At 72.1% G+C, this 115,343-nt stretch carries 92 protein-coding genes and 2 pseudogenes (2 of these 94 cut by a window edge); 47 read left to right on the top strand and 47 right to left on the bottom strand.

Going from position 1 to position 115,343, the window contains the following annotated elements:
* From AB8O64_RS34385 to AB8O64_RS34355, 7 genes are all read left to right on the top strand, one after another.
* A protein-coding gene (locus tag AB8O64_RS34385; protein ID WP_370423582.1) for an acyltransferase domain-containing protein crosses the window boundary here: on the top strand, positions 1–4,109 show its 3' portion. It extends 2,035 nt beyond the left edge of the window; 4,109 of the gene's 6,144 nt are visible here — the last part of the coding sequence; its start codon lies beyond the left edge, outside the window; the stop codon is at positions 4,107–4,109.
* Complete coding sequence (locus AB8O64_RS34380) at positions 4,106–5,986, top strand: non-ribosomal peptide synthetase (protein WP_370423581.1); 1,881 nt, start codon at positions 4,106–4,108, stop codon at positions 5,984–5,986. Before AB8O64_RS34385 ends, AB8O64_RS34380 begins: the two co-directional genes overlap by 4 nt.
* A gap of 47 nt (positions 5,987–6,033) precedes the next feature.
* Positions 6,034–7,824 carry a beta-ketoacyl synthase N-terminal-like domain-containing protein gene (locus AB8O64_RS34375; protein ID WP_370423580.1) on the top strand — a complete coding sequence of 597 codons (1,791 nt, stop codon included), beginning with the start codon at positions 6,034–6,036 and terminating at the stop codon, positions 7,822–7,824.
* A gap of 50 nt (positions 7,825–7,874) precedes the next feature.
* Positions 7,875–9,131 carry a cytochrome P450 gene (locus AB8O64_RS34370; RefSeq protein WP_370423579.1) on the top strand — a complete coding sequence of 419 codons (1,257 nt, stop codon included), beginning with the start codon at positions 7,875–7,877 and terminating at the stop codon, positions 9,129–9,131.
* Positions 9,131–9,361, top strand: coding sequence for an MbtH family NRPS accessory protein (locus AB8O64_RS34365; RefSeq protein WP_370423578.1), 231 nt, complete (start codon positions 9,131–9,133; stop codon positions 9,359–9,361). The genes AB8O64_RS34370 and AB8O64_RS34365 overlap by 1 nt, the downstream gene beginning before the upstream one ends.
* Before the next feature lie 94 nt (positions 9,362–9,455).
* Positions 9,456–10,808 (top strand): crotonyl-CoA carboxylase/reductase, encoded by a 1,353-nt coding sequence (ccrA, locus tag AB8O64_RS34360; RefSeq protein ID WP_184738108.1) that lies wholly within the window; start codon positions 9,456–9,458, stop codon positions 10,806–10,808.
* A 150-nt stretch (positions 10,809–10,958) separates the two neighbouring features.
* Positions 10,959–12,302 carry a PP2C family protein-serine/threonine phosphatase gene (locus tag AB8O64_RS34355; protein WP_370423577.1) on the top strand — a complete coding sequence of 448 codons (1,344 nt, stop codon included), beginning with the start codon at positions 10,959–10,961 and terminating at the stop codon, positions 12,300–12,302.
* 24 nt (positions 12,303–12,326) lie between these two features.
* Here the strand turns inward: AB8O64_RS34355 and AB8O64_RS34350 are convergent, their stop codons facing one another.
* A complete protein-coding gene (locus tag AB8O64_RS34350; protein ID WP_370423576.1) occupies positions 12,327–14,984 on the bottom strand; it encodes an AMP-binding protein in 2,658 nt (885 codons plus the stop codon).
* A gap of 295 nt (positions 14,985–15,279) precedes the next feature.
* Between AB8O64_RS34350 and AB8O64_RS34345 the strand changes: the two genes are divergently transcribed.
* The 7 genes from AB8O64_RS34345 to AB8O64_RS34315 all read left to right on the top strand — a co-directional run bounded on the left by AB8O64_RS34345 (position 15,280) and on the right by AB8O64_RS34315 (position 22,629).
* Entirely contained in the window at positions 15,280–16,326 is a 1,047-nt protein-coding gene (locus AB8O64_RS34345; protein ID WP_370423575.1) for an iron ABC transporter substrate-binding protein, read from the top strand.
* A gap of 6 nt (positions 16,327–16,332) precedes the next feature.
* Entirely contained in the window at positions 16,333–17,928 is a 1,596-nt protein-coding gene (locus tag AB8O64_RS34340; RefSeq protein ID WP_370423574.1) for an ABC transporter permease, read from the top strand.
* The gene (locus AB8O64_RS34335) at positions 17,925–19,013 is read left to right on the top strand and encodes an ABC transporter ATP-binding protein (protein ID WP_370423573.1); all 1,089 of its coding nucleotides are present in this window, start codon (positions 17,925–17,927) and stop codon (positions 19,011–19,013) included. The genes AB8O64_RS34340 and AB8O64_RS34335 overlap by 4 nt, the downstream gene beginning before the upstream one ends.
* A 261-nt stretch (positions 19,014–19,274) precedes the next feature.
* Entirely contained in the window at positions 19,275–19,907 is a 633-nt protein-coding gene (locus AB8O64_RS34330; RefSeq protein ID WP_356450548.1) for a DUF4956 domain-containing protein, read from the top strand.
* Complete coding sequence (locus AB8O64_RS34325) at positions 19,904–20,725, top strand: polyphosphate polymerase domain-containing protein (protein ID WP_370423572.1); 822 nt, start codon at positions 19,904–19,906, stop codon at positions 20,723–20,725. Before AB8O64_RS34330 ends, AB8O64_RS34325 begins: the two co-directional genes overlap by 4 nt.
* A 95-nt stretch (positions 20,726–20,820) precedes the next feature.
* Positions 20,821–21,864 (top strand): S66 peptidase family protein, encoded by a 1,044-nt coding sequence (locus AB8O64_RS34320; RefSeq protein WP_370423571.1) that lies wholly within the window; start codon positions 20,821–20,823, stop codon positions 21,862–21,864.
* A 114-nt stretch (positions 21,865–21,978) separates the two neighbouring features.
* Positions 21,979–22,629, top strand: coding sequence for a LysE family translocator (locus AB8O64_RS34315; RefSeq protein WP_370423570.1), 651 nt, complete (start codon positions 21,979–21,981; stop codon positions 22,627–22,629).
* A gap of 39 nt (positions 22,630–22,668) precedes the next feature.
* On the opposite strand, the gene AB8O64_RS34310 is transcribed toward AB8O64_RS34315, so the two are convergent.
* From AB8O64_RS34310 to AB8O64_RS34260, 11 genes are all read right to left on the bottom strand, one after another.
* Positions 22,669–23,721 (bottom strand): questin oxidase family protein, encoded by a 1,053-nt coding sequence (locus tag AB8O64_RS34310; RefSeq protein WP_370423569.1) that lies wholly within the window; start codon positions 23,719–23,721, stop codon positions 22,669–22,671.
* Positions 23,722–23,793: 72 nt separating this feature from the next.
* On the bottom strand, positions 23,794–24,069 hold the full coding sequence (locus AB8O64_RS34305) for a gas vesicle protein K (RefSeq protein ID WP_356450556.1): 276 nt from the start codon (positions 24,067–24,069) through the stop codon (positions 23,794–23,796).
* Complete coding sequence (locus AB8O64_RS34300; RefSeq protein WP_370423568.1) at positions 24,066–24,278, bottom strand: gas vesicle protein; 213 nt, start codon at positions 24,276–24,278, stop codon at positions 24,066–24,068. The genes AB8O64_RS34305 and AB8O64_RS34300 overlap by 4 nt, the downstream gene beginning before the upstream one ends.
* The gene (locus AB8O64_RS34295) at positions 24,275–25,102 is read right to left on the bottom strand and encodes a GvpL/GvpF family gas vesicle protein (protein WP_370423567.1); all 828 of its coding nucleotides are present in this window, start codon (positions 25,100–25,102) and stop codon (positions 24,275–24,277) included. The genes AB8O64_RS34300 and AB8O64_RS34295 overlap by 4 nt, the downstream gene beginning before the upstream one ends.
* On the bottom strand, positions 25,099–25,443 hold the full coding sequence (locus AB8O64_RS34290) for a gas vesicle protein (protein ID WP_365211094.1): 345 nt from the start codon (positions 25,441–25,443) through the stop codon (positions 25,099–25,101). The genes AB8O64_RS34295 and AB8O64_RS34290 overlap by 4 nt, the downstream gene beginning before the upstream one ends.
* The gene (locus AB8O64_RS34285; RefSeq protein WP_370423566.1) at positions 25,440–26,483 is read right to left on the bottom strand and encodes an SRPBCC family protein; all 1,044 of its coding nucleotides are present in this window, start codon (positions 26,481–26,483) and stop codon (positions 25,440–25,442) included. The genes AB8O64_RS34290 and AB8O64_RS34285 overlap by 4 nt, the downstream gene beginning before the upstream one ends.
* Entirely contained in the window at positions 26,476–27,033 is a 558-nt protein-coding gene (locus AB8O64_RS34280) for a DNA primase (protein ID WP_370423565.1), read from the bottom strand. Before AB8O64_RS34280 ends, AB8O64_RS34285 begins: the two co-directional genes overlap by 8 nt.
* Complete coding sequence (locus tag AB8O64_RS34275) at positions 27,030–27,266, bottom strand: gas vesicle protein GvpG (protein WP_370423564.1); 237 nt, start codon at positions 27,264–27,266, stop codon at positions 27,030–27,032. Before AB8O64_RS34275 ends, AB8O64_RS34280 begins: the two co-directional genes overlap by 4 nt.
* Before the next feature lie 6 nt (positions 27,267–27,272).
* Positions 27,273–27,989 (bottom strand): GvpL/GvpF family gas vesicle protein, encoded by a 717-nt coding sequence (locus AB8O64_RS34270; protein ID WP_370423563.1) that lies wholly within the window; start codon positions 27,987–27,989, stop codon positions 27,273–27,275.
* The gene (locus AB8O64_RS34265; RefSeq protein ID WP_370423562.1) at positions 27,986–28,417 is read right to left on the bottom strand and encodes a gas vesicle structural protein GvpA; all 432 of its coding nucleotides are present in this window, start codon (positions 28,415–28,417) and stop codon (positions 27,986–27,988) included. The genes AB8O64_RS34270 and AB8O64_RS34265 overlap by 4 nt, the downstream gene beginning before the upstream one ends.
* A gap of 77 nt (positions 28,418–28,494) precedes the next feature.
* Entirely contained in the window at positions 28,495–28,827 is a 333-nt protein-coding gene (locus tag AB8O64_RS34260) for a gas vesicle protein (RefSeq protein WP_130880465.1), read from the bottom strand.
* A gap of 200 nt (positions 28,828–29,027) precedes the next feature.
* Between AB8O64_RS34260 and AB8O64_RS34255 the strand changes: the two genes are divergently transcribed.
* Both AB8O64_RS34255 and AB8O64_RS34250 read left to right on the top strand, forming a co-directional pair.
* Positions 29,028–30,131, top strand: a complete 1,104-nt coding sequence (locus tag AB8O64_RS34255) for an alpha/beta hydrolase family protein (RefSeq protein WP_370423561.1) — start codon at positions 29,028–29,030, stop codon at positions 30,129–30,131.
* A gap of 163 nt (positions 30,132–30,294) precedes the next feature.
* Entirely contained in the window at positions 30,295–31,551 is a 1,257-nt protein-coding gene (locus tag AB8O64_RS34250; RefSeq protein ID WP_370423560.1) for a glycosyltransferase, read from the top strand.
* A 55-nt stretch (positions 31,552–31,606) separates the two neighbouring features.
* Here the strand turns inward: AB8O64_RS34250 and AB8O64_RS34245 are convergent, their stop codons facing one another.
* The gene (locus AB8O64_RS34245) at positions 31,607–31,930 is read right to left on the bottom strand and encodes a DUF6087 family protein (RefSeq protein WP_370423559.1); all 324 of its coding nucleotides are present in this window, start codon (positions 31,928–31,930) and stop codon (positions 31,607–31,609) included.
* A 177-nt stretch (positions 31,931–32,107) separates the two neighbouring features.
* Here AB8O64_RS34245 and AB8O64_RS34240 point away from each other — a divergent pair, with 177 nt between their 5' ends.
* Positions 32,108–32,341 (top strand): DUF5988 family protein, encoded by a 234-nt coding sequence (locus AB8O64_RS34240; protein ID WP_370423558.1) that lies wholly within the window; start codon positions 32,108–32,110, stop codon positions 32,339–32,341.
* A 197-nt stretch (positions 32,342–32,538) separates the two neighbouring features.
* A pseudogene (locus AB8O64_RS34235) lies at positions 32,539–34,194 on the top strand (serine hydrolase); the annotation flags it as partial.
* A gap of 229 nt (positions 34,195–34,423) precedes the next feature.
* On the opposite strand, the gene AB8O64_RS34230 reads toward AB8O64_RS34235, so the two are convergent.
* Positions 34,424–35,998, bottom strand: coding sequence for a diacylglycerol kinase family protein (locus AB8O64_RS34230; protein ID WP_370423557.1), 1,575 nt, complete (start codon positions 35,996–35,998; stop codon positions 34,424–34,426).
* A 172-nt stretch (positions 35,999–36,170) separates the two neighbouring features.
* Between AB8O64_RS34230 and AB8O64_RS34225 the strand changes: the two genes are divergently transcribed.
* A complete protein-coding gene (locus AB8O64_RS34225) occupies positions 36,171–37,154 on the top strand; it encodes a hypothetical protein (protein WP_370423556.1) in 984 nt (327 codons plus the stop codon).
* A gap of 31 nt (positions 37,155–37,185) precedes the next feature.
* Here AB8O64_RS34225 and AB8O64_RS34220 read toward each other — a convergent pair whose 3' ends face one another.
* Positions 37,186–37,728, bottom strand: coding sequence for a TerD family protein (locus AB8O64_RS34220; protein ID WP_370423555.1), 543 nt, complete (start codon positions 37,726–37,728; stop codon positions 37,186–37,188).
* A gap of 150 nt (positions 37,729–37,878) precedes the next feature.
* On the opposite strand from AB8O64_RS34220, the gene AB8O64_RS34215 reads away from it, so the two are divergent.
* Positions 37,879–38,664, top strand: a complete 786-nt coding sequence (locus AB8O64_RS34215) for a polysaccharide deacetylase family protein (protein ID WP_370423554.1) — start codon at positions 37,879–37,881, stop codon at positions 38,662–38,664.
* On the opposite strand, the gene AB8O64_RS34210 is transcribed toward AB8O64_RS34215, so the two are convergent.
* Together AB8O64_RS34210 and AB8O64_RS34205 are read right to left on the bottom strand one after the other, a co-directional pair.
* Positions 38,645–39,544 carry an AEC family transporter gene (locus AB8O64_RS34210; RefSeq protein WP_370423553.1) on the bottom strand — a complete coding sequence of 300 codons (900 nt, stop codon included), beginning with the start codon at positions 39,542–39,544 and terminating at the stop codon, positions 38,645–38,647. The genes AB8O64_RS34215 and AB8O64_RS34210 overlap by 20 nt on opposite strands.
* Before the next feature lie 233 nt (positions 39,545–39,777).
* Positions 39,778–39,984, bottom strand: a complete 207-nt coding sequence (locus AB8O64_RS34205; RefSeq protein ID WP_370423552.1) for a cold-shock protein — start codon at positions 39,982–39,984, stop codon at positions 39,778–39,780.
* A 225-nt stretch (positions 39,985–40,209) separates the two neighbouring features.
* Between AB8O64_RS34205 and AB8O64_RS34200 the strand changes: the two genes are divergently transcribed.
* Together AB8O64_RS34200 and AB8O64_RS34195 are read left to right on the top strand one after the other, a co-directional pair.
* Complete coding sequence (locus AB8O64_RS34200) at positions 40,210–40,596, top strand: hypothetical protein (protein WP_370423551.1); 387 nt, start codon at positions 40,210–40,212, stop codon at positions 40,594–40,596.
* 110 nt (positions 40,597–40,706) lie between these two features.
* Complete coding sequence (locus tag AB8O64_RS34195) at positions 40,707–41,294, top strand: histone deacetylase (protein WP_370424055.1); 588 nt, start codon at positions 40,707–40,709, stop codon at positions 41,292–41,294.
* A 16-nt stretch (positions 41,295–41,310) separates the two neighbouring features.
* Here AB8O64_RS34195 and AB8O64_RS34190 read toward each other — a convergent pair whose 3' ends face one another.
* Entirely contained in the window at positions 41,311–43,089 is a 1,779-nt protein-coding gene (locus AB8O64_RS34190) for a protein-arginine deiminase family protein (RefSeq protein ID WP_370423550.1), read from the bottom strand.
* A gap of 206 nt (positions 43,090–43,295) precedes the next feature.
* Here AB8O64_RS34190 and AB8O64_RS34185 point away from each other — a divergent pair, with 206 nt between their 5' ends.
* From AB8O64_RS34185 to AB8O64_RS34160, 6 genes are all read left to right on the top strand, one after another.
* Positions 43,296–44,519, top strand: coding sequence for an aromatic acid exporter family protein (locus AB8O64_RS34185; protein WP_370423549.1), 1,224 nt, complete (start codon positions 43,296–43,298; stop codon positions 44,517–44,519).
* Positions 44,520–44,637: 118 nt separating this feature from the next.
* Positions 44,638–45,564 carry a metal ABC transporter solute-binding protein, Zn/Mn family gene (locus tag AB8O64_RS34180; protein WP_370423548.1) on the top strand — a complete coding sequence of 309 codons (927 nt, stop codon included), beginning with the start codon at positions 44,638–44,640 and terminating at the stop codon, positions 45,562–45,564.
* Positions 45,564–46,493: a metal ABC transporter ATP-binding protein gene (locus AB8O64_RS34175; protein WP_370423547.1), complete on the top strand. Its 930-nt coding sequence runs from the start codon at positions 45,564–45,566 to the stop codon at positions 46,491–46,493. The genes AB8O64_RS34180 and AB8O64_RS34175 overlap by 1 nt, the downstream gene beginning before the upstream one ends.
* A complete protein-coding gene (locus tag AB8O64_RS34170) occupies positions 46,490–47,380 on the top strand; it encodes a metal ABC transporter permease (protein ID WP_370423546.1) in 891 nt (296 codons plus the stop codon). Before AB8O64_RS34175 ends, AB8O64_RS34170 begins: the two co-directional genes overlap by 4 nt.
* Positions 47,381–47,485: 105 nt before the next feature.
* Positions 47,486–47,797, top strand: a complete 312-nt coding sequence (locus AB8O64_RS34165; protein ID WP_370423545.1) for a DUF1490 family protein — start codon at positions 47,486–47,488, stop codon at positions 47,795–47,797.
* Positions 47,798–47,799: 2 nt separating this feature from the next.
* A complete protein-coding gene (locus tag AB8O64_RS34160) occupies positions 47,800–49,983 on the top strand; it encodes a heavy metal translocating P-type ATPase (protein WP_370423544.1) in 2,184 nt (727 codons plus the stop codon).
* A gap of 11 nt (positions 49,984–49,994) precedes the next feature.
* On the opposite strand, the gene AB8O64_RS34155 is transcribed toward AB8O64_RS34160, so the two are convergent.
* From AB8O64_RS34155 to AB8O64_RS34140, 4 genes are all read right to left on the bottom strand, one after another.
* The gene (locus AB8O64_RS34155; RefSeq protein ID WP_370423543.1) at positions 49,995–52,328 is read right to left on the bottom strand and encodes a hypothetical protein; all 2,334 of its coding nucleotides are present in this window, start codon (positions 52,326–52,328) and stop codon (positions 49,995–49,997) included.
* Positions 52,329–52,669: 341 nt separating this feature from the next.
* Positions 52,670–53,911, bottom strand: a complete 1,242-nt coding sequence (locus tag AB8O64_RS34150) for a serine hydrolase domain-containing protein (RefSeq protein WP_370423542.1) — start codon at positions 53,909–53,911, stop codon at positions 52,670–52,672.
* Between the two features lie 167 nt (positions 53,912–54,078).
* Positions 54,079–55,854, bottom strand: a complete 1,776-nt coding sequence (locus AB8O64_RS34145; RefSeq protein ID WP_370423541.1) for an MFS transporter — start codon at positions 55,852–55,854, stop codon at positions 54,079–54,081.
* A gap of 119 nt (positions 55,855–55,973) precedes the next feature.
* Positions 55,974–57,491 (bottom strand): hypothetical protein, encoded by a 1,518-nt coding sequence (locus AB8O64_RS34140; protein ID WP_370423540.1) that lies wholly within the window; start codon positions 57,489–57,491, stop codon positions 55,974–55,976.
* 183 nt (positions 57,492–57,674) lie between these two features.
* On the opposite strand from AB8O64_RS34140, the gene AB8O64_RS34135 reads away from it, so the two are divergent.
* Positions 57,675–58,340 (top strand): hypothetical protein, encoded by a 666-nt coding sequence (locus AB8O64_RS34135; protein WP_370423539.1) that lies wholly within the window; start codon positions 57,675–57,677, stop codon positions 58,338–58,340.
* A 46-nt stretch (positions 58,341–58,386) separates the two neighbouring features.
* Here AB8O64_RS34135 and AB8O64_RS34130 read toward each other — a convergent pair whose 3' ends face one another.
* On the bottom strand, positions 58,387–59,571 hold the full coding sequence (locus AB8O64_RS34130; protein WP_370423538.1) for a diaminopropionate ammonia-lyase: 1,185 nt from the start codon (positions 59,569–59,571) through the stop codon (positions 58,387–58,389).
* 100 nt (positions 59,572–59,671) lie between these two features.
* On the opposite strand from AB8O64_RS34130, the gene AB8O64_RS34125 reads away from it, so the two are divergent.
* Complete coding sequence (locus AB8O64_RS34125) at positions 59,672–60,580, top strand: LysR family transcriptional regulator (RefSeq protein WP_370423537.1); 909 nt, start codon at positions 59,672–59,674, stop codon at positions 60,578–60,580.
* 9 nt (positions 60,581–60,589) lie between these two features.
* Here AB8O64_RS34125 and AB8O64_RS34120 read toward each other — a convergent pair whose 3' ends face one another.
* The 3 genes from AB8O64_RS34120 to AB8O64_RS34110 form a co-directional block, all read right to left on the bottom strand.
* Complete coding sequence (locus tag AB8O64_RS34120; RefSeq protein WP_370423536.1) at positions 60,590–61,333, bottom strand: N-acetyltransferase; 744 nt, start codon at positions 61,331–61,333, stop codon at positions 60,590–60,592.
* Between the two features lie 246 nt (positions 61,334–61,579).
* The gene (locus AB8O64_RS34115; protein WP_370423535.1) at positions 61,580–62,515 is read right to left on the bottom strand and encodes a serine hydrolase; all 936 of its coding nucleotides are present in this window, start codon (positions 62,513–62,515) and stop codon (positions 61,580–61,582) included.
* A 110-nt stretch (positions 62,516–62,625) separates the two neighbouring features.
* Positions 62,626–65,400 carry an AAA family ATPase gene (locus AB8O64_RS34110; RefSeq protein WP_370423534.1) on the bottom strand — a complete coding sequence of 925 codons (2,775 nt, stop codon included), beginning with the start codon at positions 65,398–65,400 and terminating at the stop codon, positions 62,626–62,628.
* A 348-nt stretch (positions 65,401–65,748) separates the two neighbouring features.
* Between AB8O64_RS34110 and AB8O64_RS34105 the strand changes: the two genes are divergently transcribed.
* The 4 genes from AB8O64_RS34105 to AB8O64_RS34090 all read left to right on the top strand — a co-directional run bounded on the left by AB8O64_RS34105 (position 65,749) and on the right by AB8O64_RS34090 (position 69,647).
* The gene (locus tag AB8O64_RS34105) at positions 65,749–66,933 is read left to right on the top strand and encodes a Gfo/Idh/MocA family protein (RefSeq protein WP_370423533.1); all 1,185 of its coding nucleotides are present in this window, start codon (positions 65,749–65,751) and stop codon (positions 66,931–66,933) included.
* 29 nt (positions 66,934–66,962) lie between these two features.
* Positions 66,963–67,184: a hypothetical protein gene (locus AB8O64_RS34100; RefSeq protein WP_370423532.1), complete on the top strand. Its 222-nt coding sequence runs from the start codon at positions 66,963–66,965 to the stop codon at positions 67,182–67,184.
* A 218-nt stretch (positions 67,185–67,402) separates the two neighbouring features.
* Positions 67,403–68,482 (top strand): alpha/beta hydrolase, encoded by a 1,080-nt coding sequence (locus AB8O64_RS34095; protein WP_370423531.1) that lies wholly within the window; start codon positions 67,403–67,405, stop codon positions 68,480–68,482.
* Positions 68,483–68,801: 319 nt separating this feature from the next.
* Positions 68,802–69,647, top strand: coding sequence for an ATP nucleotide 3'-pyrophosphokinase (locus tag AB8O64_RS34090; RefSeq protein WP_370423530.1), 846 nt, complete (start codon positions 68,802–68,804; stop codon positions 69,645–69,647).
* A 36-nt stretch (positions 69,648–69,683) separates the two neighbouring features.
* On the opposite strand, the gene AB8O64_RS34085 is transcribed toward AB8O64_RS34090, so the two are convergent.
* Both AB8O64_RS34085 and AB8O64_RS34080 read right to left on the bottom strand, forming a co-directional pair.
* Positions 69,684–70,175 carry a hypothetical protein gene (locus AB8O64_RS34085; protein ID WP_130880436.1) on the bottom strand — a complete coding sequence of 164 codons (492 nt, stop codon included), beginning with the start codon at positions 70,173–70,175 and terminating at the stop codon, positions 69,684–69,686.
* Positions 70,176–70,275: 100 nt separating this feature from the next.
* Complete coding sequence (locus AB8O64_RS34080) at positions 70,276–71,040, bottom strand: DUF72 domain-containing protein (RefSeq protein ID WP_370423529.1); 765 nt, start codon at positions 71,038–71,040, stop codon at positions 70,276–70,278.
* 71 nt (positions 71,041–71,111) lie between these two features.
* Here AB8O64_RS34080 and AB8O64_RS34075 point away from each other — a divergent pair, with 71 nt between their 5' ends.
* The 4 genes from AB8O64_RS34075 to AB8O64_RS34060 all read left to right on the top strand — a co-directional run bounded on the left by AB8O64_RS34075 (position 71,112) and on the right by AB8O64_RS34060 (position 74,800).
* Positions 71,112–71,537, top strand: a complete 426-nt coding sequence (locus AB8O64_RS34075; RefSeq protein WP_370423528.1) for an HIT family protein — start codon at positions 71,112–71,114, stop codon at positions 71,535–71,537.
* Positions 71,538–71,694: 157 nt separating this feature from the next.
* Positions 71,695–73,065 (top strand): phosphoribosyltransferase family protein, encoded by a 1,371-nt coding sequence (locus AB8O64_RS34070; protein ID WP_370423527.1) that lies wholly within the window; start codon positions 71,695–71,697, stop codon positions 73,063–73,065.
* Positions 73,066–73,116: 51 nt separating this feature from the next.
* On the top strand, positions 73,117–73,386 hold the full coding sequence (locus AB8O64_RS34065; RefSeq protein ID WP_370423526.1) for a DUF1876 domain-containing protein: 270 nt from the start codon (positions 73,117–73,119) through the stop codon (positions 73,384–73,386).
* 85 nt (positions 73,387–73,471) lie between these two features.
* Positions 73,472–74,800, top strand: a complete 1,329-nt coding sequence (locus AB8O64_RS34060) for a TolB family protein (RefSeq protein WP_370423525.1) — start codon at positions 73,472–73,474, stop codon at positions 74,798–74,800.
* A 93-nt stretch (positions 74,801–74,893) separates the two neighbouring features.
* Here the strand turns inward: AB8O64_RS34060 and AB8O64_RS34055 are convergent, their stop codons facing one another.
* The 9 genes from AB8O64_RS34055 to AB8O64_RS34015 all read right to left on the bottom strand — a co-directional run bounded on the left by AB8O64_RS34055 (position 74,894) and on the right by AB8O64_RS34015 (position 85,626).
* The gene (locus AB8O64_RS34055) at positions 74,894–75,757 is read right to left on the bottom strand and encodes a glutaminyl-peptide cyclotransferase (RefSeq protein WP_370423524.1); all 864 of its coding nucleotides are present in this window, start codon (positions 75,755–75,757) and stop codon (positions 74,894–74,896) included.
* Positions 75,758–75,934: 177 nt separating this feature from the next.
* Complete coding sequence (locus tag AB8O64_RS34050) at positions 75,935–76,396, bottom strand: acyl-CoA thioesterase (RefSeq protein ID WP_370423523.1); 462 nt, start codon at positions 76,394–76,396, stop codon at positions 75,935–75,937.
* 46 nt (positions 76,397–76,442) lie between these two features.
* Positions 76,443–77,579: a ferritin-like domain-containing protein gene (locus tag AB8O64_RS34045; RefSeq protein WP_370423522.1), complete on the bottom strand. Its 1,137-nt coding sequence runs from the start codon at positions 77,577–77,579 to the stop codon at positions 76,443–76,445.
* Entirely contained in the window at positions 77,576–78,370 is a 795-nt protein-coding gene (locus AB8O64_RS34040) for a thioesterase II family protein (protein ID WP_370423521.1), read from the bottom strand. The genes AB8O64_RS34045 and AB8O64_RS34040 overlap by 4 nt, the downstream gene beginning before the upstream one ends.
* Entirely contained in the window at positions 78,367–78,717 is a 351-nt protein-coding gene (locus tag AB8O64_RS34035) for an acyl carrier protein (RefSeq protein WP_370423520.1), read from the bottom strand. The genes AB8O64_RS34040 and AB8O64_RS34035 overlap by 4 nt, the downstream gene beginning before the upstream one ends.
* Complete coding sequence (locus tag AB8O64_RS34030) at positions 78,707–82,537, bottom strand: beta-ketoacyl synthase N-terminal-like domain-containing protein (protein ID WP_370423519.1); 3,831 nt, start codon at positions 82,535–82,537, stop codon at positions 78,707–78,709. The genes AB8O64_RS34035 and AB8O64_RS34030 overlap by 11 nt, the downstream gene beginning before the upstream one ends.
* Positions 82,534–83,754: a radical SAM protein gene (locus AB8O64_RS34025; protein ID WP_370423518.1), complete on the bottom strand. Its 1,221-nt coding sequence runs from the start codon at positions 83,752–83,754 to the stop codon at positions 82,534–82,536. The genes AB8O64_RS34030 and AB8O64_RS34025 overlap by 4 nt, the downstream gene beginning before the upstream one ends.
* On the bottom strand, positions 83,751–84,476 hold the full coding sequence (locus AB8O64_RS34020; protein ID WP_370423517.1) for a Phenylacetic acid catabolic protein: 726 nt from the start codon (positions 84,474–84,476) through the stop codon (positions 83,751–83,753). The genes AB8O64_RS34025 and AB8O64_RS34020 overlap by 4 nt, the downstream gene beginning before the upstream one ends.
* The gene (locus AB8O64_RS34015; RefSeq protein WP_370423516.1) at positions 84,466–85,626 is read right to left on the bottom strand and encodes an aromatic ring-hydroxylating dioxygenase subunit alpha; all 1,161 of its coding nucleotides are present in this window, start codon (positions 85,624–85,626) and stop codon (positions 84,466–84,468) included. The genes AB8O64_RS34020 and AB8O64_RS34015 overlap by 11 nt, the downstream gene beginning before the upstream one ends.
* A gap of 483 nt (positions 85,627–86,109) precedes the next feature.
* Between AB8O64_RS34015 and AB8O64_RS34010 the strand changes: the two genes are divergently transcribed.
* Complete coding sequence (locus AB8O64_RS34010; protein WP_370423515.1) at positions 86,110–86,976, top strand: hypothetical protein; 867 nt, start codon at positions 86,110–86,112, stop codon at positions 86,974–86,976.
* A gap of 70 nt (positions 86,977–87,046) precedes the next feature.
* Positions 87,047–87,523: a hypothetical protein gene (locus tag AB8O64_RS34005; RefSeq protein ID WP_370423514.1), complete on the top strand. Its 477-nt coding sequence runs from the start codon at positions 87,047–87,049 to the stop codon at positions 87,521–87,523.
* A gap of 47 nt (positions 87,524–87,570) precedes the next feature.
* On the opposite strand, the gene AB8O64_RS34000 is transcribed toward AB8O64_RS34005, so the two are convergent.
* From AB8O64_RS34000 to AB8O64_RS33985, 4 genes are all read right to left on the bottom strand, one after another.
* Positions 87,571–88,926, bottom strand: coding sequence for an MFS transporter (locus AB8O64_RS34000; RefSeq protein ID WP_370423513.1), 1,356 nt, complete (start codon positions 88,924–88,926; stop codon positions 87,571–87,573).
* Entirely contained in the window at positions 88,923–89,798 is an 876-nt protein-coding gene (locus AB8O64_RS33995) for an AAA family ATPase (protein WP_370423512.1), read from the bottom strand. The genes AB8O64_RS34000 and AB8O64_RS33995 overlap by 4 nt, the downstream gene beginning before the upstream one ends.
* A 91-nt stretch (positions 89,799–89,889) precedes the next feature.
* Entirely contained in the window at positions 89,890–90,060 is a 171-nt protein-coding gene (locus AB8O64_RS33990) for a hypothetical protein (RefSeq protein ID WP_370423511.1), read from the bottom strand.
* 962 nt (positions 90,061–91,022) lie between these two features.
* Positions 91,023–93,365: an Orn/Lys/Arg decarboxylase N-terminal domain-containing protein gene (locus AB8O64_RS33985; protein WP_370424054.1), complete on the bottom strand. Its 2,343-nt coding sequence runs from the start codon at positions 93,363–93,365 to the stop codon at positions 91,023–91,025.
* A gap of 274 nt (positions 93,366–93,639) precedes the next feature.
* Between AB8O64_RS33985 and AB8O64_RS33980 the strand changes: the two genes are divergently transcribed.
* On the top strand, positions 93,640–95,325 hold the full coding sequence (locus AB8O64_RS33980; RefSeq protein WP_370423510.1) for a GAF domain-containing protein: 1,686 nt from the start codon (positions 93,640–93,642) through the stop codon (positions 95,323–95,325).
* A 7-nt stretch (positions 95,326–95,332) separates the two neighbouring features.
* Here the strand turns inward: AB8O64_RS33980 and AB8O64_RS33975 are convergent, their stop codons facing one another.
* Positions 95,333–96,034 carry a response regulator gene (locus AB8O64_RS33975; protein WP_370423509.1) on the bottom strand — a complete coding sequence of 234 codons (702 nt, stop codon included), beginning with the start codon at positions 96,032–96,034 and terminating at the stop codon, positions 95,333–95,335.
* A gap of 282 nt (positions 96,035–96,316) precedes the next feature.
* Here AB8O64_RS33975 and AB8O64_RS33970 point away from each other — a divergent pair, with 282 nt between their 5' ends.
* Positions 96,317–97,618 (top strand): globin domain-containing protein, encoded by a 1,302-nt coding sequence (locus tag AB8O64_RS33970; protein WP_370423508.1) that lies wholly within the window; start codon positions 96,317–96,319, stop codon positions 97,616–97,618.
* Positions 97,619–97,730: 112 nt separating this feature from the next.
* On the opposite strand, the gene AB8O64_RS33965 is transcribed toward AB8O64_RS33970, so the two are convergent.
* Positions 97,731–99,953 (bottom strand): NADP-dependent isocitrate dehydrogenase, encoded by a 2,223-nt coding sequence (locus tag AB8O64_RS33965; RefSeq protein ID WP_370423507.1) that lies wholly within the window; start codon positions 99,951–99,953, stop codon positions 97,731–97,733.
* A 162-nt stretch (positions 99,954–100,115) separates the two neighbouring features.
* A complete protein-coding gene (locus AB8O64_RS33960; protein WP_370423506.1) occupies positions 100,116–102,989 on the bottom strand; it encodes a hypothetical protein in 2,874 nt (957 codons plus the stop codon).
* A 164-nt stretch (positions 102,990–103,153) separates the two neighbouring features.
* On the opposite strand from AB8O64_RS33960, the gene AB8O64_RS33955 reads away from it, so the two are divergent.
* The 4 genes from AB8O64_RS33955 (at position 103,154) to AB8O64_RS33940 (ending at position 108,105) form a co-directional block, all read left to right on the top strand.
* A complete protein-coding gene (locus tag AB8O64_RS33955; RefSeq protein WP_370423505.1) occupies positions 103,154–104,089 on the top strand; it encodes an SMP-30/gluconolactonase/LRE family protein in 936 nt (311 codons plus the stop codon).
* A 70-nt stretch (positions 104,090–104,159) separates the two neighbouring features.
* Positions 104,160–104,633 (top strand): hypothetical protein, encoded by a 474-nt coding sequence (locus AB8O64_RS33950; RefSeq protein WP_370423504.1) that lies wholly within the window; start codon positions 104,160–104,162, stop codon positions 104,631–104,633.
* 4 nt (positions 104,634–104,637) lie between these two features.
* Positions 104,638–107,613, top strand: a complete 2,976-nt coding sequence (locus AB8O64_RS33945; protein WP_370423503.1) for a BTAD domain-containing putative transcriptional regulator — start codon at positions 104,638–104,640, stop codon at positions 107,611–107,613.
* Between the two features lie 84 nt (positions 107,614–107,697).
* Positions 107,698–108,105 (top strand): hypothetical protein, encoded by a 408-nt coding sequence (locus AB8O64_RS33940; protein WP_370423502.1) that lies wholly within the window; start codon positions 107,698–107,700, stop codon positions 108,103–108,105.
* Here the strand turns inward: AB8O64_RS33940 and AB8O64_RS33935 are convergent.
* Complete coding sequence (locus tag AB8O64_RS33935; protein WP_370423501.1) at positions 108,095–108,853, bottom strand: class I SAM-dependent methyltransferase; 759 nt, start codon at positions 108,851–108,853, stop codon at positions 108,095–108,097. The two genes, AB8O64_RS33940 and AB8O64_RS33935, sit on opposite strands and share 11 nt — an antisense overlap.
* Before the next feature lie 111 nt (positions 108,854–108,964).
* Between AB8O64_RS33935 and AB8O64_RS33930 the strand changes: the two genes are divergently transcribed.
* Positions 108,965–112,012 (top strand): BTAD domain-containing putative transcriptional regulator, encoded by a 3,048-nt coding sequence (locus AB8O64_RS33930; RefSeq protein WP_370423500.1) that lies wholly within the window; start codon positions 108,965–108,967, stop codon positions 112,010–112,012.
* Positions 112,013–112,072: 60 nt separating this feature from the next.
* Here the strand turns inward: AB8O64_RS33930 and AB8O64_RS33925 are convergent, their stop codons facing one another.
* Together AB8O64_RS33925 and AB8O64_RS33920 are read right to left on the bottom strand one after the other, a co-directional pair.
* Complete coding sequence (locus AB8O64_RS33925; protein ID WP_370423499.1) at positions 112,073–112,762, bottom strand: class I SAM-dependent methyltransferase; 690 nt, start codon at positions 112,760–112,762, stop codon at positions 112,073–112,075.
* A gap of 58 nt (positions 112,763–112,820) precedes the next feature.
* Positions 112,821–115,343 (bottom strand): annotated as a pseudogene (locus AB8O64_RS33920) (type I polyketide synthase); its annotated part runs 4,287 nt beyond the window's last position; the annotation flags it as partial.

The following is a 115,343-nucleotide window of genomic DNA, read 5'->3' as shown; positions in this document are numbered from 1 at the left end:
ACATGGAGGTCGTCCAACCACTCCTGTTCGCCCTCCAGATCGCCCTCGCGGACGCCTGGCGCTCGCTGGGCGTGGAACCCGATCTGGTGCTCGGCCAGAGCATCGGCGAGTTCGCCGCGGCCCACATCGCCGGGGCCCTCGACTTCGAGGACGCGACCCTGCTGGCCGTGCACCACGCGCGGCTCGTGCAGCGGCATGCCGTGGGCCTCGGAGACACGATGGTGGTCATGGCCGGGGCGGACCGTCTCGCCCCGTATCTCGCGGCCGCCGAAGGCCTCACGCTGGCGGGGCACAACAGCCCCACGTCCGTGCTGGTCTCGGGCGGGACCACGGCGCTCCAGGCGTTGGCCGAGCGGCTCGCGGCGGACGGCGTGAGCTGTCACCGGGTACGGATGGGGTACGCGTCGCACTCGCCCCTGGTGGACCCCGTACTGGCCCCGTTGCGCGCCGCGCTCGAAGGGATCGAGCCGGTCGAGCCGCGCATTCCCGTGGTCTCCACCGTCACCGGGAAGCAGGTCGCCGGCGGCGACCTCCTCGGCCCGGACTACTGGGTGGAGAACGTCCGAGGGCGGAGCGAACTCACCGGTGCTGTGGAGGCGATGGCGGAGCACGGCGTCGACGCCGTCATCGAACTGGGCCCCCACCCGGTGCTGCTGAAGCCGGTGCGCGAGACCCTCGCGGGGCATCCGGTCAGCTGCCTCCCCTCGCTCCAGCGCGGCACGGACGACGGCTGGAGCCTGCTCTGCGCACTGGGCGAGCTGCACGCCGCCGGGCTTCCCGTCACCGCCGACGCCTTCGTCTGCGGGGTACGGGGCCGCCATCTCCCGCCGAGCCGGCGGGGGGCGTTCACCCACGCCGAGCGCACGCCCGAGCCGGCGGGGCGGGTGCACCTCGTGCCGGTGACCGCCCGCTCGGCGGAAGCCCTGCTCGACACCTGCCGCGAACTGTCCAATCACGTCGAGCGCGAGCCCGGCCTCGGGGTTCCCGATCTCGCTTACACCCTCGCGGACCGGCGCACCCACCACCCGCACCGCGTGGCGATCCTGGCACGTGACCGCCAGGACCTCCTCGACGGGCTCGCGCGGGTCAGCGCCGGCGAGCCGCACACCGACATCGTGCGGGGCACGGCCGAGGGCAGCGGCGGGGGGCGGGTCGCGTTCGTCTTCTCCGGAAGCGGGACGCAGTGGCCGCGCATGGGCCGCGAACTGCTCACGTGGCACCCCGGCTTCCGGGAGCGGATGGAAGCCTGCGACACCGCTGTGCGCGCCGTGGCCGGCTGGTCGGTGATCGACGAGCTGGTGGCGCCACCGGAGACGTCGCGCCTGGACGCGGTGGACATACAGCAGCCCGTGCTGTTCGCCCTCCATGTCGCGCTGGCGCGGCTGTGGACCGATCTCGGCGTGCAGCCCGCGGCGCTCCTCGGGCACAGCGTCGGCGAGGTGGCCGCGGCCTGCGTGGGCGGCGCGTTGTCGCTGGAGGACGGGGCCCGGATCGCCGTCGCCCGCGCGCACCTCATCCAGCACGGGTCCGGCCCGGGCGCCATGATCGCCGTAGAGCTGTCGGACGACGTCCTCCCCTACCTCGCCTGCTACGAGGGACGCGCTTCCGTCGCGGCGTACAACAGTCCCACCAGCGTGGCCGTCTCCGGCGCGCCCGACGCGGTCCGCGCCCTGGAAGAGGATCTGCGGCGCGCGGGGATACCGACGCGTGCCATCCGTGTGGAGCGGGCGGGGCACAGCGTGCTGATGGACCCGATCCTGCCGACGCTGCGCGAGGCGCTCGAGGACGTCACGCCCCGGCCTTTCGAGGTGCCGTTCCACTCGACGGCGCTCGACGGTGTGGTGGACCCCCGTGTCGACGCGGACTACTGGGCGCACAACCTCCGCAATCCCGTGCGGTTCGCCCCGGCGGTCGCGGCGCTCGTCGAGGGCGGCGTCGACACCTTCATCGAGATCGGCCCACACGGAACTCTACGAGGCGCCGTTGAGGAGACGGCACTGGCCCACGGAGCCCACGTGCATGTGGTCGCATCCCTGCGGCGGGGCGAGAGCGACATCCGCAGCCTGCTCGGCTCCGCGGCCTCCCTGTTCGCGCACGGCGTGCCCCTGTCGCCGGCGACGCTGTTCCCGGACGGCGCGCAGGTGGTCGAGACACCGCTCGTCCGCTGGCAGAAGGACAGCTACTGGCTGGGGACAGGGACGGCACCGCACGGCCGGGGCGAGGCCGGCACCACCACCGAGGCGCCGCGGCCGCCCGGGCCCGGGCCTGCCCCGGCGGACCCGGACGTGAGCCGGGCGCCGCGGGACGTGATCCTCGGCGAGATCGCCGAGGTGCTCGGGGTGCCGCCCAGGATGTTCGGCCCCCAGACCCGGTTGCGGGACTTCGGACTGGACTCCATGCTGGCCATCCGTCTGAGCAACAGGATGCAGACGCTCTTCGGGCACCGGGTGTCGCCGGTGGAGTTCCTCGACGGCCGCACCGTAGGGGACCTGCTCGATCATCTTCTCGAGCTCGTCGACCGGCGGGAGGGGACAGCCGCGGGCGACGGTACGGCGGAGCCGGCGAAGACGTACGACCGGACATCCGTCGTCGCACAGTTGACGGACGAGGACGCGGAAGAACTGCTGGACGAACTCGTCGCGAGGCAGCTGCTGGACGCTCCGGCCGACGCGGTGCCGGCGCGTGAGAGCCTGCGGTCCGCGCTGGAGCAGCGGTCCTTCGAGCTGGCGCCCACCGGGCACGGGCAGGGCTCGATCTGGTTGATGCAGCAGCTGTCGCCCGACGGCGTGGCCTACAACCTCATGTGCGCCGCGCGCATCCCCGCCGTGGTGGACGAGCGGGCCCTGGAGCGGGCCGTACGAGCGGTGGTGGAGCGGCACCCCGCACTGCGGACCCTCTTCGTCGAGACGGGCGGACGGCCCTACCAGCTGATCCTGGCGGAGCCGGTGTACGAGTTCCTGACGGTCGACGGCTCGGGGCTCGACGACGAGGCGGTGCGCGACCTGCTCGTGGAGCACGGACACCGACCGCTCGACCTCGACCGGGGCCCCATCCTCCGGGCGGTGCTGGTGTCCCGCGGGCCCGAGGACAACCACCTGCTGCTGGTCATCCATCATGTCGCCGCCGATGCCGCCTCCGTGGACATCGTGGTAGGCGATCTGCGGGAGTACTACGAGCGGGCGTTGCACGGGGACCTGGCACCCCAGGAGCCGGTGGCTCCTTACACGGAATTCGTCGATTGGGAATGTGCGTGGCTCCAGGGCGCGGAGGCCGAAGAGGCGCTGCACTGGTGGTCGGAGCGCCTGGCCGCGCCTCCGGCCCACCTCGACCTGCCGCAGCGGTCGGCCGGGGCCGTGGCACCGGCCGGGCAGCGGCCTCCCGGGGTCGGATACGAGGGGGAGGACCTGACGTTCCGGTGGGGCGCCGAGGAGGCGCGCCGGCTGAAGGCCTTCGCGGTGCGGGAGGGCGTTTCGGTCAGCACCCTCGTGCTGACGGGCTTCTTCGCGACGCTGAACCGGGTGGTCGGCACCGAGGACACCGTGGTCGCCACGGCCATCGCGCAGCGTGGTGAGGCGGGCCGGGAATCCGCGGTGGGGTACTACCTCAACACGGTGCTGGTACGTGCCCGGCCGAGTGGCGCCGGCAGTTTCCGTCAACTGCTCGGTGAGGTCCACACGTTCTCGCTCGGCCTGCTGAGGCACATGGACTACCCCCTGGACCTGCTGGTGTCGGAGCTCAATCCGCCCCGGGCCGACGGACGTCCCCCCTGGTTCGACTTCGCCGTCAACTGGCTCTCCGGCGACGCGTTCACCTACGCCAACACGCTCTTCCACGGCGTCGGTGAGCCCGAGAAGCCCTCCGGGGCGCTGCCGCTCGTCCCGCTTCCCCTACGGCGGGACATCGCGAAATTCGACCTGGAGATCACGATGGCTGATGTCTCCGACGAGGTGGTCGGCCAGGTCCAGTACAAACCGAACTTTATGGAAAGAGAGACCGTGACCATGCTGCTGGAGCGCTTCCGCTCCGTGCTCTTCCAGGCGATCGACCAGCCGGACCTGGCACTTGAGCACCTTCCCGTGGACGACCGGCCGGAGGAGACGGACCTGTGACACCTACTGCTGACACCCTTCACGGCAGGTTCTTGGAACACGCCGCGAAGACCCCGGACGCACCGGCGGTCTTCTCCGACGCGGGGGTGCTGACCTACGGAGAACTCGACCGGCAGTCGGCGCTCCTGGCCGAACGGCTGGTCGCCGAGGGCGCGCGCCCCGGGGTCGCCGTCGGCATCTGCGTCGAGCGCACCCCGAGCCTGCTCGTCGGCATCCTGGGGATCCTGCGCTCGGGCGCCTGCTACCTGCCGCTCGACCCCAAGTACCCGGACGACCGGCTGCGCTTCATGGTGGAGGACAGCGGGACCCGTCTGTTGCTGACCTCGGCCGCGTCGCGGGACCGTTGCCCGCAGGGGCCCACGGTGCTCGTGCTCGGTGACGCCGCCGGGACCGCAGGCGGTCCGGGCGGTATGGACCGGCCCGTCGCCACCGTTCCGGGCGACTCCGCCTATCTGATCTACACGTCCGGTTCGACGGGCCGGCCCAAGGGAGTGCCGATCCGGCACAGCAGTTGCGCGGCGATGTTGTCCGAGGCAGACCGGATCTTCGCGGAGTGCGACCTGAGCGGTGTCGCGGCCGTGAGCTCCGTCTGCTTCGACCTGGCGGTCATGGAGATCTTCGCCCCGCTCTCCCGGGGCGGCGGCGTGGTGCTGCTGGAGAGCGCGGTCCACCTCCCGGAGAGCCCGCATCTGAACCGGGTGACCCACCTCAACACCGTGCCGTCCGTCATGGCGAGCCTGCTCGACGCCGGCGGAGTGCCGCCCGGGCTGCGCTCGGTGGTCCTCGGCGGGGAGACGGTGCGCCGCCGGCTCGTGAACCGGGTGTACGACGGGACGGAGGTGGAGCGGGTCTTCAACGGGTACGGGCCCACCGAGGGAACCGTCTTCTGCACGTTCAAGCTCGTCACACGCGACGAGCCCGGCGAGCCGTCGATCGGCACGCCCTCCTCCACCGCCCGGCTCTACGTCCTGGACGAGAAGCTGCGTCCGCTGGCGGAAGGAGAGGCGGGCGAGCTGTACCTCGGCGGTGCGGGGCTGGCCCGGGGCTATCTCAATCGGCCGCGGCTGACCGCCGAACGCTTCGTACCGGATCCGCATCTCGTCGGCGAACGCATGTACCGCACCGGTGACATCGCCCGGTTCCTGCCCGGTGGCGAACTGGAGTTCGTAGGGCGCGCGGACCACCAGGTGAAGGTACGCGGGTACCGCATCGAGCTGGAGGAGGCCGAGGCGTGGCTGTCCGGCTGCCCCGAGGTACGGGAGGCGGCGGTCTCGGTGCGCACGGCCGACGGGCAGCCGGACGCGGGCTCGCTGGTGGCGTACGTCGTGCCGCACGACGGCCGGGGTGCGGAGTCCGCCGACCGCGGCCCGTGGCTGGATTCCGCCCTCCAGTCCCGTATCACGGACCGGCTGAACGCGGCACTGCCCGACTACATGGTCCCCGAGACGGTGGTGTTCCTCGCCGCGCTCCCCGTGTCGCCGAACGGCAAGCTCGACCGGGCGGCCCTGCCGGAACCTCCGACGCCCGACGCGCCGACGGCGGTGGAGGCGGCCGGCACCCCGACCGAGGCGGCCCTGGCCGAGCTCTGGGCCGAGATCCTCGACCGTGCGCCGCAGACCATCGGTGTGCGCGACGCGTTCTACGACCTCGGGGGCAACTCGCTGCTGCTGGTGCGGCTGGCCAAGCGGATGAGTCAGCGGTTCGGCAGACGAGTCGGGGTGTCGGATCTCTTCCGGTTCCGTGACATCGCGTCGCTCGGCAGGTGGCTGGACACCGAGGAGCAGGGTGCCACTCCCGACGCGATCACGGAAGCGAGGCGCCGTGCCACGGCCCGCCGTTCCGTCGTGCGCGGCCGGGGCAGGCCGTCCGGCGGCTGAGCCGTCCCCACCGTGAACATCCTGATCCATTGGAGATCTTGAGGCTGATGAACGAAACCCCTGAGCAGGAATACGACGACGGCGACGTCGCGATCATCGGTATCGCGTGCCGTTATCCCGGCGCGCGCGACAAGGAGCAGTTCTGGGAGAACCTCGTCGACGGACGGGAGTCCATCACCTTCCTCCGCAAGGAGGAGATCGAGGTGGATCAGGCGCTGGTCAACAACCCGGCATACGTACGGGCCTGCGCGCCGCTCGACGGCTACGACGAGTTCGACCCCTCGGTCTTCGGCATCCCGGACCACGTGGCGACGCTGATGACGCCAGAGCACCGCATCTTCCTGGAGAGCGTCTGGGACGTCCTGGAGGACGCCGGTTACGACCCGGACCGCGTCGGGGGCGAGGTGGGCGTCTACGCGGGAGCCAATCCCATGACTCCGGCGCAGTACAGCTCCCCACCCGACTGGGTCTCCGTCGGCCCCGACGTGATGGACCGCAGCAACGCCTGGTTCACGGACACGATGACCTCGAACGCCCTTTACTACCTCGGGTTGACGGGCGAGGCAGTCACTCTGACGGCGGTGTGCACCGGGTTCCACTACGCGGTGCACCTCGCGTGCCAGTCGCTCCTGCTGGGCCAGACGGACATGGCCGTCGCGAGCGGGGTCATGGTCCGGCTGCCCCAGCGCCGCGGATATCTGTGGGAAGAGGGCCGCATCGCGTCCCGGGACGGCCACTGCCGTCCGTTCGACGCCAAGGGCACGGGGACGCGGCTCGCCAGCGGTGTGGCGACGCTCCTGCTCAAACCGCTGCGGCAGGCCGTCGCCGATCGCGATCACATCTACGCGACGGTGAAGGGGTCGGCCATCAACAACAACGGCGCCAGCGCGGTGTCGTACGGCTTCGCCCAACCCGAGCGGCTCAGCGCCTGCATCGCCAACGCCATGCACGTCGGCGGCGTGACCCCGGACAGCGTGTCCCTGTACGAGGCCAACACCTTCGGCCTGCCGATCACCGACGGGCTGGAGGTCCGTGCGGCGCAGATGGCCCTCGGCAAGGAGACCGGCACCACCTCCATCGGCTCGGTCAAGGGGAACATCGGCCACGCGGGAGTGGCCGCGGGCGGGTCCGGCACCGTCAAGGCAGCGCTGTCCCTCTACCACCGGAAGCTGGTCGCCACGATCAATCTGACGGAGGTGAACGAGGAGCTCGACTTCCCCCACTCCCCCTTCGTACCCCAGCTGGAAGGCGCGGACTGGGCGCCGAAGGCCGGCATCCGGCGCGCGGGCATCACCGCACTCGGTGGCGGTGGCTACAACGCGCACCTGGTGCTGGAGGAACCGCCGGCCCTGCCCGCCCGGGAGCCCGAGTCCAGGGCGGCGAGGCTCGTCACGCTCTCCGCGCTCGACGACCGGGGGCTGGCCGAGCGGCGCGCGGCCCTGCGGGAGTGGATCGTCCGGCATCCCGGGGCGCGGCTCGACGACATCTGCTTCAGCCTCAACCTCGGACGCCGGATCATGGACCGGCGCTGGGCGGCCGTGGTGAGCACCAAGGGTGAACTGCTCGAGGCCCTCTCGGCCGGCACCGGCGGCCGGGTGACTTCCAGCGGCTCGGCGCGACAGGTGGACCTTTCCGGTTTCCGGCGCACCGACGGCGGTCTCGTGCCGGCCACCGACGACGCGCGCCACGACGAGGAGACGCTCTTCAGGCTCGCCGAGGCCTGGGCGCGGGGCCAACGGGTGGACTTCGCCGTCCTGCACGAGGGGGAGCCGAGCCACCGCGTGCCCCTGCCGAGCTATCCGTTCGCGCGCCGGCGCTTCTGGCGCACCAGCTGGTGACCACCGGACATGTCGACCTCTCCCTCCGCCCGAACAGCCGGAGCATCGCGATGAATGCCACAACGGTCACCACCGACACGGTCGACCTCGCCGACCCCGCCACCTTCGCGGACCACGATCTCACCGAGTTCTGGCGCACCCTGAGGGACACCAGCCCCGTTCGATGGAATCCGCCGACGCGGCAGCGGCGAGGGTTCTGGGTGCTGTCGCGCCATGCGGACATCATGGCCGTCCACCGCGACGACGAGAACTTCACCTCGGAGCGGGGCAATGTCCTCGTGACCCTGTTGGAGGGCGGCGACGCGGGAGCGGGAAAGATGCTCGCGGTCACCGACGGTCCGCGGCACGAGCAGTTGCGCAAGATCCTGCTGCGGGCCCTGGGGCCACGGGTGCTCAAACCCGTGGCGGCCGCGGTGCGGGCCAACACCCGTCAATTGGTCCGGGAAGCGGTGGCACGCGGCGACTGCGATTTCGCCCTGGAGATCGCCAGCCGCATCCCGATGACCACCATCTCCAATCTGCTGGGCGTACCCGAGAGCGATCGCGACTTCCTCCTCACCCAGACGAAGACCGCCCTGAGCGCCGATGACGACGCCATCGACGAGGAGGAGTCGGCGATGGCGCGCAACGAGATCCTGCTCTACTTCCAAGATCTGGTGGAGGAGCGGCGCACAGCGCCGGGCGAGGATCTGATCAGCACGCTGGCGCAGAGCACGGTTGACGGGGCGCCGCTGAGCGACGAGGACGTCGTCCTCAACTGCTACAGCCTGATCATCGGCGGTGACGAGACCAGCCGACTGACCATGATCGACAGCGTGTACTCGCTCGCCGCGCATCCCGAGCAGTGGCGACGGCTCAAGGACGGGGACTGCGCGATCGACACCGCCGTCGACGAGGTGCTGCGGTGGGCGTCCCCGTCGATGCACTTCGGCCGGACCGCGGTGCGTGACACGGAGATCGAGGGTGTCCGCATCAGGAAGAACGAGATCGTGACCCTGTGGCACTCCTCCGCCAACCGGGACGAGCGCGTGTTCGACCAGCCTGACGTGTTCGACCTGGGGCGTACGCCCAACAGACAGATCGCGTTCGGCTACGGCCCCCACTTCTGTGTCGGCTCCTATCTCGCCAGGATCGAGATATCCGAACTGCTCATGGCTCTGCGGGACTTCACCGTGGACTTCGAGCGGACCGGCGAGGCGCCGCGGGTGCGCTCCAACCTTCTGAACGGCTTCCACAGCCTGCCGGTGCGGTTCCACCCGGACCGCGCGGGACTGGCACGCGACGACAACCTGAGCGGGGCGAAGTGATGACAGGAAATCCATTCGACGCGGGTGCCGGCGACTCGCAGGCGGGTGACAGCGACTGGCAGGTGGTCGTCAACGGCCAGGGCGCATACGCCCTTTGGCGGCCGTACCTGGACCTCCCCGACGGCTGGAGCGTCGTCGTTCCCGGTGCCGGCCGGGAGGCCGCGCTGGACCACATCGAGCGGAACTGGACCGAACTGGGGCCGGTCGAGCGGGCCGGGGCCGAGCGATAGTGCCGTTCACATCCGTCGACAAGACCATCTCGAGGTGCCTCGCGGGCAAGGACGCCCGAGTCGAGGAGAGTTCCGTGGAGACGAGGAGACGAGCATGAGCCAGCTGTCCGATGCCGTGCTGAACGGCGCGTCGGCCGAGGAGATCGAGAACGCTCCGCTGCCCGACGACTACCTGGCTCTGCATCTGCGGGCCGAGGACGTCGACATGTTCGACGGGGTGGCCGACAAGGACGTCCGCAAATCGCTCCGCCTCGGCACCGTGCCCCTGCCGGAACTCGCGCCGGACGAGGTCCTGGTCGCGGTGATGGCCAGTTCCATCAACTACAACACCGTGTGGTCGGCCATGTTCGAGCCGCTGCCGACCTTCCGCTTCCTGAAGCAGAACGCCCGGCAAGGAGGCTGGGCCACGCGCCACGACCAGCCGTACCACGTCGTCGGGTCGGACTGCTCCGGTGTCGTCGTGCGCACGGGTTCCGGGGTGCGACGCTGGAAGGTGGGCGACCACGTCGTGGTCCACCCCGTCCAGGCGGACGACCAGGAGCCCGCCTCGCAGGCGGACGCGGTGCTGGGCGAGGAGCAGCGGGCCTGGGGGTTCGAGACGAACTTCGGGGCGCTCGCCGAGTACGGCGTCGTACGGGCGAGCCAGCTGGTCCCCAAGCCGGCGCATCTGACGTGGGAAGAGGCCGCGAGCAACCCGCTGTGCGCCGGAACGGCCTACCGCATGCTCGTCAGCGACCGGGGCGCCCGGATGAAGCAGGGTGACATCGTCCTGATCTGGGGTGCGGCGGGCGGACTGGGCGCGTACGCGATCCAGTTCGTGAAGAACGGCGGCGGCGTTCCGGTGGCGGTCGTCAGCTCCGAGCGCAAGGCGGAAGCGGTGCGCGCACTCGGCTGCGACATCGTGATCAATCGCGCCGAGCTGGGCATCACCAATGACCTGAGCGACGACCCACAGCAGGTGATCGAGGCGGGCAAGCGGCTCGGCAAGCTCATCATCGAACGGGCCGGCCGCGAGCCGGACATCGTGTTCGAGCACACCGGCCGCGCCACCTTCGGCATCTCCGTGTTCGTGGCGCGACGCGGCGGCACCGTGGTGACCTGCGGTTCGAGCTCCGGGTATCAGCACTCCTTCGACAACCGCTACCTGTGGATGCGGCTCAAGAAGATCATCGGCAGTCACGCCGCCAACCTCCAGGAACAGTGGGAGACCCATCGGCTGTTCGAGCGCGGGGACGTCGTGCCGGCCATGTCGGCCGTCTATCCCCTGGCCGACGCGGCGGAAGCGTGCCGCGTCGTGCAGACCAGCCGGCAGGTCGGCAAGATCGCGGTGCTGTGCATGGCGCCGCGCACCGGGCTCGGAGTGACCGACCCCGAGCTGCGCGCGCGCATCGGGGAGGACCGGCTCAACCCGTTGCGGGGACTCACCCCTCGTACCAGCGGGACCTGAGGGCCCGGAGCCCGCGGGGCGTGGTGGGAGGTTCGTCCCCCCGGCGCGCCCCGGGGGGGACGGCTCGCGCCGCGCCGGGCGGGTCGGGCCCACACGCCCGACCTACGGCAACCCGCCCCCCTGGGGGCACCGACTCATTACCCTTGACCAGTGGTGACAGGCGAACAGGAAGCAGACGAGAAAACGTCACGGTACGGGCTCCCGAGCCATCGGGTGCTCCTGCACGCGAACCCGGCACGGCCCGACGAACGGCCGGCCGAATTCGCTCGCGTCCAGGAGCGGATGCGGGGGCTGCTGGGGTCCGTCCTCGCCATCAGCGGCGAGCTGGAGCTGCCTGTCGTCCTGCGTCGCATCGTGACCACCGCCATGGATCTGGTGGGTGCCCGCTACGGCGCGCTGGGGGTGCTCGACGAGGAGGGGACGGAGCTCGCCGAGTTCATCCCCGTGGGCCTGGACGAGGAGGAGAACGAACGGCTGGCCGGGGTGGCGCTCCCGCACGGGCTGGGGCTGCTGGGTCTGCTCATCAACGATCCGCGCCCCCTGCGGGTCGACACCATCACCACCCACCCGATGTCCGCGGGCTTCCCCCCGGGCCATCCCCCGATGACCACCCTGCTCGGGGTCGCCATCGGCGTGCGCGGCCGGGTCTACGGCAACCTGTATCTGACCGACCGCCGGGACGGCAAGCCGTTCGACGCCGACGACGAGGCCGTCGTGATCGCGCTCGCCGGCGCGGCGGGCGTGGCCATCGAGAACGCCCGGCTCTACGGCCAGGTGCGTACGGCGGCCGAGCAGTTCCAGCGGCTGCTGCTGCCGAGCCTGCCCGAGCTCGCGCCCTTCACGTCCTGGTCCCTGTACCGGCCCGCGGCGGAACCGGCCCTGATCGGGGGCGACTGGTACGACGCCTTCCTGCTGCCCGACGGGGCCCGGGCGATGATCGTGGGCGATGTCGTCGGCCACGACGTACGGGCGGCCGCCGCCATGGCGCAGGTCCGCAATATGCTGCGCGCCCTCGCCTACGACTCGGGCGTGCTGCCCAGCGAGCTGCTGGGCAGGCTCGACCGCACCCTCCAGGCCGTCGCCGAACCCACCATGGCGACCGTGTGCCTGGTCCGGCTCGAACCCCACGACGACGGGTGGGCGATCGTGTGGAGCAGCGCCGGTCATCCGCCGCCGCTGGTGGTCACGGCGGACGGCGACGCGCACTACCTCCAGGGGCGGCCGGACGTACCGATCGGGGTCGACACCACGTTCGCCCGCCACGACCACCGGCATGTGCTGCGCCCGGGGGCCACGGTGCTGATGTTCACCGACGGTCTGGTCGAACACCCGGGCCGTGATCCGGAGGAGGGCCTGCGGGCGGTCGCGGAGGTGGCGGCGGCACACGCCCGGCTGCCCCTGGAGTCGCTGGGCGAGGCCGTGGTCGCGGCGCGGCCGAGCGACGGGCACGACGACATGGCCATTCTCGCCCTGCGCGCGCCCGCCGCTGACTGAGCCGGGTCGGCCCGGGGCCGGGTGTCAGCCGTGCAGTTGCGGCACCGGGCGGGCGGCGTGTGGTCCGTCGCCGCCGCCTCGCCGGAGCAGGGCGGGCAGTCGCCGCATCACGCGGGTGGCCACCGTGGCGTAGCCGATGCCGACGGCGAGGGAGAGCACCAGGGCCGACAGCGGGGACCGGTCCGCGAGGAGCGGGTAGACCTGCCAGTGGGTCAGGTAGATGTACAGCGAGCTGCTCGCCAGCACTCCGGCGACGCGGTTGAGGGGGCCCAGGCTCGGCAGGGTCGGGATCCACACCAGCAGCGTCAGCCCGGCCATGACGACGATCTCCCGCTGCTGCTGGTCGGGGAAGAGCCCGGGCACGGTGGCCAGGACGGCCGCGGTCACCAGCAGCCGCTGCCCCACCGTGCTCGCCTTGGCCGCGGCCCAGCCCAGGGCGAACAGCCAGAAGACGACGACCGCCGCCAGGTGCCGGACGCGCAGGTCGAAGCCGAGGAGGTTGTAGCGGGTGACCAGCGCGAGGGCCGCGAGGACGGCGGGGAAGGTGAACGGCCACCGCCTCTCCGCCCGGTCGAGCGCCGGCACGGCCAGACAGAGGACCGTGGCGATCAGGAAGTAGACGAGTGCCTCGACGAACCAGTAGTGCCATTCCTGCCTGCCCTCGTGCGACCCGAGGACGCTGTTGAGGAGGAAGAGGTTCTCCGGGTCGTAGCCGGGGGTCAGGAGTACCGCCAGGGCGATCCAGGCGACGCTGGGCGCGACGATGCGGCCGATGCTGTGCCAGGTGTGCCGGAGGCGCTCACGGCGCGCGGCGGCGGTGAGGTGGAAGCGGGCGAAGTTGAATCCCGCGACGCCCAGCAGGACGTGCGCGCCGCCCTGGACCATGAACAGGGGTATGTGCGAACCGACGATGAGGACGATCGCGACGGCGCGCAGCGCGACGCCGGTTTCCAGGGTGCGGCGGCGGGTGGCCCTGCGCCGCAGGGGGCGGCAGAGTTCACGGATCGTCAGCTCGTGCCAGTCGGCCGGGAGGTGTCCGAGCAGGCGTTCGAGCCTGAGGGACATCTCGACGTAGCACAGGGAGTCGCCTCCCAGTCCGACGAACGTGCTGTCCTCGGTCACCTCGGCGCGGTCGAGGATCTCGGCGTAGAGCCGGCACAGGGCCGCCGGGTCGGTCCGCTCCGCGTCCGTCGGCGGCTGCGCCGGCGGGGAGGCCGTCGTCGCGGCGGGGAGGTCCTCGGGGCGGCGGGTGCGTTCCCGTACGGTCCGGTAGTCGGGCTTGCCCGAGGCGAGCCGGGGCAGTTCGGCGAGGACGCAGACGCGTACGGCCCGTACCGGCAGCCCGCACGCACCCGCGGCCAGCCGCCGGACCTGCCCGGTGTCCACGTCGTCGGCGACGGCGACGACCAGTTCCTCGTCGTCGCCCGTGCAGTACGCGGTGACACCGTGCCGTTCGAGCATCGCCTCGACCCGCTGCGGGTCGACGCGCAGGCCGAGGATCTTCACGAATCGGCTGCTGCGGCCGACCACCTCGTACAGCCCGTCGTCCGTGCGCCGGGCGAGGTCTCCGGTGCGCAGTTCCCGGACGCTCCGGCCCAGACGGAGGTCGGCCGGGCTCTCGGCGTAGCCCAGCATGACGTTGGGCCCCGAGTACACCAGCTCGCCGACGCCTTCACCGGGCAGGTCGGCGTGATCGGAGGTCTGGCCGGATGACTGGTCGGCCGCCTGGTCGGAGAGGGGCCGGAGCCGGAAGGAGCCGCCCGGGACCGGGACGCCGATCGCCTGGGGGTGTGCCGCCGCGAGTTCGGGTGGCAGATAGGCCATGCGGGCCGTCGCCTCGGTCTGTCCGTACATGACGAACAGGTCCCAGCCGGCCCGGCGGCCGAGGGCCGCGTAGTGGGTGACGCGCTCGGGCGCCAGCCGGCCCCCGGCCTGGGTGATGTACCGCAGGTGCGGCAGGCGCATGGCGGCGAAGCCGACCCGGTCGAGGAGGTCGAAGGTGTAGGGGACGCCCGCGAACGTCGAGCCCCGGTGGGCGCGGAAGAGGTCCCAGAAGCGGGGGTCGGCCACGGAGAGGTCGGTGAGGATCAGTCCCGCGCCGCGCAGCAGGTGGCTGTTGAGGACGGAGAGGCCGTAGCAGTAGTGCATGGGCAGGGTGGTGGCGGCGCGATCACCGGCGCGGATGTCGAGATACGCGGCGATGGACTCCGCGTTCGCCCGGAGGTTCTCGTGGGAGAGGCGGACGAGCTTCGGCGAGCCCGTCGAGCCGGAGGTGCTCAGCAGCAGGGCGAGGTCGGGGTGGAGCACGTGTGCCGAGCCCGCCCGTCGCTCGTGGATCGCCTGCTCACCGTCGGCCGGGCGGACCACGACGTCGGGGTCGTACGCGGCGACCAGTGACCGGACGGTTTCGGCGCTGTCGCCCGGGACCAGCAGCACCGGGTGCCCCGCGGTCAGTGCCGCTAGGTAGAAGACGAGGGCTTCGGCGGTATTGGCGCCCGTGAGCAGGACCAGCCGCCGGTCCCGGCCGAGGCGGCGGGCGGTGGCCGCCACCCGGGCCGCGAGTTCGCGGTAGGAAACCTCGCCGTCGGGGGTGATGAGGGCGGTTCGGTCACCGTGCGTGGCGAGATCGTGCGCGAAGGGGACTGTGCTGACGCCGGGAAGCTGGCCGAAAGGGAGTGTCACGAGGCGCATCGTAGGTAAGGCTTGCCTCCCTCGAAAAGCGCGGGAGACAAATGTGTTCCGAACGTTGCACCCCCTCAAGATCATCCGGCTGACCAGCGGTGATGATCCAAATTGAGGGACACTTCGCGGCCGGGTGTCATTCCAAGTCGTAATGAACGGACCCCTTGACCTTTAGGTTAGCTTTACCTTATCTATAAGCAGTTCGGGTTCCCGTGTGAACCATTTTCGGCCGCTCGCCCGCCTACTTGATGTCACATACAGCTACCAAGGCGAGCTCCTGCAGGAAGGCATCACCATGCGTCGGCCCTTGGTCCGTCGTCTCACCGCGCTCGCCGCGGCAGCCATACTCCTCCCCGCCGCCGCGGCCTGCGGCAGCGGTGACAGCACGGGTGAGAGCGGCGACAAGGGCGACACGTCGCCCCTCGTGATCTACTCCGGCCGTCAGCAGGCGCTCGTCAAGCCGCTGCTGGCGAAGCTGGAGAAGGCGGTCGGCACCAAGGTGCAGGTCCGCTACGGGGACAGCGCCGAACTCTCGGCGCAGCTCCTGGAGGAGGGCGACCGGACGAAGGCCGCGCTGTTCTTCTCCCAGGACGCGGGGGCCCTCGGCGCCCTGTCCAAGGAGAAGCGGCTGGCGAAGCTCCCCCAGGCGACGCTGGACAAGGTCGCCCCGGCGTACCGCTCGGCGAACGGCGACTGGACCGGTGTCTCCGGACGCGCCCGTGTCCTCGCCTACCACCCGGACAAGGCACCCGAGGTCCCGGGCAGCGTCCGCGATCTGGTCAAGCCCGAGTGGAAGGGCAAGGTCGGCTACGCGCCGACGAACGCCTCCTTCCAGGCCTTCGTGACCGGTATGCGGGTCCTCGACGGCGACGACGCCACCCGCACCTGGCTCAAGGGCCTCAAGGCCAACGGCGCCAAGGCCTACGCCCACAACATCGCCGTCCTGGACGCGGTCGACTCCGGTGAGGTCTCCCTCGGCCTGATCAACCACTACTACTGGTACGAGCGGGTCGCGGAGAAGGGCGCGGACAAGGTCAAGGCCAAGCTGCACTTCCCCCGCGGCGGTGACCCCGGCGCCCTGGTCAACGTCGCCGGCGTCGGTGTCCTCAAGGGAAGCGGGCAGAGCGAGCAGGCCCGCAAGGCCGTCGAGTTCCTGCTGTCCAAGGAGGCGCAGAGCTACTTCGCCGAGGACACGAAGGAGTACCCGCTGGCCGCCGGGGTCACCAGCTCCGTCAAGGACCTGCCGTCGCTGGACTCCCTCGACTCCCCCAAGATCGACCTCGCCAGGCTCGACTCCCTCCGGGACACCCTGGCCATGCTCCAGGACGTCGGACTGGTCTGAGCCGGTATGCGCTCCACCGACACCTCATCAGCCGTCACACCGTCGGCGGACACGTCCGCCGCCACCCCGTCGGCGGCCGGCGGACGGCGGCGCGGCGGGCCCCGGCCGCCCTGGATGCTCGTCGTCCCGGCGGCCGTGGCCGCGGTGTTCGCCGTGCTGCCGCTCGGCTACCTCGCCGTCCGGTCACTGGAACGGGGGCCCGGCTACGCCTGGGACATCGTCGCCGACGAGCGCACGTTCTCGCTGCTCGGCCGCAGCCTGGGACTGGCCGCGGTCGTCGTGGCGGCCTGCCTGGTGCTGGGCATCTCCCTCGCCTGGCTGACCGTGCGCACCGCGCTGCCCGGCGCCCGGGCCTGGTCGGTGCTGGCCACCCTGCCGCTCGCCGTGCCCAGTTACGTGGCGGCCTTCGCCTGGCTGTCCGCCGCACCCGGGCTCGCGGGCTTCACCGGGTCCGCGCTGGCGCTGACCCTGGTGAGCTTCCCGTACGTCCATCTGCCGGTCGCCGCCGCCCTGCGCGGCATCGACCCCGCCCAGGAAGAGGCGTCCCGCTCGCTCGGACACGGGCCGGTCCGCACCTTCCTGCGCGTCACCCTGCCCCAGTTGCGCCCGGCGGCCGCCGGGGGCGCGCTGTTGGTGGCGCTGTACGTGCTCTCCGACTTCGGCGCCGTGTCGCTGATGCGCTACGACACCTTCACCCGGGCCATCCACACCTCCTACCGGGCCAGCTTCGACCGCACACCGGCCGCCGCGCTCAGCGTCGTCCTGGTGGTGATGACCGTGGCTCTGGTGGCCGCCGAGGTCCGCACCCGCGGCCGGGCCGGGCACGCCAGGACCGGTACCGGTACGGCGCGCCGGGCCGCCCCGGTGGCTCTGGGTCGGCTGCGCGTGCCGGTGCTGGCCTGGTGCGGCGCGGTGACGGCCGCCGCGGTCGTCTTCCCGCTGGGCACCTTGGGGTACTGGCTGGCCGTCGGGAACTCCGCGACCTGGGATCCCGCCGGGCTCCTCGACACCGCCGTCGCCACGCTGTCGGTCGCCGCCGCCGGCGCGGCGCTCACCACGGTCCTCGCACTGCCCGTCGGGGTGATCGCCGCACGGTACCGGGGGCGCGCCGCCCATCTGCTGGAACAGGCCGCCTACGCGGGGCACGCGCTGCCCGGCATCACGGTGGCTCTGGCCCTGGTGTTCTTCTCCGTGCGCTACGCCTACCCGCTCTACCAGCAACTCCCGCTGCTGGTCGGGGCCTACGCGGTGCTGTTCCTGCCGGTCGCCGTGGCCGCCACGCGGGCCGCCGTCCTGCAGTCCCCGCCGGTGCTGGAGGAGGTGGCCCGCTCGCTCGGCCGCTCGCCGACGCGGGTGCTGCGCGATGTCACGGTGCCGCTGGCGGCTCCCGGCGTGGCGGCCGGGGCCGCGCTGACCTTCGTGGTGTGCATGAAGGAACTGCCCGCGACGCTGCTGCTGCGCCCCACCGGCATGGACACCCTCGCGACCCGGCTGTGGACGGAGACGGGCACCGGGTCGTACGCCGCCGCCGCCCCGTACGCCGCCGCGCTGATCCTGCTGGCCGCCGTCCCCTCCTACCTCCTCGGGAAGCACCGCACATGACCGAATTGAAGATCGAGGGGCTGACGAAGGGCTACGGCCCCGACGCGGCCGTCCTCCGCGGGCTCGACCTGACCGTCCCCGGCGGCGAACTGGCCGCCGTGCTCGGCCCCTCCGGGTGCGGCAAGACCACCCTGCTGCGCGTCGTCGCCGGCTTCCTGCGCGCCGACGCGGGCACCGTCACGGTCGGCGGGCGCACCCTCGGCGGCCCCGGGACGCATCTGCCGCCGGAGCGCCGCCGCATCGGCATCGTCCCCCAGGAGGGAGCGCTCTTCCCGCACCTGAGCGTGGCCCGCAACGTGGCGTTCGGCCTGACCGGGCCCGCCCGGGCGGAGCGCCGTCGGCGGACGGAGGAGATGCTGGAGCTGGTCGGGCTCGCCGGGTACGGCGGCCGGATGCCCCATGAACTCTCCGGCGGCCAGCAGCAGCGGGTCGCCCTGGCCCGGGCGCTCGCGCCGCGGCCCGCGCTGGTGCTGCTCGACGAGCCGTTCAACGCCCTCGACAGCGCGTTGCGTTCCGGTGTGCGGGCCGATGTCCGCGCGGCCCTCCGGGCCACGGGCGCGACGGCCGTGCTGGTCACCCACGACCAGCAGGAGGCCCTTTCCGTCGCCGACCGGGTGGCGGTCGTGCGCGACGGGACGATCGCCCAGTGCGGCACCCCGCAGGAGGTGTACGGGCGCCCCGCCGACCCCTGGGTGGCCCGCTTCGTCGGTGATGCCGTCCTGCTTCCCGGCACGGCCGAGAACGGCGCGGCGTCCACCCCGCTGGGCCGGGTGCCACTCGCCGCGTCCGCCGACAGCGGCGCGGCCGGCGGTCCTCGCGAGGGCCGGGTGCTGCTGCGGCCCGAACAGTTGCGGCTCACCGACGTCCCGGCGGAGGCGGCCGGGGCAGGCGGGACGAACGAGAGCGCCGGGGCCGTCGGCGGCACGGTGACGTCCGTGTGCTTCTACGGGCACGACGCCATGGTCACCGTCGGCGTCGACGGGCTGGCGGACCCGGTGGAGATACGGGTCAGCGGTCCGGTCACGGTCCGTCCCGGCGAGCGGACCGGTGTCCGGATCACCGGCGAGGCGACGTTGCACCCGTGACCGGTATCCGACGGGCGACTGCCCCTCCCCCCCCCCCCCGAGGGCCCTGAGAGTCCAAGGGAGGGGGCAGGCGCGGGGCCGGGGTGAGAGGTGGGACACCCGCGTCGCAAGAACGTCGAATGCGACAGGACGGGTGGCCTTCCGGACAGTCCTCATCCGGTTCCGTCAACGATCCGCAATGTCCACTCACATGTGTGCACTTGTTCACCCAGAGTTCTCTCTACGTCCGCATTCCTTCGAACGTCCGGAGAGAGCGAAGCCATGGACTCCCTACGACACCTCGCCGCGCATCTGGGGCTCGACCTCGCCGCCGTGTGCCTGCTGACCTTCGCCATCTACTATCCGCGACACCGGCGGCGCGACCTCGTACCGGCCTATCTGGCCCTGAACGTCGCCCTGTTCACCGTCGTCGCGGCCCTCGCGGAGGTGGGCGGCAACGGTGGCACGGCACTCGGCTTCGGGCTCTTCGGCGTGCTGTCGATCATCAGGCTCCGCTCCGACTCCGTCCAGCACGAGGAGGTCGCCTACTACTTCACCACGCTCGTCCTCGGCCTCATCTGCGGTCTGCCGCATCTGGCGTTCTCCCTCGCCGCCGCACTGAGCGGCCTGCTGCTCCTCGTCATCTACGGCGCCGACCACCCCCGGCTGCTCGCCCGCTCCCGCCGCACGGTCGTCACGCTCGACGCCGTCCACAGCGACCCCGCCGCGCTGCGGGCCGATCTCGCCCGCCGTCTCGGCGAGCCCCTCCACTGGACGGTCATGGAGGTCGACTTCGTCCGCGATCTGACGGTCGTCGACGTCCGCTACCGCGAGCCCGAGCCGGGGGCGGACACCCGCCGGGCCGAGCCGTCGGAGACCGTCCGCGCCGCCGCCCCCGCGTGGGAGGCGGCATGACCACCATCGCGCAGGCACCGCCGGCGGCAGCGGCGGTGCGGGCCATCGGCGAGGCGGCCCACGGCACGGCGGCCATCTCCCTCGCCGAGGTCAATGAGCGGGCCGAGCTGCTCGCCCGCTTCGACCGCAGCTATCTCGTGCCCGTCGACATCTACCTGCGGATGGTCGAGCGGCTGACCGACCCCCGGCGGCCCGGCGGCCCGTTCCGCGCCCTGGCCATCGACGACCGCCGTACCTTCCGGTACCACTCGGTCTACTACGACACCCCCGGGCTCCGCTCCTTCCACGACCACCGGCAGGGCCGACGGCTCCGCTTCAAGATCCGCGAGCGGGTGTACCAGGACTCGGGAGAGCGGCAGTTCGAGATCAAACTCAAGGGCCGGCGCGGTGACACCGTCAAACACCGCCGGCCGCTGACCGGCGAGGACACCCCGCTCGACGGCCCCTGCCGGACCTTCCTCGCCGACACCCTCCACCGCGTCTACGGCATCGACTCCCCCGCCGTGCTGCACCCGTCGCTGAGCACCGACTACCTCCGCGCGACCCTGGTGGCCGACGGCGAGCGCATCACCTGCGACGCCGGGCTGGTCTGCGAGGACCTGCGCGCGGGCCGGGCGGTGCGCTGCGCCCCGGGCCTCGTCCTGGTCGAGACGAAGACAGCGGGGCACCTCACCGAGGCGGACCTCCTGCTGCACTCCCACGGTGTACGGCCGGCTGTCTTCACCAAGTACTGCGGCGCGTTCGCGGCCCTGCGCCCCGCCCTCCCCGCCAACCGCTGGCGCCGCGCCGCGCGCCGCGCGTTCGACACCGGGGCGTGACAGAGGCCCACGAGCCGCGCGGGGCCCTCGTACTGCCTCTCCCACCGGGCATAAATGACCTGCGCCCACGCCCACTTGACGCCTACGATCTGCCGATGACGGCTCCCCTGTACCCCGCCAAGCCCCGCCCCGGTGACCGCGTCGCGGTGCTGTCCCCCTCGTCCGGCCTGCCCGGCCTGCTGCCGCTGCCGTACGAGCTGGGGCTGCGCAGACTGCGTGACGACTTCGCGCTGAAGCCCGTCGAGTACCCGACCACCCGTCGAATGGGGTCCTCGCCCGAGGACCGGGCGGCCGACATCCACGCGGCCTTCGCGGACCCCGGCATCAAGGCCGTGATCGCCAGCATCGGCGGGGACGACCAGATCACGGTCCTGCCCCATCTCGACCGCGACCTCATCCGCGCCCACCCGAAGCCGTTCCTCGGCTACAGCGACAACACCAACCTGCTGCTCTTCCTCCGCGAGCTGGGCATGGTCTCCTACCACGGCGGTTCGGTGATGGCCGAGTTCGGACGTCCCGGGGCGATGCATCCGCTGACCGCCGACTCCCTGCGGGCGGCCCTGTTCACCTCGGGCGAGTACGAACTCACCGTCCCGCGGACCTCCGGGGACGTGAACCGGCCCTGGGAGGAGCCGCGGACGTTCGAGAGCGAACCGGAGATGGAGCCCGCGGCGGGCTGGACCTGGCACCACGCGGACCGGGTCGTCGAGGGGACCGGGTGGGGCGGCAATCTGGAGATCCTGTCCTGGCTGCTGATGGCCGACCGCGAAGTGCGGCCGTCGGCCTCCTACCGCGGTGACGTGCTCTTCCTGGAGACGTCCGAGGACATGCCCGGCGCCCAGGAGGTGTTCCGGATCCTGCGGAACATGGGCGAACGCGGTCTCCTGGAGCAGTTCCCGGCCGTACTGGTGGGCCGGGCGAAGAGCTGGTCCTTCGAGAAGCGGCTCGGCGTCGAGGAGAAGGCGCGCTTCCGCCGGGAGCAGCGGGAGGCCGCGCTGCGTGCTCTGGCCCGCTACGCCCCCGACGCCATGGTGGTGTTCGATGTGGACTTCGGCCATACCGATCCGCAGATGGTGATCCCCGTCGGAGGGCGCATCCGGGTGGACGGGCCGGCGCGGCGGATCGTCGTCACCTACTGACCGGCGGCCTCGCGTTCGCGAGTCCGCGCGTCCACGGGGGAAGCAATTCAATCGATCAAGCGTTCCCTCACCCGTGTCGGCCCTATTTGACGTTCGCATACTGAGGAGACGTGCATGGTCAGCATCAGCGCGATAGTGGGCATCGCGGTCGTGGCGTTCGGGATGGTGATCACCCCCGGGCCCAACATGATCTATCTGGTGTCCCGTTCGGTGTCCCAGGGGTACCGGGCGGGGCTGATCTCCCTCGCCGGTGTCGGGGTGGGCTTCCTCGTCTATCTGATGGCGGCGACCGCGGGCATCGCGGCGGTGTTCTCGCTCGTCCCGGAGATCTATCTGGCATTGAAGCTGGCCGGTGCGGCGTATCTGCTCTGGCTCGCCTGGAAGGCCGTGCGGCCGGGCGGGTCGTCCGTCTTCTCCCCCCGGCAGCTGGAGGCCGACCGGCCCCGCAGGCTGTTCGGCATGGGGCTGCTGACCTGCCTGCTCAACCCGAAGATCGCCATCCTCTACGTCTCGCTTCTGCCGCAGTTCGTCGAGCCGGAGAAGGGGCATGTGGCGGCACAGAGCCTGGTACTGGGCCTCACCCAGATCATCGTGGGCGTCGTCATGAACGGCGTCTTCGTGCTGACCGCGGGTTCCGTCGCCTCCTTCTTCTCCGGGCGCCCGCTGTGGGCCAGGATCCACCGCTACGTGATGGGCACCGCGCTGGCCGCCTTCGCGGTGCGGATCGCCGCCGACCGCTCGCGCGCCGTGGTCGCCGCGCCCTGACCATCGGCTCCGGGGGCGGACGGCCGCCCCGACGTGGTGTCAGTCGTCCTTCTCGATCAGCCGGATGGCCTTCAGCGCGGCCGACAGGGCGCGGCTGTCGCCGTCCTCGCTGGTGGCGGCCACGTCCAGGGCCGTGTCCACGAACTTGATCGCGTGCGCGTCGCCGCTGCGGGCTGCCTCCTCGAAGACCTCCTCGGGGGTCATCGAGGAGGCGTCGGGGGACTCCGGCTGCGGGGTGTCCGCGGCGTAGACGGTGGTGATGGCGGCGCTCGCCGCCCATGCCACGGCGAGGGACAGGCCCCACAACTCGTGCGGAAGGACGGGCAGGGTGCGCAGTACCGCGTTCGGCGCGGTCGTGGCGTGGACCAGCATGACCGGGTCGCCGTGGCCGTACGCGCCGTAGTGGAGGGTGGTCGCCCGTACGAGCGCGGTGAGTTCGTCGCGAATGGCTTCCGGGTCCGTGGGGACGTGCAGCGATTCGGCGGTCCGCAGCCAGCCCGGGGTGCCGGGCAGCAGCTGGTACCGCTCCACCGGGGGCCCGCTCGGATCGGTGGCCCGGGGAAGGGCGGCGAGGGCCTCGGCGGGTGTGGATCCGCCCGAGGGGCGCACGGTCACCGGCAGCAGCGTGTGCCGGGCCGCCCAGTACCCGAGGGCGTGGGCCAGTTCCGCGACACGCGGTGCGTCCTCGCCCTCCACCAGCAGGGTGCGTACGGCATGGCCCACGCGGATCGCGGGGTGGGCCGCGGCACCGGCGATGCCCGGCAGCAGCCGCGGCCACCACTCGGTCAGCACCTCCCGCCAGGGGCGCACGGCCACCTGGCGGGAGAAGTACGCGATCCAGTCGGTGACCCGGCGCGGATCGCCCAGCGCCTCATGCCACGTGTCGTCCGAGATGCGGGCCCGCGGGCTCGGGACGTCCTCCAGCCTGGCCTCGTACGCGTCGAGCCAGCGGTGGACGGTGCCGGCCTGGCCCCGGCGGGCCAGGGCCTCCACGGCCATCGGTCCGTGGTTGCTGAGATACCCCCGGTACTCGGGTCCGCAGGCGTGCAGTCGTTGCAGGGCTTCGTCGAGTGTCCCGTTCGCTGTGTCCATGGCCCGAGGCTAGATCGACGCCCGTCCCGGCCGTAACGGGCTCCGGCCCTACACCGGTGGTCGTACGCCGCGTCAGTCCCGGGGCAGGAGCGGGCCCAGAGGACCGAGGTCGATGTTCAGGTCCTCGGGGCGGAGCCCGAACCGCTCCCGCAGATCCGCCATCCGGTCCTCGAGGAGCATCAGCGTGATGCCGATGCGCTCCTCCTGGTCGGCGGCGAGATCACCGGTTTCCACCCGGCGCAGCGCCTGGCGCTCCATGAGCTGCCGGAGCAGTTCGAGGACGGTGAGGACCAACTGCGCCAGATCGCGTTCCACCGTGTCGGGGCCGAGTTCCACACGCCGGCTCATGCGTCCTCCTCGTATTCGTCGAACACCTCGAAGGGGGAGGCGACTTCGGGTCCGATCGAGCTGATCAGCGCGTTCAGGTCGATGCGCACCAGGTCGACGTCCGCGATGCGCAGGGTCAGGTCCCCGGTGAGCACCACCCCGCCCGCCAGCAGCCGGTCGAGCAGGTCCACGAGGCTCACCTCGCGCTGTCCGTGCGGGGCAAGGCTCATCGTCCCTCGCTTCCTTCGCGGGCGGCGTCGGTCACGTCGGCGAACGAGTACGGTGCCCAAGGGCCCGTCAGCTCGACCCGGATCCCGGGGCTTCGCGCGCCGAGCCGCCGCACCTCTTCGACGAACGCCTCGCTCTGCTCGCGCGGCAGGAGATAGGCGGCGTTGAGGACGTTGCCGCGGGGCACCCCGGGCAGCCGGGCGTCCTGGAGCCGGTGCACCCGTACGTCCTCCGCGCGCCGGGACAGCTCCTGGTGGAGCAGCCGGGAGCCGGAGTCCGCCTCCGACAGGATGCTCGAGCGGGCATTGCGCTGCCGCAGCCGCTGCCGCAGATAGTCCCGGCCCGAGGGCGCCCCCGTCGGGCCCGTCGGCCCTGTCGGCCCCTTCGGACCCGTCGGCGCGGTGGTGTCGTCGCGTGACGCGTCCGGGGCCTCTCGCGCGTAGGCCTTCACGCCCCACTCGACGCGCCCGTCCAGGCGCTCCAGGCACCGGGTGAAACGCTCGCGCCCGGAGTCGAGCAGGCGCCTCACTCCCCCGTCGTCGTTGCAGACCGTCGCGAGGCGGAGCGGCAGCGGGGAGGTGACGGCGGTGAGGGCCCCGATCACGGCCTCGTGGGCGCGGGCCGTCGAGGTGAGCCAGTCGAGGTCCTCCAGCCGGGCGCGGAGCGGTTCCTCGGAGAAGTCTTCGGCCGGTACGTCACCGAGGACGGCCAGCAGCCCGTCGTGCGCCAGCAGCCGAGGGGGCGTGCCGGCGACGCCTGCCAGGCCCTCGGGCAGGGCGCCGTCGAACGGGCGGGTCACGGCGTACACATAACACAGCTCGGTCATCCCGATTCCTCGCGTTCGGCCGGCCGGTCGGACGACCCCGCCTCCAGGGCCGCGATCCGCTGCTTCAACTGCTCGTTCTCCTCGGCGAGTTCACGCCGCCGGGCGCCGCTCGACAGGGCGGGGTCGGTCTCCCACCAGTCGATTCCCATCTCCTTCGCCTTGTCGACCGAGGCAACGACCAGGCGGAGCTTGATGGTGAGCAGTTCGATGTCGAGAAGGTTGATACGGATGTCCCCGGCGATGACGACGCCCTTGTCCAGGACGCGTTCCAGGATGTCGGCGAGATTGGCGCTCGTGCCGTCGGGGACGTAGGGGTCGGGGAGTCGGCTCGGCATCGTCATCGACGGCTCTTCCGGTCGCGCCCGCCGCGGTCTTCCTCTTCGATGTCCTCGTCGTCCTCGACGACGCCTTCGTCGATGTCCTGATCGTCCTCGTACTCGTCGTCGTATTCCGCTTCCTCTTCCTCGGCCTCGCCGGCTTCGTCGGCGGCGGCGTACGCCTCGTCGTCCTCCGCCGGCGCCTCGTCGTCCGCCCGGACGACCTCTCCGTCGCGGATCTCGTCGCGGCGGCCCTCCTCGGCCTCGCCGCGCAGCGCGAGGTAGCGGGCGAAGTTCTTCAGGTCGAGCCGCGCCCGGCGGCCCTGCGCGCGCCAGATGTTGCCGGTCCGCTCGAAGAGTCCCTTGGGGTAGTACTCGATGACCAGCAGAATCCTGGTGAGGCTGTCGCCGAGCGGGTGGAAGGTGACGACGCCCTTGCCCGTGCCCTTCGCGCTTTTCGCCGTCCAGGCGATCCGCTCGTCGGGTATCTGCTCGGTGGTGTGTGCCGTCCAGTGGCGGCTGGACCAGAAGACCTTGAGGTCCCATTCCGAGCCGGTGTCGTCCACCGCCTCGGCGTCCTGGACGCCTTCGGCGAAGGCCGGGAAGTCCTGGTAGCGGGTCCACTGGTCGTAGGCCTCACGCACGGGTACGCCGACATCGACGGACTCCATGACGACGGTGGGTTTCCGCCCGCCCGTGCCCTTCCGCCCGCGTGCGCCGACCTCACCGATCCTGTCGGCCGCCTTCTTGGCCGCCCCCTTGGCCGCTTTCTTGGCGCCGTCCTTCAGGCGTGCGGCTCCGACTTCCACTCCGGCCCGCAGGGGGCCCTTGCCCTCGGCGAGTTTGCGGCCGCCGTCGAGGGCCAGCCGGGCGAAGCCCGGGCTGCGGCCCTCCGCGATGTCGTTGAGCTTGACGGTACTCTCGCCGAGCTTGCGGCCGAGGCCCGCCAGCGCGCGTTCGGTCTGCGCGAGCGCGTAGTGCGTCAGCTCCGCCTTGAGGCGGTCGGTCTTCTCCGCGTCGACGGTGCCCAGCACGCTCTTCCCGGCACTCTTGGTGTCAGCCACGGGACCGGCCTCCCTGCGACGGGGCCGTCCTCCGGGCCGCCGGTTTCTTCTTCGGATTCTTCGGCACCTGCTTCTTCGGCGCCTGCTGCTTCGCGGTCTTGCGGGCCGGTTTGCGGGCCGTCTTGCGCACCCGCTGCTCCGCGTCGTCGTCTTCTTCCTCTTCGTCGTCCACCGCGTCTTCCGGAGCGGTGTCCTCTGCCTCCTCCTCGTCGTCGTCGAGGGCGGGGGCGACACCGGAGATCCGGTCCCGCACATCGAGGGTGCTCTCGTGCAGCCGGTCCGCGAGCGCGTCGATGTGGCGGTTGACGAGCGCGCCGGTGGCGGCCTTGCCCACCCCGCGAAGGTCCTCGCGCAACTGATCACCGAGCTCCTTGAACTGCGGGTTGTCCCGCAGCCGGTCGGTGACGAGGCCGGTGAGTGCGCCCGGAGTCGCGTTCAGCCGTTTGCCCATCACCAAGGTCCCGACGGCGAAAGCGAACTTCGCCTTCTTCGTACGTCCCAGCAGATAGCCCGCGCCCACGGCGAGCCCCAGTGCCGTCCTGTTGTTCATGTCGACGGTGTGCCTTTCTCCAGTCTGTCGAGGAGCTCGTCCTCGCGGCGGTCGAACTCGGCCTCGTCGATCTCGCCGGCCTCCAGTCGCTTCTCGAGGAGGGCGAGCTCACGTTGCACGGCCGACGGGTCGTAGTACTGCCGCTCGGCCTCGGCGGCCACCCGCCCGAGCACCCAGAGGGTGCCGCGGACCGGTGCCGCCGGGAGCAGGAACAGTTCGCCCAGCAGGCCCATGGGACGTCACTCCACGAAGCTGTAGGGCGGGAGCGGATCGCTGAGCCGGATCTCGAGCTGGGGATTGTCCTTGATCAGCGCGTCGACGGCGGCGAGGAAGCGGGCCGTGTCGGCACGGGCGACCAGGCACGAGACGCTCACCAGCCAGCCGGTGGACGCGGGGCCGCGGCTGACGGCCGCGGCGATGCCCATGAGCGTGTCGTGGACCATTTCGGCGTCGCGTGTCTCGCGCTGCTGGACGGCGGCCACGATGCGTTCACCGAGCTGGATCTTCTGCTCGTACGTCCCGCCGCCCGCGGCCCGGTTGGCCTCGGTCAGGGCACGCAGCTCCGCGTTGTCGGCGAGCACCTGGTGCAGGATGACGTCTTCGTTGTGCGAGGCCTTCACGTTGTACTCGACCTTGTCGTGCAGGGCCGTGAGCCGTTCCTCGAAGTGCTCCGCGCGCTCGGCCAGCACCGACTTCACCGCGGCGTCGTCCGGTGATACACCGCCGAACCGCATCGGCAGTACCGGGCCCCCGGCGGCGGCGTGGGTGAGGACGCGCTGATGGGCCAGCAGGTCCCGGCGCTTGGGCCGGAGATCCTCGGGCGCGTCGCTGACCAGTGCGATGAGCTCCCCCTCGGCCAGGGTGCGGACCGGCCGTGGCGGGTCGCCGACACCGGCGAGCTCCTCGTCGGGGCGGGGGTGCGAGCGATGGGCGATGCCGTAGACGTAGGTGCTCACTCCTGCTCCTCCTTCCTGCGGTTCGAAGCGGTGCGCCGGGCGCGCGGTTTGGCTTCCGACCGGCTCTCGCCCTCGTCACGGGCCTGTTGGAAGGCGTCCGAGACGGTCTGGGCGGCGCCGGACAGGGCGCCCTTGGTCTTGCCGCGGGCCCCGGACTCGGTCATGTCGCCCACCAGTTCCGGCAGCCCCGCGCTGCGGTTCGGGCCGGCTTCCAGGTCGAGCCGGTTGCACGCCTCGGCGAAGCGCAGATAGGTGTCGACGCTCGCGACGACGACCCGTATGTCGATCTTCAATATCTCGATGCCGACGAGCGAGACACGCACGAAGGCGTCGATCACGAGACCTCGGTCGAGGACGAGTTCCAGGACGTCGTAGAGTCCACTGGTACCGCCGCCACCGCGGCCTTGCTGTGCCGGAACAACACTCATGTCGTCCGGTCCTCCTTTGGCTGGTCGGTGTGTGCGCGGGGCGTGCGTGACGTCCTGCGGCCGATGGGACCGAGCCGCTAGGTGGGGTCCGCTTTCCCGCGCTCGTAGCGCCGGACGCGCTTGTACGTGGTGAGCTCGCCGTCCGGCCCGAGCATGACTTCATAGGTCGCGAGCAGGCTCATCGTGTCGGGCACCCGGGCGAGTTCGAGGACCTCGACCCGGACGACCCAGCCGTCCTCCGCACGCTCGAAGGAGGAGACCGACTCCGGCTGGGTGCCGGTGAGTTCGGCGAACTGTGCCCGGGCGAGCCGCAGGATTTCCACGGCGGACGGCGGGCGCCCCTGCTCGGGACTCCGCTTCTTGCCCGCGCCGTTCCCCGAAACGTCGGAGCCGTGCGCTGTGTTCGTCATATCGGCCTCGCCCACCGCGTTACCCGTCGGGGAGTGCTCAAACATGGCGCCCCGTGCGGCGGGGCGGGCGTGAGGGGCTTTGCTTGGGTGTCCATACGCGCCGCGTACCCGCGCTCGTCGGCGGTACGCCGCTCCTCCCGGCCACCGGCTCGATCCTGAGGTGGTCGGCCGGACACCCCGGTCCGTCGTAACGTGTGATCATGTCACGTCATCTGTTGCGGTCGGCTGCCGCATGCTTCGCCCTCCTGTTGGCCGTTCTCGGCGGAATACCGTCCGCCGCCGCGGCGTCCGCGCCGACGTTGCCTTCCCCCACCGGGAAGCAGCTGATCGGCACCAAATCCCTGCACCTGGTGGACACCAGCCGGACCGACCCGTGGAAGCCGGAAGCGGGCCACCGTCAGCTGATGGCGTCGCTGTGGTACCCGGCGCTGCGACCCTCCGCCCGGCCGGCCCCGTACGCGTCCGCCGCGCTGTCCACCGCCGTGTTCGGCACGGACGCGCTCGCCGCCGTACGCACCCATGCGACCGTGAACGCCCCCGCGGCGCCCGGCGCCCGCCCGCTGGTGGTCCTGTCCCCGGGGTTCGGGATGAGCCGCCTCACGCTGACCACCCTGGCCGAGGAACTGGCCGGCCGCGGTTACGTGGTGGCCGCGCTGGACCACACCTACGAGGCACCGGTGGAGTTCCCCGGCGGCCGGATCGAGGCGTGCCTGATCTGTGAGCGCCCGGACTTCGGCCGCGTCGTGCCCAACCGGGTCAAGGACATCGGCTTCCTGCTCGACCGGCTGACCCGCCCGGGCACCGGCGTCCGCGTCGACGCCGGCCGCATCGCCGTGGCCGGGCACTCCATCGGCGGTGCGAGCGCCGTCGAACTCCTGGGCACCGACTCCCGCGTCGACGCCGCGGTCAATCTGGACGGCGACTTCTTCACCGCCCCGCCGACGCGTGCGCTCGAGCGCCCGGTGCTGCTGTTCGGTGCCCAACGGACCAAGGACTCCGTGCCCAACGCCAACTGGAACGAGCGGCGACGGCACTTCACCGGCTGGCAGCGCTGGCTCGACGTGCCCACGGGCGGCCACATGACCTTCACCGACGTCCCCTGGATCGGCAGCCGGTTCGACCTCGGCAACCGGATCCCCGCGGACCAGCGGGCCACGGCCTTCGGCACCCTCCCCGGGGAGCGGGCGACCCCCGTCGTCCGGGCGTACGTGGCCGCCTTCATGGACCGCCATCTGCGCGGCCGGCCGAGCCCCCTCCTGGAAGGGCCCTCGGCCGCCTACCCCGAGGTCCGTTTCGTCAAGTAGCCCCTCAGGAGGGCATGACGGCCGTCCCGGCGGGCGGGGCCGCACCCGGCCCCGCCCGCCGACGGCTCACCGGCCGGTGGCCCCGCGCATGTGCCGCGGGACGCCGGCCACCGACCGTTCACGGCGGTACCCATCCCACCCCGCCTCCGCGATACTGCCTGCCATGCGTCTTCTGATCGCGACCGTCGGGTCCCGCGGCGACGTGGCTCCTTACACCGGGCTCGGTGTGCGTCTGCGGCAGGCCGGTCACGAGGTGACGATCGCCACGCACGACGGCTTCGCCGGCCTCGTCGGACAGGCCGGTCTCGGCTTCCGCTCCCTGCCCCTCGATCCCCGCGCCCAGCTCGCCTCCGCCGCCGGGCAGCGCATCCTGCGCGCCGGGACCGGTGCGACGGCCGCCATGGAACTGCTGCGCATGGGCCGCGCCGTCATGCCCGCCCTGGGGCGGGGTCTGCTCGACGCGGCACGGCAGGGCACCGATCTGCTGCTGCTGGCGGCCACCACGGCGCCCCTGGGCCAGGTCGTCGCCGAAGCGCTCGGTGTGCCCACCGTGGGTCTCTTCCTCCAGCCGCTCGCCCCCACCCGGGACTTCCCGCCCGTGCTCACCGGGACCCGCTCCCTGGGCCGCCGGGGCAATCTGCTCGTGGGCCACGCCCTCCAGTCGGCCGTCGACCGGCTCATCACACCCCCCGTCCGGGGGCTGCGCGAAGAACTCGGGCTGCCCCGCCGCGGCGCCGGGGCCGAACGGCGGCGGGCCATCCGGCAGGGCATGCCCCTCCTGCACGGCTTCTCCCCGTGCGTGGTACCCCGGCCGGCCGACTGGCCGCCGTGCATGGAGGTGACGGGCTACTGGTGGCCGTCACCTCCGCCGGGCTGGCGGCCACCGCCCCGGCTGGCCGACTTCCTCGCCTCGGGGCCGCCACCGGTGTACGTGGGATTCGGCAGCCTGGTCGTCGCGGAATCCGAATGGCTCGGCGCCGTCATCGGGTCCGCCCTGCGGACGGCCAAGGTCCGCGCGGTCGTCCAGACCGGCTGGTCGGATCTGTCGGTGACCGGCGACGACGTCCTGGCCGTCGACGAGATCCCGCACCACTGGCTCTTCCCGCGGATGGCGGCGGTCGTCCACCACGCGGGCGCCGGCACCACCGCGGCCGGCCTGCGGGCCGGTGTGCCCGCGGTCCCCGTACCGGCCCAGCTGGACGCCCCGTTCTGGGCGCGGCGGCTGACCGCTCTGGGCGTGAGCCCCGGTCCCGTCCCCCTGGCAGAACTGTCCTCCGACCGGCTGGCGGCGGCGCTGCGACGGGCCGTGGAGGAGCCCGCCCACCGTCGGCGGGCCCGGGCGCTCGCCGCCCGGATCAACGCCGAGGACGGCGCGGCGAAGGTCGTGGCAACCGTGGAACGGCTGCTGGTCCGCTCATGACCCGCACGGCCGCCACGCCGGGCCCCGGCCGCCGAAGAGGCGTCCGCGGCCCGGCTCACGTCTCCCGGCGGTCCGTGGGCTCCGGCTTCCGGTGCTTCCCCGGAGGCTTCCCCGGGGCCGGGCGGTCCCACTCCCCCGCCGGCTCCCCGGCGGGATCGGCGGGGTGGAGGAGGTCCTGCGCCGCCGCCAGATCGTCCGCGACGGTCACCGGGGTCCACTCGTAGCCGTCCCACTGCTCGATGACGCGCGGAGCCTGCGGATGCACATGGAATCCGCGATGCCGCCCCGGCCCCAGCGGCACCGCGCGCAGTCGGCCCTTCTTGCGTTCCCGGTCCGCCTCGCGCCGCTGCGCCCAGTCCTTCAGGGGTTCCTCGTCCATCGCGCCAGCATGGCGCAGCCGCCCTCGCTCCCGCCACCGTTTGCCCGACGTCGCGGGTGTCGTTCGCGAGCGGCCGCCGACCGGTTGGGCGGGCGCCATGAACCGTGTCCCGTGCATCTGTTGATCGTTGACATCAGCGCCCGATTCATCCAGTTTTCATCGAGCGGAGGAGACACTTTGCCCACCGACGAACCCCAGACAGCCGGAACGGAAATCTTCCTGGTCGGAGGACCGGCGGAGCTGCCCCCGACCTGGCGGCTGCCTCCGGGCCAGGAGGATTCGACCGAGGTGACGGTGCCCCACCTCAACAAGAACGAGCACTTCGCCCGCACGGCGCGGACTCAAGCCGTGGCGGGCGGCCGCGAGCTCGCGGTGTTCGCCTGGTCCCACTCGACCGCCATCGCCGAATAAACGCCTGGAAGCACCGGCCGGATGCCCCGCGTCCGGGGAATACCCCCTTCATGATCAGATAGGTGTTTTCCACGGGGAACCAGAAGGTATGTCCTCCCGTCTTGTACGCCGACGGGGCGTACGCGGGACTCCACCAGCACCGCCATGGCCCCGGGACGCGGATCCTCATCAACAACACAGGCAAGGCAGTGCGGCGTATGAAAGAGCTGTCGGTGACGGGCGAGTCCCCCGACGAGTCGAAGCAGGGCCAGTCCCCGACCGGACCCACGCAGGCACCGTCCGAGCCCAAGGAACCGTCCGAGGCGACGGCACCGTCCGAGCCGAAGGCACCCGAGGCCAAGGCATCGCCCGAGGCGAAGGCACCCGAGGCGACGTCCGCGCCCAAGGCCAAGGCCAAGGCCGGGACGTCACCCGCCTGGGCCGCGGCGCCGCGCCCGTCGACGGATGACGACGCCCGTACCGACAAGGGCATACCCACCGACCCCAGGCGCTCGCTGTCGGCAGGCACGGACGCCCGGAAGCCCGCCCCGGACGACGCGAAGGCACCCGCAGAGTCCCGGCAGGCCCCCCGCTGGGCAGCGGGCGGGGCCGCTGCCACCGGGACAGATGTCGCCGGGACCGATTCCGCCGCGCAGGCGACGGTGGCACTCCCGGCCCTCGGCACGGGAGCGGACGCGGGCGAGGACACCGCCCGTACGCCGGCGGCCGAGGAGAAGCGCCCGGCGCCCGCCGCCGCCCCGAGCGCGGCCGGCCCCCGGCCCGCGGCCGTGAAGCCGGCCCAGGCACCGGTGCGGGAGTCCGGGCCGGTCCCGCCGGTCGCCCCGCCCCGGCCCCCCGCGGCCGGTGTCCCCGGCCCGAAGGCGGCCGAGCGGCCGACCGGCGCGCCCGGTCCCGTCACCGCCGCACGCCCGGCCACGCGGCCCGGCACGCAGCCGGGTCCCGGACAGCCCGAGCAGCGACCGAGACCCCCGATCGACCTGCTGGCGCAGCTGACGAACACTCCGGCCCCGCCGCGGACACCGATGCGCTCGGTCGCGCGGCGCTTCAAGATCTGGGGGCCTGTGGTGGCGGTGCTCGCGGTCGGTGTCGTGACCGCGCAGCTGGTGCGGCCGCTGCCGAAGCCGACGCTCGCGCTCGCGGGTTCGGCGTCCTACACCTTCCAGGGTGACTTCTCCGTGCCGTGGCCGGACCACGGGCAGTCCGCGGCGAAGGTCGTGGGTGCGGGCAGCCTGGGGACGTCCGGTGAGCAGAAGCCCGTACCGACCGCGAGCGTCGCCAAGGTGATGACGGCGTACGTGATCCTCAAGGGGCATCCCCTCAAGAAGGGCGAGAGCGGGGAGCAGATCACGCTCGACGCCCAGGCGGAGGCGGATTCCGCGAAGAAGGACGAGTCGAGGGTGCCGCTCAAGGCGGGTCAGCGGTTCACGCAGGAGCAGATGCTCCAGATGCTGATGATCCCCTCCGGTAACAACGTCGCCAGGCAGTTGGCACGCTGGGACGCGGGGTCCGAGGACGCCTTCGCCGAGAAGATGAACAAGGTCGCCCGGGAACTGGGCATGAAGGACACGGTCTACACCGATCCCAGCGGCTTCCTGGAGTCGACCAAGAGCACCGCCGCCGACCAGCTCAAGCTGGCCGAGGCCGTGATGCAGAACGAAGTCTTCCGGCAGGTCGTCCGGATGCCCAGCGCCACGATCCCCGGCCTGGAGAAGCCGATCTACAACAACAACGCGCTGCTGACGACGCAGCCGGGCACGGCCGGCATCAAGACCGGTTCGACGACGCCGGCCGGTGGTGCGCTGATGTGGGCCGCCTACCGGACGGTCGACGGCAAGGACCAGCTGATCCTCGGCGTGACGATGGATCAGCGCTCGCCCGGCGGGGACTCCAACGCCCATCTCAAGCGCGCGCTGGACAACACCCAGAAGGTGATCGCGGGCATCCGGGACGGGCTCGTCTCCGCGACCGTGGTGAAGAAGGGCCAGGTCGTCGGCTATGTCGACGACGGGCTGGACGGCAGGACCCCGGTGGTGGCCACCGCCGACCTCAAGAGCGCCGGCTGGCCTGGGCTGAAGCCCACCTTCAAGCTCGCCGACGGCGGCCGGGCCGTTCCGCACGAGGCCGAGGCCGGCACCGAGGTCGGTGTGCTGACGGTGGGTGACGGGCCGGGCGCGGCGAAGGTGCCGGTGGCGCTGCAGAAGGACCTGAGCGAACCGGGCTTCGGCTCGAAGCTCGTCCGGCTCGGGTAGTCCACCGGCCTTCCGGTCGTCTCCGGTGGCTCCGATCGTGATCGGAGCCACCGGAGCGGGCGTTGCGGACCGGCTCGGCTGCCGACGGGCCGTCGGCGCGGCCCGTCGTGAAGGCGAGCGTCCACAGGCGCCGCCAGTCCAGGCGCGGTCGCGCCGGCGGAACGCCCGGGCGGTTCCGGGGAACCCGTACGAGCAGCGCACCGGGCTCCGACACGCAGTGCACGGGAGTGGGCAGAGTCAGCGCCTCACCGTCGACACCGGCTTGCACCTCCGGCTGATCGGCATCGACGACGAGCTCGCCGGAGGTCAGGGAGACCAGGCCGGGCGCGTGCCGGCCGCGCAGCAGGTCGGCCGCCTCGACCGCACTGTCGACCCGGACGCTCACCATGCCCAGTACCCCGCCGTCGAGCCGATCGCGCCGACCCAGCCCCGCACGATCACCGACCCGGTACGGGTTGTTGCTGACCAGAACGGCCTGCGGGCCGTCGACAGTGACGGCACCCGCGCCGACCGACAGCCGGGGACCGTGCCGGTGGGTCAGCACGTCGGGAAGCAGCCGCAGGACGGTGCCGACCTTGTCGTCACGGTATGCCGGGCTCCGCACGACCTCGGCATACGCACCGAAGGACGCGTTGTTGACGAAGACCCGCCCGCCGACCCGTCCGAGGTCCACCCGGAACTCCACCCCATCGGTGAGCGCCTCCAGACTCCGTGACGGGTCGTCCCGGTCGAGCCCGAGATCCAGGGCGAAGTGATTGCGCGTCCCGGCCGGTATCACCACGAACGGCACCCCGCGCTCCGCCGCGACAGCCGCCACCAGCGCCTGCGTCCCGTCACCACCCGCCACGCCGAGCAGGTCCGCGCCGCGGGCGAGGGCGTCGCGCGCGAGCCCGGCGAGGTCCCCGTGCCGGGCGGCGTCGAGCAGCAGCACTTCCGCGCCCAGCGCCTCCGCCTTCTCCTTCAGGCCGAAGCGCCCAACCTTCCCGCCGCCCGAGCGCGGATTCATCAGCAGGAAGGCGCGCTCGGGCGGCGGGACGGGGCGCCCTGGGGACGCGCCGGTGAGGACGTCCCCCCTCAGTGCGGCCCAGCCCGCGGCGGCGGCCAGTGCCCACAGCCCCAGGGATACCAGGACGAGCCAGAGCAGCCTCGCCGCCACGTACGACGCGAGCACGGCCACCGGCGCCGCCCCCGCCACGACCAGCGCGACGCCTCGCACCGCACCCCGGCGCGTCAGTGCCCACCACCCGGCCGCCGCCGAAACGGCCAGGCCCGCGAGCCCCACGGCAACCAGCCCCACGCTCCGCAGCCCCGCCACGGACAGCAGGAGCACCCCCGCGCCGACGGCCGCCACGACCGCCAGACGCGCCGTCCAGCGCTGCCCCACCCCACGCGCGATGACGGATCCCATCGAACCTCCCGGCTTCGCGGCCTGCGCTCCCGCCCCATGTTCACCGTCGGCAGGGGCATCATCATCACCCGGAACGGGTGAGGCAGCCCGGGTGCGCCGGGCTCACAGTGGAAGGCCACCGGTACGGGCCGGACGACCGGTGGAGGAGGACCGTTGTGAGAAGGGCGACCGGATGAACGGCAGCGGACGGACCACCGGTGGGCCCCGGCCGGGCCGCCCGGAGGAGCGGGTGACGGTGGAGGCCCAGGCGCTGCTGCCGATGATCTGGGCCGATCCGCAGCACATGCCGGAGCAACTGTCCTTCTTCGCGGTGCGGAGGTTCGGCCCCCGGGCCGCTGCCTCCGTTTCCCGCCGGAAGGAGCGCAAGCCGTCGGCCGGGGACGACGAACTCCGCAGGGAGATCATCGCCCGTGGAACGCACATGACGATCGCCGACGGCGCCGTGATGGGCGGCCCGTTCGTGATCCTCATGCCCGTGAGCTTCGTGGCAGCCCTGCTCTCCCAGGCCCGCATGGTGCTGGAACTGGCCGCCCTCGCCGGGCACGACGCCCGGACCGAAGGGCGGGTGGCGGATCTGCTGGTCCTCCAGGACGTGTACCCGACGACCGAGGCCGCCGCCCGGGCCCTGGGCGAAGTGAGGCGTCATCCCTCCGGAGGGCGGGGCCGGATCCCCCGCCGGACACGGTGGTCGCTGATCGTCAGGATGGCGACGATCCTCGGCATCGTGGGCGCGGGCGAGAAGCGCGGCCGACTCCGCCAGGTGATCTCGACGGCCCCGATCGTGGCCCTGTTCCTCGTGGGCATGGTGCTGCCGTTGATCTGGGTGCCCGCCCTCGCGGTGATCTACCGGAAGAACACACTGCGGCTCGGGGCGAAAGCCGTGCGGTACTACACCCCGGGCGCCGCGGATGAGCCGCTCGGACACCATGGACGCCTTCCCCGCGTCCCCCGGGCGGCCGGCCTCGCCGCCGTTCTGCGATTCCTCGCCCTCGCCGTCGTGCCCTTCGCGACCGCCGCCGCGCTCGCCGTGACGGACGTCCGGCTCGTCGGCGGGTCCTGGGGCACCAGCCTGATCGCCCTCGTCACGGTCTCCCTCCTCGCGGCGGGCGTCTGGCACGTGCGCCGCCGGTCGCGAGCACGGCACCCGCCCCGCTGAGCAGGATGGTCGCTCGACGCCTGTCATCGGTTCAAGAATTCGGCAGGTTCGGGTCCCGGCCCATCAGCGCGGTGAAGGATTGCGGGTCGGTGTCGAATCCGCGGAGGGCCTTGCGGAACACCCACTCTCCCGAGGCGCCCCGGGTGAACTCCGCGACGGTCGCCGCCGTGGCGTCGAAGACCCCGACGAAGTCGTCGTTGACCAGCTCCGTCCGGTCCTCACGGACCCGGACAGCGGTGTTGGGCACCTCGCCGAAGGTCTTCCGCGCGTCGCCCTGCTGAATGACGACGCCCACCACGACACGTGTGAAGCGGGAGGACAACCGGTCGAGCTCCAGCGTCATGGCCTCGTCGGTGCCGAAGCCCTGGCCGGTACGGCTGTCCCTGTTGAGGGTGATGGTGCCGTCGGGTGACCGGCTGTCGAAGTGCACGACGTACTCGGGCTTGCCGTACGGATCGGCCGCGGAGTAGGTCGCGGCGACGATGTCGAGGTCATTGGCCGGTGTGCCCGAGGGACTCGGGTCCCACTTGAGCGTCACCTCGACCTTCTTGAGCCCCTTGTTCAGACCGCTCACGGACTTGCCTTCCTCGTACGGGACTGACGGGAGATGTGTCCGGGCTCAATTGTATCGCTCAGGGTAGGAGTTGAGGTCGGCCGCGAGTGGACGCGTCGACGGCCCGCGATCGGCCCGTGTCGTGTCCTGGGGCGGATGCGTTGGGTGGGTATGAACCGATTGGCCACCGCCGCAGCGCGGATCCTGACCGCCCTGTCGGCCACCGTCGCCCTGGTCGTGGGGCCGGTGGGGGCGCCGAGGGGCGAGGTGCCCCCACCGCACGCGGACAGCGCCGCCCCCGGGCCGGTGCGGAGTCTGTTCGGCCGGGAGATCCGGCGGATGCCCACCACACGGCCGGTGGTCGCGCTGACGTTCAACGCCGCGTGGGACGGGGCCGGGGTGGACACCGTGTTGACGACTCTCCGCCGGCGGCACGCCCCGGCCACGTTCTTCCTGACGGGGCAGTTCGCCGAACGCCACCGGGCGGCGGCGCGGGCGATGGCGGCCGAGCACGGAATCGGCAACCACTCCTACAGCCACCCGCAGTTCGGTGGGCTCACCCACCGCGAGGTGGTGGAGGAGGTGACCCGGGCCGATCGCGCCATCCGCGAGGCGACCGGCACGGTGCCGCTGCCGTTCTTCCGCTTCCCCTACAGCGCCACCACCCCGAGGGGGATCGCGGACGTCAACGCCCTGGGGTTCGCCGACATCGAATTCACGGTCGACACCAACGGCTACCTGGGCAGGGCCGGCGGTATGACGGTCCGAAAGGCCGTCAACCGGGCCCTGGCGGGCCTGACGCCCGGGGAGATCGTGCAGCTGCACGTCGGCAGCGAGGACGGCCACGAGCCCGTCCTCGACGCCCGGGCCCTGCCCTGGATCATCGACGCCGTCCGCGCCCGCGGCTTCGAGATCGTCGACCTGCGGGCCCTTCTCGTCAGGCGAGGAGCCAGGTGATCAGCGACAGGGTGACCAGCGACAGGAGCGTGGACCACACCACGACATCCCTCGGCACATCGGTGCGCAGCCGGTATTCGGCGGCGTAGACGAACGCGTTCTGGGCGGTGGGCAGGCCGGAGCACAGCACCACGGCCAGCAGCGCATGCCCGTGCAGACCGAACAGCCAGCGGCCGAGCACGTAGGCGAGCAGCGGCTGCGCGGCTGTTTTGAGGCCGACGAGGACGAGCCGCTCGGCGATCCCCTTGGCATCCGGCACCACCCTGGTGTTCAAGGACATCCCGAGGGCGAACAGGGCCGCCGGCACGCCCGCGTCGCCGACCATCCGGATCGGCTCGGTCATCGCGGTGGGCAGCGACAGACCGAGGGCGGAGACCGCGGCCCCCGCCGCCGACGCACCGATGACGGGATTGTTCAAGGGCAGTCGTGCGAACCGCCGCCACTGACCGCGCGCACCCTGATGAACGTCCAGATCGATGAGCACCATGATCAACGGCGTCACGAACAGCATCTGGAACACCGCGGCCGCGGCGATGAACGTGGTGTCGCCCAGCACCCCGACCGCGACCGGGATACCGAGATTGGCCGAGTTCACATAGGACGCGGTCATCGCGTTGACGGCGCGGTCGGCAGGCCGTGCCCGGAACACGTTCCGGGAGAGCAGCAGGCCCGCCCCGAACACCAGGAGCAGACTGATCGCGAACACCGCCACTTCGGGCTCGGCGATCTCCCCCACCGGGGCCTTGGACAGCGTGAGGAACAGCAGAGCCGGCATGGCGAAGGTGAACGCGAACCGGGCGAGCACGGGTTGGGCCTGCGGGCCGAGCAGGTCGAAGCGGCCTGCCGCCCAGCCCATCGCCGTGACCCCCCAGATCGGCACGAAACCGGATAACACCGCTTGCACGAACCCCACCCATTCAGCCGCTGCCGCGCGCACGGCCCGCCCGGGGCCGTACGTCTTCCGGGGTTCATGATCCCTCGCAGCTCACGGACCGGGTGACCGGGTGTCAGCCGTCGGCGTCGGCGCGCTGCGTGCGTTCCTGCTCGGCCAGGCGTATCCGTACATGGGGAGGGCGGGCCTGCCGGGGCGGCTCCCGGCCGGCCCGCCCGGGCTCAGCGCTGCGGGACGACGTTCTCCGCCTGCGGGCCCTTCGGGCCCTGGGTGACCTCGTACTCCACGTGGGTGCCTTCGAGCAGTTCCTTGTACCCGGTGGTCTGGATGGCTGAGAAGTGGACGAAAACGTCGGGACCGCCGTCGTCTTGAGTGATGAACCCGAACCCCTTGTCGGCGTTGAACCACTTCACCGTGCCTGTTGCCATGCCTCTTGCCTCTCATCCGAATCCGCGCGTGAACGACGCGCACCGGGGCGGCCTGTCGCTGCCGACCCCGGTCGTTCCCGACCTTTCCCCGCGTAACGGCGAAATACGCTCCGGTGGGCGACAGGGCCACGGATGGCCCTGCCGTGGTGCCGGGGCGGCTCGCTCCTCATATCGTGGGAGTGGATTTCCGGCCCGGCAGTCCCCGACGGCTAAGGAGCACGGGTGATGAGCGCCCCCGAGAGTGCGGATCACGTCAGTGTTCATCTGACCGACTGTGGGCACGAGGACGCGAACGTGGTCTTCGGCGCCCTGGAGACCGCGTTCCCCGAGGGCACCGGTCCGGCCCGCAGCGAGACCCGCGCGTCGCTGTCCACGGCGGACAATCCCGTGATCTGGTGCACGATCGTCGACGCCAGGACCCGCAGCGACGCGGTGTCCGCACCCGCGCCCCTGACCGGCGCGGTGACCGTGGATCTCTTCGGCCCCGCCCACCCCGTGCGTCAGGTCCAGCAGAAGCTGGCCGCGGTCTTCGACCTCGAGGAGCACGGCACGGTGTCGGGTGAGCACGAGGTGGAGATCCGTCTCAAGCTGACGTCGCTGTCCACGCCATAGACCGGCCCCGGCGATCGGCCGTGAACGCTGTCGTGCCCCGACGGCTCGAACCCCCGGGCGTGCCCGCCCGGCCCACCGATCGCGTCTGGTACGCCGCCTACGGGTCCAACATGGATCCGCGGCGTCTGACGTACTACCTCACCGGGGGCCGGCACCCCGGCGGGACGCGTACGTACCCGGGCTGTGCGGACCGTCGGCCTCCCGAGCGCTCCTGCGCCGTACTGCTGCCGGGAATCGTGTACTTCGCGACCGAGTCGCCCGTCTGGGGCGGGGGCCGCGCCTTCTACGACGCCGACGCCGAGGGCGAGACGCCAGCGCGGGCCTACCTCGTCTCGGTGGCGCAGTTTTCCGGCATCGCGGCTCAGGAGATGTACGAGAACCCGGGGCCGGAGGTGAATCTGCGGGAGGTCCTCACCCATGGGCGGGCGCGGCTCGGGCCGGGGCGGTACGAGACCCTGGTGTGCCCGGGGCTCCTGGACGGCCTTCCCGTCGTCACCTTCACCGCCCCCTGGGGCATCGGCGAGGTGGCCGCCACTCCCCCGTCCCCCGCCTATCTCCGGCATCTCGCCTCGGGCCTCATGGAGGCGCACGGTTGGACCGCGGGGAAGGCGGCCGGTTATCTGGCCGGGCGCCCCGGAGCCGCGGGGCATTGGACGCCCGCGGACGTCGCGGCCGTACTGCGCCACCCCGTCCTGTGAGCCGCGTCCGTCGACGTCACTGAGGGATCTCGCGCAGGGCGTTGGTGGCGCAGTGCACCTCGCCGCCGTTGAGGTGGGCCCAGGAGATGTTCTCGACCCAGTGCACCCGCACGCCGTTCGCGGTCAGCCGACGCTCGGCCTCGTCCCGGAAGAGGTCCCGGCCGGCGACGCGCGGCCCGTGCGGCACGGGCGCGGCGAAGTCCCGTGAGGTCAGCGACAGTCCGTTGGCGAGCGCCGGGGTGAAGGCCACGGAGCGGCGCGGCAGGCCGCCGCCGGGGTCGACGCCGGCGTACAGCACGGGCAGCCGCACGAGTTCCCCGGCCTTCAGGCCGGTGGCGCGCAGCAGGACGTCGAGTTGCCGGTCGATGTGCCGCGCGGCCTCCTCGTTGCCGCCGCTGCTCTCTTCGTAGCGCAGGAACTGGTCGACGGTCGGCCGGTCCGTGGCGACGGTGCCGGCGAGCAGCCGCTGCCCTCCCTCGCCCGCGCGCTGTGCCTGCTTCAACAGGCTCATCGCCGTACGCGGGTCGGAGACGGCGAGGGTCCAGCCGCGCGCGTTGTCGGCCCGTACGACGTGGACGGTCTCGTCCACGTGCCCGACGAGGAGCCATGAGGTGTCGAGCACGACGGGTGGCTGCTGTCCCTGGGCGCGCAGCATCCGGACGAACGAGGGGTCGGGGCGGCGGTGCTCGGAGCTGCCGTAGAGGATGCGGCCCCGTGGGTAGCCGGCGTAGGGCGGGAGCGATTCGAGGTTGCCGGTGAAGTTCAGCAGTTCGTCGACGTTCTTGTCGCGGTGCGGGGTGTACTGCTGGACGATGCCCACGTCCGGGCCGCGCAGATCGCGGTGGAGCAGCCGCCCGGAGCGGCGCAGACTGGCCGAGCGGCCGTCGTCGGACGTCCAGTAGTTGGGGGACCGCAGCAGGACACGCATGGTGTGCGGGCCGTTCGGGGTGGGTTTGGTGACGTATCCGGGTTCGGCGATGTCCTGGCGCCAGATGTCCCGCCACCACTGCGCGGTGCCGCGCTGGAAGCGGAGTTCACTCGCAGGCAGGCCGGACTTCCGGGCCGCCGAGCGGAGCGAGTCCGCGAAGGCCCGCCACTGGCCGGGGCGGCGGGCGGCGGCCGGGATCTCGACGGGCTGTCCCGTGCCCGGGCCGGGTGCGGCGGCGAAGACGTGCCGGGCGCGCTGGAGGTCGTGGTGCAGGAGGACCGGTGCCATGCGCAGGGACACCTGGGCTCGGCGGGTGGCGTCGTGCTCGGTGACGGTGAGGGTCACGGTGACCTGGCCGTCCCACCGGTTCGGGTCGCGCACGATGTCACGCCCCTCGACGGCCAGCCGCACGCCCCGTCGCAGCTCCTGGGCACCGATCCGGCCGTCGGTGCCCAGGGATACGTACCGCCCGTCGCGCTCGATGAAGAGCCGTGCGTACGGGCGCTGGGCGGCGGGTACCGTGACGCGTCCGGTCGCCCGTTTCCCCACGCTCATCGGCCGTACGTGCACAGGGGTGAGGTCCTTGGCGTCCTCGGGGCCGTTGACGCGGTCGTCGGCGGCGTCGTGGCAGGCGGCGAGGCGCTCGTCCACGGCCACGTCCAGCCGGTCCAGATCGCCGGGGCGCAGGGTGCAGCGCCGGGCGTCGTCGTCGATGTTGGGCAGCAGCACGGTGCCCTGCGGCGCCCGCAGCTCGGGGGTGGCGGGTGTGCCGGCCCGCGCGGCGGTGGGGGACAGTGCCGCGGCCACCACGGCCGCGCAGGCGAGGACGCGGACGCTGGCCCGCCGGGTGTTCGGTGGTTTGTCCATGACTTCACTGTGTCGGCGGGGGCGGCCGTGCGCCTCGTCCACCGGGCGGAGCGCGGGGTGGGTCCTTCGATGCAGTCAGGGGTGGAGGCGCCTCCGCTCAGGGGGTGAGAACCGGGGTCCGGAGCGCGTGTCGAGCGCGTGGAGCCACCCGGGTGGCACGGCGTCGGACGGTGTCTGTGGTACGGCTGAGAGGGAAGAGGCACTAAGTGCCTGACCTCCCCGATCCCCTGACGACCCTCGTCCGGCGCGGCAAAGAACCCGCGGTCGCGCAGACCCTGCGTTCCACCACCGCCGCGGTGATCTCCTATGTGGTGGCACTGTCACTGAGCAGCGAGCCCGTGCCGCTGACGGCACCTCTGACCGCCCTGCTCGTCGTCCAGGTCACCCTCTATTCCACTCTCACCACCAGCATCCGCCGAGTGAACTCCGTGGTGGTGGGGGTGTTCATCGCCATCGGCTTCTCCACCATGGTGGGCCTCACCTGGTGGAGCCTGGGGCTGATCATCCTCGCCTCCCTGGTCATCGGGCGTTTCGCGCGGGCGGGGGAATTCGTTCCCGAGGTGGCGATCAGCGCCATGCTCGTCCTCGGCGTCACCCGGGTGGCGGAGAGCGCGTGGGACCGGGTGCTGGAGACCCTGATCGGCGCGATCGTGGGACTGTTGTTCAATGTCTTCTTCGCCCCTCCGGTGTGGGTGCAGCCGGCCAGCGAGGCCATCGAGCACCTGTCGCGCCGGATGGGCCGTCTGCTGCGGCGCATCGGCGAGGAGGTCGAGGGCCGCACGACGGTCGCGGAGGCCGCGGCCAGGCTCTACGAGGCCCGTCGGCTGGACCACGACATCGTGGAGGTGGACGCCGAACTCCGGCAGGCCGAGGACAGTCTGCGGCTCAATCCCCGGGTCAAGGAGGGAGAGCTCTTCCGGGTGGTGCTGCGGACCGGCCTCGACGCCCTGGAGATCGCCGCGGTCGTCCTGCGGGTGACGTGCCGGACCCTGACCGACCTCGCCAAGGAGCGGACGGACGAGCCCTTGTTCGAGGAGGAGGTGGCGAGCGCGTTGCAGGAGGTGTTCACCCATCTCGCCCTCGCCGTCGAGAGCTTCGCCGTGCTGATCACCACGCAGGTGAGCACCAATGCCGAGAACGCGGAGGACAGGCTGGTCAGGGAGCTCGCCGCGGGCCGCGCCAGCCGCGACCGGGCCGCCGACCTGCTGCTGGTGCGCGTCCTGGAACACCCCCGGCAATGGCAACTGCACGGCGCGATCCTGACCGAGATCGACCGGATCCTGGACGAGCTGGACGTGGAGGAGCGGTCCCGGCGGCTGGTGGACGAGCTCGACCGCCGCTCCCGCGAGCAGCAGGACAGGCACCCGCTGCTCGCCGGCCTCCGGCGCCGGGTGCGCAGGAGCCGGTACGGCTGGCGGAGCAGCGCGTGAACGCCCTTCGCCGGCCCGCCGCGGCACGCCGCTCCAGTGGAGGAGCCCGGCCCCCGGAGCGACAATTACGTGACAACCGTTTCCGTTTCGCTTCGATCGTCCGATCGGGAGGCCGCATATGAAGGCGTCCTCGGCCCGTGGCCCGGCGCTGCTCGTGGCCGCGTGCACGGCGCTGGCCCTCGGCTGCGAGAGCGGTCCGTCCGGCGCCGGATCCTCCGCCACCGGCCGGCCGGGCGCCGTCCCCGTGGTCGCCTCGACGAATGTGTACGGGGACATCGTGCGGCAGATCGGTGGCGACCGGGTCGAGGTCTCCTCGATCATCAGCGACCCGTCGCAGGACCCGCATTCGTACGAGGCCGGAACCCAGAACCAGCTGGCGCTCTCCCGGGCGCGGGTCGTCGTCGAGAACGGCGGCGGCTACGACGACTTCGTGGGCAGGATGCTGCGCGGCACGAAGAATTCCTCGGCCCAGGTCGTGAACGCCCTGCGGGTCTCGGGGAAGACACCGGCGGCGGGCCAGGAGCTCAACGAGCACCTGTGGTACGACGTCCCGGCCATGGGAAAGCTGGCCGATCGGATCGCGGACGCACTGGCCAAAGCCGCCCCCGACGATGCCTCAGCCTTCCGCCGCAACGCCGAGGAGTTCCAGGGGAAGCTGACGTCCCTTCAGACCGAGGAGGCGCGGATCAAGGCGGCTCACGGGGGCGCCGCGGTCGCGGTCACCGAGGCGTTGCCGCTGTACCTGACGGAGGCGAGCGGTCTGCGGAACTTGACACCGGCGGACTTCGGCGAAGCCGTCGAGGAAGGCAGCGAGGTCTCCCCCGGCAGCCTGCGGGAGACCCTCGACCTGCTCACCGGCAAGCGGGTGAAGGCGCTGGTGTACAACGAGCAGACCGCCGGTCCGCAGACGGAGAAGGTGAAGCGGGCCGCCGAGGACAACGGCATCCCGGTGGTCCCGGTGACCGAGACGCTTCCCGCGGGCAAGGACTACATCGGCTGGATGACGGACAACGTCCACGCGCTCCGACGGGCACTGGAGGCGTGATGGACCGCGCGGAGACGACCGCACCGCTCTCCTCCCGGCGAACGCCCCCCGGCGAGGGAGCGGGGGCGGCCCCGCCGGTGATCAGTCTGCGGGGCGCTGCGCTGTCCTACGGCGACCGGGTGCTGTGGCGTGATCTGGATCTCGAGGTGCGGCCCGGGGAGTTCCTGGCGGTGCTGGGCCCGAACGGCTCCGGCAAGACCAGTCTGCTGCGGGTGCTCCTGGGCCGGCAGCGGCTCACTGCGGGGACGCTGTCGGTGCTCGGTCACGACCCCGATCGCGGCAGCAGCGACATCGGCTACGTTCCCCAGCAGACGTCGCTGCCCGTGCACACCGTCCTGCGGGCACGCGACCTGGTGCGGCTCGGGCTGGACGGCCATCGCTGGGGGCCGTCGCGGGCGGGCGCCGCGAGCCGCCGCCGGGTGGACGAGGCCCTGGCGATGGTCGGGGCCACCGCGTACGCGGACGTTCCGGTCAGCAGGCTCTCGGGCGGCGAGCAGCAGCGCGTCCGGATCGCGCAGGCACTGGTCACCGACCCGCGGATCCTGCTCTGCGACGAGCCGTTGCTCTCCCTCGACCCGCACCACCAGCGCTCGGTCACCGAGCTCGTGGACCGGCGGCGCCGCTCCGCGGACACCGCCGTCGTCTTCGTGACGCACGAGATCAACCCGGTGCTGGGGATGGTGGACCGGGTGCTGTACCTGGCGGGCGGCGGATTCCGGATCGGGCCGCCGGAGGAGGTGATGACCTCGGCCTCCCTGTCGCGGCTGTACGGCACGCAGGTCGACGTCGTCCGGGTCCGGGGCCGTGTCGTCGTGGTCGGGGCACCTGACGAAGGCGCCGACGGTCCCGCGCACCTCCACTCCGGCGGGCGGCCCGAGGGGCCCGCGGCGGAGCACCGGGGCGGTCCGCACGGCGACGGGCCGTCGTGAGCGGGCACGGCGATCGGGCCGTCGGCGGGGCGAGCGGCACCCTCCCGCGGCAGGTCTTCGACTTCGACGACTACGGCGAGCTGCTGGGTCTGGTCCACGACACGCTGCTCGCCGGGGCCCTCCTCGGCCTGGTCGGCGGGCTGGTCGGGGTGTTCGTGATCATGCGCGATCTGCCGTTCGCCGTGCACGGCATCAGCGAGCTGTCCTTCGCCGGTGCTTCGGTGGCGCTGTTCCTGGGGCTGAACATCGTGGCCGGGGCGATCACCGGTTCCCTGCTGGCGGCGGGGGTGATCGGGGTGCTGGGCGTCCGCGCCCGCGACCGGAACTCCGTCATCGGCATCATCATGCCGTTCGGCCTGGGGCTGGGCGTGCTCTTCCTCTCCCTCTACAAGGGCCGGGCGGCGAACAAGTTCGGCATCCTGACCGGCCAGATCGTCGCCGTCGACACCCCCCGGTTGTCCTGGCTCCTCGGCACCTCGGCCGTGGCTCTGGTCGCCCTCGCGATCATGTGGAAGCCGCTGACGTTCGCGAGCGTCGATCCGGAGGTGGCCGCGGCCCGGGGCGTCCCCGTGCGGGCCCTGTCACCCGCGTTCATGCTGGTCCTCGGGCTCGCGGTCGCCTTGTGCGTGCAGATCGTCGGGGCGCTCCTGGTGCTGGCGCTGCTCGTCACCCCGGCGGCCGCCGCCGCGCGGGTCACGGCCTCCCCCGTGCTGTTGCCCCTCCTGAGCGTCGCCTTCGCGCTGGTGTCGATGGAGGGAGGCATCCTGCTCGCCCTCGGCAGCACGGTCCCCATCAGTCCGTACGTCACGACGCTGTCCTTCGTGATCTATCTCGTGTGCCGCCTCGTGGGCGCGCGGCAGGGCGGCAGGGTCGCGGAGCCGGCCTGAGCCGGCCGGGGGCGGCGGGCTCCGCTCGCTCCCGCCACCCGCCCGAGCGCACACTGGAAGGGAGACTCCGTCGAGCCCTTTCGGCACGGACGGAAGGAGATCTCCATGCATCCCGTCGCGATCGCCGGTGCCGCAGCCGGCCGTCTCGCGCATTACGCGGTCTCCGGAGTGGTGGGCGGTCTGATCATCCGGGGAGCCGCCAAGAAGCTCCCCGAGGCGAAACCCGCCGCCCGCAAGGCGCTCGTGGGAGGCATCGCGAGCGGCATCGTCGCCGGCCGGTGGCTCGCGGGGGCGGCGGAAGAGGCCCGGCTGAAGGCCGGGGACGTGCTGGCCGAGGCCCGGACCACCCTGGGTGAGGAGGCGCCGCCGCCCTCCGCCGTCGGTGTCGAGGACCACGACCACGGACACGAGCACTGATCATGTCCGCGGTGGTCGTACGCTCCGTCGCCGGCGGCCGTGCCCGGCTGACGGTTCCCTGGCTGCGGGCCCGGCCCGGCAGCGCCGGACAGGTGGACGAGCGGCTGACCGGGATCAGCGGATTCCGCGCTCTGCGAGTCTTCCCCCGTACCGGCAGCGTCGTGATCTGGGTGGCCCCCGACGATCTGGACGTGGACCGGCTGGTCGCCGCGCTCAAGGAGGCACCGCCCGCGTCCGCGCCCGCCAGGCCCACGCGGTCCATGCCCGACTCCTCCACAGGTGAGGTCGCCCGGCTGGTCGTGGGCGGGGCCGTGCTCGCGCTCATCGCGCTGCGCAGGCTGCTGCGCCGGCCACGGATGTCCTTCGGTTCCTCCGGATTCGCCGGAGCGGTCACCGTCTTCACGGGGCTGCCGTTCTTCCGGGGCGCCTTGCGTTCGCTGCGCGGTCACAGCTCCCCCGGCACGGACACCCTGGTCACGGCCGCCACCATCATCTCGCTGGTGCTGCGGGAGAACGTCGTGGCCCTGACCGTGCTGTGGCTGCTCAACATCGGTGAGTTCCTCCAGACCTTGACACTGCGCCGCACCCGGCGGGCCATCGAGGAGCTGCTCACCGTCGGCGAGGAACGCGTCTGGCTCGTACGGGAGGGCACCGAGGTCGAGACGGCTCTGGAGGACGTCGAGCCGGACGACGTGGTGGCCGTGTACGAACACCACAGGATCCCCGTGGACGGGCACGCCGTTTCCGGTGAGGCGCTGGTGGACCAGGCGGCGATCACAGGCGAGGCGCTGCCCGTCTATGTCCGGGCCGGCTCCCCCGTGTACGCGGGCACCATCCTCACGTCCGGTTCGCTCACCGTCCGTGCCACGTCGGTGGGGCGGGACACCACGGTGGGCCGGATCATCAGCCGGGTCGAGGAGGCCCAGGCGGACCGGGCGCCGATCCAGACCGTGGCCACCCGCTTCACCCAGCGGTTCGTGCCCGTCTCCTTCGCCCTGGCCGGACTCACCTATCTCGTCACCCGTGACGCGCGCCGCGCGATGACCATGCTGCTGATCGCCTGTCCGTGCGCGGCGGGCCTGGCCACGCCGACCGCGATCAGCGCCGCCATCGGCAACGGCGCCCGCCGCGGCACCCTCATCAAGGGCGGTACCCACCTGGAGGGCATCGGCCGGGTCACTGCCGTGGTCTTCGACAAGACGGGCACGCTCACCTTCGGGCGGCCGCTGGTCACCAGCGTGGTCACCCTCAGCGACCGGTTCACCGCCGACGACGTCCTGAGCCTGGCCGCCTCCGGTGAACTGCACGCCCGGCACCCACTGGCCCAGGCCATCGTCGCCCATACCGAGGAGCAACACCTCCAGGTCCCCATCCACCAGGCCTGCGAGGTCGTGCTGGGCATGGGCATGCGGGCCGAACTGGACGGCACCCGGCTGCTGATCGGCAGCCCGGCCCTGCTGCGGCGGCACGGCGTGGAGCTGACCGAGGACGCCCGGGGCTGGACCGATCGGCTGCGCGGTGGTGGCGAGACCGTCATCTGCCTGGCTCACGACGAGGACCTGATCGGCATTCTCGGGGTCTCGGACGCGGTGCGCGCCGGAGCCGATACCGTCATCCGCCAGCTGCGGGACCTCGGTGTCGCGCGTCTGGTGCTGCTGACCGGCGACGCGCCGGAGACCGCGCAGGTCGTCGCGGACACTCTTGGCATCACCGAAGTGCACGCGCACGCGCTCCCGGAGGGCAAGCTGCAGCTGATCCGGGACCTGCGGGCCGAAGGCCACACGGTGGCGATGGTAGGCGACGGCACGAACGACGCCCCGGCCCTCGCACTGGCCGATGTCGGCATCACCATGGGCGAGCACTCCTCGCACGTGGCGCTGGAGACCGCCGACATCGCCCTTGCGGGCAACGATCTGCGCCAGGTCGCCGCCGTCGTCGAACTCAGCCGCCACACGCTGCGCGTCGTACGGCAGAACTACGGTCTCGCCATCGGCGTCAACCTCGTCGGTCTGCTCGCCGGAGCCGGCGGATCGATGAACCCGGTGCTCGCCGCCCTGTTGCACAACACCAGCAGCATCGCCGTGGTCGGCAACTCCGCCCGGCTGGTCAACCACACCCCGCACCTGCCCCGGGAGCCGCACGGGCCGCTGACAGCGGCGCCCCTGGAGGACCACCGGGTGCACTGAGGCCGCCGGACCTACCGGGGGACGCCCCTGCAGGCGGTGCAGGGCAAAGTCGCGGCACCCTTACTCCCCCTCGCGGAGCCGACAGCAGTTCCCGGTTCGCCGGTCTGCTGTGCGGATCGCCATGCGGTGCTCGGTGCGAGGGTGAACGAGACGAACCTCGGCTTGTAAATGCTGGGGTCCTTGTAGTGCGCGCCGGAGGATCCCACTGTCGTATCGAAGCTGTTGACGTTGTAGGACAACGTCCAGCGGTCGCCCGAGGCAAGGGTCGGATGCACATGGGCGTTGTAGGCGAAGATGTTCTTGTCGCCGTAACTCCCCCAGAGGCCGACCTCGGGCATCCGGTAGATGACGTCCTGCCCGTTGGTGAAGCTGAAGGATCCCAGCGGCTGGCAGCTGCTCCAGATGCGGATCTTTGAGCTGAACGCCTCCGTGCTGTCCTGGCTGACCAGCACGAACACATCGTTCCATTTGGTGACGCTGAATTCGTTGGCGACGCCGCCCATGGTGTTGTCGCCTTCGGATTCCTTGGTCATCCAGGCCTGCCGGTCGAAGTTGAGGAACATCCACCGGTCCACCTTGGACAGGTCGCTGCCCTTGACGCGCGCGACTCTCAACTGCTTGTTGGTGGGTGCGTCCTCGATCCCGTAGATGTACGTGTATCCGTCGCCACTCTTTGATGCGGGAAGCACGGCAGCACCCCACTGCACGCCGGCGTTGTCGGACGGAACTTCCTTCACCGATACCGGGGACTTGAGATTGCCGAGCTCGAAGGTGGCAACGACCATGCGCTCGAGCTTGAAGTCCCACGTGCCGCTGCCGTATTTGTGCCATTGATGGAAGATGACCTGCAGGCGATCCTTGCCGTCGACGTCGGCGATCATCCCGTCGCCCAACCAGTACCAGCGGGAGGTATCGCCGCCGGGAGGTGGCATGATCGCGCGCGGGTTGGCGGCGGTCCCGCCGGTCACGGTCTGCAGCCGGCTTCCGTTCTGGATCACGAATGAACTGTTCACCAGTGGTGCGCTGGTCGGCCGGGTGCCGTCGGAGTTGAGCGGCCCGAGGAACGTATCGGAGAACATCCACAGGATCCGGCCGTCCGGCATTCTCACCGAATAGGTCGAGTCACCCCCGGTCCATCCGTTGGGAGTGGTTTTCGCATAGTCGAGGAAGGTCTTCTCCGGAGCCGCTTTGGCCTCGACCTGCTTCGCCACGGGGAACTGGCGGTTTTCGCATGTCTTGAGGACGACTTTGGAGTACTGGGCGATCTTGCTGGCATGGCCGGGAACGTCATCCTTGCCGCACAGCCAGTTCGCCCCTTCCGTCATGCTGTACATGATCTCGGACTTGGTCGACCACTCGCGTTTCACGCTGAGGTCGATCCCGATTTCCAGGGCGTCCTTGGATCCCACCCCGTGCTCGCCTTCCCAGGCGAGTCCTACCGATCCACCCGCTTCGTCGAACCTGCTCCAGTTCGGCGAGCTCACCTGGGTGCAGTGGTCCATGTCGCCGCCGATCCACGCGGGGCGGGTCACGGACTCATCGCGGTTGCCGCCGGTGTGCCGGACCGGATCCCACCCCTGGTAGAGCTCCAGGCCTCCCGAGTTCTGACAGGAATAGAGCATGTACTCCAGCTCGACCTGGTACTTTCTCGGTTTTCCGGCGTTGGCACCGGCCCCGATCCCGGACGCCGGCCATTCCATGGTTCTGCCGCTGGAGAAGGTCTTGGATCCGGAGGCCGTCCAATCGCCGATCTTCACTGCGGCTTCGTAGGTCGCTTTCGCCTCGTCGTTGAACTTCATTCCCCCGCCACCGTCGTCCACCGGGTATGTCTCGCCGATGTCCGCCCAGGCTTTCGCAGTCTTCACGAACTGCTTCAGGTAGCAGGGGGGCGGGACGTCCGCCGCGCTCCCGGCGCCCGAGGTGAGCCCCGGTGGAGCTGCCAGGAATTTCACATCGAGCAATACGGGATTCAGCTTCGCCGCGGGACGCGAGCGGGGTTTGCCGACCGGCGCCCGCAGGGGGTCAGTCCACGGGATTCCTGTTTCGCCTGCTCCGCGCGAGCGCACAGAGCCCCCCGTCACAGCCAGCCGATTGCTCTTCGGATCGTAGATCTCGACCTCGAGTTGAACGATGTTGCCGTCCGAGAGGAACTGCTTCTTCAGGTCGTCGCGCCGCAGCACGACGGCGAACTCGTCGCCTTCCACCGTCACCGCGCTCCGGGGAAGCTCGAGCCGGGGGACGGCGTCCCCCGGCTTCAGCGCCTTGAGTACGTCGTGGTTCGCTTCCGCCCATACGCTGATCCGCGCGCCTTCCAGCGATGTGCCGTCACTGGACCGTCCGGTCAACGCCACAGGACCGTCGACATCGAGCGAAACGGGGCGAGGAGGAGTCGGAGCCTTCGCCGCCGAACTCGCGCCTGAGGGCTCACTCGCTGTTCGGGCACTCGGAGCCGGCGCATTGCCCAAGGACAGGGGCAACACCGCCATGCACACCATGCCACCGACCACGCGTCTCCAACGCGCTCCCCTTGCGACACGCTTCACTGCGCCTCCTGGCCTGGGTGAGCATGCGGGATACGGGGGTGCGCACCGCCGCCCGCCGGAAGGCACCGCAATCTAACAGGGCCGCACGCCGCCCGCTAGATCATGAACATGATCACGTTGTGCCCGGTCTCCGGACGTCCGCCCTACCCGTTCGAGCCGAACGCGGCGGCCGCCAGGCGGCCCGAGATCCTGGGGGCCCCGCCCCCGCCGAAGGAGTCGGTGCCCACGGCGTAGACGGCACGGCGGCTCAGGTCCGGGGAGGCGAAGACACCGCTGGCGTAGCCCGGGTCGTGCCCGGTCTTGCCCCACAGGAGCGTGCCGTCGGGCAGCGGGAAGGACATCAGCGCGACGCTGAAGCAGGCGGAGCCCTTGTCGCGTCCGATATTGCAGTTGGCACCGTTCGCGTACGGCAGGAGCTTGCCGTCCGCGTCACGGGGAAGGGCACGCAACTCGGCCGTCTGGGCCGGGCGCAGCAGCCGGCCCGTGAAGAGGGCCGTCATGAAACGGTCGAGGTCCGCGGTCGTGGAGATCATCTGCGAGGGGTTGCCGCCCTGCTCGTTGATGTCGACGAGTTCGCCCTTGCTGGTGGGCAGATAGCCGGGCAGATAGGGGCGGGGGACGGTCCCGTTGCCCGTCGGGACCGAGGTGTGCCGCATGCGCAGCGGGGTCAGGACGCGGTCGGTGATCTCGCGCTTCAAGGAGTGGCCGGTGAGGTGTTCGATGAGTTTTCCGGCGACGCGGTAGCCGAAGGAGTTGTACTCCTGCTTGGTGCCGGGCGCGAAGTGCGGACCGGGCCAGGCCCTGCCCTCGGGACGCAGGGTGCCCTGGATGACCTGGTCGAAGGTCAGGTAGTCGAAGCGGGTGGCGATCTGCTCGTCGCCGGTCGGTGCCGGTGCGCCCTCGAAGTCGCTCGGCAGACCGCTGGTGTGATTGAGCAGTTGGCGGACGGTGACCGGTGCGAAGGTGTCCGGCAGCAGTCCCGGGAGGTAGTGCTGCACCGTCCCGTCGAGGTCCACCCGGCCCTCGGCGGAGAGCTGCAGCAACACCACCGCTTCGAAGGTCTTGGCGATGCTGCCGATTCTGAAGTGGGCCTTGTCGGATATCCGCTTGCCCGTCTGGACGTCCCCTGACGCACCGCTCCACTCGTGCCCGGACCTGTGGACCCGGGCCACGGCGCCGGCCGCCTCGTCGCCGGGGCGGATGGTGATCGCCTCACGCAGGGCCTTGGCGTCCAAGGGGGCGCGTACCGCGGGTGCGGAAGCCGACGGGCCCGTCGGCGAGGCGGCGTGGGCCGGGCCGGTGGTCCCGCCCACGGTGGCCGCGACGGCAAGGGCCGACAGGGCGAGGGCGGACAACCGTGTCCTACGGGGCGTGGAACTGCTCATGCTGCTCTCCAGGGAGGGTCGATCGTGGGCGAGCCGCGCCGCTGACGCCGGCTCACCCGACCGAGTCTTCCCGTTCATGATCGTTCCCGTCATCGGGGAACGGCCCTGACCCGACCCCGAGAGATCCCTGACGGCTCCCCGGGCGGAGAAATCCACCCGGGGTGCTGTCAGGACGAGACGGCGTGCCGCGCCCGGGCCTTCTTCCGCTCGGCATAGAGGACGGCGAGCAGGATCACGGCCACCGCCACGACGGCGCCCGCCGCGAGATGACGGCGAGGCCCGGACAGCGCGCTTGCGGGGCGTCGCACCGGCTCCCCCGCGCCGAGCCCCGTGGCGGAACCGGAGGCGGCCGCCGCGTCCGTGGGTCCCTGCGCCGGTGCCGCCATCGCGGCGGGGCCGGAGTTGCCCTGCAGATTCTCCAGGTCCGACGGGCGCACCTGGATGGCCAGCACGGCGATCACCGCGGCGGCCACCGTGAACGCCGCCGCGACGATGAACGCGGCCGAGACACCCGAGGTGAGCACCTCGCTTCCCCAGGGCGGTGGGAGCTGGCCGGTCTCCTCGAAACGCGCGCGCTCCGCCGGGGTGGCCCGGGCGAGGAACCGCGGCAGTTGCTCCTTGGCCTCATCGCGGCTGGCCGTGCCGAAGACCGTGACAAGGATGGACAGTCCCAGCGAACCGCCCACCTGCTGGGTGGCGTTGAGCAGACCCGAGGCCGCACCCGTCTCATGGGTCGGCACCCCGGAGACGGCCATCAGTGTGAGCGAGACGAACTCCATGCCCATGCCGAGGCCGAAGACGAGCATGGGGCCGAGGACGCTGCCCAGGTAGGTGGAGTGGATGTCCGTCAGCGTCAGCCAGGACAGCCCGGCCGCGGCCAGGATCGCGCCGAGCACCATGAAGGGCTTCGGGCCGTACTTCGGCAGCAGTTGGGAGGCCGTCCCCGCGCCCACCGCGATCACGGCGCTGACGGGCAGGAAGGCCAGCCCGGCTTGGAGCGGACTGAAGCCCAGCACGTTCTGCACGAAGAGCGTGAGGAAGAAGAACATGCCGAAGATCGCGGCGGCGAGGCTCAGCATGATCCCGTAGGTGCCCGCGCGGTTGCGGTCGGCGAACATCTTCAGCGGGGTGATCGGCTGCTTCGAGCGCCGTTCGATCTGGATGAACGTCACCAGCAGCAGCACCGCCGCGCCGAAGGACGCGAGCGTGATCGCATCCCGCCAACCGTCCTGTGCCGCCCGGATGAAGCCATAGACCAGCAGAGCCATACCGAGGGTGGAGGTCAGCGCCCCGACGAGGTCGAACCGTCCCGGGTGGCGTTCGGACTCCTTGATGTGCCGGGGCGTGGCGAGGGCGATGGCGAGCCCGATCGGCACATTGACGTAGAAGATCCAGCGCCAGTCCAGCCATTCGACGAGCACCCCGCCCGCCAGCAGACCGATCGCACCGCCTCCGGCGGAGACCGCGGCGAAGACGCCGAACGCCCGGTTGCGGGCCGGGCCTTCGGTGAATGTGGTGGTGATCAGCGCGAGCGAGGTCGGCGAGGCGATGGCGCCGCCCACCCCCTGCAGGGCACGGGCGGCGAGGAGCTGACCGGAGTTCTGGGCCAGGCCGCCGAGCAGCGACGCGAGGACGAACAGCAGCACGCCGAAGACGAACACGCGGCGGCGGCCGAGGATGTCACCGGCCCGGCCGCCGAGGAGCAGCAGACCACCGAAGGTGAGCGTATAGGCGTTGATCACCCAGGAAAGGCTCGTGGTGGAGAAGTGCAGCGAACTCTGGATGTGCGGCAGCGCGATGTTCACGATGGTGATGTCCAGGACCACCATCAGCTGACAGGAGGCGATGACGAGCAGAGCGATACCGTTCCCGCCGCCCTGCTTCGAGGTCCCGGCCCGCGACCGGCCCGGGGCGTTCGCTGCTATCGGCTGGGAGGTCGTCATGGCGCATCGTGCCTCGCGACAGGGTCAGTGGACCTTTCGGCCCACTCCACCGAATGTAAGCCCGGCCCGGGACCGCTACCAGTCGATCTAGCCCGCGTCCGGGCGGCCCCTCCGCCACGTCATCGCGACGCGCGCCCCGGCCCCGCCGGCGTCGGAGACAGATAGGCGCGGTAGCCGGCCAGCCCGGACAGTCGCGGCAGGGGCTGGACCCGCCAGTCGCGGGCGTACGCGGGCACCGCCTGGCCGCCGCCCACCAGCAGCACCACCGGACGGCTCTCGGCCGCGGCCAGGAGTTCCGGCAGGGTGATGCTGCCGTCGTGGCCCCCGATCTGACGGGACGCGCACCCGGTCCGGAAGGCGATCCGTACCGCCTCGGCCCCGGTGACGACGCACGGGGCGCGTACGCCCTGGCGGCGCAACTGCGCCGCGACGCCGTCCACGGCCTCGCGGATGGCGTGGCCGCGGGAGACGGCCTGGTGCAGGACGACGTACTGGATCGCGAAGTGCGCGGACAGGGCGAGGGCGAGCGCCGCGGCGGCGATCGCGCGCGGTCGCGCGGCGGTCACCGCACCGAGCAGCGCCAGGGCGACGGGCAGGGACAGCAGCGCGTAGGACGGGAGCAGGAACCTGGGCGCGGCGTAGCCGATGAACTGGTACGGGACGGCGAGGGCCAGGCCGACGAGGGCCGGCAGGAGGAAGACGGCCAGCCGGCGGGTGCGGGCGGCGACCAGGAGCCCGCCCGCGGTGAGCGGCCCGATGGCGAACCACCACAAGCTGGTCACCGGGTGGCGCCACGGCACCTCGCACGGTCGGCACAGCGTGCGCCCCTCCAGGGCGCGCAGTTGGTCGCCGACGGCGAGGTGCGCGGTGATGCCGCCCTGGATCTCCCCGGCCCGGTGCACCCGTGCGGCGAGGCCGCCGTAGTGGAGATACGCCTCGACGATCCATTGCGCGCTGCCGAGGGCGGCGCCGGCGACGAGGGCGAGCAGGACCGCCGGCCGGCGCCAAGGCCGTACGCACAGGGCCGCCACGGCGAGCGGCGCCACCAGCGCCATCGCGTCACCGGGCCGCATGAGCGCGGTGAAGGCGACCCCGGCGGCCAGGCCGAGGAGCGCGCGCCGGTCGGCCGTCGCCTCGGGTGCGCGGACGACGCGCAGGAAGCAGCCCGTGGCGAGGAGCGCCCCGTAGGCGACCCAGAGGTTGGGCATGACCTGCGGCCCGTAGAGGAGGGTGATCCACAGCCCGCTGAACACCGCCCCCGCCGACACCAGGACCGGCAGCGGGAGCAGCCGCCGCCAGACCCACAGCGACAGCAGCAGCCCGCCGCCCGAGGCAAGGGCCAGATAGACGCGGAGGACGGCGGTGGAGGTCGTCAGCGCGGCCACGGGCGCGACGAGGAAGGTGATGCCCCGGGCGCGGGGCGCGCTGAAGAAGGCGGCGGGTGCCTGCGGGCTGACCTGGCTGAGGTACACCGTCTCGTCCCACCCGAGGCCGAGGCCGGGTGTGACGAGCACCAGCTGGGCGAGGGTGTAGACGGCGGCGAGACCCGCGAGCCACGGCAGGGGTTTCGCGCCGGGTGCGTGGTGCTCCGGCGCTGCCGTGGCCCGCGGGCCGGGGGTGAGGCGCGCTGACCGCATGGGCGCCACGTTCCGGCACGGAGGGCGGCGGCGCGCGCCGGGAGGGGCAGTCGGCGGAACGCCGCTCCCCGAACGGGCCGTTCCACCGCTGAGGAGCCACCCCGCCGGCCCGGCAACCCGACACCCCCGGCTCGAACAACCGATCGCCGAAAGGGTGTCAGTGGCTGTTGGTACGGTCGCGTCATGTCTGAAACGCATGGTCACTCACGACAGCCCGTCACCGCGGACGATGTGCGCCTGGCCGTCCGGTTGGCGGTGACCGCGCTCAGCGGCGCGCCCGCCGAGGCCTGGAAGGCCCGGGCCGGTTCCCTGGACTGGGACTGCTGGGAGACGGTCGAGCACCTCAGTGACGATCTGTTCGCCTATGCCGCCCAGTTGGGGCCCGAGGAGCCGCCGCTGGACGGCGAGGTGCCGTTCCTGTGGACGCGGCAGCGGCCGGGCGCCCCGGCCAATGTGATCGTCGCCGATCCCGCCGCCGGGCCCGCCGGGCTGCTGCGGGTGCTGGAGGCCACCGGCGCCCTGCTGGTGGCCATGGTGCGGACGGCGTCCCCGGAGGTCCGCGCGTTCCACGTCTACGGGATCTCGGACCCGGAGGGCTTCGCCGCCATGGGCGTCGTGGAGACCTTGCTGCACACGCACGACATCGCCGAGGGGCTGGGCGTCGGCTGGAACCCGCCGGCCGATCTGTGCGGCCGGGTGCTGGACCGGCTGTTCCCCGACGCTCCGGTGGACACCGACCGTTGGCAGACCCTGCTGTGGGCGACCGGCCGCGCGGAGCTGCCCGGTCTGCCGCGCGTCACCCCGCCCTGGCAGTGGCACGGCGCTCCCCTGCCCGCCGAGGAGGCCTAGCCGCGCTTTCCTGGAAGGCGGCCGGGCACCGCGCCCGTCGGCTCCGTCAGTGCGGGTTGGCGGCCTTGCCCTCGGTGCTCAGCAGGACGACCGTGCTGTCACGGTCGGCGGCCAGGGACGCCCGGCGGGCGCCCGCGCCGTCGCCGGTGAGGGCGGCGCGCAGCCCGGCCAGGGAAGCCGCCCCGCAGGGACCGGCCGGGACGCCCAGGCCGCCGAGGTCCAGGGCGGCGCGGGCGGTGGCGGCGTCGTCGACGGCGATCGCCGCGTCCACGCCGCGGAGCAGATACGGCCAGGCGAGGGAGGACGGCGTACCGCAGTTGAGCCCCGCCATGATCGTGGTGCCGGTCGGCACCGTGCGCAGGTCTCCCGCGGTGAGGCTTTCCAGCAGTCCGGCGGCGGTGTCGGGTTCGACCGTCAGCAGGGCCGGTGCCCGGCCGCCGGTCCCGGACCGGTGGTGGACGACGGCGGCCTGGGCGAGCGAGCCCACCCCGACGGGGACCACCAGCACGTCGAGCGGTCCGGCGGACGCCGCGCGCAGTTGCTCGTCCACTTCGGCGAACAAGGTGGCATACCCCTCGACCACCCAGCCGGGGATCCGTTCGTAGCCGGGCCACGCGGTGTCCTGGACGACGATGTCCGCCGGGTCCGTCGCGTTCTCGCGGGCCCGCAGCACGGCGGCGTCGTAGCCGCCGGGCACCCGGACCACCTCGGCGCCCTCGGCGGCGATGGCGGCCACGGCGGTGGCATGCACCCCGTCGGGGACGAAGATCCGGGCCGACAGCCCGAGCAGCCGTGCCAGGCGCGCCACGGCGCGGCCGTGGTTTCCGTCGGTCGCGGTCAGCAGCCGCACCGGGGATCCGCCCGCGAGGTGGGCCCGCAGCGCGTCGAAGGTCGCGGGGGCCGGGCGGCCGAGGTACTCGGACACCGCCCGGTGGACCGCCCAGGAGGCGCCCAGCACCTTGAAGGCGGGCAGTCCCAGACGGGCCGACTCGTCCTTGACGAAGAGCCGGCCCACGCCGAGCTCGGCCGCGAGCACGGGGACTTCGGTCAGCGGGGTCGGGGCGTACCCGGGCAGGGAGGCGTGGAAGCCCTGAACGGCGGGGCGGGCGTGAGCGGCGGGCGGGCACGTCCACGAGCGGGCGGCGGGGCGCGCGTACCAGGTGGCGGCGTGCCGGATCCCAAGGCGGGCGTCCCGCTGGTCGGCCGGGTGGGGAGAAGTGTCGCTGTGCATGATCACAACGGTGCCCCGATCACCGCCCGTCGGTCGAGCGAAGCTTTTCGATCAATAATCATCGGAAAAGCCGAACGATAGCGAGAGGGTCCGATCCGCCATGTTCGACCTGCACCGGCTCCGGCTGCTGCGTGAGCTCAAGCACCGGGGCACCCTCGCCGCCGTCGCCGAGGCGCTCTCGTACAGCCCCTCATCGGTCTCCCAGCAGCTGTCGGTCCTGGAGAAGGAGGTCGGCGTGCCGCTCCTGGAGCCCGTCGGCCGCCGGGTACGGCTCACCGAGCAGGGCGAGATCCTCGTCGCCCACACCGAGGCCGTGCTGGAACGGCTCGAACAGGCCCGGGCCGAGGTGGCCGGCTCGCTGACCGGTCTCACCGGCACACTGCGCCTGGCGGCGTTCCAGACCGCGGCGCTGACCCTGATCCCGCCCGCGCTGACCCTGCTGCGCGCCGCGCACCCCGCGCTGCGGGTGCACGTCACCGAGGCCGAGCCGGAGGCGGCGCTGCCGGCGCTGCGCGCGCGGGACTTCGATCTGGTGGTCGCGGAGGAGTACCCGGGGCACCCGCACCCGCGCCACCCCGAGCTGGAGGCAGTGGACCTGAGCCAGGACACCCTGCGCCTGGCACCGCCCGTCGGGGCCGGGGAGGGTCCGGCCGGCACACCGGCCGACCACCCCTGGGTCATGGAACCGGAGGGCACACCGGCCCGCCGGTGGGCGATGGCCCTGTGCCGTGACGCCGGTTGGGAACCCGACGTGCGCTACGAGTCCACGGACATGCTGCTGCATCTGCGGCTCGTCGAGCAGGGGCACGCCGCGGCTCTCCTCCCCGACCTCCTGTGGTGCGGGCGGAAGCCGACCGTGCCCCTGCTGGAGCTCCCCGGCGGCCGGCGGTCGCGCAGGCTGTTCACGGTGGTACGCGGCGGCAGCAGCCGGCACCCTGCGGTGCGGGCCTGCCGCGAGGCCCTCGCGCGGGCGGCGAAGGACCTCGACCGGCCGGCGGGCGACGGCTGACGGCCCGGGTCAGACCAGGCTGTGCCGTACCCAGACGTTGGGTTCGACGCTCACGGCGTAGTCGTGGTCGGGTTCGCAGTGCACGGGCGTGAGGGCGCCGGGGACCTCGACGGGCCCCCGGGTGTCGAAGGGCAGCCCGGTCCAGGTGCGCCACTGGGCGAGGGTGCCGGGGACGGTCATCGAGGTGGGCGCGATGGAGTCGATGACGCCGCCGGCGCGGACGTGGGTGCGCAGCCACGGGTCGACGGGCAGCCCGTCGGGGCGGGTGAGCGCCACGTACTCGGCCATCGGCAGCCGCGGGTGGCCGCTCTTGCCCGTGGGCCGTACGGGGGCGACGAGTTCGGCGAAGCCCGCGGCGCCGGCGTTGTCGCGGAGCGCGGCGAGCATCGTCGCCGACAGTCCCCGGCCGTGGTGGTCGGGCCGGATGGTGATGTCGATGGCGCTGACGGTGTCGGGACGTACGGACTTGCGGTGGTCGGAGAACGCCCACAGCAGTATCTGGTCCCACCCGGCGGCCGGCAGGCCGTGGCGACCGCTCACGTTCAGGGCGAAGGGGACGCTGAAGGCACGGGCGACGACCTCGTCGTCCTCGGTGGCGATGAGGACGAAATCGGGGAAGACAGCGGGAATGCGGGCGAAGTGGGCCCAGCCGATGGGGTCGTTCTGGACGTACTCGGGCCAGGTGTCGGGCATCGCCCAGAGCGGCTCCAGGAGCTCGGGGCGCTGCGCGGCCGTGGTGATCTTCAGCGTCATGGTCGGTGTCTTTCCCGGGTGCTTCGGCGGCGGCCTGACGGCCCGTCGGCCTGCCACCGCGCCATGACGCCGAAGCCAACCACGGGGGCTCACGGTGATCAACACGTTTTTCCCGGGCGCTACTGTCCGTGCCGCCCACGGCGGCGAGCGCCCTGCGGGCGCGTCCCCAATCGCCGGACGGGCTTGGGGCGGCTGGGCTCAGCCACAGCCCGTCCGGCGATTGCGGTCACAGCACAGCCGGGCAGGCTACCGCGGCAGCGGCGGCATGACTTCCTGCGGGTTGCGGGTCGGGGTGTAGGTGCCGGTCGCCTTGAGCGTGGCCGGGTTGAGGTTCTTGTGGACCGCCTTGGCGACGGCCTGGATCGTGGCGACGCCGTCGTCCATGGTGCGGTTGTCGTGTGTGAGCACCGTCATGGTGTAGTTGCGGCCGCCGCCGGTGAAGGCTCCGAGGCTGTGGACGCGCCAGCCGTGCGTCGAGCGGGACAGCCAGCCGTTCTTCACCTGGATCTTCACCGAACTCGGCGCTCCGGCCGAGGTGCCCCAGCGCTGGGACGGTATGACCTTCCCCATCAGCTTGAGGATGTACGCGCGGGCGGCCTCGCTCAGCACCGACTTCCCGCCGGGGCGGGGCACCAGATGGTCCATCAGCTTCTGCTCGTCGCCCGCGGTGATCTGGGTGAGACCCCAGTAGCCGCCGTCGCCGGGCACGGTCCGGCTCATCCCCGCCGCCTTGAGGAACGCCTTGACCTTGCTCACGCCGAGCTGCTTCCACAGCGCGCTCGTGGCGTCGTTGTCGGACTTGGTGATCATGGCCGTGGCGAGGGCGGACTCGCGCTCGGTCAGTCGTCGTTCGGTCTTCTTCGCGTCCCACAGCAGGACGGCGAGGACGGTCACCTTCACCGCGCTCGCGGAGTCGAACCGGTCGGCCTCGCGCAGGGTGCAGACGGTGTTCGTGCCCTGGTCGCGCAGGGACACCGCGGTGGTGGCGGGCCGACCCTTCAGTGCCGCGGTGATGTCCTTGGAGAGCTTGGCGGCGAGCCCCGCCTTGTCCGAGGTGCAGCTCACCTGTGGGGCCGCGGCGGAGGCCGGTGCCGCGCCGACGACCGGCGGCACGAGCACACCCACGGCCAGAGCGGCGGACAGGACGCCACGGGCAGGCGTGGGTATTCGGTGTCGTGTCATGAACGTACGCAGTCCCCTCTATCGGTCGGAGCGCACCCCCCTGGTGCGCTCCGACCCACATGATCCACCGGCCGGGGTGACCGGATGCGCGGGCGGGAACGCGGTGTTGGTCACAGCGCCCCGCCGACGGACCGCCCGCCGGGGGGCACGCTCCGCCCGTGCAGCTGACTGCGCGAGGTCAGACCGAGCTTGGGGAACACCTTGTAGAGGTGGTAGCCCACGGTGCGCGGGCTGAGGAACAGCTGTGCCGCGATATCGCTGTTGCTCATGCCCTGGGCGACGAGGCGGACGATCTGCCGCTCGCGGGGCGTCAGCGCGCTCCACGCCTCGCTCGTGTCGGTGCCGGGTTCCTCCAACAGCTCGCCCGCCGCGCGCAGTTCGTGCCGTGCCGTGTCCGCCCACGGCTCGGCCCCGACCAGGGCGAAGGAGGACACGGCCTGGTGCAGATGCTCCCGGGCGTCCTTGATGCGGCGCACCCGGCGCAGCCACTCCCCGTACAGCAGGTGGGTGCGGCCGGTGTCGAAGGCCGACGCGGCGGGGGCGTCCAGGGCCGCGCCGAACAGGGCGTCCGCCTCGTCGTCCGCCGCGAGGAGGGCGCGGCACCGCAGCCAGGTCGCCCGGAGTTCCGGCAGCCGCGCGGGGATCGCCCGGTACTCGAACTCCTTGAGCGCCCGGCGTGCCTCCTCCACCTGCCCGGCGCGCAGGGACGCCTCGACGAGGTCCGGCAGGACGAGCCAGCCCATCATGAAGTGCTCGGCGGGGGCGCCGGGGGTGACGACCTCGCGCAGCAGCCGGGCCGCGGTGGGGGCCTTGCGCTCGGCGAGGGCGTTGAGCCCGAGTGCCCAGTGCGAGACGGCGATCGAGGAGGCGATACGCCGTGGCACGGAGATCGCCAGGGATTCCGCGGCGAGCTCCCGGCAGCGCTCGCTGTCGCCGCGGGCGGCGGCGATCCAGGCGAGCATGGCACGCAGATGGGAAGCAGCCCCGAGCTGGCCGGTCTCGTCGGCGAGGAACAGCGCCTCCGTCCCGTTCGCGGCGGCCACGGTCCACTGGCCGGTGATGAGTTGCAGCGCGACGAGCGGGGCGACGGACATCGGCAGGGCGCCCACCGCGCCGTTCCTGCGCAGGGTGTCGACGGCGCGTTGGTACGCGTCGAGCGTGGTGGCGGTGTCGCCCATCAGGTGCGGCAGGAAGACCGGGGGCCACACCCAGGGTTTGGGGTCCGTGGACGACAGCCACGCCGGGACCCGGGCGGCGGACGCCTGGGGGGTGTGGCTCCACGGGACGGCGATCGGTGTCTCCTCCGGCGCGAGACTGCGCAGCCAGTGCAACTGCGCCATGAAGTGGTCGCTCACCCCGCTGGTGGCGCGGTCGCTGCGGTCCAGGAGCACGGCTATCTCGCCCAGTTGGCGCGGGGTGTTCGCCACCCACGCCGAGCGGGCGGCCATCACCAGCATCTCCCCCGCGAGCAGCGCGTCGCTCTCCAGGACGAGGCGGGCGCCGTCCATCAAGGTGCGGCAGGCGATGGCCGGGTCGCTGCTGGCGTGGGTGATGGCACCGCGCACCTGGGCGGAGCGGGCCCGTAGCTCCGGGGTCGAGGTCAGGGATTCGGCTTCGTCGAGCAGCGCCGTGGCCTGTGAGGGTTCCGCGGCGGTCCAGGCGCACTCGGCGGCGTCGATCAGCCACCGGGCCCGGACCCGGGGTGAGGAGGTGAGAGCGGCGGCGCGGCGCAGCGCGCGGCTGGCGGTGGTCGCGCCGCCGGCCCGGCGGGAGCGGTCGGCGAGCGTGGCCATGAGGTCGGCGACCGTGTCGTCCGTACCGATGGTGGCGGCCGCCAGGTGCCAGACCCGCCGTTCGTCCTCCTCGTCCATGGCGTGGGCCAGCGCGAGGTGCGCGGCACGGCGCTCGGTGAGGGAGGCCGCCTGGTAGGTGGCGGAGCGGATGAGCGGGTGGGTGAAGAGCACCCGCTGCTCGCCGAGGTCGATCAGCCCGGCCGCGGCCGCGGCGGACAGCCCGGCGATCGCGGCGTCCGGGTCGCCCCCGGCGCGGAGTATCGCGGCGAGGTCCCCGTCGTTCTCGACCGCCGCGAGCAGGAGCACCTCGCTGTAGTGGGCCGGGAGTTCCGCCCGGCGGCTGTGGTAGATCTGCTGCAGCCGGTCGTTGAGCGGGAGGCACTCGGGGAGCGCGGCACTGCCGCTGAGCTGGTCGGGGTCCAGGGCGGCGGGCAGTTCGCGCAGGGCGAGGGGATTGCCGCCCGCCTCGCTCAGCAACCGCAGCCGCACCGAGCGGACCGCTTCCGGCGCCGAGCGCTCCAGCAGCCGTTCGGCCACGTCGGCGGGCAGCGGCCCGAGGTGCAGGTCGGGGACGCCGGGGGCGTCGAAGCGCCCGGCGCCGGTGCGTACGGCGAAGACCATGGCCAGGCCCTCCGCCTCGAGCCGCCGGGCCACGAAGACCAGGGCCTCGGCGGACGCCGGGTCCAGCCAGTGCGCGTCGTCGACGAGCACCAGGGCCGGCGCCTCCTCGCAGGCGTCCGACAGCAGCGTCAGCACGGCCAGGGCCACCAGGAACCGGTCGGCCGAGGTGGTCTCCAGGCCGAACACCGCGCGCAGCGCCCCGGCCTGCGGCGCCGGGAGCCGCTCCAGACCGGGCAGCAGCGGCCGCAGCACCTGGTGCAGCCCGGCGAAGGGCAGCTCGACCTCGCTCTCGACGCCGACCGCGCGCAGCACCCGTACATCCGGCTGCGCCGCGCCCACCAGGTCGTCGAGAAGCGTGCTCTTGCCGATGCCGGCCGGGCCGCGCACCACCAGGGCACGGCTGCGCCCCTCGCGCGCGTCGTCGAGCAGGGCAGCCAGCTCGTTCCGTTCCCGCTCCCGCCCCAGGACCATGAGATCGGGGCTCCCTTCGTCAGTTCACCAGTCGCGCGACTGATGCCCGAGCGTCCGCGCTCGTGCACAATGCCCGCGTCACTGGTCATGACGATCATCGAGGGGTCCGCGTTCCCTGTCCGCCGCAGGTCATGTGTCAGATGCGGCCCGTCGGCGCGCCCGTCGATACTGCGGGCACGGCTCCTGCCGGGTTACCGCCGGTCCCACAGCGCATGTCGGACCGGACGTCCGGAACCCCCCAACACACCCCCCGTCCGGACCCGGCGGGAGCCGTCCGGTACCTCCCCGTCCGCACCCGGGGGACGCGGGACCACGGCGCACCACAGGACCCATGACAGGGGAGGTCGCGTGAGCGAGCTGCGCTTCGGCATCATCGGATGCGGCGTCATAGGACGTCTGCAGGCCCGGGTCCTGACCTCCTATCCACCGCTGGCCGGACGGGCCCGGCTGGTGGCGATGGCCGCCTCGTCCCGGGACAGTGCCGGCGCCCGGCAGGCCGCGGCCGAGACCGGCTGCGAGGCGACGGACGTGGCGTCGCTGCTGGCCCGCGACGACATCGACGCGGTGTCGGTGTGCACCCCCAGCGGACTGCACGCCGAGCTGGGCAGGGCGGCCCTCGCCGCGGGCAAGCACGTGATGGTGGAGAAGCCCATCGACGTGTCGGTGCGGGCCGCGGACCAGCTGATCGAGGCCGCCCGGCGGGCGGGCCGGGTGCTCGCCGTCATGAGCCAGCGCCGGTTCGACCTCGCCTCGCGCGTCGTGCGGGACGCCCTCGAAGCCGGTGAGCTCGGCACGCCGACCTCGGCCTCGGTGGAGGTCCCGCTGTGGCACGGCCGGTCCTACTACGCGTCGGACGGCTGGCGCGGCACGCTCGCACTGGACGGCGGCGGCGCTCTGATCAGCCAGGGGGTGCACTCGCTCGACCTCGTCCAGTGGCTGCTCGGCCCCGTCGTGGAGGTCAAGGCGCACACCGCGCTGCTCGGCCACACCGGCATCGGCGTCGAGGACGTGGTCACCGCCAGCCTGCGCCACGCGAGCGGCGCGCTGACGTCCCTGCTCACCACCACGGCCGCCTTCCCCGGCCGTACGACGCGGCTGGCGGTGCACGGCGACCGGGGCTCGGCCGTCATCGACAACGACGAGCTCGTCTACTTCCACGCCGCGGACGCGGAGACGGACACCCTCGCGGAGGGGGCGTTCGGCGCGGGCAACCAGGCCGACCTCCGGCGTCCGGCCGCGGCCGCGCAGGAACGCGACAGCTGTGGTCTGCTGCGCGGCCCCCACGGGGAGCAACTGCTGGACTTCTGTGACGCGGTGGCCGAAGGCCGGCCCCCGGCCGTCGACGGCCCGGCCGGTCGCGAGGCGCTGCGCACCGCGCTCGCCGTGTACGAGGCGGCCCGTACGGGTGCGACCGTGCGCGTCGCCCGCGCGGCCGGCGAGAACCAGCGGCTGATGCGTACCGTCCCCTCCCCCACGCCGTCCCCGGCGGGCCGGTGGCGCGGGGAACTCTTCGCCGCGCCCGGACGTCGATGAGAGCACAGCATGACGAAGGGGCCGTACCCGTGAGTACCGAACCCAGGAACGACCGGGACCCGTGGGACGACGTCGTCCTCGACGAGTCCTTCGTGCGCGGCGCGGAGATATCCGAGCCGTCGGCGCGAGCGCGGATCCTCACCGCCCGATGGCGGCACTCCACGCCGGAGCCGCAGCCCTGGCGGGCGGACGCGCCGCCGGCGGGCTGGTTCTGGAGCAAGGTGCGCCGGCGCCGGTGGCGCCGCTCCTGACACGCGTGTCCCGGCCTGGCGGGTTTGGGCATGGGGGTGTCATACGGTGGTGTCCCCGTGCTTTTGACGGCATGATCCGGGTACACGGAGTGTTTTCGAAGATTTAGTGGCGATCGCCACGTGGAAATCTCGGAACCTCGGCGCGGGCTTGATCATCAACATGGACGGAAACACCCGCCCATGTCCTTCGGGGCAGCACCATCATCCGGAGTGATGTGATGACCCACTCGCCCGACGGCCCACAGCCGCCCCAGGGCCGCCGCCCGCGCTTCCGCGCCAGACGCTGGATCATCACCGTGGCATCCGTCGCCACCCTCGGGCTGGTCGCCTGGCCCGTGCTCGATCACTTCGACATCCCTCCGTTCACCGACAAGGGCGACCCGATCAGCTTCGCCCGGGGGCAGTCCCATGGGGATGCGGGGAAGGTGAACGCCGACACGCTGATGCCGACCGGGCCCGAGAGGACCTTCACGATCGACGACACCGTCGACGACGGCACGAAGATCGCCAGGACGACCCTGCGCGGCGAGAAGTCCGGATTCACCGGCGACGTCTGGGTGTGGGCGCCCGATCAGTATCTGCACGACAAGAAGTACGCCCGGAGCGGCTTCCCCGTCATGATCGCCCTGCCCGGCGGCCCCGGCTACCCGGTCAACTACTGGAGCGAGACGAAACGCAAGCTCCAGTCCTCCATCGCCACGTGGTCGAAGGAAGGCAAGAGCCTGCCCTTCATCCTCGTCATGCCGGTCCTGAACCCGGACGAGAAGCGCTACTACGACGGCAGTGACATCCCCGGCCAGGCGAAGATGGGCACCTGGCTGACCGAGGACGTCCCCAACCTGGTCAAGCAGAACTTCCGGACGCTCAAGTCACGTGACGGCTGGGCGTTCATGGGCTCCTCCTCCGGTGGCTTCGCGAGCCTGAAGTCGGTCCTGAAGTACCCGGACCGTTTCAAGGCCGTGATCGCCTCCGGCCCGGACATCGTGCCGGACTCCCCGCTGTGGGCCGGTCACGAGAAGGAGAAGCAGGAGAACAACCCGCAGAAGCTGGCTCAGAAGCTGATCAACAGGAAGGGCCCGGACGTCTATCTCGCCTTCCAGGTCGGCACCAAGGAACCGGTCAAGCGCCTGAAGGACATCCAGAAGTTCCAGGCCCGGTACGGCAAGGGCCCGGTGCACACCAGCCTCCGGGTGATCGAGGGCGGCAAGCACAGCGCCCGCAGCTACGTCCCGAGCCTGGGCAAGGGGCCGCTGCAGTACATCAGCGAGCACATGCAGGGCCCGACCCCTTCGCCGTAGCCGTGGGGCGCCGGGTCAGTAAACGCCGCCCCCGTGCACCGTGCTGCCGTGCGCGTGTGCGTCCCTCCCCCGGTGGGCCCGGGCGGGCCGATCGCACGGTATCCGGCCCGCCGCGCCGTCCCACGTCCTCGTACGACCGACTCGTACGGCCGACGATTTCTCGCCCTGGACCGTCGTGATCGAGTCAAATAGCCCCGAGGGCGGGGGTCGTCAGCGAACCGATGGCCGCTCCCCCGCGTTGATCGTCCGCCGACCCGGCGCGCGGACCCGTGCGCCGGGCCGGCACACGATCCGGACGCGGGACAGGAAGGAAGTCTCCATGGGGACGCTGGTCAGGGGACGTCGGAGTGCGGTGGCTGCCGCGCTGGCCGCGGCGCTGGGTTCGGGAATGGCGCCGACGGCCGCGTGGGCCGCGGTCGGCCCGGCGGACGAGGCGGGCAGGACGAGCAAGAGCGCCGCCCGCGACGACGGCTGGCGCGGGGACGGGCTGGAGCTCAACGCCGCCGACAACAGCGCCGTGGACGCCTTCCTGAAGCAGGCCGAGCAGGCCGAGAAGGAGATCAGTCCGCGTGTGCGGGCGGCGGCCGTCCTGAGCGAGGCCGAGCTGATCGGCTTCGACCAGCGCCTGAAGTCACCGGACTCGCTGAAGCGCAAGGTCGCCACCTCGATGAAGGAGACGCCGGGGCAGACCGTCAACCAGGCCCTGGCCACCATGAAGGACTCGGTGCGCTACACCCTGCAGTGGCCCGACGGGAAGTACACCTCCGGCGTCGCCGTCGCCGCGTCCCTGCTGTCCGCGTGGGGCGACGACTCCGTGAAGTGGTCCAACACCTGGGACCGGGCCCAGGGCTACAAGGGCATCAACTCCGCCTGGCGCGAGCCGCGGTGGGGGCACTCCTACGAGGTGCAGTTCCACACCCCCGCCAGCAAGAAGGCCCAGCTGGACACCCACAAGATCTACGAGGAGCAGCGGCTGCCCGGCACCTCGCCGGAGCGGGCGAAGGAACTCCAGGCACAGCAGGACGCGATCTTCGCGGCCGTCCCCGTGCCGGCCGGTGCCGCGGGGCTCACCGGCCCGGCCTCGAAGGCGCCCGCCGAGCCCACCCAGCCGGTGCCCGTGGCACCCCCCGGGACGCCCGCGGCGACGAAGCTGCCCGTCGGCTGACGTCCCGCCGTGCACGGCGGTGGGCGCCGGCCCCGGTCAGTTGTCGCCCACCGCCGTGATCAGCACCGACCCAATGATGATTGTTTGATGCGTCAGCTCGTCGAGCTGCTTCCGCTCGGCGGCGGGCACGTGCCACTCCTCCCACCAGGCCACGGTCTCCTGCGTGAGCGGCTCGGGACGCTCGGCCTCCCACGACTCGTGCAACCGGGCCGCGAGCGGGAGGACGGGACGGATCCGGTCGGCGTAGGCGGCGAGCAGCGCCGTCATATAACTGCCCGGCAGGTAGGCGTACCACTGGGCGACGAGCTGGTCGGCGAGGGCGGCCGCGTCCTGGAGCCACAGCACGTGCTGCGTCACCCACCCCTGCGGGTCCTGGCTCGCGGGCATGCCGGGCAGCAGGCGCTGCTCCAGCGCCGCGCGGTGGGAGAAGAACGCCTGGCCCAGGGCGCGCTCGTCGCCACTGGGGATCCAGGAGCCCTGGTGCAGGGCGATCGCGGCGGCTTCGACAACATCAACGGCGTGGGTCATCCGATCACCGTACGGTGCCCGCCGGACCGCTGTGCACACACCCCCGGGTAACTCCGGGCGCACCCGTGCGAGGGGCCGCCTGGGGCGCCTGACGGCTCGTTCAGCCGTGCGCGGTCGGCGTGCGGGTGACCGTGCGCCCCTGGCCGGCGGCCGTCCGCGCGAAGACGGCGGCGTCGAGGACGGCGGCGCCGCCGGGGTCGTTGTTGAAGTAGCAGTACACGTCGGCCCGGTCGGGCCAGCTCTCGGTGACGCGCCGCACCCAGCTCGTCAGGGCGTGGCGCCCGTAACGTGGCCACGGCTCGGCCCGGCCGCAGTGGAATCGCACATATCCCCAGTCCGCCGTGCGCCACAGCGGGGTCACCGGCCGGGAGTCGTTGTCCGCCCAGCAGAGCGCGGCACCGCGGTGCTCCAGGACGGCCCGCACCTCGTCGGTCCACCACGACGCGTGCCGGGGTTCGACGGCCACCCGGGTCCCGGCGGGGAAACAGGCGAGGGTGGCGTCCAGTGTGCCGGGGTCCGCTTGCAGGGTGGGCGGCAGTTGCAGGAGGACGGGCCCGAGCCGGTCCCCCAGCCCGGCGGCGTGCCGCATCAGCCGTGCCACCGGTTCCTCGGGGTCGCGCAGCCGCTTGATGTGGGTCAGATAGCGGCTCGCCTTGACCGCCATGACAAACCCTTCGGGGGTACGGTCACGCCAGGCGGCGAAGGTCTCCGGGGTGGGGAGCCGGTAGAAGGCGTTGTTGTTCTCCACGGTCGCGAACCGCTGGGCGTACTCCTCGAGCCACAGTCGTTGTGGCAGCTCGGCGGCGTAGAGACCGCCGCGCCAGTCCTTGTACTGCCATCCCGAGGTACCGACGAGAAGGGGCATGAGTGATCCCTGCCCCCGCAGGCCCCGGGCGTCACGGATAATTTCGCCACGGACCGACCGACGGGGAGTTGATGGGTGTCGTGAACTGCGTCTTCTGCGCGATCATGGCGGGCGAGCAGCCCGGTCACCGGGTGTTCGAGGACGGGACGGCGGTGGCGTTCCTGGACGTCCGGCCGCTCTTCCCCGGCCATGTCCTGGTGGTGCCGAGGCGGCATGTGGAGACGCTCACCGATCTGCCGGCGGAGGACGTGGGGCCGTTCTTCACCCGGGTGCGGCTGATCGCCGGGGCGGTGGAGCGCGGGATGGACGCCGCCGGGTCGTTCGTGGCCGCGAACAACCGGATCAGCCAGTCGGTGCCGCACTTCCATGTACACGTCGTGCCGCGCAATCCCAAGGACGGTCTGCGCGGCTTCTTCTGGCCGCGGACGCGGTACGCCTCCGACGAGGAGGCGGCGGACACGGCGGCGCGGGTGCGGGCGGCACTGGCCCTGGATTGAACCGGCGCGGGGAAGGGCCGGAGGGCGGCCCGTCCCGGGCCGGGCCTCCACCACATGGACTAACGGGCCGAATATGAGGATATTGGACGTATAGCGACTCTCGTCCCGATTCCCCTCGTCTTCCGGGGCCGGACCGGACCCGGGCCGGAGGTGCGTCATGCGATTCGACGACCGCGAGGATGCCGGGCGGCAGCTGGCGGAGCGGCTGGAGTATCTGCGCGGGGACCATCCGGTCGTGCTCGGCCTGCCGCGCGGCGGCGTGCCCGTCGCCTTCGAGGTCGCCCGGGCGCTGGACGCTCCGCTCGATGTGATCCTCGTCCGCAAGCTCGGCGTGCCGTACCACCGGGAGCTCGGCTTCGGCGCCATCGGCGAGGGAGGGGTGCGCGTCGTACGGGACGACATCGTCCGGATGAGCCGGGTCGACGAGGAGGACCTCGCCGAGGTCCAGCGGAGCGAGGAGACGGAACTCGTCCGGCGTGCGGAACGCTTCCGCGGCGGACGCCCCCGCGTCCCGCTGGACGGCCGTACGGCGGTCGTGGTCGACGACGGCATCGCCACCGGCTCGACGGCGTCGGCCGCGTGCCAGGTGGCGCGGGCCCACGGCGCCTCCCGGGTGGTGCTGGCCGTGCCCGTCGCGCCCCCGGACGCGGCGACGGCGCTCAGCGCGGAAGTGGACGAGCTGGTCTGCCTGTCGACACCGGCGGGCTTCTCCGCGGTCGGCGAGTGGTACCGGGACTTCGCCCAGACCTCGGACGACGAAGTCGTCGAACTGCTGCGGCGCAGCACGGCGGAGCGGCCCCGGAACCCCGGACCGGGTGGCGGTCGGGCCGTGACGGGCCCGCTGGAACTCCCGGTGGACGGCGGCCGTGTCACGCTCGCCGGCGATCTGGACCTGCCGGCCGGCGCCCCCGGTCTCGTCGTCTTCGCGCACGGCAGCGGCAGCAGCCGACTGAGCCCCCGCAACCGCGCGGTGGCGGGCGTCCTCACCGAGGCGGGACTGGGCACGCTCCTCTTCGACCTCCTCACCCCCGCCGAGGAACAGGACCGGGCGAACGTGTTCGCCGTGGAGCCCCTGGCCCGGCGGCTGACGGAGGTGACACGGTGGCTGCGCCGCGAGTCGCCCGGCCCCGCGTCCCTGCCCGTGTGCTACTTCGGCGCGAGTACCGGCGCGGCGGCGGCCCTGTGGGCGGCGGCCGACGCGGCGGCCTCCGGGACGGACATCGCCGCGGTGGTCTCCCGGGGCGGCCGCCCCGACCTCGCCGGGCCACGGCTGCCCGAGGTCACGGCACCGACGCTGCTCGTGGTCGGCGGCCACGACGAGACCGTCCTCGACCTCAACCGGCAGGCCGCGGACCAATTGACGTGCGAGAGGCAACTGGCGGTCGTGCCGGGTGCCACCCACCTCTTCGAGGAGCCGGGAACGCTCGACGCCGTCGCGGAACTCGCCCGCGACTGGTTCACCAAGCACCTCGGCGGGCCTCCTGGCGGCCACCGGGCCCCGCCCGCACCCACCCCGTCGGGCCCCTGAGGGGACCCGCGAGAAGCGCACAACTCAACGCACACACGGGAAGTGATCGCCATGGAGACGATCGTCGACTGCGCCATCGACATGGAGTTCCGTGAGGTCGATGCCATGACGCAGGCCGCGGTACGGCTGCGTCTGCACGACGGGACGGAGCTGATGGCCCAGGGAATCGCCCACCGGCACCCCGACGACCCCGGTCAGCAGCGGGTCGGCGAGGAGGTCGCGGCGGCCCGCGCGCTGAACGATCTCGCCCACCAGTTGCTCGACAAGGCGGGTGTGGACATCGAGGAGGTCACGCATCTGGAAGCGCATTTGACGCACTGAGTCAGTCCCTCCCCGTTGACCGAGGCCCGGCGAGGCTGTTGGCTTCCCTCGGCACACCATTCGTCGCTTCGGTAAGGGGAGTTGCATGCGCTGTCTCATACGAACGGCGGTCGTGGCGGCGGCGTTGGGGGCCTGTGTGACGGTGCTGCAGGCGGCCGACGCGGCGCAGGGGCACCGGGGGCGGACCGAGCGGGCGAGCGTGGCCGCCGACGGCACCGAGGCGAACGGCGAGTCGGGGCAGGGGAAGATCAGCGGCGACGGCCGCTTCGTCGTCTTCAGCTCGGGGGCCGACAATCTGATCCCCGGCGACCGTCGCAAGGGCGGCCCCTTCGTGAAGGAGCTGCGTACCGGCAGGGTCGAGCGGGTGGGCGTGGCCGGCGACGGCACACCGGCCGACGGCTCGACCTGGGACGCGGCGATCAGCGGCAACGGACGGTATCTCGTCTTCAGCTCGGACGCGACGAACCTGGTGCCAGGTGGCAACCCCACCGGCAGTACCGAGGTGTACGTGCGCGACCGCTGGACCGGGCGTACCGAGATCCTCATCAAGGATCCGAAGCAGGTGCGCGTCGAGAACCGCGAACCTTCGATCAGCGCGGACGGTCGCTTTGTCGCCTTCATGTCCACGCGCGACGACCTGGTGCCCGGGGACACCAACAACGTGCGGGACGTGTTCGTGAAGGACCGGTGGCGGGGGACCGTCACACGTGTCAGCGTCGCCTCCGACGGCGCGCAGGGGGACGGTGAATCCATTGCCCCGGTGATCAGCGCGAACGGCAGCCGGGTCGGGTTCAAGAGCCGCGCATCCAACTTGGTCCCCCCGGTGGACGCCGGCGAGGACCCGCTGGCGCGGCCGCGGGCTCGCGCGTTCTACGCCCACGAGCTGCGCACCGGCCGCACCGACTTGGCCGCGCACTCCCTCACCGGCTCGAAGGTGGCGGTCCTCACCGACATCGGTCTGAGCCCCGACGGGCGCTACGCGCTGTTCATGAGCTCCAACAGCAACATCGTCGCAGGCGACACCAATCACCAGGCGGACGCGTTCGCCACGGATCTGCGCACGGGCGTCGCCCGGCGACTCAGCGTGGCCGCCGACGGCGCCGAGGCCAACGGCATGTCGTACGGGCACGTGGCCATGAGCGCCGACAACCGGTATGCCTTCTTCCCGTCCGAAGCCACCAACCTGGTGCCGGGTGACACCAACGGCGAGGAGGACGTGTTCATGCGCGACCTGCGGACCGGCGCCGTGGAGCGCGTCAACGTCGCGTCCGACGGGACCCAGGCCAACGCGTTCTCGTTGAACTTCAGTGTCGACCTGGCCGGGCGCAGGGTGGTGTTCGACAGCGGGGCCGACAACCTCGTGCCCCAGGACGGCAACGGCGGGAGCGATGTCTTCCTCCGCCGCCTGAGGTGAGCCGAGCGGTTCCGGCGAGGCCCGACGCCGGTCCTTCTCGTGTCCGCTCCCTCGACCGAGCCGGCCGGCGATCGGGCGGGCAGCCGGGACGGCTCATCCGGGGGCGAAGGTGACTCGGAACATGTGGGGCCAGAGTTTGCCGGTGATCAGGAAATTGTCGGTTCCCGGTACGGCGGCGATGCCGTTCAGGTGTTGGGCTCCGCGGCGTTCGGACGCCGTCAGGAGACCGGCCGCGTCGATGTGCGCGGTGACGGTACCGGTACGCGGGTCGATGCGCAGGATCGTGTCCGTCGCGTACACGTTGGCGTAGACGGAGCCGTCGGGCGTGCATTCCAGTTCGTTGAGCCGTGCGACGGGCGCGCCGTCCCGGCGCACGTCGACGCCGCCCGTCGCCGTGAAGGTGTCGGGGTCACGGAAGGTGAGCCGGTCGGTGCCGTCGCTCATCACCAGCCGGTTCCGCCCGGCGACGCGCTGGTGACACAGACCCCAGCCTTCGCCCCGGTAGCCGACTCGCCGGCGTTCCGCGAGCGTGGTGGGGTCGCGCTCGATCGCGATGCCGTTGTGCCAGGTGAGTTGCCACAGCTTGGTGCCGGTCAGCGTGATGCCCTCGCCGAACAAGGGCGCCGGCAGTTCGACGTACCGGGTGGGCGGCTTGCCGGGCGGTCCGGCACGCAGGGAGGACCGGCCGACCAGCCCCGTGCTCTCGTAGAGGGTGGCGCCACGGAACTCCAGACCTTGGGTGAACGCTCGGGGATCGTGGGGAAGCCTGTCGCGCACCACCGCCCGCAGCGACTGGATCGGGGGGCCGACGGCATGGCCCGGCGCGGTTGCCGTCGTCCGTCCGCGGGTCGGCAGGCGGCCGTGGTCGGCAGTGGTGACGGTCAACGGCAGCACGATGGCCAGCCCCGTGATGGTGAGGAGGGAGGACGTACGCCGCTTGAACCCTCGAGTACGCATGGTGTTCTCCGGTCCGGTGCGCCGCCGCCGTGTCGCTGCCGCACCGGTGAAGGAAACGGCGGCGCGAGGTGATTCGGAATGCCGAATGGAGAACGTCTCGAGGTGTGGCTGGATACGCGGTGAACCCCTGCCTCACCTGATCGCCACGGCGGTGGCCCCCGGGCGCCGGATCACCCGTCAGCGATGCGGAGTTTCCGGCGGGATCGTCTCGAACTCCGTGACGGCGTCGCGCCAGGCATCGGGGACGGCGATGGAATGGCCTTCCACCGCGTTGTAGGCGATCATCGCGGTCTCGCCGGCGGCCGCCACCGCACCATCGCCGTCCCGCCACATCAGATACGCGAAGTCGAAGGACTTCGCCCCGATCCGGGCCACGCGGATGCCCACGCTGACCGGGTCGCGGAAGCGCAGCGGCTGGAAGTAGGAGAGGGAGACGCGCCCGACCACGAAGCCACGCGGGCCGTCCACGTCCTCCTTCAGCACGTCGATCTGATAGGCCGCGCGGGCACTCTCCGCCCAGCGCACGTACGCCACGCTGTTGACGTGACCGAGCATGTCGACGTCGTGGAACGGCGCGGTGAACCGCAGCACGCAGCGGAAGTGGGACGTGTCGGTGTCCAAGGGCTTGCCGGATGTCACGCGGATCGGTCCTCCTGTCGGTCCCGCACCGGCGCCCCGAGCGGGATCAGCTCGTCGTGGTCGCGTCGCCCGCTTCCGCGGCCCCCGTCGCGAGGGTCTCGGCGACCTGGGCGTGCCGCACGGCCAGCTCGCGCTGCTGTCGTTCGGCGGCCCGGGCGACATCCTCGTCCCGGCGCATCAGGCTGTCCAGGTCCTCCTTCGCCCACTCCAGCACGCCCAGCTTCTCGTACTCCCGCGCCACCCGGTCGCTCCACAGGCCGATGTCGCGCAGAGCGGGCACGATCCGGCTGAACAACAGCTTGCGGTACGCCCTCATCGAGGGTGACCGGCCCGCGCTCGCCACGCAGTCGGCGGTGTCGAGACCCAGCGCGTCCCACATCTCGTCGCCCCGGAACCGTTGGAACAGCAGATGCGACCCCTCGATCACGAACTCCTCGCGGCTCCTGCGCTCCGCATCGGTGAGATCCGCGTACAGCTCCTTGAGCGCCATCCGCCCGAAGGCCACATGCCGGGCCTCGTCCTGCATCACATAGGCGAGCAGGGCGTGCGGCAGCGGCGCGGTGTGCGCGGTGGCGTCCCGCAGCAGCCCGAAGGCCGCCAGTGCCAGCCCCTCGATCAGCACCTGCATCCCCAGGTACGGGATGTCCCAGCGGGAGTCCGCGAGCGTCTGGCCCAGCAGGGTGCGCAGCGCGGGGTTGACCGGATACATCAGCCCGAGTTTGTCGTTGACGAAGCGGGAGTACGCCTCCATGTGCCGCGCCTCGTCGACCACTTGGGTGCTGGCGTAGAACTTCGCCTCCATCCCGGGGACGGTCTCCACGATCCGTGAGGCGCACACCAGAGCGCCTTGTTCCCCGTGCAGGAACTGGCTGAACTGCCATGCCGTGGTGTGCAGGAAGACATCCGCCACGAAGCGGCGGTCGTGGCGGAACCGCTGCCAGTCGCGTGATCCGTGGATGGGCAGCAATTCCTCGCTCTGGCCGAGCGGATTGGCCCGGTCCACCTCCAGGTGCCAGGGAATCCGCGAGGTCGCGTCCCACTGGCGGTCCTTGCCCCGTTGGTAGAGCGCCATCAGCCGCTCGTCGGTGACGTCGTAGTCCCAGGTCATCCGGCTCATGCCGGCGGCCGGGACCTCGAAGGACGTCGTCGTCTCCCCCGTATCCGCCCTGCTCGTGCTGTTCATGCCCGCCACACCTCATCGCCTCGGGATGTCCTGACGCCCTTGAGCCGTGTCGTCTGCCGGTCGTCCGCCGCCGGTGGACCGGGCCGCGGTGTGCTGCCGCGCAGCGCCTCCCGGATCGTCGTGACGTACGCGGCGGCGTGCTCGCGGAAGCAGAAGTGACCGCCCGGCACCTCCCGTGCCGTGAAGCCGGCCCGGGTCCAGTGCTCCCATTCCCGCACGGCCGCGCCGGGGAAGAGGGGGTCGTCGGCGCCGTACAGCGCCAGGACGGGGACGTCCACCGGCCGGGGTTCCCCGTCCGGCGGGCCCGCGCCGCCGGTCAGTTCACGGCCCAGTTCCAGGTCCGACCGGCCCGCCGCCCAGGTGCGGTCCGCCCCGGCACGCCCGGAGGTGGCCCGCAGTTCGCGGGCGGCGGCACCGAGCAGCTCCTCCGCCCCCGCGTCCAGCCGGCCCGCCAGATGCGGGGGCGGGCAGCAGGAGACCACGAGCAGGCTCGGTGGCGGCTGTGGTCCCCGCGACAGGGCCTCCGTCAGCCGGTGGGCCAGCAAGGCGCCCAGGCTGTGGCCGAGCACCGCGTACGGCACGCCCGCACCCGCCACCGGGCCGGCCTGGGCGGCCAGCGCGGCCACCGCCTCCGCCGCGTCCCGGGGCGGCGGGCGGTCCGCGAGCCCGCCGCGCCCCGGCAGGTCGAGGCCGGTGAAGCGCAGCTCCGGGCCCGCCCGGCGGGACAGCCGGGCGTACGCCAGGCCGGTGGCGCCCGCGTAGGGCACGCACAGCACGGACACCGGCGTCACGAGGCCCGCTGCTGTCGCAGGTCGGCGACGATGAGCGCGGCCAGCCCGCCGAGGGTGGGCCGCTGGGCGACGTCCTCCACGGTCAGTACGGCACCGGTCGCGTCGAAGACGTGATCGCCGATCTCCAGGGCGAGCAGGGAGTCCACGCCGAGCTGGTCGACCGGGACGTCGACGGGGACGTCCTCCGTGTCGTCCAGTTCCAGCCCCTGTCGCACCAGAGCGGTGAGATGGACGAGTGCGGCACCCCGCATCAGCTCGGGGTCGGCGTCGGCCTCCCGGTCGGTGAGGATCCCGAGCGCCGCGTCGGGGGCCAGGACGGGAAGGGGAGAGGTCAGGTCATCGGTCACGTCGGCCTCCGCCGATCCAGTAGGGGCGTCGTTCGAAGGGGTACGACGGCAGGCCCACCCGGCGGAACGGCTCGGGGTCGAGGGCACGTATGCCCGCGAGGGTGCCGTCGGTGACGAACCGGGCGCAGGCAGCGCCGCAAGGGTCCTGCGCGGCCGCCCGGTCCGGTGCGTCGTCGCGGGCGCCCGGGAGGGGGGTGTCGGTGAGCCACTTGTCCATGGCGTCGAGCAGTTCCGCCGTCTCGCCTGCCTGGAAGGCCACGCGCCTGGCGAGGACCGGGCGGTGCCAGGCCAAGGTGCCCGCGACGTCGCCCAGTTCGTGGGGGGTGCGGCGGAGCGCCGCGGCGAGCCGCTCGACGCTCGCGCGCAGCGCGGCGTCGGTGCGGGCGGAGAGGGGGACGGCGAGGCGTCGGCCCGGCCGGGCCGAGGAGGGCGGTCGTCCGGTGTGCGGCCCGGGCGCCGGCGCCTGTTCGAGGACCACGTGGACGTTGGTGCCGCTGAAGCCGAACGAGCTGACTCCGGCGCCGCGGGGCGCGTCGTCGTGGGCCGGCCACGGGATCGGCTCGGCGGTCACCGCCAGCCGCCCGTCCGCCCAGTCCGCCGTGCTGTTCGGGCCGCGTTCGCCGCGGGTCGGGGGGATCTCGCCGTGTTCCAGGGCGAGGACCGCCTTGATCAGGCCCGCGATGCCCGCAGCCGCCTCCAGATGGCCGAGGACGCCCTTCACCGATCCCAGGTACAGCGGCCGGTCGCGGCCGGCCGCGAGGACCGCCGCGGAACCCAGCTCGACGGCGTCGCCCAGCACGGTGCCCGAGCCGTGGGCCTCCAGATAGCCGACGCGGGACGCGGGCAGGCCGGCGTCCCGCAACGCCGCGGTGATGACCTCCCGTTGGGCGAGACCTGAGGGGGCGGTGATGCCGTTGCCCGTGCCGTTGTGGTCCAGGGCGCTGCCGCGGATGACCGCCCGTACCGGCAGTCGCTGCTCCCGGGCGGCCGACAGCGGCATGAGGACGATGACGCCGCATCCCTCGCCGCGTACGTAGCCGTCGGCCGCCGCGTCGAACGGCAGGCAGCGGCCGGAGGGGGACAGCACCCCGAGCCGGTCCAGGGCGGCGGTCGGCTCCGGTGCGAGTACCAGGTTCACCCCGCCGACGACGGCTTGTTCGCACTCGCCGAGGCGCAGTGCCGAGACCGCCAGGTGCACGGCCGTCAGCGAGGAGGAGCAGGCGGTGTCGACGGACAGGGCCGGCCCGCGCAGTCCGAAGTGGTACGACAGGCGTCCGGCCGCGGCCGAGGGGCTGGCGCCGACGGCGGAGAAGCGGGACAGCGGTGACCGCTCGGCGATCCGCGCGTAGTCCGCGGCGGAGATGCCCACGTACACGCCGGTGCGCGAGCCGCGCAGCCCGAGCGGGTCGGTGCCCGAGTCCTCCAGGGCCGCCCAGGTGGTCTCCAGCAATAACCGGTGCTGCGGGTCCATCGCCCGTGCCTCGGGGGCGCTCACCGTGAACAGGGGTGCGTCGAAGCACTCGACGCCCTCCAGGGCACCGAGCCGCTGTCGGCCGGTGGACGTGTCGTCACCGAGCAACCGGGCGCGCTCCGCGGAGAGTTCCCCGGTCGCGTCGAGGCCTCGCCGCAGGAGCCTCCAGTAGGCTTCCGGGTCGTCGGCGCCGCCGGGAAAGCGGCAGGCCATGCCGACGACGGCGATGGGCTCACGGCCGGTGGAGGGGGCTGAGGGGTCCGGTGGGGCCGGGGAGCCGGTCGGCCGGGCGGCGGTGGTGGATGCGTCGGGTGCGGTGGGGGCCGGGCGGCTCCGCCGTTCCAGGGCGGCGGAGAGGGCGGCGATGCTGGGGTGGTCGAAGAGCATGCCCACCGGGATCTCGGTGCCGGTCCGTTCCTCCAGGCACGCCGCCACTTCGGTGAGGCCGAGGGAGTCCAGGCCCAGTTCGCTCCAGGGCCGTCGGCGGTCCACGGTGTCCGCGGGCACGCGGAGCACTGCTGCCACGGCTTGCCGTGTCACGGTCTCCGCGAGGGTGAGACCGCCGTGCGGCGCCCGGGTGGAGGCCGGGCGCGGTGCCGTGCCGCCGCCGGAGTCGGCCCGGTGCAGTGCGGTCAGGGCGCCCCGGAGCAAAAGATCGCGGCAGAGGGAGCGGCGCACCTTGCCGCTGGTGGTCTTGGGGACGGTGCCCGGTGGCACGAGGACGACGAGCCGTACGGCGACGCCACAGGCCCGGGCCACGGCGGCTCTGACCTCCCGCACCGCTTCGTCGAACAGGGCGGCCTCGTCGGGGCCGCCGCCCGCCGGGTCGCGGCGGCGCACCTCGGCGACGACGGCGACCTCCTCGCCGTGCACTCCGTCGAGGGCGAACGCGGCCACGCAGCCCGGGCGCAGGGCCGGGGCGCTCCGCCAGGCGGCGTCCTCCACGGCGGCCGGGGCGATGTTCCGGCCGCGCACGATGATGAGTTCCTTCAGCCGTCCGACGACCACGAGTTGCCCGTCGTGGAGGTATCCGAGGTCGCCGGTGCGCAGATACGGGCCGCTGCCGTCGGCGAGGCGGGCGCCGAAGGCCGCCGCGCTGTCCTCCGGGCGACCCCAGTACCCCGCGCACACGCTCGGGCCGCGCAGCCAGATCTCGCCTTCCCGGCCGTCGTCGGTGATCCGCTGCCCGTCCGGGGTGGCGATGACCAGCTCGCCGTCGGCGGGCTCGCCGCTGGCCACCGCCGCGTCGCCGGGGAGCACCAGGGGATCGTGGCGCTTGGGCGTGCCGGTGACCATCAGGGTGCTCTCGGCGAGCCCGTAGCAGGCCAGGAAGGCGGAGCGGCGGAAGCCGGCGGGGGCGAAGACGGACGTGAAGTCGTCCAGGGTGCGCGGGCGCAGCATCTCGGCGCCGTTGAACGCCACGTCCCAGGAGTCCAGGCGCAGCTCGGCCACGTCCTGCGGCCGTGCCTTGCGGGCGCACAGCGCGTAGGCGAAGTCCGGGCCGCCGCTGGTGGTGGCTCCCACCGCGGAGATCAGTCGCGGCCAGGAGAGGGGGTCGCGCAGGAAGGCCAGCGGTGAGCTGAGGTGTACGGGGAAGCCCTGGTGCAGGGGGGTGAGGATGCCGCCGATCAGTCCCATGTCGTGGTACGGCGGCAGCCAGATCACCCCGGTGGAGGCGGCGCCGTGGCCGAACGCCGACTCGATCACTTCGAGGTTGGCCAGGACGTTGCGCTGGAGGGCGACCACTCCCCTGGGCCGGCCGGTGCTGCCGGAGGTGTACTGCAGGAATGCCACGGCATCGGGGCCGGGGTGGTGGATCGCGGCCTCGTCGAGTGGCGGGGCGGGCCGGTCGGTGGCCACGGTGCGTACCGTGGCCAGGCCCGCCGACGCGAGGGAGGAGGTGACGTACTCCTGGAGGTCGGCCGTGGTGCACACCACCTCCGCGTCGCAGTCGGCGATCACGGCGGCGAGCGCGCCCCACTGGTCGGGGGTCATCGGCGGGTAGGCGGGTACCGGAAGGAATCCGGCGTACATGCAGCCGAAGAAGGCGGCGATGTAGTCGGCCGACGGCGGTGGGTACAGCAGGAGGGCGCGGGGGCCGGGCTGCGCGCCGGTGGCGGTGCGGTGGCTGTCGCGCAGGTGGGCGGCGGCGCGCCGGGCGCGCTCGTCGAGTTCGCCGTAGCCGAGCCGCTGGATGTCGTCGGGGCCGTCGTCGCGCGGGTGGTGCAGGACGTAGCCGGTTCGGTCGGGGGTGGTGGCCGCGCGGAACCGTACGGCCTCCACCAGGCTCGAAACGGGGGTCCGCCGACCCGTGAGGTGGTGGGGGATGCTCCGGTCCCGCTGGGTCACACACCCTCCCGCGGTGCTGTCGTCGCCGGTGCCGGGCCAGTTGTCGGAGCTGCTGCCGGAGCTGTTGCCGGATCGGGGTCCGGGGTGGCGGGAGGCCGGTGGGCGGGGTGGAAGGGGGACCAGTAGAACTGGCTCCAGTAGCTCTCCGCGATGTGCACCCACGTCCACAGTTGCTCGGCGCTCTCCAGGAAGTGCCGCGGGCTGACCATGAGCCAGCTGAAGACCGCCTGGCTGTCCCGGCACGAGTCGCAGTGCCCGCTGGTGCAGCAGAAGTGCACGGTCTCCAGGTCCGCGGCCCAGGTGTTGAACTGCGGCAGCACGGGGTTTCCGTTGCGGGTGCGGGAGTGGTGCGCGGGGTGCCGGGCGCTGATGCTGGGGCACACGTCGTAGCCGAAGGAGTCCCAGTGCGCGTCGCCGGTGATCATCACCTCGATCGTGTAGGGGTGGCTGGCGACGGTGTCGGGGTAGAGCTCGCGCACGCGCAGCGCCTCCGCGAGGAGTTCCCGGCCGCGCACGCCGCGCAGCGGGTCGTCGGTGTCGTAGCTGCTGTAGAAGTTGAAGTGGACCCGGTTGCCGTTGTCGTGGATGCGGCGGACGGTGTCCTCGATGTGGTCGATACCGTCCTCGGACAGGGCGTAGACGAATCCGGCCCGCGGGTCGTCGGCGTAGTGACCGAGGGCGGTGCCGAACAGGTCCGAGAACCTCTTTCCGCTCGGCCGGACGGCCCGCAGTTCGTCGTCCAGCGGTCCTCCGCCGAACAGCGAGATGGCGACGGTGATGTCCTCGAACCCGGCGCGGGGAAGCCGCCGGAGGCCGTTGGTGGAGATGGTCACCCGCTCCATGGCCTCGCGGTAGACCGCGATCCGGTCGGGGAAGAGCGTCGGCTCTCCCCCGATGAGCAGCGCGGTGTTGACGCCGCGTGCCGCCTCGTCGGCCACGAACGCCTTGAGGTCGGCCAGGTCGGTGTTCTCCCGGGAGGCCTTCTGGAATTCGTAGGTGAAGAACCAGCAGCCCTTGCAGCGGATGTTGCAGGCGTTGGTGAGGTGGTATTCCGAGGCGCGGATGCCGGCCGCGTAGTGGCGGATGGCGTCGAAGCGGTGGCGGAGTGCGGGGTCCGAGGCCAGGATCCGGCGCAGCCGCTGTCCCCAGCCGCCCCGCTCCGGTGCCGTGGAGCGGGAGGGGCCGGGCACGTGCGGTACGGGGAGGAACTGCTTCATGCGGCGGGTCCGGGTACGGTCAGTCCGATGCGCCGGAGTTCGGGCACGACGCGCGCCACGAAGTCCGCGCGGGCCTGCGCGTTGGTCTTCTGCCGCAGCCCCCAGCGGAGGTACTTCGGGGACCGGGTGGACGTGTCGCTGCCGAACAGGCTGAGGATGAACGGCCACATGCGGTCCAGCGTGGCCTGGACCTCCGCGCGCCCCTCGGGTGTGCGGATGAGCTCGCGCACGATGCGCCGGCCGTGCCCGACGTGGACGAGCTCGTCCTTGATGACCTTGTCGAAGGAGTCGGCCCAGGGCCGGTAGCTGCTCTGCGCCATCTCCCGGATGTGGTCCAGGACGGCGTCCTCGCCGAGGTAGGAGAAGAGCGCGCGCTGCGGCCAGGTCTTGATTTTGTGAATGGCGGGGGACGCGTACAGCCCGCGCTCCATCAGCTTCTGGTGGAGCATGTAGTCGGTGTCGATGCCCAGGTCGTTGAGGACCGCGGCACCGATCATGTAGTGATCGACCTCCTCGGCGGCGCGCTCGCAGCACACCTTGCGCTCGTAGGCGCTGGGCGCGATGGGGAAGAAGATCTGCAAGTAGTCGTCGGCCCCGGAGAGTTCCCCCTCGGTGTGCACCATCATCTGGTGCGTGGCCAGTTCCTGGTACTCCTCGGGCATCGTGCGGAACTCTTCGGGTGTCTCGACCCGGAGAACCTCCGGCGCGGTGTCAGTGGTCACGCGTGAGCGCCTCCTCGATGCTCTGGTGGAACCAGGAGATGGCCTTTTCGTAGCGGCCGAAGGTCAGCGCCGGGTTGGCACCGGACTCCAGCCCGCGCTGGATGGAGAGAAAGCGCTCCGCGTCCTCGCGCTTGACCTTCTGCACCACCTTCAGGCTCTTCTTCCATGTCTCCTGTTCGGCCTCGGACTCGTGCAGGCGCCGGGCGAGCAGAGCATAGAAGTGCAGGGTGCAGTGCCCGACTCCGTCCGGGTACACATGCCAGACGGCGGCGTGCTCGGGCAGCACCGCGATCATGGTGTTGGGCCAGACGACGTAGAGGATGGTGGACTGTTCCACCAGGTCCCACTTGCTCCGGTCGATGTGCCGGAGTTCGGTGATCTCCCGGCGTGGCAGCACGCACCGGATGTGCGGGCCGAAGTGGTCGAACTTCGCCACGTTGGAGAGGAAGACCGGGTAGATCGTCTTCCGGTGGGTGAATTTGGTGTGGTAGTTCTCCAGGAAGATATCGAACGGCAGCTTCCAGTTGACCGGGTGCGGGGCCCGGGAGGCGTCCAGGCACACGAAGTCGTCGAGGCCGAGGTCGCGCAGATCGGTTCCCACATCGGCGAGCCAGTCCCCGAGCGGGCGCTCCGGGGCACTCCCGTCGGCCTGGACGTACACGAAGCCGGCGTGCTCCTGGCACCACAGCTCGCGCAGACCGTAGTCGTCCTTGGCGGACGCGACGGTGGGGAAGCCGAACTCGTCGGGGACGTGGCGCAGCACGCCGTCCTGCCCGTAGGTCCAGGCGTGGTAGGGGCACGCGAACGCGTTCGCCCGGCCTTCGGGCTCCTCGACGAGGACCGTGCCGCGGTGCCGGCAGACGTTGACGAACGCCCTGATGCGCTCGTCCTTACCGCGCACGACCAGCAGCGGGACCTTGCCGACGGTGAGGGTCTTGAACGAGCCGGCCCGGGGGAACTCCCCCACGTGGCCGACGGCGAGCGGGTTGCGGTACCAGATCCGGTCCACTTCCGCCTCGAAGCGGGAGGGATCGGTGTAGACGGACACGGGGTTGTGGTATTCGTGGTCCTGACCGGCCATGTCCGTGGTGCGCTGCTCCTCGAACGCGAGCAATTCCTCGATGATGCGGACCTGAGAGGCGTGATCCACCGGAGATTCCTCCTGGACGAACGTGGATCGCAGGGGTCGGTGAGTCGTGGGGGTGGGGGGATGAAGACTCTTCCTGGCTCTTCCTGGACCGAGGCGTGCGGGCAGCACCCGTGCCTGTTCGCGTGTCGCGCCGCACTGAGGGCGCACGCTGTGTGTGCGGCCATGCGGGCATGTTTCCGCCATGGCATCCCGACGTCCGTTCGAGTCTTCGCGCCGTGCCGGGATACGTCAAGCGTCGTGCGACGCAGGACGGGCGGACTTCGGCCATTCGGGACCGGCTCCGCGGAGCCCGGTAGCGGACGGCTCCCGGCTCGGCGGTGAGCAGCGGCGACCCCGGGCGACCGGAATACGGCGCCGGGGCACCGGGCGCCCTCCCGGGTCGGCGTGGCGGGGCATCGACGTGGCCGTAATTGGCCGCCGGCCCGTCGGTGGCGTCTCCTCGTACGCCGCCGACGACCTGACCCGGAGGTAACCTCCCACGTCATGGAGCGCAGAGCGCGGATGCTGTGGTTGCGGACCGAGCCCCTGCACGCGGTCGTCTACTTCCACCCGCAGTGCCGTGGAATGGGCCGTGAGTTGGGCCTCAAGGGCTTCTGGATGGGCTACTTCGCCACCCGCGCGGCTCCGCTCGGACCGGTCGGCCCGGCCCTGACCGCCGCCGTGTTCTCCGTCTTCGCGCCGTCGATGATCGCCCGGGCCCTGCCCGCGGCCTGGGACACGGTCACCCCGGCCGAGGCCGTCGCGCACCGGGCGCGCGCCGCGGCGGCCGCGTTGCGCGCGCTCGCTCCCGGGACCCCGGAGCTGTACGCACAGGTGGAGCGCCCGCTGCGCGCCATGATCGACGCCGCGCCCGCGGGAGCCCGCCCGCTGTTCGCCGCCAACCGGGAACTGTGCGACGGCGTCGGATCCGATCCGGTGGAGCGGCTGTGGCAGTTGGCCACCACCGTCCGCGAGTACCGGGGCGACGCCCACGCGTGCGTGCTGGCCGACCATGAACTCGACGGCTGCGAGGCCTTGTTGCTCGCGGCGTCCACCGGCCGGGTGCCCACGGAGGGGATGCGGCTGGACCGGGGCTGGAGCGAGGAGGAGTGGGGCGCCGCGCGGGAACGACTGCGCGAGCGGGGGTTCCTGGAGCCGACGGGCGGGGCGTGCACACCGCGGGGCCGCGAGCGACGGCAGCGCATCGAGGACGAGACCGACCGGCTGTCGGCCCGGTTGCTGCGCCCCCTGGAGAAGGACGAGGAGGTGGACGCGCTGATCACGGCACTGGGTCCGGCCGTGGCCGGCGTGCTGGCCGCGGGCGTCCTGCCGTTCCCCAACCCCATCGGCCTGCCCAGGCCGGAGTTCTGAGACGCCCGGGGACAGCTCGGCGACGTCCCGCGGCCAGCTCGGTAGACAGCTCATCGAATGGAGAAGCTCCATGCGCAGCCCGAAGCCGGAACTGATTTGGCAAGGACGGGTCCACCTCGGTGACGAACCGGGGTTGTACGGCGACGCCCACTACTCCGGACTGTCCGCCGAAGTGCCCTTGACCCTGGAGAGGACCGATCCTCAGGGGCAGGACTCCACGGCACTCGTGGTGGTCACCGAAGGTCTGGAGACCTTCACCGGCTACCCGGGCCACCTGATCACGGTGACGGCTTATCTGCCGGATCCCGCCCGGCCCTACCACAGCGTCGAGACGGTGCTGGCGACGGCGCGGATGACCAGCGCGGACCAGAACCGCAAGGAGATCCCCCTCGCTCTCGCCGGCCTTCCTTCGCCGTTGTTCCTCAGTGTGCGCGCACGGGTCGACACCGAGGTGCCACCAGGGCTGTACGACGACTTCGTCCTCACCCGGATCCTCAACGCGTCGCACAACTTCGCCTTCGTCGCCTCGCTCGGTTTCCGCGCCTGACGCGGTGCGGAACGCGCCCGACGCGGTGGGGAGGCGGTCCGCCGTCCCTATCGAGCGGCGTCGCGCTCCCCCGTCGGCAGCCGGACGACGCGGTAGCCGACGCAGCCGGTCACGACGGACAGGAGACCGGACAGCACCAGCAGCAGCGCCATGCCCGAGCCCGCACCGGTACCCACCAGCCATCCGGCCGAGGAGCCGAGCGGGCCGCGCATGGCCGGTTCGAAGACATGGTCGGCCAGGGGGCCGGACAGCAGCAGGGCGATCGGACCGGCGGACTCGGTGAGCACCCGGCGGGCGGCGAAGACCCGCCCTTGGATCTCCACGGGAACCCTGGTCTGCCAGATCGTCTGATGGGCCGCCAGGATGAACGGAAAGACGAACGCCCCGACGAACGAGGTCGCCCACCACACGGACGTGTGGGTACTGATGCCATAAGGGAGCTGGCCCAGCAGCCCGGTGACCATGAACCCCGCGAAGATCACATACAGCGGGCGGGCCCGCAGGATGCCGAACGCCGTCGTCGCCAGACCACCGAGCACCCCGCCCACCCCCGCGGCGCTGAGCACCCCCGCCAGCACCGCGTTGTTCCCGTCCGTCCTGGCCAGCACCATGGGCGCGAGCAGGACGCCGAACATGCCGGCGAAGTAGAAGACGAAGAAACACACCTGGAGGGCCAGCAGACCCGGTTGCCCCGCGATGAAACGGAAACCGAGCGTGAGGTCGGCCCTCAGACGGGCACCGCTCTTCGTGGGACCGGCTGTCGTGGGGTGGGGGGACGGGGAGGACCGCGGGGCGCACACCACGAGCGTGGCCAGGGCGATGGCGTAGCTGGCGATGTCCGCCAGGAACACCACACCGAGGTTCGCGGACGACATCAAGAGCGCGCCCAGGGCGGGAGCGACGACCCCGGACACGGAGACCGACAGCGAGAGCAGACCGTTGGCGCGGGCGTACTGCGCGGGCGGCACCAGGGTGGTGATCGTTGCGGCCATCGCCGGGTACTGCAACGTGATGCTCGCGCCCAGGGCCAGCATCGACAGATAGACGTATGTCTCGCTCAGCGCGCCCAGCCCGTACAGCAGCCACAGACAACCGATCACCAGGGCCCCGAGGAGGCTGCTCAGCACCAGGGTGCGCCGCTGTCCCCAGCGGTCGGCGAGCACGCCGCCGACCGGGCTCAGCGCGACCACCGCGAGGTAGGAACACAACTCCAGGACGATGATCGGCAGCGCCGCGTGGCTGCGCTCCCACAGCCAGACCGTCATCGCGAAATTCGTTCCGGCACTGGCCAGTTGGGACAGGGCGGAGCCGCACCAGATGACGACGAAGGAGACGATGCCCCGGGCCTCCGTGGGTCCGGCGGAGGCCTTGTCCGCCGCGCCCCCGGCCCGGGTACGGCTCATGCCGCCCCGTCCGCCACCGCCGCGTAGCCGCGCACGCCCTCCATCAGCCGGTCGAGCGCCACATGGGCGCTCACATGGGCCGTCCACGCCGTGATCTCCGCGTCCAACTCGGGCGAGTGCGCGCGTTCCAGCACCTGGCCGGGACCGGTCGGCACCGAGGTGAGCAGCGGCGCCCCGTCGAAGTGCGGGACGACACCGAGACAGGGCAGGCTCGACCTCTGCTCGAGGATCGTCACGGCCGAGTCGAAGGCACGCCGGTCACCGGCGAAGCGGTTGACGACGAACCCCACCACGCGCCGTCGCTCGGCGGGCGCCATGAGCTCCAGCGTGCCCACCAGCGCGGCGAAGACACCGGTGTGGACGGTGCTGCACACCAGCACGCACGGAACGTCGGCCGCGTCCGCCAGCCACAGATTGGTCACGTCCCGGTCCTTGAGGTTCAGCTCCACCGGGCTGCCGCATCCCTCGGACACGACGAAGTCGTACTGCTCCGCCAAGCGCCGGTACGCCCCCATGATCTCCGCCCGGCCGCGGTCGGTGCAGACGCGTGGGGGCTGGCTGAGCCAGTCGTCGCAACGTCTGCCGCGGATGGACGTCGCGACTCCCTCCGGCGTCACCCACAGCGCGATCGGATTGAGGTCACCGTGGGGCCGCACACCGGCGGCGACGGCCTGGTAGGCCTGGTGATAGTGGATGGCCCCGTCGGGCGGTGTGGGATAGAGGGCCTCTCCGGGCTGCATGGAGAGGGACTTGAACGGAGTGGTCTTCACACCCTGGTCACGTAACCACCGGCAGATCGCGATCGTCACCAGAGTCTTGCCGACTTCTGACGATGTGCCCAGCACCACCAGGCCGCCATGGTCGTCGCGCATGGTTTCCCCCGCTTGCTTCGACGTCCCCGCAAGCTAAGGCGCCCCCTGGCCGATTCGCAAGTGCTTGCCAGGACAAAGGTGTTCGACGCGGTCAGCGACCGCGTCGGCCACCGGAGCGCGGGCGCAGCAGCGCGGCTGCCATGATCGCGGGGACGGTGAGCACCAGGGTGAGCGTGACCAGCGAGGTGGTGTTGGTGGCTTGCTCGCCCTGGGACTTGAGGGAGCCGCGGTAGGCGGGCCGTGGGTAGGGGCGGGAGCGCACGGGCGGGACGGGTCGCGGCGTCGAAGGCGGCGGGGTGGTGGCGGGTGACGGCCGGGTCGGCTTGACGTCGATGGGCGTGAGCTCCGGCGGCGGTGCGGGAACACCCGGCCGTCCGGGCGCGGGCGGCACCGGTGGGACGACCACGGGAGGCGCGGGCGCCGCGGGCCCCGGTGCCGGAGGCGCGGGAGGTGCCGGGGGCGCGGGAGGTGCCGGGGGCGCGGGAGGTACCGGGGGCGCGGGCGCGGGAGGTACCGGGGCGGGCGGTACGGGCGCCGGAGGTGCGGGGGCGGGGGGTACGGGTGCCGGGGGCGCGGGGGGAGCCGGAGGGATCGGTGCGGGGGCCGGTGGGGCGGGTGCGGGAGGAGGCGGCACCGGTGGCGCGGGAGCGGGGGGTGCGGGAGCCGGAGGCGGGGGAACCGGTGGGGCCGGGGGTTCAGGAGCCGGTGGTGCGGGAGGTGCGGGTGCCGGGGGCGCGGGGGGCGGGGGCGCGGGCGGTGCAGGAGCCGGTGGGGCGGGGGCGGGCGGTGCGGGGGCCGGTGGGGCGGGGGCCGGCGGAGCGGGCGCGGGGGGTGCGGGCGCGGGGGGACTCGGCCTGCGGCAGTTCAGCCAGGCTTCCGCGTCGACGGCGAGAACGTGCGCGGTGACGTTCACACACCCCGTACCGGTGTCGACGACGTCCGCTCGCGCCGCGCCTCCCAGGGCGTCCACGCCGACGTGCGACGGCGGATGGTCCGGCAGCAGCCGTGGCAGGTCGGTGACGAGGGCGTCCACCACCGACGCACCGCCGACGGAGGCCCGCGCGCCCGCCTCGTCGGCCGCCGCCTCGCCCGTCAAGGCAAGGACGGCAACCGTGGCCAGCGCCAGCACACACCCTGTTCCCCGCCGCCCTGTCACACCGAACAGCCTTCCGCGAGTTCTGAGAATTCCGACAGTTCCGAGAGGTGTTTCACCACGCCCGCCGGTCAGCGCCGGAGGGCTGCCGAACGGTCCGGACGTACGCACTCGATCAGGTAGTCGCCGGTGTCGGGGTCGACGGTCACCCCGTGGGTCTCGCTGCGGAATCCGGGGAACTCCCGGTCGAAGGCCTCCAGGGCGCCGAGGTAACGCAGCAAGGGACCATCGGGGCCGCCGGTGGACTCGCCGGGCATCAGAACGGGGATGCCGGGCGGCGTCACGGTGATCATGGCCGCCGCCACCCGGTCCGCGGCGTCGGCGAGCCCGACCCGCTCGGTGCCCGCCCGGATCAGCTGCTGGTAGCACCACTGGGGCGGCGCGACCGGCTCCGGCAGTTCCTGGAAGGCCGTGTCCAGCAAGGTGACCAGATCGGCCTGGCGCAGATGCTCGTGCATGGACTGGCACAGCTCCCGCAACGTCATCCCGTCATAGCGCCGGGGGTACTGCGCGAGAAGACCGGGCAGCACCTGATCGAGCGGGGTGTCGGCGTCGTAGAGCGCCTTGAAGTCCATCAGGGCGTCCAGCAGCGTGCCCCACTTCCCCTTCGTGATGCCCATGGAGAAGAGGATCAGGGTGGTGTAGGTGTCGGTCTTCTCCACCACGATGTTCCGCGTCGCCAGATAGGCCGTCAGGATCCGGGCGGGGATCCCCCGGTCGGCCGTCTGCCCGGTGGCGTCGATGCCGGGGCAGGTGAGGGTCACCTTGACCGGGTCCAGCAGGGCGTAGCCCTCGGCGAGTCCCGCGAAGCCGTGCCAGTCGGCGTCCGGTTCCAGCTGCCAGCAGGACGACTGGGTGCGCAGCAGCTCGGCCGGTGCGTCGGCGAAGGCGTGCGGTGCGCCGGTGGCCGGGTCGGTGACGGTCTCGGGCTGCCAGACACCGAAGAACCAGGCGGGCCGGTCCCCGGCGGCCGCGATGCGCCTGCCGGTGCGGACCACGGCCTGACGGAACCGGATGGCCTCGGTGACCGCCTCGTCGATCAGCCAGTGCCCCTGGGGGCCGTCCATCATTCCGGCGGCCACGTCGAGGGAGGCGATGGCGGGGTAGAGCGGCGAGGTGGTGCCGTGCATCATGAACGCCTCGTTGAAGCGCTCGTGTTCCACCGGGGCCCTGGGTGCGGGCTTGATGTGCACCATGGCGCTCTGGGACAACGCGGCCAGCAGCTTGTGCGTGGACTGGGTCGCGAAGACCGTGGGGCGTTCGGGTCCGTCGAAGGTGTCGGGGCCCACGGACATGCCGTAGCGCCCGGCGTAGAGGGGGTGGAAGCGCGCGTAGGCGAACCACGCCTCGTCGAAGTGGAGCCGCGGGGTGCTGGGGGCGAGCTCGCGCGCGACCCGCAGGGCGTCGTAACAGAGCCCGTCGTAGGTGGAGTTGGTGAGCACGGCGTACTCGGCCCGGGGTGAACTCGCCTCGGCTGACAGTGGGTTGCGGGCGATACGGTCCGCCACCGCCGCCGCCCCGATTCCGGCGGGCGGCAGCGGGCCGGCCAGCCCGTAGCCGTTGCGGGTGGGGACGAGGTAGACCGGGCGGGCGCCGGACAGGACCAGGCCGTGCAGCACGGACTTGTGGCAGTTGCGGTCCACCAGCGCGATCTCGTCGTGGGAGACGCAGAAGTGTCCGACCATGCGGTCGGCGGTGGAGTCGCCGTGGAGCACGAAGTAGGTGCGCTCGGCGCCGAAGATCCGGGCGGCGTTGCGCTCCGCGTCCCCGATCGGGCCGGTGTGTTCGAACAAGGACCCCAGTTCCTCGACGGAGATGGACAGGTCGCTGCGGAAGAGCCGCTCCCCGTAGTAGTCGAAGAAGGCCCGTCCGACGGGTGACTTCAGGAAGGCGACGCCGCCCGCGTGTGCCGGGGTGTGCCAGGAGTACTCGTGGGCGTCGTCGAAGTGCCGCAGCGCCTTGAAGAACGGCGGGAGCACGGCTTCGCTGTAGGCACGCGCCGCGCTGACGATCCGTCCGGCGATGAACGCCGGAGTGTCCTCCAGCGGCCAGATGTAGCCGACCACCGTCTCCGACACCCACAGCGGCAGCCGGTCGAGGTCCTCGTCGGCCTCGTCCGTCATGACGAGCAGGACGGGCAGGTTCTTGAAGCGCCGGCCGATCTGGCGGAGCACCGCGGCACCGCCCGGCTCGTCCTTGGTGCGCTCGCCCGGGGCGAGGTCCCATGCCACGACGGCGGCCGCGAGTCCCGCCTCCGTGCGCAGTACCGCCCGTGCGTCGGCCGCGGTCCGCGTCCAGCGCACTTCCAGCCCCTGGGCTTCCACCGCCTTACGGATCCTGCGCAACTGGTCGCCTTCGGAGCCCTCTGCCCCTGGGTCCTCGCCCAACGCGAACAGAACCGTACCGGCGGCCATGTCGTCCCCCACTCTTGAGATCATCGTGTTGCCCATCGGCCAGTGTCGCCAAGGCGATCCGGGCCGCTCGCCCCCGCACGGGCAAACCACTCGTCGGAGGGGAGTTGCGCCCCGGAAAGTCGGCCGCTTTCTCGAACAGCGGCTCTCCGTCGAACACTTGCCGATGCGGGTGATGTCTTCTCCTTGGCTCCCGCCCAGGGCCGCCGGGCCCCCGCGCGGGCCTGGCGCCGCGCTGGCGTAGGCTGCTCACCAGGCACGGGCCAGGGGAGCAGTCATGTCCAAAACCGCAGATCAGACACAGTCGGCGCGACGGCCGCAGCCCCTCGGACCGGACCGGGTCCGTAGCCTGCTCGACGCTGTCATGAGCCTGGGACACGGTCTCGAACTGCCCCAGGTGCTCCGGGGTATCGTCCAGGCCGCGGTCACGCTCACGGACGCGGAATACGGGGCGCTCGGCGTGGTCGGCGACGGGCAACGGCTCTCGGAGTTCCTGCCCGTCGGGATGTCCGACGAACTCACGGCGCGGATCGGCCGCGCGCCCTGCGGGCGGGGCATTCTCGGCGAACTCATCAGCAATCCCGCGCCGCTCCGGCTCACCGATCTGTCGGACCACCCGCACAGTTACGGTTTTCCCGAGCACCACCCTCCGATGCGCACCTTCCTGGGGGTGCCGGTCCGGGTCCGGGACGAGGTCTTCGGCAATCTGTACCTCACCGAGAAGCGGGGCGGGGCGTCCTTCGACGAGGACGACGAGGCGGTGTTGAACACCCTGTCCATCGCGGCCGGTGTGGCCATCGACAACGCCCGCCTGTACCACGAGAGTCGCCGCCGGGAGCATTGGCTGGAGGCGCTCGGCGAGATCACCCGCAGTCTGCTGTCCGGCACCGACTCCTCCACGGTGCTGCATCTGATCGCCGAGCGCGCGATGGAGGTCGCGAGCGCCGACCGCGCCGCCGTGCTGCTGCCCGTGCCGGTGGCGTCCACGGCGGAGGGGGCGACGGACCGGCTGATGGTCGAGGTGGCCCACGGCCACGGTGCCGACCGCCTCGGCGGGCTGGTCGTTCCGGCCGAGGGGTCGCTGGCCGGCCTGGCCGCGCGCACCGGGTCCCCGGTGGCCAGCCCCGATGTCCGTGCCGATCCTCGAGCGTACCCCCTCGACGAGGACGTGGAGGAGGGGTGCGGTCCCACCGTCGCGGTCCCGTTACGGGCGGACGCGAGGGCTTCCGGGGCGCTGCGGCTGAGCCGGCTGGCCGGGCGGCCCGCGTTCGACGACTTCGAGGTGAAGCTGATCTCGGGCTTCGCCGATCAGGCCGCCATCGCCCTCGAACTCGCCCAGCACCGCGCGGAGTCGGAGGAGCTGGCCGTGCTGCACGACCGCGACCGCATCGCCCGGGACCTGCACGACCTGGCGATCCAGCGGCTCTTCGCCACCGGCATGACGCTGCAGAGCGCCACTCGCCTCATCGACCGGCCCGAGGCGGCCGAGCGGGTCGGCCGCGCGGTGAACGACCTGGACACCACCATTCAGATCATCCGGTCGACGATCTTCGCTCTCCGTACGACCGGGGACGGCGGGCCGAGCCTGCGCCGCCGCATGGCCGAGACCGCTCAGGCCGCCGCCCGCACCCTCGGCTTCCCGCCGTCCCTGCGGATCGAGGGCCCGGCCGACACCAACGTCCCGGGCGAACTGGCCGAGCAGATACTGGCGGTGACGGCCGAGGCCCTCAGCAACGCCACCCGGCACGCGCGGGCCCGCCGGGTGGACGTAGCCCTGGTCGTGGACGACCATGTGACGCTGACCGTGACGGACGACGGCGTGGGCATCGGCGGGGGCGGCGACCACACCGGGGGCCTGGCCAATATGCGGTCCCGCGCCGAGCTCCACGGCGGCGCCCTGACGATCGCATCGCCGGTGCCGGGCGGCACCCGCATCGTATGGCGCGTGCCGCTGCCCGAGTGACCCATATCTAACGGACGCCGCGCCCCTCGCGCTGCCCCCGGAGCCGGCCCGCGATCTCCGCCGCCTGGACGCGCCGGCCCACGCCCAGCTTGGCCAGCAGGGAGGAGACGCGGTTCTTGACGGTCTTCTCCGCCAGGAACAGCCGGTCGGCGATCTGACGATTGGTCAGCCCCTCCCCTATCAGCTCCAGGATCTGCCGTTCCCGGGGCGAGAGCAGGTCCGGCCCGGGCTCGGGCACTTCCGGGCGCCGTGGCGCGCGCAGCCGTTCCATCACCCGGGAAGCCGTGCGCGGATCCAGCATCGACTCGCCCGTGGCCACGGTGCGTACCGCGGTCACCAGGTCCGAGCCGTTGATCTGCTTGAGGACGTAACCGGCGGCTCCCGCCATGATGGCGTCGAACAAGGCCTCGTCGTCGTCGAAGGACGTCAGCATCAGGCAGGCCAGCTCCGGCATCATGGCCCGCAGTTCCCGGCACACCTCGATGCCTTCGTGGTCGCCTCCCTCCGCCCCGGGCTCCCCGAGCCGTACGTCGAGGATCGCCACGTGCGGACGGGTGGCGGGCACTCTCGAGAGCGCTTCCCGGCCGTTGGCCGCCTCCCCCACCACCTCGATGTCCTGCTCCGCTTCGAGGAGATCGCACACCCCGCGGCGTACCACCTCGTGATCGTCGAGGATGAAGACGCGCAGGGGCGCGGCGTGCTGGTCCATGTGCTGCTCACTCTGTCTGACGGGGCGTCCGGGAATGCCGCTCCTGTAGTGGACCTCCCAGTATGTCCGGGGCCGCCGGGGCACCCGCAGGGGCCCCGGCGGCCCCGGGCGCACCGGTCGGCGTGGCCAGCCCACACCTCTCACTGCCCGGTGAACAGGGCCGAACGGCCCTGTGGAATAGGGCCGTCCGGTCCCTCGGGGGCGTTGCCATACTGACGCGACCCGCCCGCCGACCGGGCCGGATCGTCGTACGGGCCCGCTCACCGGGTCCGTCAGTGCGGGGTGCCTGCCCGCGTGAGGAGCTGCCGACCCGTGACCACCGTCAACGCCGACTACCACGCCTTGCTCGCCCGGCATGACGCGATGCGACTGCGCCGACAGCTCCTGGCACCAGGGCAACGCCCGGACGGCGCCCCTCCCGCGCGCGAAGTGGCGCGAACCTATGACGGGGCGGCCGATCAGCGGGTGATCACAGACCATCTCGACCTGGTGACGCCCTTCGACGGCTTGATCTCCCATCTGTATGACGCGATGTTCGCGCAGCGGCCGTTTCTGCGGTCGTTGTTCCCCGCGTCCATGGAGTTCCAGCGCCGGCACCTGGCGGACATCCTGCGATATCTGATCGACCGTCTGCACCGCCCGGAGGAGATCGTGGCGGTCTTCACCCGGCTCGGGCGCGATCACCGCAAACTCGGGGTGCGGCCCGCGCACTTCGCGACGTTCGAGGCGGCGCTGCGTGAGGCTTTGCACCGCTCGGCGGGGCAGCGGTGGAGCGAGGCGATGGAGGGGGCGTGGCTGCGCATGCTGCGTTTCGCGGTGACGGCCATGGTCGAGGGCGCGGAGGCCGCCCTGGCCGAACCACCCGCGTGGCAGGCGACGGTGACGGCGCATCACGTGCGGCGACCGGGCCTTGCCGTGCTGCGGGTGCGTCCGCACGAGCCCTACCCCTACCGGGCCGGGCAGTACGCCTCGGTGGCATCGCCGCTGCTGCCGCAGGCCTGGCGGCAGTACTCCCTCGCCCGTGCCCCGCGGCCGGACGGCGAGCTGGAGTTCCATGTCCGGCAGACCGGGACGGGCGGAGTGAGCGAGGCCCTGGTGGCGCACACCCGGGCCGGGGACACCCTGCGGCTGGGCCCGGCGGGCGGCACGATGACGCTCGACGACCCTCTGACGCGCGATGTGCTGCTGGTGGCGGGCGATACCGGCTGGGCCACCGCCAAGGCGCTGCTGGAGGAGCTGGCCGCGCGCCGGACCGCCCACCGTACGGCGCACCTGTTCCTCGACGCCCGTTCCGGGCTGTACGACCTCGAGTCGCCGACGGACCTGGAGCGCCGCCATCCGTGGTTGCGCGTGGTCCCGGTGCTCGGCGAGGGCCCGGCGACGGACCCGTACCGCCGGCTGGCGGAGGTCGTGGGGCGGCACGGCGACTGGTCCGAGCACGTCGCGTTCGTCAGCGGCCCGCCCGCGCTGGTGGGCGCCACCGTGGACCGGCTCGCCGGTGCGCGGCTGCCGGCCGCCCGCATCCGGCACGACCCGCTGCCCGCCACCACGCCGCCGGCCGGCCACCCCAGGGCCATCGGCTGACCGGCGGCGGTGCGGGAGCGGCGCTCCCGTGAAAACGATGCCGCCCCGGCCGGAGAAGTCCGGCCGGGGCGGCATCGGCGTACGGGCGGTGGTCCCGCCGGTGCCGGGAAGGTCAGCCCAGGGTCGCGATGGCCTGGTTGAACGTCGCCGACGGACGCATCACGGCAGCGGCCTTGGCCGGGTCGGGCTGGTAGTAGCCGCCGATGTCGGCCGGCGAACCCTGCACCGCGATCAGCTCGTCGACGATGGTCTGCTCCTGCTCGGCCAGCGTCTTGGCGAGAGCGGTGAACGCCTCGGCGAGCTGCTTGTCCTCGGTCTGGCCCGCCAGCTCCTGTGCCCAGAAGAGCGACAGGTAGAAGTGGCTGCCACGGTTGTCGATGCCACCGAGACGACGGCTGGGCGACTTGTCCTCGTTGAGGAACGTGGCGGTCGCGCGGTCGAGGGTGTCCGCGAGCACCTGGGCGCGCGCGTTGCCCGTGGTCTGCGCGAGGTGCTCGAAGCTGACCGCGAGGGCGAGGAACTCACCCAGGCTGTCCCAGCGCAGGTAGTTCTCCTTGACGAGCTGCTGGACGTGCTTCGGCGCGGAACCGCCGGCACCCGTCTCGAACAGACCGCCGCCGTTCATGAGCGGGACGACCGAGAGCATCTTGGCGCTCGTACCGAGCTCCAGGATCGGGAAGAGGTCGGTCAGGTAGTCACGCAGCACGTTGCCGGTGACCGAGATCGTGTCCTCGCCGCGGCGGATGCGCTCCAGGGAGAACGCGGTCGCCTCGACCGGCGACATGATCTCGATCTGCAGGCCGTCGGTGTCGTGCTCGGCCAGGTACGTCTTGACCTTCGCGATGAGCGTCGCGTCGTGGGCGCGGCTCTCGTCGAGCCAGAACACGGCCGGGACGCCGGTCGCGCGGGCGCGGGTGACGGCGAGCTTGACCCAGTCCTGGATCGGCGCGTCCTTGGTCTGGCACATGCGGAAGATGTCGCCGGCGCCCACGACCTGCTCGAGGACGACGTTGCCGGCGGCGTCGACGACGCGCACGGTGCCGGTGGCGGGGATCTCGAAGGTCTTGTCGTGGCTGCCGTACTCCTCGGCCTTCTGCGCCATCAGACCGACGTTGGGCACCGAGCCCATCGTCGACGGGTCGAAGGCGCCGTTGGCGCGGCAGTCGTCGATGACGACCTGGTACACGCCGGCGTAGCTGCTGTCCGGGAGGACCGCGAGGGTGTCGGCCTCCTGGCCGTCCGGGCCCCACATGTGGCCGGAGGTGCGGATCATGGCCGGCATGGAGGCGTCGACGATGACGTCGCTCGGCACATGCAGGTTGGTGATGCCCTTGTCGGAGTCGACCATCGCCAGGGCGGGGCCCTCGGCGAGCTCGGCGTCGAAGGACGCCTTGATCTCCTCGCCCAGGTGGGGCATCGTCTCCAGGCCCTTGAAGATGCCGCCGAGGCCGTCGTTGGGCGACAGGCCGGCCGCGATGAGGACCTGACCGTACTTCGCGAAGGTCTTCGGGAAGAAGGCGCGCACGACGTGGCCGAAGACGATCGGGTCGGAGACCTTCATCATCGTGGCCTTCAGGTGCACGGAGAAGAGCACACCCTCGGCCTTGGCGCGGGCGATCTGCTCGCCGAGGAACTCGCGCAGCGCCGCGACGCGCATGACGGAGGCGTCCACGACCTCGCCCGCGATCACCGGTACCGACTCGCGCAGGACGGTGGTGGAGCCGTCGTCACCCGCGAGCTCGATGCGCAGCGTGCCGTCCTCGGCGATGACCGCGGACTTCTCGGTGGAACGGAAGTCGTCGACGCCCATGGTGGCGACGTTCGTCTTGGAGTCGGCCGTCCAGGCGCCCATGCGGTGCGGGTGCGTCTTGGCGTAGTTCTTGACCGAGGCGGGTGCCCGGCGGTCGGAGTTGCCCTCGCGCAGCACGGGGTTGACGGCGCTGCCCTTGACCTTGTCGTAACGCGCGCGGACGTCCTTGTCCTCGTCGGTCTTCGGGTCGTCCGGGTAGTCCGGCAGCGCGTAGCCCTGCTGCTGGAGCTCGGCGATGGCCGCCTTCAGCTGCGGGATGGAAGCCGAGATGTTCGGCAGCTTGATGATGTTCGCGCCGGGAGTCTTGGCCAGCTCGCCGAGCTCGGCGAGAGCGTCGTCGATGCGCTGGCCCTCCTGGAGACGCTCCGGGAAGCTGGCGATGATACGGCCGGCCAGGGAGATGTCACGGCTCTCCACCGTGACCCCGGCCGTCGAGGCGTACGCCTCGACCACAGGCAGGAACGAATACGTCGCCAGGGCCGGGGCCTCGTCGGTGTGCGTATAGATGATGGTCGAGTCAGTCACCGGTGCTCCGCTCCACGTCTCAACATTGCTTGACATCAAGATATCTCGTGATCGCCGCGCACTCGACACGACCCTGCCCTCATCGGCGGCGGAATCAAGTCACGCCGCACGGACCCGGCACCCCGCAGTCGATCGATCACGCAGCGTGGTGGAGCCGGGGGCTCACCTGTCCCCCGAATCCCTCCGGGTGCCGCGCGGGTCCGGCCACCCGGTGGTGATGTCTCCGTGCACGTGTCCGGCCTGGATGACGCCCCCCGCGTGCGCCTGCCCGGAGATCTCGTTACGGATCGTGGCGTGCGGGCTCTGTGGCGTGGCGATGTCCACGGGCGGCCGCCAGCGGGCACCGGCGAAGCGTCGCAGCGCCGCCGCGAGGTCCGGCGGGACGACCTCCCTCGTGGACAGCGGCAGGACCATGAACCATCCGTCGCTGCTGCGGAAGGATCTGGCGGGCTGCGGCGCACGGGGGTGCGGGCGCACATGGAGGGCGTAGAGCTTGGTGTCCCGCTTGCGGCGGATGAACTTGCGGACGGCGACATCCCGCACATCGGCCCACGCCAGCCGGGCACGGCCGCGGCCCACCCGGAACTCGATGTACGCCGTGGTCATGTACAACTCCTGCCGTTGCGGCGGCAGGAGCCAGACGACGACCATGATCAGGGTTCCGAAGAAACACCAGAAGAGCAGTCCCACCAGGGCCGGCAGCCAGGCGCCGTTCACGGCCGAGCGGATGACCGTCATGACGGCGAAGAACATGACCACCGGCCAGTGGCCGAGGGAGATCCGGCGCGCCCGGCCCTCGGCCCGGAACATGTGCTCGTCCGTATGGACACTCCAGTGCTTGAGGGAGGACAGCGGGGCCCGTTCGGCTTCGGCGAGCGCGTCACGGAACGTGGGCGGCGGCGCGGCACCCCCGAACGCCGGCGAGGGCGGGGTGGCCGGCGCGGGGTGGGTGCGGGGCGGGGGTGGCTGCCACGGGGTGTGCTGCTGCCGCGGGACGTGGGGGCCGGAGCCCCCGGTCTTCGCGGCCAGGTGTTCCTGGAGCCGCAGATGACGGAACCGGTAGACGCCGCCGCCGCGCTGCAGCAGACCGCCGTGGTGCGCGTCGCGCAGGAACTCCATCAGCGACCAGGGCACCCGCCCCGCGATCGCCAGGCAGCTCTTGGCCAGCAGCCAGCGGCTCCACAGGCTCATCAACAGCAGCATCACCGAGGCCCCGAACCAGCCGGCGACGGCCCGGGCCATCCCCGCCTCGAACGATCCCTCGCTCTGGCGGTACCAGCCGTGTGCCCCCTGTCCGATGCCGATCAGCACGGCGACCGTGCACACCGAGAGCCACGCGGCGGTGCGCTCGCTGGCCAGCACCTCGTCGGGCGTGCTCGCGTCCTCGGTGTCGGACGGGGCGGCGAGCGTCGCCATGAGCAGGGGGGCCAGCACGGTACTGCAGACGATCATCACCACATACGGGCGGGGGTCGTGAGCCCCCGACACCACGAACGTGAACAGCGTGGCCGGGACGACGATCACCGCCGATGCCTTCAGCGCCCGCCCCAGGGAAGCGGCCCGGCCTGCCGAGCGCAGGGCCGCACCGATCCGGAAGGGATTGGCGCGCCGGCGTGGTTGCCCTCGTTTGAATCCGAACCACACGTCCACGGCGATCCACAGCGCCATGCCGTGGAGCAGGCCGCCCGACAGGGCGAGCTCCAGGCCCCACGCGTGCAGCCACTCTCCCCCGAACCTGGACCGGTCGGCCTGCCCTGCGGCGAACCAGCCGACGCCGGCGGACGCGACCTTGGACAGCAGCAGACACACCAGCAGGAGGACCGGCAGCATCGACGCCCGCACCAGGGCGGATCGGTGCAGGTCCCACCAGGCCAGTTCGGTGGTGCGGCGCGCGGTGAGACGGCCTGCGAGGTAGGCGAGCCAGTGCCCGGCGCGCCGCGCGTCCCACTGGGCCGGGGCGTGCAGCCGGTCCGGGGCATGCGGCTGCCGGGGGAAGGCCGCGGGAATGATCAGATCGAGCAGATGACTCTCGGCGGCTTCCCGCGACGGGAACGGCAGACGCAGCAGGTCCAGCGGGTCGGCGGGCGGTGCCGCGAAGCCCCGGCGGGCCAGCCAGATCATCAGCGGACTCGTCAGTGTCTGCGCGATCGGCCCGTCCGGCTCCTGGTCCACCGCGTCGAGCAGCAGTTTCCAGTTCCGGCGGACCTGGGGTGCGGCGGACCGCAGCAGATAGGCGGTGGCTTCCGGCAGGCCGACGGGCTGGGCCTCCATCTCCGCGGCGCGTGCGATGGCATCCCCCGCCTCCTCCCCCGTGCGGTACTCCCGGGTGCGGGACGTGAGGACGACCGCGTCCTGCTCACCGAGGGCCCGGTCGATCTCGCGCACCACCAGGGACCGCCGGTGTTCGGGCAGTTCGTCGAGCCCGTCGAGCACGGGAAGGACCCGCCGGTCCTGGACCAGCCGGGCCGCGGGGTGCCGGCCGTCGACCGGCGGCAGACCGGGGTGCTCCTCGGCGATGCGTCTCGCCAGCCAGGCGTGGAAGTGTTCGCGGTGCGGATCCCATGACTCCAGCGTGAGGACGACGGGGACCGGGACGGGACGGGTGTCGCCGTCCTCGCCGTCATGACGCGCGCGCTGTGCCGAAAGACAGCGGTCCGTCAGTTCCAGGGTCAGCAGCACGGCCAGCGTCGACTTGCCCGCGCCCGGGCCGCCCAGGACCACCAGGCGGCGTTGGCGCAGCCGGAGGAAGTCGTCCACGACCGTCGCGATCCGGTCGCCGGTCGCGGCAGCGTGCCGGGCCGTCGGCCAGCGCGCCGTCCAGCGCACCGCCAGGGGCTCCGCCGACGCCAGGTCCCAGGCGTTCAGCTCCGCCGCCCACTGCACCCGGATGCTCCGGGCCAAGGCCGACGCGGCACGCTCCACCGGATCGGCGGCGGGCGGCAGATGCACGGTGACGTCTCCGTGCACGTGCCCGATCTGCAGCACGTACTCCGCCGTGCCCCGCATGACGTTGTGAATGCCCAACTCGTCGGCCATAGCGGCATTGTGGGCCACGACAGCCCTGCCATCGCCGGTCTTTCCCGAGGCCGTTGACCCCAGCAGTAACTTTTGCACCACCAGTCACACGCGCAACTGTGATTACCCCTAGACACCAGGGCACTTGAGGGTGGGAACAGCGGCGGGACAGTACAACGGTGGGCATGCGTATGCGATCAGTGGCATGGGTGGGAAGTCTGTTGGCCGCGTCGGTGCTGGGCGGCGCGGGTCCGTCGGCGGCGGCACCCCGCCCTTCGCCGGCGGCGGCCCTGGATCCCTGCCAGGAGCGGGCCGGGATGACGGTGTTCCGGGAAGGCGGCGTTCCGCTGCTGGACTGGCGGGAGAACCTGGAGTTCGACGGACGCGGCACGCTCTGGGTCGCGCACCTGACCAAGAACCGCGTCGAGGGGTACGCCCCGGACGGGACGCTGAAGGCGAGCCTCCCCGTGCCCGGCCCCGGAGGCATCCGGCGTGGGCCGGACGGGATGATGTACGTCAACTTCGGTGTGAACCCGCTGGCGCGGGACGGCGGCATCATGCGGTTCGACCCGGCCGCCGACCGTCCGCGGGCCGAGAGGTTCGTCGACGGGATATCCGGTGTCAACGGCCTCGCCGTCGACGCCGACGGCAACTTCTACCTCAGCCGCGAGCTGGCCACCGGCATCATCAGGATCCGGCCGGACGGCACCGAGGACGCGGAGTGGACGAGAAAGGCGGATGTCTTCGGCACCAACGGCCTGGAGGTCGTCGGCGATCAGTTGTACGCGAGCGTCATCACCCACACGGCGTCCCCGGTCGTCCGGATCCCCCTGAAGGACCCGGCGCGGCACACCACGGTCACCGAGCTCAGCCCGAACCCCCTGAAGACCAAGCTCCTCGACGACCTCACCTTCTTCGACGGTGATCTGGTGGTCGCGAGCTTCCGCGACGGCGAACTGATCCGGGTGGACCCGGCGACCGGCCGGTCCTGTGTCCTGGTGAAGGGCCTGCGGACGCCCACCAGCGTCCGGGGCGTCCGCGCCTTCGGCGACCACGACCCGCGGCGCGAGATGTTCGTCGTCGAAGCCTCGGGCCGCATCCTCAAGGTGACGGTCGGCTGATCGAGTCGGTGATCGACGCGTTTATCGATCATTTACGGTTCATGCACCAGTGAGGTGGACATTGTCCGTCATGACGAAGAGACGTTCGATCACTCACCGGTTGTCCGCCACCGCCGCCACCGCGCTGCTCGCCGCCACGGCCCTGCTGACGACCGGCGGTACCGCTCACGCCGAGCGCGATGACAGTGCCGCCACCCTCTGGAACAACGAGACACTCACCCCCGGCGACCACATCACCAACGGCCGGGCCCGGCTCGTCATGCAGCACGACGGCAACCTCGTCGCCTACGAGGGCGACGCGGTGCGTTGGAGCACCGGCACGGTCGGCTGTGGCAGCAGGGCGGTGATGCAGACGGACGGAAACCTGGTGGTGTACGCGCCGAACGGCCGCCCGTGCTGGGAGAGTCACACCGCCAGGAACCAGCTCACCGTGCCGACCTGGGACGTCATGAAGCTCAAGCTGGAAGGCGACGCCTCCTTGCAGATCATCACGATGCCCTACAGCGAGGCGCCCTACTTCGCTCAGGTCTGGGCGTCGAAGTAACGACATGACGAAGCTCCGGTTCGCTCTCCTCGGCCCTGTGCGGGCCTGGTACGACGACGTCGAGGCCGATTTGGGCAGACCCCAGCAGCGCGAGCTGCTGGCGGCCCTGCTGGCCGCCGCCGGACGGACGGTGGCGGTGCCCCTGCTGGTCGACGGTCTGTGGGACGAAGGCGAGCGGCCGGACCGCCCGGAGCACGCCGTCCGTACCCACGTCTACCGGCTGCGCGGTGTCCTGGCCGAGCACACCGCCGAGCCCCTTCTCGTCACCGTCGGCAACGGCTACGCCCTGCGGGTCCCCGCCCAGGCCGTCGACATATGGGAGTTCGAGCGGGCGGAGGCCCGGTCCGAGCGCGTCCGGGCCTCCGGCGGCACGGCGGCCGAGGCCCGCGCGGTCCTGGACCGGGCACTGGAGCTGTGGTCGGCCGAGCCGCTGGCCGGGCTCCGCGGCCCGCAGGCCCGGACGGTGCGCGCCCGGCTCGCCGGCGTACGGCAGTCGCTGCTCGAGCGCCGGCTGGAGCTCGACGCGGAGATCGGCGACCGCCCGAACCTGGCCGCCGAGACGGGTGCGCTGGCCGTCGAGTTCCCCACCAGCCAGCGGCTGCGCGCCGTACAGATGCTCGCGCTGTACCGCTCGGGCCGCCAGGCCGAGGCGCTCGGCGTCTACGAGGACACCCGGCGGGACCTGGACGCCGAAGCGGGCCGGCGCGCGCCCGCCGAACGTCTGCCGAGCGCGGCCCTGCGGGAGCTGCACCAGAGGATCCTGCGCTCCGATCCCACGCTCCACCTCCCCGAGCGGGCGCCCCGCTCCCCCGTGGCGACGGGGCCTCGGCGTCCGGCCCCGCTCCCCTGCGTGGTCGATGACTTCACCGGGCGCCGGGAGGAGGTCGAGACGCTCACCGGCATGCTCACGCTCCCGGACCCATCAGCTGTGGTCGTCTCCTCGGTCAACGGCATGGCCGGCGTCGGCAAGACCACGCTCGCGGTCCACACGGTCCGCGGGCTGCCACCGGACCGGTTCCCCGACGGCCATCTGTACGCGGACCTGCGCGGCGCCGACCGCGAGCCCCTTGATCCGCAGGCCGTCGTCGTCGCGTTCCTGAGGGAGCTGGGCACGGCGGAAAAGGACATTCCGGAGGACGGCGCCGAGCGGATCGCGCTGTACCGCTCCTCGCTGGCGGAACGTCGACTGCTCCTGCTGCTGGACAACGCCGCGTCGGACGGACAGGTGCGACCGCTGATCCCCGGGTCCGCCGACTGCTCGGTGCTGATCACCAGCCGCGCCCGGCTGACCGGGCTGGCCGGTGCGCGCCACCTGCGGCTCGATGTACTGACCTCCGCCGAGGCCGTCGAGCTGCTGCGTCGGGTCATCGGCGCCCGTCGGGTGGACGCCGAGCCGGAGGCGGCCGCCACGCTGGCCGCCGCGTGCGGTTTCCTCCCGCTGGCCCTGCGGATCATCGCCTCGCGCCTCGCCGCGGAACCGGGGTGGACCCTGGCCGGGATGGCCCGCCGGCTGGCCGACGAACGCCGGAGACTGGACGAGCTGCGCACCGAGGACGTGGCGATGGAGGCCACGTTCGCCCTGTCGTACTCCAAGCTCACCTCGGAACAGGCCCGCGCCTTCCGGCTGCTGTCCGCCCTGGACGTGCCGGACCTCGGCCTGCCGTGCGCGGCCGCGCTGCTGGGGACGGCCCCTGGGGCTCCGGAGGATACGGAGGACCGCGTCGGCAGTGCCGAGGAGCTGCTGGAGTCGCTCGTGGACCTCAATCTGCTGGAGTCCCGCGCGCTCGGCCGCTACCACTTCCACGACCTCGTCCGTGCCTTCGCCCGGACCGCCGGCTCCCGGGAGGACGCGCCCGCGACGGTGACCGCGGCCTTCGCCGGGCTCTTGGACTTCACCCTGAGCACCGCGCGCAACGCCGACGCCGTCGCGCACTCGGTCGAACCCGCCGAGCGCACCCTCATCGGCGTTGCCGTGGACTCGCCCGGGCTCGCCTTCGCCACCGCCCAGGACGCCACCGACTGGATGCGCGCGGAGATCCCCGTGCAGCGTGCCCTGGTCGCCCGCGCCTGCGCCGACGACGGTCTGCCCCTGGCCCAGGCAGCCGACCTCGTCGACAGGCTCAACACCGTGCTCTCCGGCATTTCCCACCTCACCGCGGTCGGTGAACTCGCCGGGGACGTCGCCGATGTCGCCGCGCGGCGCGGCAACCAAGACGCCGAAGCCCTCGCCCGATACGTCCGGGGCAACGCCCTGTGGCACGCCAACTCCTACGGGCCGGCGGAGGGCGAGCTCACCCGCGCCCTCGCCCTGTGCACCGACGACACCCATCTACGGCTGCGCGCCTCGGCCCACCTCACTCTGTGCGCGGGCGCTCGCACCCACGGACGCTTCGACGACGCCATCGCGCACGGAGAGGCGTCGGTGCGCCTCTTCCACACCCTGGGCGCCGCCACGGCCGAAGGCACCGCACTGGGCGAGTTGGCCTTCAACTACGCCCGGCGGAACAGGCTCACCGAGGCGCGTGCGGCAGCCGAGCGGGGTGCCTCGTTGGTCTGCGGGCACAACGGCGAGGCGTCGGTGTCCAGCGCCATCTCCCTGTACTACCTGGCTCGCGTGCTGCGCCTGTGCGACGCCGCCGACGAGGCCCTCCGGCACGCCCGGGACGCGCTGTCCCTCTTCCGTACCCTGGGGGTGTCCGCCTTCGAGGCGGCCACCGGCAATCTCATCGCCGAGCTGCACGCCGAGGCCGGACACCACGCCCTCACCGCCGAGACCGCCGAGACCTTCCTCCCCCTGGCCCGCCGGACGAGCGGCATCCTCGAAGCCGGGCTGCTCCGATCGCTGGGGCACGCCCTGAGCCGTCTCGGCCAGGCCGCGAGGGCCCGGGCCTGTCTGCGGACCGCCCTCGAGCTCTTCGAGCAGCGCGAGGCACAGGCGGACGTCGAGCAGACCCGGGCCCTCCTGGAAAACCTCACCTGACCTGGCGTTTATCGCGTGTTGAAAAACCTGTCCGACGGTGATGCCGCACCAAGGAAACCGCTTCACCATCGAAAGGGATCACTCATGGCTTCGACACTCCTCCGCCGCGCGGCACTCGGCCTCGGCACCCTCGCCATGGCCGGCTCCGCGCTCACCCTGACCGCCGGTTCGGCCTCGGCCGCCTCCGGCGGCGGCTGCAACGGCGAGCCCTGGAAGCAGGCCTGCGTCAGCGCGGACGGCGGCAGCGTCAGATTCGACGTGCACGCCCGATTCGCCAACGCCGACGCCAACTGCCGGCTGGAACTGGTCCGAATCGACGCGACCGACGGCTGGGTCGACCGCGTCCTCAGCGGCCCGTGCAACCAGTGGGACCGTACCGCCTGGCTCCCCAACCCGACCCGGGGCCATGCGTACAAGAGCGAACTGCGCGTCTACTGGACCGGCGGCGAGCACCCCTACGACTACGTCCAGAGCCCCCTGCTCAACTGGTAGCCGCGTCCGCCCCGGCCGCCCGCTTCCCCACCCGGGGAAGCGGTGCGGCACGGGAGGCCCCGCTGACCGGCAGGGCCCGCACCCAGGTGCGGTCATCGGTCAGATAGGCGTCCACGGCGAGTCCCGCCTCGGCCAAGGCCAGTTCGAATGCCTCGGTGGTCAGGGGACGGGACAGGAACGTCTGGGTCCATCGCACGTCCGGGAAGAGGTATTCGACGTGGACGGACCGCACACCGGCGCGGACCGGCTCGGAGGACACCACCCGGACGATGCCCCCGGTGATCTCCCGCTCCCGTGGCAGGTTCTCGTGCCGGTCCTCGCTCTCGCGCTGGATCAGCACGCATCCGTCGTCCGCGACGTGCTGTCGGCAGGCCCTCAGCAGTCCCCGGCGGACCCGCGGATCGCCGGTGTGAATGAGGAACGACGCCAGGAGCACCACGTCGAAGCGCTCGTCGAGCTTCAGTTCCTCGATCGGAGCGCACACGGTCCGGGCGCCCTGTACCCGCTCCAGCATCCGGGGGGACTCGTCGACGGCGGTCACCGTGAAGCCCCGCTCGACCAGCGGACGCGTCATGCGGCCCACGCCGGAGCCCAGTTCGAGGATGCGGGCCCGGGCGGGGACCGCGCGGGCGATGACGTCGGGCTCGTCGCCCACCGGGAGCCGTTCGTAGAGCTCGACCGCACACCCGTCGGGCGTGATGGCTCCCGGCCCGGTCCCTCGATGACCCTCGCGCATCCGTTCGCTCATCCCACCATGGCAGCACAGTGAAAGCGGTCGTGGAAGGCCGCACCTCCCGCCCGGACAGACAAGCCTCATATGATCATCAGCAATCCATCGGGTAGGGGGAGACGTTCGCAAGTGCTCGCGCCGCACGAGGTGACTCGCATCCGGTTGCTCGGTCCCGTCCAGTTCGTCTCGGACCAGGGCACGGCCTCCCGCCCCGGGGCGCCGGGACCGCAGGCCGTCCTGGCGGCCCTGGCGCTGCGCGCCGGGTCGCTGGTCACCGTCGACGAGTTGATCGACGGGCTGTACCGCGACGATCCGCCGTCCTCCGCCCGGCGCGTGGTCGTGAACTACGTGCACCGGCTGCGGACGCACATCGACCGCGTGGACACGGACGGCGGCGCGCGCCCGTCCTCGCTCATCGGCACCACGGCCGACGGATACGTGCTGCGGCTCCCCGAGGAACACGTCGACGCGCTGCGGTTCGCCCGGCTCACCGCACGCGCCCGGCGCCGGGCCCGGGACGGCGACCCGTCGGCCGCCGTGGTCTGTCTGGACGAAGCGCTCGCGATGTGGCGGGGCCCCGCTCTGGCGGGGCTGCCCGGTCCCGGTGCCGAGGAGCAGCGCCGGGCGCTCACCGAGCAGCGCGCGTCCGCGGTGGAGCACCGCGTGGAGCTGCTGCTCGAGTGCGGGCACAGCGCGGAGCTCGTGCCGGACATCCTGCGCGCCCTGGAGGCCTATCCGTACCGGGAGCGGTTGCACGGCGCGCTGATGCTCGCGCTCTACCGTTCCGGCCGCGGCGCCGAGGCGCTGCTGGCCTACGACCACGCCCGCCGGGTGCTCGCGGACGAGCTGGGCATCGACGCGGGCCCCGCGCTCCGGGCACTGCACGCGGCCATCCTGGCGGAGGACCGGGCACTGCTCACGGCCCCTGCCGCGGACGATACGGGGGTACCGTCGCGGTCCGGCCCGGGCCGGCCGGCGGATCAGGGCCCGCCGCCGCCCGCTCAGCTGCCGCCGGCGCCCTGTGACTTCACCGGCCGTCACGACCAGATGTCCGCGCTGGTCTCCGCGCTCACCGGCGGCGGCGAGCACACCGTCGCGGTCATCACGGGCATGGGCGGGGTCGGCAAGACCGCGCTGGCCCTGCGCGCGGCGCACGCAGTCGCCGGGACCTACCCCGACGGCCAGCTGTACGCGAATCTGCGCGGGCCCGACGGGGCTCCGCGCGACCCGTCCGGGGTCCTGACGAGCTTCCTGACGGCACTGGGCGTTCCCCAGGAGCGCTTCCCGGCGTCGCTCGCCGACCGCACGGCGCTGTTCCGCACCCTGCTGTCGCGGCGCGCCGTGCTGGTCGTGCTGGACAACGCCACCGGCGTGGCGCAGGTCGAACCGTTGCTGCCGGGTGCGGCCCGGTGCGCTGTGCTGATCACGGCCCGGGCGCTGGCGGCGATGCCCGCCACCCTCACCGTGCCCCTGGTGGGTCTGGGCCCGGGCGATGCCGTGGAGCTGATCGGCAAGGTCGCCGGGGTGCGGCGGATCGAGGAGGAGCCGGGTGCCGTCGCGGCGCTGGCGGCGGCCTGCGGGCATCTGCCGCTGGCGCTGCGGGCGGCCGGGGCCCGGCTGGCGAGCCGGCCGGCGTGGACCGTCGCCACGCTGCTGGCACGCGTCTCGGACCAGGCCAGGCTGCTCGGAGAGCTTCGGGTGGGTGAGCTGACCGTCGAGGCGGTCTTCGAGCTGTCGGCCTCCCAGCTGACTCCCCGGCAGGCGCGGGCGTTCATGGCACTGTCCATCCCGCACTGCGCGGAGTTCGACGTCAAGGGGGCGGCGGCCGTGCTGGAGCTGCCCGAGCGGGACGCCGAGACGGTGCTGGAAGCGCTGGTCGACGCCGTGCTCCTGGAGACCCGCGCACCGGGTGACTACCACTTCCACGACCTGGTCGGCGCGTACGCACGGGCGAAGGCACAGGCGGAGCTGACCGAAGCGGAACGCCGCGAGGTGGTGCGCCGCGCGGCCGACTACCTGTGTGCCGGCGTCGTGGCCGCGGTGCGGGCCTCGCAGCCCCTGGCCGGGCCGCTGACCGCGGAGATCCACCCGAGGCGGTCGGCGGGCCCGGAGCTGGAGGACGGCCACCGGGCGATGGTGTGGATACGGGGCGCGATGCCCACGGTGGCCGCGGTCGTCGAGCAGGCGGCGGCCTGCGGTGACCCCGACGCGGTGGCACTGGCCGTGGACATCCTCACTCTCGTGCCCTGCTTCGAGGAGGTCGTGCCGCTCGGTCCGCTCGCGCAGGCCGCGACGGCTTTGGTCCCGGCCGCTCTCGCGCACTGCGGCGCGGACATCGCGGGCAGCGCGCACTACGCGGCGGGAGTGATCCTCAAGAAGCATTCCTCGCCCGCGTCGCTCCATCGCTCACGGGCCCATCTGCTGAAGGTCCTGGAGGCCTTCGAGGACGCTCCGGCGCCGGGTGACGGCCATCGGCCCTTCCTGCTGGTGCTGTTCACGCTGGCGATGCTGGCCGAACTGGAGCTTCAGTTCGGGAACTTCGCGGCGGCCCGCGACTGCGCGGAGCGTTCGGTGGCTCTGGCGGCGGTCAGCGGTGACCGGGAGCTGGTCGCGCGACGGCACACCGTCCTGCTCCGGATCGAGGTCGAGGACCCGGACCGGCGGATGGACCTGGACCTGATCGGGTCGCGGTGCCGGGAACTGACGGGTGTCTTCACCCGGAGCGAGGACGAGAAGTGGCTCATCAGGGTGCTGATGACGGAGGCGGACAGTCTGCTGCGGGGCGGCGGCCACGCGGCGGCGGCCCGGCAGTACCGCCGGGTGCTGGAGCGGGCCCGGGACAGTGGCCACGCCCGCAACGAGACGGAGTGTCTGTTCCGGCTCTCCGAAGCGCTGCTGGCGACCGGGGACTCCCAGGGCGCCGTCGGCACCGCGCGGGACGCCCTGACCGGCGCCCGGCTGGCCGGGGAGCCCCTGCTGATGGCGCGCAGCCACCAGGCTCTCGGCAGGGCCCTGCGGGCGGTGCGTGAGGAGGAGGCCGCCGAGGCGCACCTGGAGCGGGCCGAGGAGCTGTACCGGGGACTGAGCCGGCCCGTGGAGCCGACGGTGGGCGCCGTGACGAGGTCCCGTCCGGGTACGGTGCCGCGGCAGCCGGACGGGAACCGGTCGCCGCGGTAGCGGCGCGGAGAACGCGGTGCGGCCCGGGAAGGATCCCGGGCCGCACCGCCGCGTCGAGCCTCAGGAGTCCGTCCAGGCACGCCAGATGCCCACGCAGCCGCGCACCGTCAGCTGGTAGCGGTCGAAGTGCGTCCCGAGCTGGTCGCGGAGGTCCTCGTAGGTGTCCTGCTCGTTGTGGAAGACGCCCTGCTTGTTGAGCCACTCCATCGCCCGGCGGCCGGCGAGGGTCACCGGGACACCGCCCGAGAGCACCGTGGCGCCGAAGACGACACCACCGGGGCGCACCGCCGCCGCGGCGTGCGCGAGGGCGATCCCCTTCTCCTTCAGGCTCCCCGGAACGCAGTGCAGCAGATAGCTCATCCCGACCGAGTCGAAGGACTTCTCCGGCACGGGCAGCGGCTCCAGGGCGTTCGCGCGGACCGTGCGGACGTCGTAGCGCCTCAGGCGGTGTGCCGTGTGCGCGAGGGAGTTGGGGTTCAGGTCGGCGAGCGTGATCCGCGGGTCGGGCACCGGGAACCGCGCGTGGTCGAGGAGGTAGCCGGTGCCCACCCCTATCTCCAGGTGTTCGGCGCCGACGCAGGTGTCGTACATCTGCCGGGACACCGCCGGCGGGCAGCGCCAGCACAGGGGCGCGGTGCCGCGGAACACCGCGAGGTCGTAGAGGTTGAGGAACGACTTCGTGTACCCGGACTGTCCCTCGATGACGTCCTGGTCGAGGAGGTCGCTGCTGCTTGCACTACTGGTGGTCATCACATTCCTGTCGTGTCGGGACGTCGTGTCATCGGTGGAGGCCGTTGAGCCAGTCGTGTACGGAACGCAGTGCGGACTCGCTGTGCTCACGGATGATCGAGAAGTGGGTTCCGGCCGTGTCGGCGGTGGTGTGCGGAAGCTGCCAGTGCGACCGCCAGTCGTCCGGTGCCTGCTCGAAGGGCGGTTGCGAGGCCCGGACCAGCAGCGTCGGCGCGCTGATGCCTTCCGGGTCCCAGTCCTGGAACAGCCGGGCGTAGTGCGCCATGGCGGTGAGGTGCGCGTCGTCCGCGCTCTCCTCCGTCCACAGAGCGCCGGTCGACCCGGCCGCCCGCGCCCTGTCGATCTGGGCGTGCAGGTGCGGGAGCATCGCGCTGCCCGGCCAGTGGCTGTCCAGGAGGACGACGGCGGCCGGGCCGGCCCCGCGCTCCTCGAGTACGGCCGCGGTGGCATGGGCGATCCAGCCGCCGGCCGAGTATCCGAGCAGGACGAACGGGTTGCCCTCGGCGCACTGCTCGACCCCGTCCGCCTGCAGGCGTGCCAGGGCGTCGACGGACGCCGGGAGCGGCTCCTGCCAGGTGAAGCCGGGCGCCGGCAGGGCCCAGACGTCCCGCTCGCCGCGGGACGCGGCGGCCAGCCGTGCGTACTGGTGGGCACCCGAACCGCCGGCGAACGTCGGGAAGCAGACCAGCCTCGCGCTCGCGGTGCCGCGCGAGAGGCGGACGTGCGGAACGCGGAACCCTGCCTCGGGTGCGTCGAAGGTGGTCCGGAAGTCCGCGACGCGCCGCACCAGCTCCTGGAATTCCTCGGCCCGGCCCTGTGCGCTCGCGCGGGCGAAGAGCGGGGCCAGGGTGGACCGCGCCGTGGTGGTGTCGTCGGGTTCCGCGTCCGCCGCGTCCGAGGTCCCCGCCGTCGCCCACCGGTCGACCAGGTGCCGCGTCAGGGCGGTGACGGTCGGGTGCTGGAAGACGAGGCCGGGGGCGAGCCGGAAGCCGATGTCCGCCCCGATCCGGTTCCGCAGGTCCACCGCGGTCAGCGAGTCGAATCCCAGCTCGGGAAGGGGCGTCTCGTCGTCGACGGAGTCCCCGTCGCCGAGCCTGAGCACCGCGGCGACGTGTCCGCGGACGAGGGTGGCGACGAGGCCCGCCCGCTCGTCCTCGGCCGCACCGGCCAGCCGCTGCCGGAATTCCCGGCCCCGTTCGGCGCGCGTCGGATCGCTCTCGCCCTGGGGGCGAACCGAGCCCGAGACCCCGGACAGCTCGGGCCAGTACCGCTGGTGCTGGAAGGCGTAGGTGGGCAGCTCCACCGTCTGTGCGCCGCAGTCGGTGAGGATCCGCTCCCAGTGCACCGCGACGCCTCTGACGTGCAGTCGGGCCAGTGCGCCGAGGAGCGCGCCCGCCTCGGACCCCTTGTCGTCGGGATCCGGCAGCAGGACGACGTCGTCCTCCTCGGCCCCGTCCTCGACAAGGGCGTACCGGTCGCCGTGCCCCGGCTCCCCCGGTGTGTCGTCCGGCCCGATGCGCAGGAAGTCGCGCACCCCTTCGGCCATGAGCAGCCGCATGCCGTCCGTGGACGCGGCGGCCTCGGGATCGGAGCGGACCCAGTACTCCGGGGACCGCAGTTCCTCGGGCGACACGGGGCGGCCCGTGCGGCCGGAGACGAGGGGAATCACCGGCGGATGGAACGTCAGCTCCTTGACGGTGAGGCGGACGGCGTCGCCCGCCTCACCGTCGGGGCCCTCGGGGCTTTCCGCACCGGTGGGAGTTCCCCGGCCGAGGGCGACGACGAGTGCCGCCGCGTCGGCCAGGGACAGCACGCCCGCGCAGTACGCGGCGGCCGGCTCGCCGGCGACGTCGCCGAGGAGGTGGTCGGGGGTGACTCCCCACTGCTCCAGCAGCCGGAAGTACGCCACCTGCCCGGCGAAGAGCGCGGCCCGGGCGAGGACCGGGTCCGCCGGCGCCGCACCGTCCGCGGACCACAGCTCTCCCCACACTTCGGCCGACGGACGGTCCAGATGCGCGGCGAACGCGGCACCGACCTCGTCCGCGGCGGAGGCGAAGTCCGGCACCCGGGAGTACAGCTCCCGCCCCGGCCCGCCCGCTGCGCCGGGCCGTCCGGAGAACAGGAACGCCACCCGTCGCCGCCCCCGGGACGCGCCGCTGATCAGCTGGGGGGCGTCCTCCTCGCCCGCCAGCAGCGACAGCGCCGTCAGCGCGTCGTCCCGGTCCTGACCGAGGACCACGGCACGGTGCTCCAGCCCGGTCCGGACCGCCAACGAGCGGGCGACGTCGACAGGCCGGAGGTCGGGGCGTTCCTCGACGAACCGGCGCAGCCGGTCGGCCTGCTCCCGCAGGGCCTTCGCCGTCCGGCCCGACAGCACCCACGGGACCGCGGGAAGCGTGACGGCGGGGCGCGGGGACTCGGGAGCCGCCTCGCTCGCCCCGGGCTCCTCCGGTGCCTGTTCCAGAACCACGTGGGCGTTGGTGCCGCTGATCCCGAACGCCGAGACGCCGGCCCGCCGCGCCCGGCCGGTGTCCGGCCACGGCCGGGCCTCGGTCAGCAGCTCCACCGCACCCGACGACCA

Origin of the sequence: Streptomyces sp. QH1-20 (assembly GCF_041283565.1) — a bacterium.
GTDB classification, from domain to species: domain Bacteria; phylum Actinomycetota; class Actinomycetes; order Streptomycetales; family Streptomycetaceae; genus Streptomyces; species Streptomyces syringius.
This window is presented reverse-complemented; position numbering and strand designations above follow the sequence as displayed.

Coding starts and splice junctions, on each gene's coding strand:
- AB8O64_RS34375 (WP_370423580.1), top strand. CDS start 6,034: ATGAACGAAACCCCTGAGCAGGAATACGACGACGGCGACGTCGCGATC.
- AB8O64_RS34370 (WP_370423579.1), top strand. CDS start 7,875: ATGAATGCCACAACGGTCACCACCGACACGGTCGACCTCGCCGACCCC.
- AB8O64_RS34365 (WP_370423578.1), top strand. CDS start 9,131: ATGACAGGAAATCCATTCGACGCGGGTGCCGGCGACTCGCAGGCGGGT.
- ccrA (WP_184738108.1), top strand. CDS start 9,456: ATGAGCCAGCTGTCCGATGCCGTGCTGAACGGCGCGTCGGCCGAGGAG.
- AB8O64_RS34345 (WP_370423575.1), top strand. CDS start 15,280: ATGCGTCGGCCCTTGGTCCGTCGTCTCACCGCGCTCGCCGCGGCAGCC.
- AB8O64_RS34340 (WP_370423574.1), top strand. CDS start 16,333: ATGCGCTCCACCGACACCTCATCAGCCGTCACACCGTCGGCGGACACG.
- AB8O64_RS34335 (WP_370423573.1), top strand. CDS start 17,925: ATGACCGAATTGAAGATCGAGGGGCTGACGAAGGGCTACGGCCCCGAC.
- AB8O64_RS34330 (WP_356450548.1), top strand. CDS start 19,275: ATGGACTCCCTACGACACCTCGCCGCGCATCTGGGGCTCGACCTCGCC.
- AB8O64_RS34325 (WP_370423572.1), top strand. CDS start 19,904: ATGACCACCATCGCGCAGGCACCGCCGGCGGCAGCGGCGGTGCGGGCC.
- AB8O64_RS34320 (WP_370423571.1), top strand. CDS start 20,821: ATGACGGCTCCCCTGTACCCCGCCAAGCCCCGCCCCGGTGACCGCGTC.
- AB8O64_RS34315 (WP_370423570.1), top strand. CDS start 21,979: ATGGTCAGCATCAGCGCGATAGTGGGCATCGCGGTCGTGGCGTTCGGG.
- AB8O64_RS34310 (WP_370423569.1), bottom strand. CDS start 23,721: ATGGACACAGCGAACGGGACACTCGACGAAGCCCTGCAACGACTGCAC.
- AB8O64_RS34305 (WP_356450556.1), bottom strand. CDS start 24,069: ATGAGCCGGCGTGTGGAACTCGGCCCCGACACGGTGGAACGCGATCTG.
- AB8O64_RS34300 (WP_370423568.1), bottom strand. CDS start 24,278: ATGAGCCTTGCCCCGCACGGACAGCGCGAGGTGAGCCTCGTGGACCTG.
- AB8O64_RS34295 (WP_370423567.1), bottom strand. CDS start 25,102: ATGACCGAGCTGTGTTATGTGTACGCCGTGACCCGCCCGTTCGACGGC.
- AB8O64_RS34290 (WP_365211094.1), bottom strand. CDS start 25,443: ATGACGATGCCGAGCCGACTCCCCGACCCCTACGTCCCCGACGGCACG.
- AB8O64_RS34280 (WP_370423565.1), bottom strand. CDS start 27,033: ATGAACAACAGGACGGCACTGGGGCTCGCCGTGGGCGCGGGCTATCTG.
- AB8O64_RS34275 (WP_370423564.1), bottom strand. CDS start 27,266: ATGGGCCTGCTGGGCGAACTGTTCCTGCTCCCGGCGGCACCGGTCCGC.
- AB8O64_RS34265 (WP_370423562.1), bottom strand. CDS start 28,417: ATGAGTGTTGTTCCGGCACAGCAAGGCCGCGGTGGCGGCGGTACCAGT.
- AB8O64_RS34260 (WP_130880465.1), bottom strand. CDS start 28,827: ATGACGAACACAGCGCACGGCTCCGACGTTTCGGGGAACGGCGCGGGC.
- AB8O64_RS34255 (WP_370423561.1), top strand. CDS start 29,028: ATGTCACGTCATCTGTTGCGGTCGGCTGCCGCATGCTTCGCCCTCCTG.
- AB8O64_RS34250 (WP_370423560.1), top strand. CDS start 30,295: ATGCGTCTTCTGATCGCGACCGTCGGGTCCCGCGGCGACGTGGCTCCT.
- AB8O64_RS34245 (WP_370423559.1), bottom strand. CDS start 31,930: ATGGACGAGGAACCCCTGAAGGACTGGGCGCAGCGGCGCGAGGCGGAC.
- AB8O64_RS34230 (WP_370423557.1), bottom strand. CDS start 35,998: ATGGGATCCGTCATCGCGCGTGGGGTGGGGCAGCGCTGGACGGCGCGT.
- AB8O64_RS34225 (WP_370423556.1), top strand. CDS start 36,171: ATGAACGGCAGCGGACGGACCACCGGTGGGCCCCGGCCGGGCCGCCCG.
- AB8O64_RS34215 (WP_370423554.1), top strand. CDS start 37,879: ATGAACCGATTGGCCACCGCCGCAGCGCGGATCCTGACCGCCCTGTCG.
- AB8O64_RS34205 (WP_370423552.1), bottom strand. CDS start 39,984: ATGGCAACAGGCACGGTGAAGTGGTTCAACGCCGACAAGGGGTTCGGG.
- AB8O64_RS34200 (WP_370423551.1), top strand. CDS start 40,210: ATGAGCGCCCCCGAGAGTGCGGATCACGTCAGTGTTCATCTGACCGAC.
- AB8O64_RS34195 (WP_370424055.1), top strand. CDS start 40,707: ATGGATCCGCGGCGTCTGACGTACTACCTCACCGGGGGCCGGCACCCC.
- AB8O64_RS34190 (WP_370423550.1), bottom strand. CDS start 43,089: ATGGACAAACCACCGAACACCCGGCGGGCCAGCGTCCGCGTCCTCGCC.
- AB8O64_RS34180 (WP_370423548.1), top strand. CDS start 44,638: ATGAAGGCGTCCTCGGCCCGTGGCCCGGCGCTGCTCGTGGCCGCGTGC.
- AB8O64_RS34175 (WP_370423547.1), top strand. CDS start 45,564: ATGGACCGCGCGGAGACGACCGCACCGCTCTCCTCCCGGCGAACGCCC.
- AB8O64_RS34165 (WP_370423545.1), top strand. CDS start 47,486: ATGCATCCCGTCGCGATCGCCGGTGCCGCAGCCGGCCGTCTCGCGCAT.
- AB8O64_RS34160 (WP_370423544.1), top strand. CDS start 47,800: ATGTCCGCGGTGGTCGTACGCTCCGTCGCCGGCGGCCGTGCCCGGCTG.
- AB8O64_RS34150 (WP_370423542.1), bottom strand. CDS start 53,911: ATGAGCAGTTCCACGCCCCGTAGGACACGGTTGTCCGCCCTCGCCCTG.
- AB8O64_RS34145 (WP_370423541.1), bottom strand. CDS start 55,854: ATGACGACCTCCCAGCCGATAGCAGCGAACGCCCCGGGCCGGTCGCGG.
- AB8O64_RS34140 (WP_370423540.1), bottom strand. CDS start 57,491: ATGCGGTCAGCGCGCCTCACCCCCGGCCCGCGGGCCACGGCAGCGCCG.
- AB8O64_RS34135 (WP_370423539.1), top strand. CDS start 57,675: ATGTCTGAAACGCATGGTCACTCACGACAGCCCGTCACCGCGGACGAT.
- AB8O64_RS34130 (WP_370423538.1), bottom strand. CDS start 59,571: ATGCACAGCGACACTTCTCCCCACCCGGCCGACCAGCGGGACGCCCGC.
- AB8O64_RS34125 (WP_370423537.1), top strand. CDS start 59,672: ATGTTCGACCTGCACCGGCTCCGGCTGCTGCGTGAGCTCAAGCACCGG.
- AB8O64_RS34120 (WP_370423536.1), bottom strand. CDS start 61,333: ATGACGCTGAAGATCACCACGGCCGCGCAGCGCCCCGAGCTCCTGGAG.
- AB8O64_RS34115 (WP_370423535.1), bottom strand. CDS start 62,515: ATGACACGACACCGAATACCCACGCCTGCCCGTGGCGTCCTGTCCGCC.
- AB8O64_RS34110 (WP_370423534.1), bottom strand. CDS start 65,400: ATGGTCCTGGGGCGGGAGCGGGAACGGAACGAGCTGGCTGCCCTGCTC.
- AB8O64_RS34095 (WP_370423531.1), top strand. CDS start 67,403: ATGACCCACTCGCCCGACGGCCCACAGCCGCCCCAGGGCCGCCGCCCG.
- AB8O64_RS34090 (WP_370423530.1), top strand. CDS start 68,802: ATGGGGACGCTGGTCAGGGGACGTCGGAGTGCGGTGGCTGCCGCGCTG.
- AB8O64_RS34085 (WP_130880436.1), bottom strand. CDS start 70,175: ATGACCCACGCCGTTGATGTTGTCGAAGCCGCCGCGATCGCCCTGCAC.
- AB8O64_RS34080 (WP_370423529.1), bottom strand. CDS start 71,040: ATGCCCCTTCTCGTCGGTACCTCGGGATGGCAGTACAAGGACTGGCGC.
- AB8O64_RS34075 (WP_370423528.1), top strand. CDS start 71,112: ATGGGTGTCGTGAACTGCGTCTTCTGCGCGATCATGGCGGGCGAGCAG.
- AB8O64_RS34070 (WP_370423527.1), top strand. CDS start 71,695: ATGCGATTCGACGACCGCGAGGATGCCGGGCGGCAGCTGGCGGAGCGG.
- AB8O64_RS34065 (WP_370423526.1), top strand. CDS start 73,117: ATGGAGACGATCGTCGACTGCGCCATCGACATGGAGTTCCGTGAGGTC.
- AB8O64_RS34060 (WP_370423525.1), top strand. CDS start 73,472: ATGCGCTGTCTCATACGAACGGCGGTCGTGGCGGCGGCGTTGGGGGCC.
- AB8O64_RS34055 (WP_370423524.1), bottom strand. CDS start 75,757: ATGCGTACTCGAGGGTTCAAGCGGCGTACGTCCTCCCTCCTCACCATC.
- AB8O64_RS34045 (WP_370423522.1), bottom strand. CDS start 77,579: ATGAACAGCACGAGCAGGGCGGATACGGGGGAGACGACGACGTCCTTC.
- AB8O64_RS34025 (WP_370423518.1), bottom strand. CDS start 83,754: ATGAAGCAGTTCCTCCCCGTACCGCACGTGCCCGGCCCCTCCCGCTCC.
- AB8O64_RS34010 (WP_370423515.1), top strand. CDS start 86,110: ATGGAGCGCAGAGCGCGGATGCTGTGGTTGCGGACCGAGCCCCTGCAC.
- AB8O64_RS34005 (WP_370423514.1), top strand. CDS start 87,047: ATGCGCAGCCCGAAGCCGGAACTGATTTGGCAAGGACGGGTCCACCTC.
- AB8O64_RS34000 (WP_370423513.1), bottom strand. CDS start 88,926: ATGAGCCGTACCCGGGCCGGGGGCGCGGCGGACAAGGCCTCCGCCGGA.
- AB8O64_RS33995 (WP_370423512.1), bottom strand. CDS start 89,798: ATGCGCGACGACCATGGCGGCCTGGTGGTGCTGGGCACATCGTCAGAA.
- AB8O64_RS33985 (WP_370424054.1), bottom strand. CDS start 93,365: ATGGCCGCCGGTACGGTTCTGTTCGCGTTGGGCGAGGACCCAGGGGCA.
- AB8O64_RS33980 (WP_370423510.1), top strand. CDS start 93,640: ATGTCCAAAACCGCAGATCAGACACAGTCGGCGCGACGGCCGCAGCCC.
- AB8O64_RS33975 (WP_370423509.1), bottom strand. CDS start 96,034: ATGGACCAGCACGCCGCGCCCCTGCGCGTCTTCATCCTCGACGATCAC.
- AB8O64_RS33960 (WP_370423506.1), bottom strand. CDS start 102,989: ATGGCCGACGAGTTGGGCATTCACAACGTCATGCGGGGCACGGCGGAG.
- AB8O64_RS33955 (WP_370423505.1), top strand. CDS start 103,154: ATGCGTATGCGATCAGTGGCATGGGTGGGAAGTCTGTTGGCCGCGTCG.
- AB8O64_RS33950 (WP_370423504.1), top strand. CDS start 104,160: ATGACGAAGAGACGTTCGATCACTCACCGGTTGTCCGCCACCGCCGCC.
- AB8O64_RS33945 (WP_370423503.1), top strand. CDS start 104,638: ATGACGAAGCTCCGGTTCGCTCTCCTCGGCCCTGTGCGGGCCTGGTAC.
- AB8O64_RS33940 (WP_370423502.1), top strand. CDS start 107,698: ATGGCTTCGACACTCCTCCGCCGCGCGGCACTCGGCCTCGGCACCCTC.
- AB8O64_RS33935 (WP_370423501.1), bottom strand. CDS start 108,853: ATGAGCGAACGGATGCGCGAGGGTCATCGAGGGACCGGGCCGGGAGCC.
- AB8O64_RS33925 (WP_370423499.1), bottom strand. CDS start 112,762: ATGACCACCAGTAGTGCAAGCAGCAGCGACCTCCTCGACCAGGACGTC.